Origin of the sequence: Brevibacillus borstelensis (assembly GCF_003710865.1) — a bacterium.
In the GTDB taxonomy this organism is placed as follows: domain Bacteria; phylum Bacillota; class Bacilli; order Brevibacillales; family Brevibacillaceae; genus Brevibacillus; species Brevibacillus borstelensis.
This window is the reverse complement of record NZ_RHHO01000017.1, coordinates 230,687-346,029: the sequence shown is the minus strand read 5'-3', so window position 1 is coordinate 346,029 and position 115,343 is coordinate 230,687. Positions and strand designations below refer to the sequence as shown.

108 protein-coding genes, 1 other RNA gene, 1 pseudogene and 3 other annotated features (2 of these 113 running past the window's edge) are annotated in these 115,343 nt (G+C 52.9%); of the genes and pseudogenes, 17 read left to right on the top strand and 93 right to left on the bottom strand.

Annotated features, from left to right (window positions below; genetic code table 11):
- Positions 1 to 752 carry the beginning of an SF1B family DNA helicase RecD2 gene (recD2, locus tag EDM54_RS10555; RefSeq protein ID WP_003387547.1) on the bottom strand. 1,507 nt of this gene lie to the left of the window's left edge, so only the first 752 of its 2,259 coding nucleotides appear in the window; the start codon lies at positions 750 to 752; its stop codon lies off the left edge, out of view.
- Between the two features lie 431 nt (positions 753 to 1,183).
- Between recD2 and EDM54_RS26450 the strand changes: the two genes are divergently transcribed.
- The gene (locus EDM54_RS26450; RefSeq protein ID WP_155807972.1) at positions 1,184 to 1,354 is read left to right on the top strand and encodes a hypothetical protein; all 171 of its coding nucleotides are present in this window, start codon (positions 1,184 to 1,186) and stop codon (positions 1,352 to 1,354) included.
- 111 nt (positions 1,355 to 1,465) lie between these two features.
- On the opposite strand, the gene EDM54_RS10550 is transcribed toward EDM54_RS26450, so the two are convergent.
- Complete coding sequence (locus tag EDM54_RS10550) at positions 1,466 to 2,608, bottom strand: cysteine desulfurase family protein (RefSeq protein WP_024983958.1); 1,143 nt, start codon at positions 2,606 to 2,608, stop codon at positions 1,466 to 1,468.
- Positions 2,609 to 2,620: 12 nt separating this feature from the next.
- Complete coding sequence (gene cymR, locus EDM54_RS10545) at positions 2,621 to 3,040, bottom strand: cysteine metabolism transcriptional regulator CymR (RefSeq protein WP_003387550.1); 420 nt, start codon at positions 3,038 to 3,040, stop codon at positions 2,621 to 2,623.
- A gap of 107 nt (positions 3,041 to 3,147) precedes the next feature.
- On the opposite strand from cymR, the gene EDM54_RS26445 reads away from it, so the two are divergent.
- Positions 3,148 to 3,321, top strand: coding sequence for a hypothetical protein (locus EDM54_RS26445; RefSeq protein WP_170208318.1), 174 nt, complete (start codon positions 3,148 to 3,150; stop codon positions 3,319 to 3,321).
- A gap of 41 nt (positions 3,322 to 3,362) precedes the next feature.
- On the opposite strand, the gene EDM54_RS10540 is transcribed toward EDM54_RS26445, so the two are convergent.
- From EDM54_RS10540 to EDM54_RS26440, 7 genes are all read right to left on the bottom strand, one after another.
- Positions 3,363 to 4,700, bottom strand: a complete 1,338-nt coding sequence (locus EDM54_RS10540) for an AAA family ATPase (protein ID WP_024983959.1) — start codon at positions 4,698 to 4,700, stop codon at positions 3,363 to 3,365.
- 6 nt (positions 4,701 to 4,706) lie between these two features.
- Positions 4,707 to 5,462 (bottom strand): tRNA threonylcarbamoyladenosine dehydratase, encoded by a 756-nt coding sequence (locus tag EDM54_RS10535; RefSeq protein ID WP_003387554.1) that lies wholly within the window; start codon positions 5,460 to 5,462, stop codon positions 4,707 to 4,709.
- 119 nt (positions 5,463 to 5,581) lie between these two features.
- Positions 5,582 to 5,764, bottom strand: a non-coding RNA gene (gene ssrS, locus EDM54_RS10530) — 6S RNA.
- A gap of 50 nt (positions 5,765 to 5,814) precedes the next feature.
- Complete coding sequence (gene aspS / locus EDM54_RS10525) at positions 5,815 to 7,599, bottom strand: aspartate--tRNA ligase (protein WP_031932378.1); 1,785 nt, start codon at positions 7,597 to 7,599, stop codon at positions 5,815 to 5,817.
- Positions 7,600 to 7,641: 42 nt separating this feature from the next.
- Positions 7,642 to 8,913: a histidine--tRNA ligase gene (gene hisS, locus EDM54_RS10520; protein WP_122958166.1), complete on the bottom strand. Its 1,272-nt coding sequence runs from the start codon at positions 8,911 to 8,913 to the stop codon at positions 7,642 to 7,644.
- A gap of 92 nt (positions 8,914 to 9,005) precedes the next feature.
- Positions 9,006 to 9,261: a binding site (T-box leader), on the bottom strand.
- Positions 9,262 to 9,372: 111 nt separating this feature from the next.
- Positions 9,373 to 10,908, bottom strand: a complete 1,536-nt coding sequence (locus tag EDM54_RS10515; RefSeq protein WP_024983960.1) for a coproporphyrinogen III oxidase — start codon at positions 10,906 to 10,908, stop codon at positions 9,373 to 9,375.
- A gap of 85 nt (positions 10,909 to 10,993) precedes the next feature.
- Positions 10,994 to 11,167 carry a hypothetical protein gene (locus tag EDM54_RS26440; protein WP_003387560.1) on the bottom strand — a complete coding sequence of 58 codons (174 nt, stop codon included), beginning with the start codon at positions 11,165 to 11,167 and terminating at the stop codon, positions 10,994 to 10,996.
- Between the two features lie 279 nt (positions 11,168 to 11,446).
- Here EDM54_RS26440 and EDM54_RS10505 point away from each other — a divergent pair, with 279 nt between their 5' ends.
- From EDM54_RS10505 to EDM54_RS10495, 3 genes are all read left to right on the top strand, one after another.
- Positions 11,447 to 13,342 carry an N-acetylmuramoyl-L-alanine amidase family protein gene (locus tag EDM54_RS10505; RefSeq protein ID WP_122958165.1) on the top strand — a complete coding sequence of 632 codons (1,896 nt, stop codon included), beginning with the start codon at positions 11,447 to 11,449 and terminating at the stop codon, positions 13,340 to 13,342.
- 142 nt (positions 13,343 to 13,484) lie between these two features.
- Complete coding sequence (locus EDM54_RS10500; protein WP_122958164.1) at positions 13,485 to 14,276, top strand: TetR/AcrR family transcriptional regulator; 792 nt, start codon at positions 13,485 to 13,487, stop codon at positions 14,274 to 14,276.
- Between the two features lie 111 nt (positions 14,277 to 14,387).
- Entirely contained in the window at positions 14,388 to 15,374 is a 987-nt protein-coding gene (locus EDM54_RS10495) for an alpha/beta fold hydrolase (protein WP_003387565.1), read from the top strand.
- Between the two features lie 128 nt (positions 15,375 to 15,502).
- Here the strand turns inward: EDM54_RS10495 and dtd are convergent, their stop codons facing one another.
- The 8 genes from dtd to EDM54_RS10455 form a co-directional block, all read right to left on the bottom strand.
- Positions 15,503 to 15,940 carry a D-aminoacyl-tRNA deacylase gene (dtd, locus tag EDM54_RS10490; RefSeq protein WP_003387566.1) on the bottom strand — a complete coding sequence of 146 codons (438 nt, stop codon included), beginning with the start codon at positions 15,938 to 15,940 and terminating at the stop codon, positions 15,503 to 15,505.
- A gap of 144 nt (positions 15,941 to 16,084) precedes the next feature.
- Positions 16,085 to 18,256 carry a RelA/SpoT family protein gene (locus EDM54_RS10485; protein ID WP_003387567.1) on the bottom strand — a complete coding sequence of 724 codons (2,172 nt, stop codon included), beginning with the start codon at positions 18,254 to 18,256 and terminating at the stop codon, positions 16,085 to 16,087.
- Positions 18,257 to 18,633: 377 nt separating this feature from the next.
- Entirely contained in the window at positions 18,634 to 19,146 is a 513-nt protein-coding gene (locus EDM54_RS10480) for an adenine phosphoribosyltransferase (protein WP_024983962.1), read from the bottom strand.
- Positions 19,147 to 19,159: 13 nt separating this feature from the next.
- Positions 19,160 to 21,517: a single-stranded-DNA-specific exonuclease RecJ gene (recJ, locus tag EDM54_RS10475; protein ID WP_122958163.1), complete on the bottom strand. Its 2,358-nt coding sequence runs from the start codon at positions 21,515 to 21,517 to the stop codon at positions 19,160 to 19,162.
- Positions 21,518 to 21,584: 67 nt separating this feature from the next.
- Positions 21,585 to 22,505 carry a cation diffusion facilitator family transporter gene (locus EDM54_RS10470; protein WP_122958162.1) on the bottom strand — a complete coding sequence of 307 codons (921 nt, stop codon included), beginning with the start codon at positions 22,503 to 22,505 and terminating at the stop codon, positions 21,585 to 21,587.
- Between the two features lie 76 nt (positions 22,506 to 22,581).
- Complete coding sequence (secF, locus tag EDM54_RS10465; protein ID WP_003387571.1) at positions 22,582 to 23,523, bottom strand: protein translocase subunit SecF; 942 nt, start codon at positions 23,521 to 23,523, stop codon at positions 22,582 to 22,584.
- Complete coding sequence (gene secD, locus EDM54_RS10460; protein ID WP_122958161.1) at positions 23,513 to 24,751, bottom strand: protein translocase subunit SecD; 1,239 nt, start codon at positions 24,749 to 24,751, stop codon at positions 23,513 to 23,515. The genes secF and secD overlap by 11 nt, the downstream gene beginning before the upstream one ends.
- A gap of 247 nt (positions 24,752 to 24,998) precedes the next feature.
- Positions 24,999 to 25,226 carry a post-transcriptional regulator gene (locus tag EDM54_RS10455; RefSeq protein ID WP_003387574.1) on the bottom strand — a complete coding sequence of 76 codons (228 nt, stop codon included), beginning with the start codon at positions 25,224 to 25,226 and terminating at the stop codon, positions 24,999 to 25,001.
- A gap of 97 nt (positions 25,227 to 25,323) precedes the next feature.
- Here EDM54_RS10455 and spoVB point away from each other — a divergent pair, with 97 nt between their 5' ends.
- Complete coding sequence (spoVB, locus tag EDM54_RS10450; RefSeq protein ID WP_031932373.1) at positions 25,324 to 26,910, top strand: stage V sporulation protein B; 1,587 nt, start codon at positions 25,324 to 25,326, stop codon at positions 26,908 to 26,910.
- Positions 26,911 to 26,925: 15 nt separating this feature from the next.
- On the opposite strand, the gene EDM54_RS10445 is transcribed toward spoVB, so the two are convergent.
- Entirely contained in the window at positions 26,926 to 27,642 is a 717-nt protein-coding gene (locus EDM54_RS10445; RefSeq protein ID WP_003387577.1) for a DUF421 domain-containing protein, read from the bottom strand.
- Between the two features lie 84 nt (positions 27,643 to 27,726).
- On the bottom strand, positions 27,727 to 28,704 hold the full coding sequence (corA, locus tag EDM54_RS10440; RefSeq protein WP_003387578.1) for a magnesium/cobalt transporter CorA: 978 nt from the start codon (positions 28,702 to 28,704) through the stop codon (positions 27,727 to 27,729).
- Between the two features lie 130 nt (positions 28,705 to 28,834).
- On the opposite strand from corA, the gene EDM54_RS10435 reads away from it, so the two are divergent.
- A complete protein-coding gene (locus EDM54_RS10435; RefSeq protein WP_003387579.1) occupies positions 28,835 to 29,206 on the top strand; it encodes a TIGR04086 family membrane protein in 372 nt (123 codons plus the stop codon).
- A gap of 87 nt (positions 29,207 to 29,293) precedes the next feature.
- Here the strand turns inward: EDM54_RS10435 and yajC are convergent, their stop codons facing one another.
- From yajC to EDM54_RS10390, 9 genes are all read right to left on the bottom strand, one after another.
- Positions 29,294 to 29,605: a preprotein translocase subunit YajC gene (gene yajC / locus EDM54_RS10430; protein ID WP_003387580.1), complete on the bottom strand. Its 312-nt coding sequence runs from the start codon at positions 29,603 to 29,605 to the stop codon at positions 29,294 to 29,296.
- A gap of 11 nt (positions 29,606 to 29,616) precedes the next feature.
- Positions 29,617 to 30,747: a tRNA guanosine(34) transglycosylase Tgt gene (tgt, locus tag EDM54_RS10425; RefSeq protein ID WP_003387581.1), complete on the bottom strand. Its 1,131-nt coding sequence runs from the start codon at positions 30,745 to 30,747 to the stop codon at positions 29,617 to 29,619.
- Positions 30,748 to 30,834: 87 nt separating this feature from the next.
- Entirely contained in the window at positions 30,835 to 31,863 is a 1,029-nt protein-coding gene (queA, locus tag EDM54_RS10420) for a tRNA preQ1(34) S-adenosylmethionine ribosyltransferase-isomerase QueA (RefSeq protein ID WP_003387582.1), read from the bottom strand.
- Positions 31,864 to 31,901: 38 nt separating this feature from the next.
- Entirely contained in the window at positions 31,902 to 33,983 is a 2,082-nt protein-coding gene (locus tag EDM54_RS10415; protein ID WP_031932371.1) for a SpoIID/LytB domain-containing protein, read from the bottom strand.
- 193 nt (positions 33,984 to 34,176) lie between these two features.
- A complete protein-coding gene (locus EDM54_RS10410; protein ID WP_003387584.1) occupies positions 34,177 to 34,395 on the bottom strand; it encodes a DUF2905 domain-containing protein in 219 nt (72 codons plus the stop codon).
- Positions 34,392 to 35,393, bottom strand: coding sequence for a Holliday junction branch migration DNA helicase RuvB (ruvB, locus tag EDM54_RS10405; RefSeq protein WP_003387585.1), 1,002 nt, complete (start codon positions 35,391 to 35,393; stop codon positions 34,392 to 34,394). Before ruvB ends, EDM54_RS10410 begins: the two co-directional genes overlap by 4 nt.
- A gap of 4 nt (positions 35,394 to 35,397) precedes the next feature.
- Positions 35,398 to 36,015: a Holliday junction branch migration protein RuvA gene (gene ruvA, locus EDM54_RS10400; protein ID WP_003387586.1), complete on the bottom strand. Its 618-nt coding sequence runs from the start codon at positions 36,013 to 36,015 to the stop codon at positions 35,398 to 35,400.
- Positions 36,012 to 36,512: a crossover junction endodeoxyribonuclease RuvC gene (ruvC, locus tag EDM54_RS10395; RefSeq protein ID WP_003387588.1), complete on the bottom strand. Its 501-nt coding sequence runs from the start codon at positions 36,510 to 36,512 to the stop codon at positions 36,012 to 36,014. The genes ruvA and ruvC overlap by 4 nt, the downstream gene beginning before the upstream one ends.
- A gap of 142 nt (positions 36,513 to 36,654) precedes the next feature.
- Positions 36,655 to 36,846 carry a hypothetical protein gene (locus EDM54_RS10390; RefSeq protein ID WP_003387589.1) on the bottom strand — a complete coding sequence of 64 codons (192 nt, stop codon included), beginning with the start codon at positions 36,844 to 36,846 and terminating at the stop codon, positions 36,655 to 36,657.
- A 60-nt stretch (positions 36,847 to 36,906) separates the two neighbouring features.
- Between EDM54_RS10390 and EDM54_RS10385 the strand changes: the two genes are divergently transcribed.
- Positions 36,907 to 38,097 (top strand): hypothetical protein, encoded by a 1,191-nt coding sequence (locus tag EDM54_RS10385; RefSeq protein ID WP_141334119.1) that lies wholly within the window; start codon positions 36,907 to 36,909, stop codon positions 38,095 to 38,097.
- A gap of 60 nt (positions 38,098 to 38,157) precedes the next feature.
- On the opposite strand, the gene EDM54_RS10380 is transcribed toward EDM54_RS10385, so the two are convergent.
- Positions 38,158 to 38,727: a BofC C-terminal domain-containing protein gene (locus tag EDM54_RS10380; RefSeq protein ID WP_003387591.1), complete on the bottom strand. Its 570-nt coding sequence runs from the start codon at positions 38,725 to 38,727 to the stop codon at positions 38,158 to 38,160.
- A gap of 191 nt (positions 38,728 to 38,918) precedes the next feature.
- On the opposite strand from EDM54_RS10380, the gene EDM54_RS10375 reads away from it, so the two are divergent.
- Positions 38,919 to 40,907, top strand: coding sequence for a bifunctional 2',3'-cyclic-nucleotide 2'-phosphodiesterase/3'-nucleotidase (locus EDM54_RS10375; RefSeq protein WP_122958160.1), 1,989 nt, complete (start codon positions 38,919 to 38,921; stop codon positions 40,905 to 40,907).
- A gap of 70 nt (positions 40,908 to 40,977) precedes the next feature.
- Here the strand turns inward: EDM54_RS10375 and EDM54_RS10370 are convergent, their stop codons facing one another.
- Positions 40,978 to 42,036, bottom strand: a complete 1,059-nt coding sequence (locus tag EDM54_RS10370) for a YutH/CotS family kinase-like spore coat protein (protein ID WP_003387593.1) — start codon at positions 42,034 to 42,036, stop codon at positions 40,978 to 40,980.
- On the bottom strand, positions 42,017 to 43,249 hold the full coding sequence (locus EDM54_RS10365; protein WP_238986204.1) for a hypothetical protein: 1,233 nt from the start codon (positions 43,247 to 43,249) through the stop codon (positions 42,017 to 42,019). The genes EDM54_RS10370 and EDM54_RS10365 overlap by 20 nt, the downstream gene beginning before the upstream one ends.
- A gap of 32 nt (positions 43,250 to 43,281) precedes the next feature.
- Between EDM54_RS10365 and EDM54_RS26975 the strand changes: the two genes are divergently transcribed.
- Positions 43,282 to 43,605 carry a hypothetical protein gene (locus tag EDM54_RS26975; protein WP_255320235.1) on the top strand — a complete coding sequence of 108 codons (324 nt, stop codon included), beginning with the start codon at positions 43,282 to 43,284 and terminating at the stop codon, positions 43,603 to 43,605.
- 46 nt (positions 43,606 to 43,651) lie between these two features.
- Here the strand turns inward: EDM54_RS26975 and EDM54_RS27360 are convergent.
- The 6 genes and pseudogenes from EDM54_RS27360 to thrR form a co-directional block, all read right to left on the bottom strand.
- Positions 43,652 to 43,705, bottom strand: a pseudogene (locus tag EDM54_RS27360) (hypothetical protein); the annotation flags it as partial.
- A 160-nt stretch (positions 43,706 to 43,865) separates the two neighbouring features.
- The gene (gene pheA / locus EDM54_RS10360) at positions 43,866 to 44,726 is read right to left on the bottom strand and encodes a prephenate dehydratase (protein ID WP_003387595.1); all 861 of its coding nucleotides are present in this window, start codon (positions 44,724 to 44,726) and stop codon (positions 43,866 to 43,868) included.
- A 20-nt stretch (positions 44,727 to 44,746) separates the two neighbouring features.
- Positions 44,747 to 45,682: a homoserine kinase gene (gene thrB / locus EDM54_RS10355; RefSeq protein ID WP_003387596.1), complete on the bottom strand. Its 936-nt coding sequence runs from the start codon at positions 45,680 to 45,682 to the stop codon at positions 44,747 to 44,749.
- Positions 45,679 to 46,776: a threonine synthase gene (thrC, locus tag EDM54_RS10350; protein ID WP_172920373.1), complete on the bottom strand. Its 1,098-nt coding sequence runs from the start codon at positions 46,774 to 46,776 to the stop codon at positions 45,679 to 45,681. Before thrC ends, thrB begins: the two co-directional genes overlap by 4 nt.
- Before the next feature lie 2 nt (positions 46,777 to 46,778).
- A complete protein-coding gene (locus tag EDM54_RS10345; RefSeq protein WP_003387598.1) occupies positions 46,779 to 48,077 on the bottom strand; it encodes a homoserine dehydrogenase in 1,299 nt (432 codons plus the stop codon).
- Positions 48,078 to 48,102: 25 nt separating this feature from the next.
- Positions 48,103 to 48,546 (bottom strand): transcriptional regulator ThrR, encoded by a 444-nt coding sequence (thrR, locus tag EDM54_RS10340; RefSeq protein WP_003387599.1) that lies wholly within the window; start codon positions 48,544 to 48,546, stop codon positions 48,103 to 48,105.
- Positions 48,547 to 48,731: 185 nt separating this feature from the next.
- On the opposite strand from thrR, the gene EDM54_RS26435 reads away from it, so the two are divergent.
- Positions 48,732 to 48,884, top strand: a complete 153-nt coding sequence (locus EDM54_RS26435) for a hypothetical protein (protein WP_170208321.1) — start codon at positions 48,732 to 48,734, stop codon at positions 48,882 to 48,884.
- Between the two features lie 167 nt (positions 48,885 to 49,051).
- On the opposite strand, the gene EDM54_RS10335 is transcribed toward EDM54_RS26435, so the two are convergent.
- The 7 genes from EDM54_RS10335 to EDM54_RS10305 form a co-directional block, all read right to left on the bottom strand.
- Entirely contained in the window at positions 49,052 to 49,711 is a 660-nt protein-coding gene (locus EDM54_RS10335) for a PilZ domain-containing protein (protein ID WP_003387600.1), read from the bottom strand.
- Between the two features lie 8 nt (positions 49,712 to 49,719).
- The gene (obgE, locus tag EDM54_RS10330; protein WP_024983973.1) at positions 49,720 to 50,997 is read right to left on the bottom strand and encodes a GTPase ObgE; all 1,278 of its coding nucleotides are present in this window, start codon (positions 50,995 to 50,997) and stop codon (positions 49,720 to 49,722) included.
- 10 nt (positions 50,998 to 51,007) lie between these two features.
- On the bottom strand, positions 51,008 to 51,595 hold the full coding sequence (locus EDM54_RS10325; RefSeq protein ID WP_003387602.1) for a Spo0B domain-containing protein: 588 nt from the start codon (positions 51,593 to 51,595) through the stop codon (positions 51,008 to 51,010).
- 108 nt (positions 51,596 to 51,703) lie between these two features.
- The gene (gene rpmA, locus EDM54_RS10320) at positions 51,704 to 51,997 is read right to left on the bottom strand and encodes a 50S ribosomal protein L27 (RefSeq protein ID WP_003387603.1); all 294 of its coding nucleotides are present in this window, start codon (positions 51,995 to 51,997) and stop codon (positions 51,704 to 51,706) included.
- A 2-nt stretch (positions 51,998 to 51,999) separates the two neighbouring features.
- A complete protein-coding gene (locus EDM54_RS10315; RefSeq protein ID WP_003387604.1) occupies positions 52,000 to 52,356 on the bottom strand; it encodes a ribosomal-processing cysteine protease Prp in 357 nt (118 codons plus the stop codon).
- A 10-nt stretch (positions 52,357 to 52,366) separates the two neighbouring features.
- The gene (gene rplU, locus EDM54_RS10310) at positions 52,367 to 52,678 is read right to left on the bottom strand and encodes a 50S ribosomal protein L21 (RefSeq protein ID WP_003387606.1); all 312 of its coding nucleotides are present in this window, start codon (positions 52,676 to 52,678) and stop codon (positions 52,367 to 52,369) included.
- A 10-nt stretch (positions 52,679 to 52,688) separates the two neighbouring features.
- Positions 52,689 to 52,766 (bottom strand) — a sequence feature (ribosomal protein L21 leader region).
- Between the two features lie 51 nt (positions 52,767 to 52,817).
- Positions 52,818 to 54,320 carry an Rne/Rng family ribonuclease gene (locus EDM54_RS10305; RefSeq protein ID WP_122958158.1) on the bottom strand — a complete coding sequence of 501 codons (1,503 nt, stop codon included), beginning with the start codon at positions 54,318 to 54,320 and terminating at the stop codon, positions 52,818 to 52,820.
- 227 nt (positions 54,321 to 54,547) lie between these two features.
- Between EDM54_RS10305 and EDM54_RS10300 the strand changes: the two genes are divergently transcribed.
- Positions 54,548 to 55,090 carry a GNAT family N-acetyltransferase gene (locus EDM54_RS10300; RefSeq protein WP_371862571.1) on the top strand — a complete coding sequence of 181 codons (543 nt, stop codon included), beginning with the start codon at positions 54,548 to 54,550 and terminating at the stop codon, positions 55,088 to 55,090.
- Between the two features lie 25 nt (positions 55,091 to 55,115).
- On the opposite strand, the gene EDM54_RS10295 is transcribed toward EDM54_RS10300, so the two are convergent.
- The 21 genes from EDM54_RS10295 to EDM54_RS26970 form a co-directional block, all read right to left on the bottom strand.
- Positions 55,116 to 55,952 carry a M50 family metallopeptidase gene (locus EDM54_RS10295; protein WP_024983976.1) on the bottom strand — a complete coding sequence of 279 codons (837 nt, stop codon included), beginning with the start codon at positions 55,950 to 55,952 and terminating at the stop codon, positions 55,116 to 55,118.
- Positions 55,945 to 56,724, bottom strand: a complete 780-nt coding sequence (locus tag EDM54_RS10290; RefSeq protein WP_031932365.1) for a M23 family metallopeptidase — start codon at positions 56,722 to 56,724, stop codon at positions 55,945 to 55,947. The genes EDM54_RS10295 and EDM54_RS10290 overlap by 8 nt, the downstream gene beginning before the upstream one ends.
- Before the next feature lie 137 nt (positions 56,725 to 56,861).
- Positions 56,862 to 57,062, bottom strand: a complete 201-nt coding sequence (locus EDM54_RS10285; protein ID WP_003387612.1) for a cold-shock protein — start codon at positions 57,060 to 57,062, stop codon at positions 56,862 to 56,864.
- A gap of 261 nt (positions 57,063 to 57,323) precedes the next feature.
- A complete protein-coding gene (gene rodA, locus EDM54_RS10280) occupies positions 57,324 to 58,454 on the bottom strand; it encodes a rod shape-determining protein RodA (RefSeq protein ID WP_003387613.1) in 1,131 nt (376 codons plus the stop codon).
- Between the two features lie 124 nt (positions 58,455 to 58,578).
- Positions 58,579 to 59,373 (bottom strand): septum site-determining protein MinD, encoded by a 795-nt coding sequence (gene minD, locus EDM54_RS10275; protein ID WP_003387614.1) that lies wholly within the window; start codon positions 59,371 to 59,373, stop codon positions 58,579 to 58,581.
- 78 nt (positions 59,374 to 59,451) lie between these two features.
- Complete coding sequence (gene minC, locus EDM54_RS10270) at positions 59,452 to 60,123, bottom strand: septum site-determining protein MinC (protein ID WP_024983978.1); 672 nt, start codon at positions 60,121 to 60,123, stop codon at positions 59,452 to 59,454.
- Positions 60,124 to 60,220: 97 nt separating this feature from the next.
- Positions 60,221 to 62,749 (bottom strand): peptidoglycan D,D-transpeptidase FtsI family protein, encoded by a 2,529-nt coding sequence (locus EDM54_RS10265; RefSeq protein ID WP_264484501.1) that lies wholly within the window; start codon positions 62,747 to 62,749, stop codon positions 60,221 to 60,223.
- Between the two features lie 9 nt (positions 62,750 to 62,758).
- Positions 62,759 to 63,283, bottom strand: a complete 525-nt coding sequence (mreD, locus tag EDM54_RS10260; RefSeq protein ID WP_003387617.1) for a rod shape-determining protein MreD — start codon at positions 63,281 to 63,283, stop codon at positions 62,759 to 62,761.
- Positions 63,283 to 64,227 (bottom strand): rod shape-determining protein MreC, encoded by a 945-nt coding sequence (mreC, locus tag EDM54_RS10255; RefSeq protein ID WP_003387619.1) that lies wholly within the window; start codon positions 64,225 to 64,227, stop codon positions 63,283 to 63,285. The genes mreD and mreC overlap by 1 nt, the downstream gene beginning before the upstream one ends.
- A gap of 14 nt (positions 64,228 to 64,241) precedes the next feature.
- Entirely contained in the window at positions 64,242 to 65,285 is a 1,044-nt protein-coding gene (locus EDM54_RS10250; RefSeq protein WP_003387620.1) for a rod shape-determining protein, read from the bottom strand.
- 67 nt (positions 65,286 to 65,352) lie between these two features.
- Complete coding sequence (gene radC / locus EDM54_RS10245; protein ID WP_003387621.1) at positions 65,353 to 66,051, bottom strand: RadC family protein; 699 nt, start codon at positions 66,049 to 66,051, stop codon at positions 65,353 to 65,355.
- 98 nt (positions 66,052 to 66,149) lie between these two features.
- Complete coding sequence (locus EDM54_RS10240; protein ID WP_003387622.1) at positions 66,150 to 66,734, bottom strand: Maf family protein; 585 nt, start codon at positions 66,732 to 66,734, stop codon at positions 66,150 to 66,152.
- 11 nt (positions 66,735 to 66,745) lie between these two features.
- Entirely contained in the window at positions 66,746 to 66,988 is a 243-nt protein-coding gene (locus EDM54_RS10235) for a DUF4321 domain-containing protein (RefSeq protein WP_003387623.1), read from the bottom strand.
- 248 nt (positions 66,989 to 67,236) lie between these two features.
- A complete protein-coding gene (locus tag EDM54_RS10230) occupies positions 67,237 to 68,451 on the bottom strand; it encodes a hypothetical protein (protein ID WP_122958157.1) in 1,215 nt (404 codons plus the stop codon).
- A gap of 82 nt (positions 68,452 to 68,533) precedes the next feature.
- Positions 68,534 to 69,526, bottom strand: a complete 993-nt coding sequence (locus EDM54_RS10225) for a ketoacyl-ACP synthase III (RefSeq protein WP_031932363.1) — start codon at positions 69,524 to 69,526, stop codon at positions 68,534 to 68,536.
- Positions 69,527 to 69,663: 137 nt separating this feature from the next.
- On the bottom strand, positions 69,664 to 71,046 hold the full coding sequence (gene murC / locus EDM54_RS10220; protein ID WP_003387626.1) for a UDP-N-acetylmuramate--L-alanine ligase: 1,383 nt from the start codon (positions 71,044 to 71,046) through the stop codon (positions 69,664 to 69,666).
- Between the two features lies 1 nt (position 71,047).
- Complete coding sequence (locus EDM54_RS10215) at positions 71,048 to 72,418, bottom strand: bifunctional folylpolyglutamate synthase/dihydrofolate synthase (protein ID WP_003387628.1); 1,371 nt, start codon at positions 72,416 to 72,418, stop codon at positions 71,048 to 71,050.
- Positions 72,419 to 72,461: 43 nt separating this feature from the next.
- Positions 72,462 to 75,137, bottom strand: coding sequence for a valine--tRNA ligase (locus EDM54_RS10210; RefSeq protein WP_122958156.1), 2,676 nt, complete (start codon positions 75,135 to 75,137; stop codon positions 72,462 to 72,464).
- A 38-nt stretch (positions 75,138 to 75,175) separates the two neighbouring features.
- Positions 75,176 to 75,429 (bottom strand) — a binding site (T-box leader).
- Positions 75,430 to 75,499: 70 nt separating this feature from the next.
- Positions 75,500 to 75,805 carry an STAS domain-containing protein gene (locus tag EDM54_RS10205; protein ID WP_003387630.1) on the bottom strand — a complete coding sequence of 102 codons (306 nt, stop codon included), beginning with the start codon at positions 75,803 to 75,805 and terminating at the stop codon, positions 75,500 to 75,502.
- A 95-nt stretch (positions 75,806 to 75,900) separates the two neighbouring features.
- Positions 75,901 to 77,130, bottom strand: coding sequence for an ATP-binding protein (locus EDM54_RS10200; RefSeq protein ID WP_024983982.1), 1,230 nt, complete (start codon positions 77,128 to 77,130; stop codon positions 75,901 to 75,903).
- Positions 77,127 to 79,232 carry a PP2C family protein-serine/threonine phosphatase gene (locus EDM54_RS26970; RefSeq protein ID WP_003387632.1) on the bottom strand — a complete coding sequence of 702 codons (2,106 nt, stop codon included), beginning with the start codon at positions 79,230 to 79,232 and terminating at the stop codon, positions 77,127 to 77,129. The genes EDM54_RS10200 and EDM54_RS26970 overlap by 4 nt, the downstream gene beginning before the upstream one ends.
- 186 nt (positions 79,233 to 79,418) lie before the next feature.
- On the opposite strand from EDM54_RS26970, the gene EDM54_RS10190 reads away from it, so the two are divergent.
- Positions 79,419 to 79,598, top strand: coding sequence for a YszA family small membrane protein (locus EDM54_RS10190; protein WP_003387633.1), 180 nt, complete (start codon positions 79,419 to 79,421; stop codon positions 79,596 to 79,598).
- Positions 79,599 to 79,652: 54 nt separating this feature from the next.
- Here EDM54_RS10190 and EDM54_RS10185 read toward each other — a convergent pair whose 3' ends face one another.
- From EDM54_RS10185 to EDM54_RS10135, 11 genes are all read right to left on the bottom strand, one after another.
- On the bottom strand, positions 79,653 to 80,648 hold the full coding sequence (locus EDM54_RS10185) for a YutH/CotS family kinase-like spore coat protein (protein ID WP_003387634.1): 996 nt from the start codon (positions 80,646 to 80,648) through the stop codon (positions 79,653 to 79,655).
- Positions 80,645 to 81,634 (bottom strand): YutH/CotS family kinase-like spore coat protein, encoded by a 990-nt coding sequence (locus EDM54_RS10180; protein ID WP_003387636.1) that lies wholly within the window; start codon positions 81,632 to 81,634, stop codon positions 80,645 to 80,647. The genes EDM54_RS10185 and EDM54_RS10180 overlap by 4 nt, the downstream gene beginning before the upstream one ends.
- 13 nt (positions 81,635 to 81,647) lie before the next feature.
- Positions 81,648 to 83,498 (bottom strand): LysM peptidoglycan-binding domain-containing protein, encoded by a 1,851-nt coding sequence (locus EDM54_RS10175; RefSeq protein ID WP_024983984.1) that lies wholly within the window; start codon positions 83,496 to 83,498, stop codon positions 81,648 to 81,650.
- Positions 83,499 to 84,297: 799 nt separating this feature from the next.
- A complete protein-coding gene (hemY, locus tag EDM54_RS10170; RefSeq protein ID WP_122958155.1) occupies positions 84,298 to 85,722 on the bottom strand; it encodes a protoporphyrinogen oxidase in 1,425 nt (474 codons plus the stop codon).
- Between the two features lie 3 nt (positions 85,723 to 85,725).
- Positions 85,726 to 86,667, bottom strand: a complete 942-nt coding sequence (hemH, locus tag EDM54_RS10165) for a ferrochelatase (protein WP_003387639.1) — start codon at positions 86,665 to 86,667, stop codon at positions 85,726 to 85,728.
- Positions 86,668 to 86,683: 16 nt separating this feature from the next.
- The gene (gene hemE, locus EDM54_RS10160) at positions 86,684 to 87,721 is read right to left on the bottom strand and encodes a uroporphyrinogen decarboxylase (RefSeq protein WP_024983986.1); all 1,038 of its coding nucleotides are present in this window, start codon (positions 87,719 to 87,721) and stop codon (positions 86,684 to 86,686) included.
- Between the two features lie 136 nt (positions 87,722 to 87,857).
- Positions 87,858 to 88,715 carry a DUF4097 family beta strand repeat-containing protein gene (locus EDM54_RS10155; protein ID WP_031932359.1) on the bottom strand — a complete coding sequence of 286 codons (858 nt, stop codon included), beginning with the start codon at positions 88,713 to 88,715 and terminating at the stop codon, positions 87,858 to 87,860.
- A 1-nt stretch (position 88,716) separates the two neighbouring features.
- Positions 88,717 to 89,268: an HAAS signaling domain-containing protein gene (locus EDM54_RS10150; RefSeq protein WP_122958154.1), complete on the bottom strand. Its 552-nt coding sequence runs from the start codon at positions 89,266 to 89,268 to the stop codon at positions 88,717 to 88,719.
- Positions 89,265 to 89,585 carry a PadR family transcriptional regulator gene (locus tag EDM54_RS10145; protein ID WP_003387643.1) on the bottom strand — a complete coding sequence of 107 codons (321 nt, stop codon included), beginning with the start codon at positions 89,583 to 89,585 and terminating at the stop codon, positions 89,265 to 89,267. The genes EDM54_RS10150 and EDM54_RS10145 overlap by 4 nt, the downstream gene beginning before the upstream one ends.
- Positions 89,586 to 89,758: 173 nt before the next feature.
- Positions 89,759 to 91,633 (bottom strand): bifunctional metallophosphatase/5'-nucleotidase, encoded by a 1,875-nt coding sequence (locus tag EDM54_RS10140; protein WP_003387645.1) that lies wholly within the window; start codon positions 91,631 to 91,633, stop codon positions 89,759 to 89,761.
- Between the two features lie 88 nt (positions 91,634 to 91,721).
- Positions 91,722 to 92,510: an alpha/beta fold hydrolase gene (locus EDM54_RS10135; RefSeq protein ID WP_031932357.1), complete on the bottom strand. Its 789-nt coding sequence runs from the start codon at positions 92,508 to 92,510 to the stop codon at positions 91,722 to 91,724.
- A gap of 114 nt (positions 92,511 to 92,624) precedes the next feature.
- Here EDM54_RS10135 and EDM54_RS10130 point away from each other — a divergent pair, with 114 nt between their 5' ends.
- On the top strand, positions 92,625 to 93,056 hold the full coding sequence (locus tag EDM54_RS10130) for an alpha/beta fold hydrolase (protein WP_122958153.1): 432 nt from the start codon (positions 92,625 to 92,627) through the stop codon (positions 93,054 to 93,056).
- A 124-nt stretch (positions 93,057 to 93,180) separates the two neighbouring features.
- Here the strand turns inward: EDM54_RS10130 and EDM54_RS10125 are convergent, their stop codons facing one another.
- Complete coding sequence (locus tag EDM54_RS10125; RefSeq protein ID WP_255320238.1) at positions 93,181 to 93,609, bottom strand: GyrI-like domain-containing protein; 429 nt, start codon at positions 93,607 to 93,609, stop codon at positions 93,181 to 93,183.
- A gap of 231 nt (positions 93,610 to 93,840) precedes the next feature.
- On the opposite strand from EDM54_RS10125, the gene EDM54_RS10120 reads away from it, so the two are divergent.
- Entirely contained in the window at positions 93,841 to 94,722 is an 882-nt protein-coding gene (locus EDM54_RS10120) for a hypothetical protein (RefSeq protein WP_003387650.1), read from the top strand.
- 90 nt (positions 94,723 to 94,812) lie between these two features.
- Here EDM54_RS10120 and EDM54_RS10115 read toward each other — a convergent pair whose 3' ends face one another.
- On the bottom strand, positions 94,813 to 96,243 hold the full coding sequence (locus tag EDM54_RS10115) for an aminotransferase-like domain-containing protein (protein ID WP_122958152.1): 1,431 nt from the start codon (positions 96,241 to 96,243) through the stop codon (positions 94,813 to 94,815).
- 117 nt (positions 96,244 to 96,360) lie between these two features.
- Here EDM54_RS10115 and EDM54_RS10110 point away from each other — a divergent pair, with 117 nt between their 5' ends.
- Complete coding sequence (locus EDM54_RS10110; protein ID WP_122958151.1) at positions 96,361 to 97,299, top strand: DMT family transporter; 939 nt, start codon at positions 96,361 to 96,363, stop codon at positions 97,297 to 97,299.
- 36 nt (positions 97,300 to 97,335) lie between these two features.
- Here the strand turns inward: EDM54_RS10110 and hemL are convergent, their stop codons facing one another.
- Genes hemL through hemA form a run of 6 tightly spaced genes read right to left on the bottom strand, consistent with a single transcriptional unit; the run spans position 97,336 to position 103,580 of the window.
- Positions 97,336 to 98,619, bottom strand: coding sequence for a glutamate-1-semialdehyde 2,1-aminomutase (gene hemL / locus EDM54_RS10105; RefSeq protein ID WP_122958150.1), 1,284 nt, complete (start codon positions 98,617 to 98,619; stop codon positions 97,336 to 97,338).
- Positions 98,620 to 98,622: 3 nt separating this feature from the next.
- A complete protein-coding gene (gene hemB, locus EDM54_RS10100) occupies positions 98,623 to 99,600 on the bottom strand; it encodes a porphobilinogen synthase (RefSeq protein ID WP_003387655.1) in 978 nt (325 codons plus the stop codon).
- Positions 99,584 to 100,405, bottom strand: a complete 822-nt coding sequence (locus tag EDM54_RS10095; protein ID WP_122958149.1) for a uroporphyrinogen-III synthase — start codon at positions 100,403 to 100,405, stop codon at positions 99,584 to 99,586. Before EDM54_RS10095 ends, hemB begins: the two co-directional genes overlap by 17 nt.
- Positions 100,402 to 101,343 (bottom strand): hydroxymethylbilane synthase, encoded by a 942-nt coding sequence (gene hemC / locus EDM54_RS10090; RefSeq protein ID WP_039069883.1) that lies wholly within the window; start codon positions 101,341 to 101,343, stop codon positions 100,402 to 100,404. The genes EDM54_RS10095 and hemC overlap by 4 nt, the downstream gene beginning before the upstream one ends.
- Positions 101,344 to 101,369: 26 nt before the next feature.
- Complete coding sequence (locus EDM54_RS10085) at positions 101,370 to 102,188, bottom strand: cytochrome C assembly family protein (RefSeq protein WP_003387660.1); 819 nt, start codon at positions 102,186 to 102,188, stop codon at positions 101,370 to 101,372.
- A gap of 30 nt (positions 102,189 to 102,218) precedes the next feature.
- Positions 102,219 to 103,580 (bottom strand): glutamyl-tRNA reductase, encoded by a 1,362-nt coding sequence (hemA, locus tag EDM54_RS10080; protein WP_003387661.1) that lies wholly within the window; start codon positions 103,578 to 103,580, stop codon positions 102,219 to 102,221.
- Between the two features lie 405 nt (positions 103,581 to 103,985).
- On the opposite strand from hemA, the gene EDM54_RS10075 reads away from it, so the two are divergent.
- Positions 103,986 to 104,927, top strand: coding sequence for a DMT family transporter (locus EDM54_RS10075; RefSeq protein WP_024984474.1), 942 nt, complete (start codon positions 103,986 to 103,988; stop codon positions 104,925 to 104,927).
- A 120-nt stretch (positions 104,928 to 105,047) separates the two neighbouring features.
- Here EDM54_RS10075 and EDM54_RS10070 read toward each other — a convergent pair whose 3' ends face one another.
- The 8 genes from EDM54_RS10070 to EDM54_RS10035 form a co-directional block, all read right to left on the bottom strand.
- Entirely contained in the window at positions 105,048 to 106,400 is a 1,353-nt protein-coding gene (locus tag EDM54_RS10070; RefSeq protein ID WP_003387663.1) for a protein O-GlcNAcase, read from the bottom strand.
- 38 nt (positions 106,401 to 106,438) lie between these two features.
- Positions 106,439 to 107,104 (bottom strand): ribosome biogenesis GTP-binding protein YihA/YsxC, encoded by a 666-nt coding sequence (yihA, locus tag EDM54_RS10065; RefSeq protein WP_024984473.1) that lies wholly within the window; start codon positions 107,102 to 107,104, stop codon positions 106,439 to 106,441.
- Entirely contained in the window at positions 107,101 to 109,440 is a 2,340-nt protein-coding gene (gene lon, locus EDM54_RS10060; protein ID WP_003387665.1) for an endopeptidase La, read from the bottom strand. Before lon ends, yihA begins: the two co-directional genes overlap by 4 nt.
- A 249-nt stretch (positions 109,441 to 109,689) precedes the next feature.
- Complete coding sequence (gene lonB / locus EDM54_RS10055) at positions 109,690 to 111,387, bottom strand: ATP-dependent protease LonB (protein WP_003387666.1); 1,698 nt, start codon at positions 111,385 to 111,387, stop codon at positions 109,690 to 109,692.
- Between the two features lie 284 nt (positions 111,388 to 111,671).
- Positions 111,672 to 112,937 carry an ATP-dependent protease ATP-binding subunit ClpX gene (gene clpX, locus EDM54_RS10050; RefSeq protein ID WP_003387667.1) on the bottom strand — a complete coding sequence of 422 codons (1,266 nt, stop codon included), beginning with the start codon at positions 112,935 to 112,937 and terminating at the stop codon, positions 111,672 to 111,674.
- 22 nt (positions 112,938 to 112,959) lie between these two features.
- Positions 112,960 to 113,541: an ATP-dependent Clp endopeptidase proteolytic subunit ClpP gene (gene clpP / locus EDM54_RS10045; protein ID WP_003387668.1), complete on the bottom strand. Its 582-nt coding sequence runs from the start codon at positions 113,539 to 113,541 to the stop codon at positions 112,960 to 112,962.
- Between the two features lie 220 nt (positions 113,542 to 113,761).
- Positions 113,762 to 115,054 (bottom strand): trigger factor, encoded by a 1,293-nt coding sequence (tig, locus tag EDM54_RS10040; RefSeq protein WP_122958148.1) that lies wholly within the window; start codon positions 115,052 to 115,054, stop codon positions 113,762 to 113,764.
- Positions 115,055 to 115,188: 134 nt separating this feature from the next.
- A protein-coding gene (locus tag EDM54_RS10035; RefSeq protein WP_003387671.1) for a metallophosphoesterase family protein crosses the window boundary here: on the bottom strand, positions 115,189 to 115,343 show its end. 370 nt of this gene lie beyond the right edge of the window; 155 of the gene's 525 nt are visible here — the last part of the coding sequence; its start codon lies beyond the right edge, outside the window — the gene reads right to left on this strand; it ends in the stop codon at positions 115,189 to 115,191.

Sequence of the window (115,343 nt, the reverse complement as noted above, 5' to 3'; positions counted from 1 at the left end):
TCTTCGATCGGGAGAAAAACGTGGCCTTCGGCATAAGAAGCTTCCTGCAGCGTAAAAATAGCTGCTGCCTGGACCCGCTCCTCCGAGGACGCCGCGATCCCGGTTGAACGAGCGATCTCGTCCGCACGTTTGAAACCGATCCCCTGCACATCCTCGATCAGCCGGTACGGCTCCTCCGAAAGCACCTTCAAGGTCTCCAGCTTGTATGTCTGGTAGATGCGCAATGCGAGCTGCACTCCGATCCCGAACTCGTACAAAAACACCATAGCCTGTTCCAAAGAACGATGTTCCATCACCGATTCATAAATCTGCTTGGCACGTGCTTCCGATATCCCAGGCACCTCCGCCAACGACTCGGGACGGTCAGCGATAATCGACAACGCGTCGACTCCCAGATGCTCTACGATTCGTTTGGCCATCTTTTTGCCAATTCCCTGGAACAGGCCACTGGCCAGATACTTTTCTACGCCAGCCACCGTTTTCGGCGTTTCGCGCTCATAACGGGAAGCCGCGAATTGCTGCCCAAACCGGGGGTGTGTTTTCCATTCTCCGTAAAATGTGTACAGCTCTTCCGGATGAGGACGGGGGAAGTTTCCCACGACAACGACGTCATTCTCCTTGATCGCTTCCGAGGTCTCCTCTACTTTAAGACGAATAACTCCATACCACGTTTCTTCATTGTAAAAAATTTCTTGTTCCACATAGCCGCGAACGAATGGTTCAGCAAACAAAGGGAGTGTTTCCTGCGACATCATAGCGCCCCCTCGAAAGACATACTGGTTTTACACCTGCTGATACAGAAAAGAAACCCACCCGCAGCAGGAGCATCGCGGGCGGGGTCTACGCAATTCAGGAACCGTTCGTCAACGGGTCGACAAAACGGTCTGCCGATACTGATGTTTAGATTGTAAAACGATTTACTTGTTCTGACAACCGCTCCGCCATTTGAGCCAATTTCTCCGCAGCTGCTTTCATTTCCTCTGTCGTGGCCGTCTGCTGCTCGGAAGCGGCGGCAACCTCTTGGGTGTCAGGCGGAAACATGGCATGAAAAGCAGTTCTAGTGCCCTATTCTACATGTTTGTCCGCTGCCAATCCATCCACAATTTGGTGAAGAAGAGAAACAATGAAATCATTTGCCGGATATTGACAATGCAAATGGCTGATCGGCCTTGGGCTGTTTTCCGTGATGGTCAGCAGCATTCCGACTCTTTTTGTCTATCTCCTGGGTTGGCTTCTCAGTTTTCTGGGAGAAGCTACGCTGCTTCTCCTCCTGCGGCGGCAGCATGGAAAGCTGCGGGAAGCGCTGATGTACACTGCCGGCATCGGTCTTGTTGTTCTTTGGTCTGTCCTGTAAATGAAAAGAAACTCAAGAGAGCATGCAAAAAACCAACGGATACACGCACCGTTGGTTTTTATCGTCTGTTCAACTCTTCGTTTCAGTTGAGCCACACTCGTTCGTAAACGGTTACCGTTTCAGCCGATGTACGATCTGGGCCACCTTCCGGGCAGCCCGCTCTGCTTCCTCAACCGTATTGGTGATTCCGAAGCTGAACCGAATCGCCGATTGGGCTACAGGGTCATCCAGGCACATCGCTTCGAGCACATGCGACAGCTCCAGCGAGCCGGACGTACAGGCGGAGCCGCTCGCGGCTGCCACTCCCTCCAGATCGAGGTTCATCAGCATCGTTTCGGTATGGACACCGGGAAAGCTTACGTTCAGAATATGCGGGAGGTGTTTTTCCGGATGCCCGTTTACCTCAAAAGAGATGCCTTCCTGCTGCCAGCACTGGAGCATTGTGGTGCGCATCTGCCGGTACTTGGCTACGCGCTCCTCCATTTCCTCCTGCGCGATCCTGGCCGCTTCGGCAAATCCGATGATACTCGCCAGATTTTCCGTACCCGCCCTGCGTTTGCGCTCCTGCGAGCCGCCGTGCAGGTAAGGGGTAAACGGCACCTTGCGTCCCAAGAACAGCGCCCCGACTCCTTTGGGGCCATTGATTTTATGGGCGGAAACAGACAGCATGTCGACAGGCAGCTTGCTGACGCTGATCGGCAAAACGCCCACGGCCTGCACGGCATCCGTGTGAAAAACGATTTCGCGCTCGCGTAGATAGCTTCCCATTTCTTCGATCGGCTGAATCGTTCCGACCTCATTGTTGCCGTACATGATCGATACGAGGATTGTATCCGGCCGTACTGCTTTTTTCAGCTCGTCTGTGCTGATCAAGCCCGTTTTGTCCGCAGGGAGATACGTTACTTCAAAGCCGAGCTGTTCCAGATGCTCGCAAGCATGCAGAACGGCATGGTGTTCGATGCTGGACGTGATCACGTGGCGGCCACGCTCGCGCTGGGCCATCGCTCCGCCAATGATCGCCATATTGTCCGCTTCCGTGCCGCCGCTCGTAAAGACCAGGGTCTGCGGATCGGCATCGAGGAAGCGTGCGATCGTATCGCGGGCTCCTTCCAGAGCTTGTCTCGCTTCACGTCCAAAGCCGTGGACACTCGAGGGATTTCCGTACACTTCTGTCAAAAATGGATGCATCGCTTCCACCACACGGGGATGTACCGGTGTCGTGGCAGCGTGGTCCAGATAGATTCGCTCTCGCACTAATGTCACCTTCTATATATAGAACATGTAGCCGTCAGAATGGCCTTCATCCTTATAACTGATCAAATCCTGCAAGGATGTGGAATCGAGTACTGCGGAAATGCTGTCGCGGATACGCAGCCAGAGGTAGCGCTTGGCCGGGTCTTCCTCCTCGGCAAACTCGACCGGGCTGATCGGTCCCTCCAAAACGCGGATGATGTCTCCCGCAGAGATTTCCTCGGGCTGTTTCGCCAAGACGTAGCCGCCGTACGCTCCGCGAATGCTTTTTACCAATCCTGCGTTGCGCAGCGGCGCGACGAGCTGCTCCAGATAATGCTCAGACAAATCGTGGCGCTGGGCGATACTTCTCAGCGAAACCGGCCCCTCTCCAAAGCGGTTGGCCAGCTCCATCATGATCGTGAGGCCGTAACGTCCTTTCGTAGATATTTTCACAGTAACAACTCTCCTCTATCTGCAGTATTCCCCGCAAACCAGTTTCCCCGTCTCTTACATTTCTCGGCTCGTCGGGGACACACTAGCTTCCAGGGGGTGAATGCACGATGGCAACGAACAAACGCTCGGAGAGAGGGCGCAACCATCCCTCCGATACGCTTTACGACCAGCCGGCCGGTACCATTGCCCACAAAGCTCGTTTTGGCGCCAGCGAACAGAGCAAGCAGCCAAATGAAAACGGCGATCTGCCCAACAAACCGGGCGGAAATGTGCGAACCTAAGCGATGCTCCCCCGTACCTTGGGGGAGTTTTTTATACGATATCAGCTTTGCGAATCGTCTGTTACCTTGTTTCGCTCATTTTGCAGGCGGCCGATTTCCTGTTCGTAGCCGATCGGCTTCGGCCGGTAAAATGCATAGTCCACCCCGTCCGGCAAATATTGCTGCTCAACATAGCCGCCAGGGTAGTTGTGCGGATACAAATATCCTTTTCCATGCCCGAGGCGGGAAGCCCCTTTGTATGCGGAGTCGCGCAGATGGATCGGAACCGGCTTGTGGCCGTCTGTCCGAATCGTCTCTAGCGCCTGATTAATCCCGTTGTACGCCGCATTGCTCTTTGGAGCTGTCGCCAGATAGGTCGTCGCTTGGGCCAAAGGAATCCGTCCCTCCGGCATGCCGACCAGCTCCAGCGCCTGGAAACAGGATACGGCCACGGTAATTGCTTGCGGATCGGCATTTCCGATGTCTTCGGAAGCCGATATAATCAGGCGGCGGGCGATAAACCGCGGGTCTTCCCCAGCGTCGATCATCCGGGCAAGCCAATACAGGGCCGCGTCCGGATCAGAGCCGCGGATGGATTTGATGAAAGCAGAAGCCGTGTCGTAATGGTTGTCACCGCTTTTGTCGTAACGAACAGCACGCCGCTGGATCGACTCCACGGCCACATCGAGCGTGATGACGATGCGTCCGTCCGGTCCGGGAGGCGTTGTCGTTGCAGCCAGCTCCAGCGCGTTGAGCAGTCTGCGCGCATCGCCCTCGGCGTATTGGATCAAGTGATCCCTCGCCTCCGGCTCAACCTCCACATACAGCTCCGCCAAGCCGTTCTCTTCATCTGTCAAAGCCCGCTGTATCACCTGTTCAAGGTGTTCATGCGTCAATGGCTGGAGTTGGAAAATTTGCGACCGCGAAAGCAGTGCCGGATTTACCTCGAAAAACGGATTCTCCGTCGTCGCTCCAATTAGCGTAATGGTGCCCTCCTCCACATACGGAAGCAAGGCATCCTGCTGCGATTTATTGAAGCGATGGATCTCATCCACGAACAGCGTTGTCCGCTGGCCGCCCATAACCAGCCGTTCCTTCGCCTCGTCGACGACTTTGCGAATGTCAGCCACCCCTGCCGTTACGGCATTCAGCTCGGCAAAATGCGTCCGTGTCGTGCGGGCAATCACCTTGGCCAAGGTCGTTTTGCCTGTTCCCGGCGGCCCGTAAAAAATCAGCGAAGAAACCTGGTCAGCCTCAATCGCCCGGCGCAACAGCTTCCCTTCTCCAAGAATATGTTCCTGGCCGATCACATCGCGGATCGTCTGCGGTCGCATCCGGGCAGCAAGCGGCTTGCTTTGTCCCTTGTCGTTTGCTTCATGGGCAAATGAAAACAGATCCATGTCGCTCTACCCTTTTGCCGGCTGCCAGTCCAACAGATCGCGGACGACAACACTCGCTAGAATAAGTCCTGCTACGGAAGGGACAAATGCATTGCTGGCCGGGGGCTGACGCACTTTGCTGATCGGCGAATTCGGATCGGTTACGATCTGTTCGCGGACATCGGTGCGTATGGTCACCGGGATCTCCTTGGAGTACACCACTTTTACACCCTTGTAAATGCCGCTTTTTCTCAGTTCGCGGCGGATTACCTTGGCAATCGGATCGTAGCTGGTCTGGGAAATATCGGCCACTTCAAACTTTGTCGGGTCCATTTTGTTGGCCGCTCCCATGCTGGAGATGATCGGAATGTTGCGTCGTTTCGCTTCCAGTATCAGGTGCAGCTTGGCCGACATCGTATCCATCGCATCGACGATGTAATCAAGCTCATGGGCAAACAGCTGATCGGCCGTTTCCGCATTGTAAAACATGTTCAGCGTGACAACCTCGCAAGCCGGGTTGATGGCGGCAATCCGCTCTTTCATCAGTTCGGCTTTCTTTTGACCGATCGTATTGAGCGTAGCATGAATTTGGCGATTGATATTGGTAATGTCGACGACGTCCTTGTCCACCAGTACCAGCTTGCCTACGCCGGTGCGGGCCAAAGCTTCGACCGTGAAGGAACCGACACCCCCTACACCGAGTACCGCTACTGTGCTGTTTTTCATTTTTTCCAAACCTTCGGGACCGAAGGCCAATTCGCAACGAGAAAATTGATGAAGCATCCACCGTCAACCTTTCTGATCAAAGCATGACAATTCTTGAGGAACAAATCCAATCCGTTTATCGACTGGAAGGAGCATAAACGATATGCAATCGGAAAAGTAGGAATGTCAGACAAAAAAGGAGCCCCAAAATGCCGTGCTGCTCCTACAGTTTTGAACCTGCTCATCGCAGGTGGGTGTCTTGCCCAACCGTCCCGGACGTCCACTCGATGGAGGCATGTCCTCGCGATTGCGGACGAAAAACTCCCTAAAAAGACTTTGTGGCTCAAAACTATCGGAAGTCACGTACATCGCAGGGCTATTTATCAGTATTACCAATGTATCAAACGCTCATGCGACTGTGCAAGCCCGCTTATTCGGCTTCTTCGTCTTTTACCGTCGTCATGATGTTCAGCTCAGCCAGCTGCTTGTCGTCCACCGGACCTGGCGCATCTACCATCAGATCGCTTGCGCTCGCTGTTTTCGGGAACGCGATCACTTCACGCAGGTTGCTGCGGCCGGCCAGCAGCATGATCAAGCGGTCCAGACCGAGTGCGATCCCGCCGTGAGGAGGCGTACCGAAGTCGAATGCGTCAAGCAGGAAGCCGAACTTTTGTTTTGCTTCTTCTTCGGTCAGGCCGAGTGTACGGAACATTTTTTCCTGTACGTCGCGCTTGTAAATCCGCATCGAACCGCCGCCCAGCTCGTAGCCGTTGAGCACCATGTCGTAGGCCTGCGCCCGGACTTGGCCAGGATCGCTTTCCAACAGGTGCAAATCTTCGTCTTTTGGACGGGTGAACGGATGGTGCAGAGCCAGATAGCGCTGCGATTCCTCATCCCACTCGACCAGCGGGAAGTCGACGACCCAGAGGAAGGCGAACTGGCTGTGGTCGATCAGGCCAAGCTCGGCACCCAGCTTGGAGCGAAGCGCGCCCAAGGCATCGGCCACGACTTTCGGCTTGTCGGCCACAAACAGGAGCAGGTCTCCCTCTTCTACGGCCAGTCGTTCTTTCAGGCTGTTGATTTCTGCTTCGCCAAAGAACTTGGCGATCGGCCCTTTGACTTCGCCGTCCTTGAAGCCCATCCACGCCAGGCCTTTTGCACCGTAGCGGGACGCGAACTTGCCGAGATCATCCGCTTCTTTGCGGGAGTAATGTCCGCAGCCTTTCGCGTTGATCGCCTTTACCTGGCCACCGCCAGAGACGACGCTGGCAAACACTTTGAAATCGCTGGTTGCGACGAGGTCGGACACATCGGTCAGCTCCATGCCGAAGCGTACGTCCGGTTTGTCGGAACCGTAACGGGCCATCGCCTCCGCATACGTCAGACGCGGGAATGGTCTCGGCACGTCTACGCCGATCGTCGTTTTGAATACATGGGCAATCATTTCTTCCATCATCGGCAGCAGCTCTTCCATAGACAGGAACGAGGTCTCGATGTCCACCTGGGTGAATTCAGGCTGGCGGTCCGCACGCAAGTCTTCGTCACGGAAGCAGCGGGCGATCTGGTAGTAGCGCTCCATGCCGGATACCATCAGCAATTGCTTGAACAACTGCGGAGATTGCGGAAGCACGAAGAATTCGCCTGGATGCACGCGGGACGGCACCAGATACTCACGCGCTCCTTCCGGCGTGCTCTTGGTCAGCATCGGTGTTTCTACTTCGACAAAGCCCTTCTCGTCGAGGAAATCGCGGAATGCTTTGGCTGCCTTGCTGCGGAGAATCAGGGAGCGCTGCATTTCCGGTCGGCGAAGGTCCAGGTAACGGTATTTCAGGCGGACCTGCTCATCTACGTCGATGTCATCCTCGATTTGGAATGGAGGCGTTTTGGCGTCGTTCAGGATGATGATTTCGCTCACGATCACTTCGACTTCGCCCGTTTTCAGCTTCGGATTGACAGCCTCCGGTGCGCGCTTGACGACGGTCCCCTTTACAGCCAGCACGTACTCGCTGCGTACTTTGTCTGCCACTTCCCATGCGTTCTTGTTGTGCTCCGGATTAAAAACGATCTGGAGGATACCTGTTCTGTCGCGGAAGTCGATAAAGATAACGCCGCCGAGGTCGCGACGCTTTTGCACCCATCCGTTCAGGATGACTTCCTGTCCTACCTGTTCAAGTCCAACCTCTCCACATTGCACGGTACGATATTGCCAACTCATTTTTGATTTCCTCCACTCATTTTTCTGATGTCGATCTTGTATTTATCCCAAGCGGCTTGCGATGACAGCCGGCAGCTCAGCCAGCTTGATCTCCTGCTGCTCCCCAGTGGCCATTTCTTTCAGAACCGCTGTTCCGCTGGCCAGCTCGGACTCGCCAATAATGACGGTAAATCTCGCAGCCAGCCGGTCCGCTTGTTTCAACTGCGCTTTCATCTTGCGGTCGAGATAGTCCAGCTCAGCCGCCACACCTGCGCTGCGCAGACGGTCGACGAGGCGGAAGGCTGCCGACTTCGCATCCGGCGTCTGAATCGCCACGAAGCAGTCGATGCCGACGGACACCGGCAGTTGGACCCCCTGCTTCTCGAGAGCGAGCAGAAGCCGCTCGATACTGAGGGCAAAGCCGATTCCCGGCATGTCGTCGCCGCCGAGCTCTGCCACCAGCCCGTTGTAGCGTCCGCCGCCGCAGAGCGTTTCTACGGCACCGATTTCTGCCATTTTGATCTCGAAGGCAGTCTGGGTGTAGTAGTCGAGACCGCGAACCATGCGCGGGTTTACCGTGTAGGCGATTCCCAGCTCGGTCAGGTACGCTTTGACCGCTTCAAAATGCGCGGCAGACTCATCGCTCAAATACTCCAAAATAGAAGGAGCATCTTTTGTCAGCGTTTTGCAGGTTTCGTTTTTGCAGTCGAGCACACGCAGCGGATTGCGGTCAATCCGGGATTGACAGTCTGGGCAAAGCTGATCGCGCACGCCGTTCAGATGTTCGAGCAGGTGCTTGCGGTGGTTCGCCCGGTCCTCCAGCGTGCCCACGCTGTTGAGCTCGACACTCAGTCCTGTCAGCCCAAGCTCTTGATAGAGCCGCATCGCCAAAGCGATCACTTCCGCGTCAATCGCCGGATCGCTGGAGCCGATCGCTTCCGCTCCGAACTGGACGAACTGCCGGTAGCGTCCAGCTTGCGGGCGCTCGTGGCGGAACATCGGCCCGAGGTAGTACATCTTGACCGGCTGATTGGGCGAGCCGTACAGCTTGTTCTCCACGTAGGAGCGGACTACGCCAGCCGTTCCCTCCGGGCGAAGCGTCAAGGCGTCCTCGCTGCGCGGATTGGAGACGTTGTACATTTCCTTCTCGACGATGTCCGTCGTTTCTCCGACACCGCGCTGGAACAGCTCTGTGCTTTCAAACAGCGGTGTGCGGATCTCGTGATAGTTGAACCGTCTGCACAAGTCGCGCGCTTTGGCCTCGATGTAATGCCACAGTTCAACCGTACCTGGCATAATATCCTGCGTGCCGCGAGGAATTTGAATCTTTGCCATCTGTTAACCCTCCATCTTTGCTTCCTGCCGGAAACTAGTTCAAACCAAAACAAAAAATCTCCCGCCTCTGACATGCCGCTTGATGCAAACATGTCAGGGACGAGAGATCGGTTTTGCTCCCGTGGTGCCACCCTGCTTGGACTCCATTTCTCATACCGGAGCCCCACTTTTCCAGTCGTTAACGCCGACTTACGCCTGCCAGTTACTAAAAAGGGCAAAAAGCCGCTTCGTTCACTGCGGTCTTCGGGGATGTCATTCACCAAGTCGTCATAGGGAAATGCTCTCAGCCGCGGCAATTCCTCTCTGGCTATCCGTTTCCTGGGTACTTGTTCCCGTCATTAGATCGTTGTAAAAAAGGTCCTTTGAAAATCTTAATGCAAATCATAGCAAACGGCGAATCAGGCGTCAACAGGCACCGGATAAAACTTTTTTGACTGCGCCAAATTGACCAGCCGCACCTTACTTGCCTGCTCCGGCCTTTTCCACTGATGCTTGCGTGGACATTCCCCCGTACACCTGGTCGAGATCGCGGAGCTTCTCTTCGGTCAAAGTCCGGTACGTCTCGTTATACGTCTTCGGGTCCTTTGGATTCGGCCACCTGACAAGCTTGCCGCTGCCGGGGGCCATCAGCTTGGAGACGGCTCCGCAGCCGAGTCCGAGGATGGTCTGCGCCTCTTCCATGATCATGATGTTGTAGATGCTCTCCTGTCCCTCAAGGGCGTAGCCGACATTTTCCAGATTGCCCAGGATGTTTTTCTGGCGGTAAAGGTAGTAGGGATGATAGCCTTTTTCCCTCGTCCAACGGGAAGCAAGCTCCATCATCCGGCTCACTTCCTCCCGGCTGGCCACCTGGTAGCGCTCCTTGTTCTGCGTCATTTCGGAGGCCCGCTTGAATGAGAGGGTGTGAACCGTCAAGGAAGTAGGCATCAGCTTTTCTACTTCCCGCAGGCTGTGCTCCCATTCCTTCAGCCCTTCACCCGGCAAACCGATGATCAAATCCATATTGATGTTGGTCAAACCCATTTCCATCGCCAAATGGTATTTCTCAATCGTTTCCTCCACCGTATGATGACGTCCGATCGCCCGCAGCGTTTCCTGGGTGAACGATTGCGGATTGATGCTGATGCGGTCAACCTCCCACCGCTTCATCACGTCCAGCTTTTCACGGGTAATCGTGTCGGGCCTGCCTGCCTCCACTGTCAGCTCGCGTACGCCATCCATATGCGGAAAGGTCCGATGCATCGTCTGAAACAACTGATCCATGTCATCTGCCGTAATGCTCGTCGGCGTCCCTCCGCCAAAATAAATCGAGGTGATCCGCATATCCCGTTCCGTGAGCCATTGGCCCATTCGTTCGATCTCGTAGTGCAGCCCTTCCAGAAAAGGATTCACTGACGCTGTATGGCTGCGGATGGCGTATGCCGGAAAGGTGCAGTACGCACACTTGGTCGGGCAAAACGGAATCCCGATGTATACAGAAAGCTCCCGGTCGATCTGGTAAAAATCAGGAACGACTTTCAACTGCCTGTCGACGATCTCCTGAAGCAAGGAAAGCTTGTGGGGCCGAACCATGTAGTCCTTTTGCAAGCGGCGGTGAACGGCTTCCCGCTCCGCTCCTGACGAAAGCAGGCTATGCATCAGCTTGGTAGGCCGGATGCCGGTGAGCACGCCCCAGCCTTGCTCGATGCCCGTCAGTTCTTCCAGAAGTTGGAGCAAAACATAGCTGACAGCACGCTTGGCGATTTTCCGCTGTTCCTTTTCCTCCAGGACCGTGTACGGACGCTCCACCATCCGCTTTTCATGCCGGTCTCCTGCATGCAATTCTCCTGTGGCACAGACGCCATCTCCACGCTCCTCCAGGGAAAGCCGGATGCGAAGGCTGTCTGAGCCTTTCCATTCCGATACATATACAATTTCCGGGTCTTCATAAAACAAGGCGAGAATCAAACCGATTTCCCGCTCGAATTGATGTCCTTCACACTTCACCTGAATCATGGGTTCACCTGCTTTTCAGTCTGCCCCTTCATCTTATCCGACAAAAAAAGCGTGGTCAACCTGGCGAAAGCACCCGGAATTTCGTTCACCGGCGCAGCTTTCTTCTGAGCTCCTGCACATCTCTGATGCTGATGTGAAACTCCCTGGACATCTCCACGTCGTTCAATGTCGATTCCTTTTCCAGAAAGTCGTGAAAATCGACGGAGAACAACCGTCTGTTTGCCTCTTGCGCAAATGCTTCCTTGTTGGACTGCCTCATCTGCGTGCCTCCTTCTCTCATCCGTGCTGGTTGTATCCTAGTATGGCCCGCAGTGCAAAAAAGCATAAGGGACGCCCGGTCATCACGGAAATGGCCATCGCTGACGATGCTGTTTCCGGTTATGAAGAAAGCAATTTCAACCATAAAAATTTGGTATTTTATAAAGAAGTTTGTCGGAAAAAGCAGGAAAAGAAGAATGAGAGGACGAAAGAGTACTTTTGGTAAATTCCACTAAAATCGGTACTTCACATCTATAAAACTGGAAAGGGTGTCAAATTCGTGCGTTTTCGTCAACATCTCCTGCGGACACTCCTTGCTGTCGCCTGTGCCGTTACCTTGCCTGTCACTGCCGCCTTTGCAGCTGGAACCATCCAGGTTACGGTCGATAATCTCAACGTTCGTTCCGGTCCCAGCACACAGGATCAGGTAGTCACTACCCTGCCGATCAAAACGGTACTGCCTGTCATCTCTGAAAAGGGCGATTGGATCCATGTGCGTCTGCCAAACGGGAAAACCGGTTGGGTGGCCAATTGGCTGGTCACAAAGTCGGGCACAAGCACAAAACCGGCCCCACAGAGTGGCGCTCAATCAACCGCACCGGTAGAGAGCACTACCGACAATGTAAACGTTCGCTCGGGTCCGGGACAAAACTATTCTGTCGTCCAAAAGATTAATCCCGGCAAAAAATACACGGTTACGCAGCGCAGCGGCGAATGGGTCCAAATTCAGCTGTCTGCAAGCGCCAAGGGCTGGGTCGCAGGTTGGCTCGTTACTGAGCACAATGCCGGAAAGCCAGCCGGTCAGCCGAGCACAACTCCTGACGGAGGAAATCCGCCTGCGGCGCCAGCCCATTCTGGCGGCTCTGCCGGGGCTGGACAAGCAGGATCACAGGGCAATTCTTTGACGCTTGAATACAATCCGTACATTTACCCGTCACCGGATTTTTCATTGCCCGCCATCGGACAGCTTCATTCCGGGTACACCATTACCGTCACGAAAAAGCAGAATGGCTGGATCCAGTTTCCATACGATGGCATACAGGCGTGGATTCCCGAGGAAGGAACCACCCAGCCTGGCACCGGACAGGCTAACGCAGGCAGCGGAGCAGCCAACCAGAACCAGCAGCCACCTGATGTACAGCCTCCGGCAAACAACGGAAGCACGAATACACAGCAGCCTGCCAAGCAGACAGCAACCGTACAGACCGACGGGTTAAATCTCCGGGCCGAGTCGAGCACAGCCAGCGCTGTCCTCGGTACGCTGAAGGCGGGCAGTACCCTGACGGTGCTGGAGAAAAAAGAAGACTGGTACCGGGTGCAAACGCCGGACGGCAAAATTGGCTGGGTCGCAGGCTGGCTCGTAACTGTCCAACAGCCTGTCATGCCCGCTCCCCCGGGACCGCATGTCACTGTCCTCAACCCGGACACGAATGTCCGTTCTGGCCCTGGAACGAATCACCCCATCCTCAAGCAGATACAGCCGGGTGAAAAATACTCGATCATCAAGCGCGAGGGCGACTGGTTCGAGCTCAAATTCACGGATGGTTCCACAGGCTTTGTAGCCGGCTGGCTGGTATCCGCGACAGGAACGCCGGCAGTTGTAAAAACAAACGCGCTGGTCGGCAAGGTGATCGTTGTCGACCCGGGACATGGCGGCAATGACAACGGCGCTACCGGCTCCAGCTTCTCCACTTTGGAAAAAACCGTGAACCTTCAGGTCGCCCTGCTATTGCGGAATAAATTGGAGGCTGCCGGGGCCAAAGTGATCATGACCCGCAGCGACGACCGGAAGCTGACGCTCCAGCAGCGTGTTGATGTGGCGATTCAGAACAACGCGGACATATTTGTCAGCATCCATCACAACACGCATCCGAATTCAACGACGAACGGAACGATCATTTTCCATTACAACAAAGGGAATTCAAGCAAGCTGGCCTCCCTTGTGCAAGCAGAAGTCGTGAAAGCGACGTCCTACAAAGACTTGCAGTCCCGCTTCGGCAACTACTACGTTCTGAGAGAAAATCCTGTAACCTCGATTTTGGCGGAGATCGGTTTCCTCTCCAACTACAATGAAGAGCTCCGGCTTCGCTCTGAGAAACAGCAGGATTTAGCTGCAGAAGGCCTCTTTAACGGGATTTTGCAGTACTTCTCATCGCAGAGCGTACAAGAAGGATAACCGTCAAACCCTTGTCTTCCAATGTGAAGACAAGGGTTCGTTTATTTTATAGGCTTGACGTTGCATTTTTGGAATCATATACTATTCGCATACTATTTGGTATGTAATCCGCATTATATTTCGTTATACTGAGGTGCAAGCAATGAAATCGAGTCAGCAAATACGGGCAGCGGCTTTACATCTGAGTGAGAAACGTCCTTTCGACAAGATCAGCTTTGCCGATGTGGCGAAAGCTGCAGGCGTACATTGGACGGCAGTACGACGCCATTTCGGCTCCAAGCAGGAAATGAGGAAGTGGCTGGAGGCGCAGCAAGCTGCCAGCGGATCTTCACTTGCGGATACGCGGACGAAAATTTTGGATGCCGCAGCCCGCGTATTCTCCAAGCACGGGTTTTCCGGGACGTCTCTGGACCTGGTAGCAGCAGACGCTGGCATGACCAAGGGCGCTGTATACTGGCACTTCTCAAGTAAAAGCGACTTGTTTGCGGCTCTTTGCGAACACCAGTTAAGCCAACAGTTGAAAGTCCTGCCGCAAACAGGTCGGATGGCGTTTGGCAACGGAAACAGCATAGCCGCAGTGAAGGGTCTGGCAGCTATGTTAGCAGCCCAATTCGAATGCTTCGAGCCGGATTCCCACGCACCCATGCTCTTTTTTGATTTCGTCACTGCTTCCCGTGATCCACTCGTGGCCGATGCGCTTCGTTCCGCCTACGGCCAGATTATTGAGGGGACTGCCGCGATGATAATAGAGTGGCAGAAGGAACAACTGCTTGCTGATGACGTTGACCCGCAAGCAATCGCCATTCTGTTTCAATCATTGATCAACGGTCTGCTTCTCGGGTTGCTTATCGATCCAAAGCGTGTCCAATTGCCTTCGATCACATCACAGCTTGCTCAACTTCTCTGGCAAGGGATTCAGCATAAAGGCAAATAGAAGAAAAACCCGTCCTTGCAAAAAGACGGGATCATTAATGCCATCAACATACCAATCAGTACGTGATTAACACACCAGATAGAATTCATATAAGGAGGTTGGTTTTCATCTATGAGCTTCCATATGAACCTGATGTTTATTCTGACCGCTTTTACTTTTGTTTTACTCTTGCTCCTCTGTTTGTATGTGCACAACCGAAGACTCGACCGCACCACAAGGAAAGCTTTCCCGCCGGCCGGAGAATACGTAGAGGCAGAACATATCCGGCTCCATTTCACCTCAAAAGGAACCGGTCGCCCGATCGTTTTTCTCCATGGAGGCATCTTGTCTTCCCGCGATTTTTCTAACGTTGTCAGCGAAGCGGCTTCCCGCGGGTTCCGGGCGATTGCCTTTGATCGTCCAGGATACGGGTACAGCGAACGGCCAAAGACCGAATGGGCGACCCCCCGCGTACAGGCGCGACTGCTCAAGGAAGCCTTGCGCAAACTGGACGCAAAACAGCCTATTTTGGTCGGGCATTCCTGGAGCGCCTCGCTCGTTCTCGCCTACATGCTGGACTACCCCGGCGAGCTTGCTGGAGCGGTTCTGGTCGCTCCCGGCGCATATGGTGGAAAAGCATATCCCGCTGGAGCGATAGACCTGTTCCTCGGCCGACTGCTGCGCGTACCCTTTTTGGGCAGCCTGGCCGCTCATACAGTACTGCCTCCCCTGGCGAGAAAGCTGACCTCAACCATGCTGCAATCTACGTTCTCGCCGGACAAAGTTCCAGACGGCTATCAGAAAATAGCGAATGCTCTATGGTCTCGTCCAAGTCAATTGCGTGCCAATCGCGAGGATATTCTCGCATTTGCGCAAACTATTCCCGCCATGGAACAGCATTATTCCCGGATACAGACCCCGACAGTCATTGTTTGCGGCGAAAAGGATCCATTTAGGCCCGACCTGCATGCGTACCGGCTCCATCGCGAGATTAGCCATTCGCGCTTGATCGTTTTGCCGGATACCGGACATATGATCCCGGCCTTGAGGCCAGCAGCAGTTGTCGACGCTGTTGAGCTTCTGATCCGCGAAATGGAGGATTCACTCCATGTAAAATAAAAACGGTGTCCGCCATGGTTCCTTTCTGCTACTAGAGGCGGCTAATAAAATACGAAAAGGAGCCGAGATGTCTCGACTCCTTTTTCTCTGTCAAGTGGATAGGGCCATCCACGAAAGCGACCTGATGTTTATGTTTCCACGATCAGCGTAACGGGACCGTCGTTGACGAGACGCACGTCCATCATCGCTCCGAATCGGCCTGTTTCTACTATCAAGCCTTTTTCCCGCAGCTTGGCATTGAGCAGATCGTACAGCGGCTCGGCCTTTTCGGGACGGGCGGCAGCCATGAAATTGGGGCGCCTGCCTTTGCGGCAATCGCCATACAGGGTGAACTGGGAGACGGACAGGATTTGACCGCCTGTATCCAGCACCGAATGGTTCATTTTTTCTTCGCTGTCTTCAAAAATGCGCAGGTTGGCAATCTTGTCGGCAATGAACTCTACGTCTTTCTCTGTATCCTCATGCGTAATCCCGACCAAAAGCACAAGGCCGTGGTCAATACGGCCGACCACTTCGCCTGCCACGGTGACACTTGCTTCGCGGGAACGTTGGACTACTACTCGCACAGCAGCAAAAACTCCTTCCAGATCATTCATCTTGCAGTACCAAAGGCTTGTCTCGATGGTATCTTTCTAAATTGCTCGCCCGTAGCGCTGGGTACTGTCCTTTGCTTACACCAGAACGAAACAAGAACACCCGATCTTGTGGGATCAGGTGCTGAGAATCCGTCGGACGGAATAAATGTCCTTGATGCGCTTGATGCGCTCGACCACTTTGTGCAGGTGATCGATATTGCTGATAGAAATCGTCATGTGAATGGTGGCTACCCGATTTTTGTCTGCTTTGCCGCTGACCGCAGAGATATTCGTTTTCGTCTCTGCCACGACCTGCAAAACATCGTTCAGCAGGCCGCTTCGATCCTGACCGGTAATCTCGATATCCACATGGTAGTTATGCTTGAAGTCGGTATCCCACTCCACATCGATCAACCGTTCCATGCACTCTTCCGTCAGGACGTTGGGACAGTCCTTGCGGTGAACGGAAACGCCTCTGCCCCTGGTGATAAACCCGATGATCTGATCCCCAGGGACCGGCGTACAGCAGCGGGAAATCCGCACCAGCAGATTGTCGACGCCCTTTACCTTGACGCCCGACTCGCTGCGGCCTGTTGACTGCGCAGGAGCTGGCTTGTATTCCGGCACAGGCGGATTTTGTTCCTCCCGCTCTTTGCGCAGCTTGTCGATCAGCCTGGTGACGATCTGGGAGGCTGTGATTCCGCCATAGCCCACAGCGGCGAACATGTCCTCATGGCCCTGAAAGTTGAAGCGGGTTGCAGCTTCCTTCAAATTCGCATCGGTCATCGCATCCTTGAGATCGTAGCCTCTGGCCTTGATTTCGGCCTCGACCATCTGCTGTCCTTTGGCTACATTCTCTTCCCGCTTTTCCTTTTTAAACCACTGCTTGATTTTGTTTCGGGCGTGAGCCGATTTGGCGATCTTCAGCCAGTCCTGGCTCGGGCCGTACGAGTGCTTGGACGTCAAAATTTCCACGATGTCGCCCGTCTTCAGCGAATAGTCGAGCGGCACAATTTTGCCGTTTACCTTCGCCCCGATCGTCCGGTTGCCGACGGCGGAGTGGATGCGGTAAGCGAAATCGAGCGGCACAGAGCCTTTCGGAAGCTCGACCACGTCCCCTTTTGGAGTAAAGACAAACACCGTGTCGGAGAAGAGATCCTGTTTCAAGGACTCCATAAACTCCTGGGCGTTTGGAGCCTCCTCGGAGCCCCCTTCAATAATCTCCCGCAGGTTCCCGAGCTTCTCGGCAAAGGAGCCCTGGACGACACTTCTGCCTTCCTTGTAGGCCCAGTGCGCTGCGATCCCGATCTCCGCCGTCTGGTGCATATCCCATGTGCGAATCTGCACTTCCAGCGGCTCGCCTTTCGGACCGATGACAGTCGTGTGCAGCGACTGGTACATGTTTGCTTTCGGCATTGCGATATAATCCTTGAAACGGCCGGGCATCGGCTTCCAGAGCGTGTGGACGATCCCCAGAACCGCGTAGCAGTCGCGAATGTCATTGACGATGATGCGAAGCGCGAGAAGATCGTAAATCTCGTTGAACTGCTTGTTTTGCTTCGTCATCTTCTTGTAGATGCTGTAAATGTGCTTGGGACGGCCGGATATTTCGGCTTCGATGTTCAGTTCCTTCAGCTTATCCTTGATTGTGTCTGCAGCTTCGTTGATGTAGGCTTCCCGTTCGGTCCGCTTTTTCTGCATCAAATTGACAATGCGGTAGTATTGCTGTGGATTGAGATAGCGGAGCGATGTGTCTTCCAATTCCCATTTCACGGAAGCGATCCCCAGGCGGTGAGCCAGTGGAGCAAAAATCTCCAGTGTTTCATCTGAAATTTCCCGCTGCTTCTCCTCTGACATATGGCGGAGGGTCCGCATGTTGTGGAGGCGGTCAGCCAGCTTGATCATGATCACACGGATGTCCTGGGCCATCGCGACCAGCATCTTGCGGTGATTCTCGGCCAGCTGCTCCTCCTTTGACTTGTATTTGATTTTATCGAGCTTGGTCACGCCGTCAACCAACAAAGCTACTTCTTGGCCAAATTCGCCCTGAAGATGTTCGAGCGAAACCTCGGTGTCTTCCACTACATCATGCAAAAAGCCGGCAGCAATCGTTACCGCATCCATGTGCAGCTCTGCCAAAATGCCAGCAACCGCAATGGGATGCATGATGTAAGGAACGCCCGATTTGCGCACCTGGCCTTCATGGGCTTTCTCTGCCAGCTGGTACGCGCGCGTAATCAGATCCAGGTCCGCTTTGGACAAGTAACTGCCTGCTTTTGTGAGTACTTCATTAATGCCGGTGCTCATAGTTCCTTCCCTTATCCTCTCATTAGAAAACCTGGCTGAGCCAAGCTTTTTTTGCGAAGCCTTAGCCTGCGAAGTACGGGACGTGCGGGTGTACGGCATAGGGCAGGAGTGCGCTCTTTTTCGCTGCTCATGCCGATAACCGGTAACAATCTTGATACGTCCGATCGTATAAAAAAAGCTTCATCGGAAGCTCACGGAGAAGCTGACGTTATTTCGTGCCGCTTGTGCTCCCCTCACTGTTGCACAGAGGGGAAAAGATGAAAACTGTCTATTTATCCTATTATCTTGTATGTCCATTGTAATGTAAAGGTGATTCTCAAGGGAAAGTTTGCAGGATGGCCAAAAAACAAAAAAACGGGCATTGCGCCCGTCTTTGCTTAATACTGTACAAGGGTTTTGACTGGAATGTCACCCAGTCTTTGGCGGCCATCCAGATAGGAAAGCTCGATGAAGAAGGCTGCACCTACCACGATTCCTCCCAGCTGCTCAATCAGTTGAATCGTCGAGGTGATCGTTCCTCCTGTCGCCAGCAAATCGTCGGCAATCAGCACGCGCTGCCCGGGCTGGATCGCATCCACGTGAACGGCGAGCGCATCCTTTCCATACTCCAGGTTATACTCTGCCTTGATCGATTCGTACGGCAATTTGCCCGATTTGCGGACCGGCACAAAGCCGACACCAAGCGCATACGACAGCGGAGCACCGACGACAAAACCACGTGCTTCCGGACCCGCGATCACTTCGGCATTCACTTCCTTGGCAAAAGTGGTCAATTCCTCAATCGCCGCTTTATAGGCTGGGCCGTCCTTTAACAACGTAGTGATATCCTTGAAGCGAATACCCGGTTGTGGATAATCAGGAATCACGCGAATGTACGATTTAAAATCCATGAAAAAATTCCTCCTACGCGGTGGTCGCTGCCACCTGCTGTTGAAAATGAGTTACCAGTGAATCGTACGAAGAGAGCAGCAGTTCCGTTACCAATTCGCTTTCTTCTTTCCACTCCATATACAGGCGGGAGCTGTCGAGCGGACGCTTCGCTGCTTGGGCGTTGAGCCTGATGGCCCCTTCCTCCATTGTAATGAAGTCCAGCTCTGCGAATACGGCGAGCATCCCTTCCAGTACATCCCGCTTCAGCTTCAACCTGCGTGCCATCGCATCCAGATGAATTCGCTGCACCAGGGGAACCTGCATGAAAAATTGATAGACGAGTTTAAATTGTTCGCGGCCCGGACAGGAGATCCGCTCAAGTCCGAGGTCAGGGTCCCCGAACAAACAGTAAATCCGCTCCGCCCGCTCCAGATACGCCACCGCACCAGCGAGATCGCTGCGGGTCTTGGGCAGATCGTAGAGAATCACATTCGATCTGGCGGCGGGATTGGCAGCGTGGTTCGGCGAGAGGTACAACAAGCTGTCTGTGCTGCCTCCGAGCGCAGCGACGGGGAACAGCTCCTCGTAGCTTTCCTGCCGAAACATGATCGTCAATGTCTCGCTGCTCTCCTGCAGCTTCCGCCACTTGTCGAGCTTATCTCTGCAGCCGCGCCAATCAAAAATTTGACGGTGAGGCACAGCGATATCCCGGATGGTGATTTGCGGCTTCCGGTTTCCGTTCCATTCATTTACCGACATCTCGCCTAGCACCTGGTAACGTGCTTTCGGCGTCACCTGAGAAACAATATGGGCCCAGTTGAAGCCGATCGCATCGATCTGGCAGGCATCCTTCACCAGCGAGCACTTCAAGTGGGTATCGTCCCGCCCGATCGTGCGCATGCCCGAGGCCTCCACATCGTTTACCAGCACCAGCGGCGTCGGATTGCCCATCCCGAACGGGGCCAGCAGCTCCAATTGTTCGGCAGTCTCCAGTGTGATTTCCGGCATTTCCAGGGCGACATCCACTTTCGTCAACGGAATCAAATCTTCGTCCGTCAGCCATTCGAATGCCAGTTTATTTAGCTGTTTGCGAAAAGCCTCCAGGTTATCCACAGGCAGTGTCATCCCTGCTGCCATGGTGTGCCCGCCGTAATGGGGAAGCCACTCTTTGCAGGCTGTCAAAGCCTCATACATGTCAAAGCCGGCAATGCTTCTCGCCGAGCCCTTTGCCGTCCCTTTTTCCGGATCGATCCCGAGGACGATTGTCGGTCGGTAAAATTTTTCTACCAGTCGTGAAGCCACAATCCCGACTACCCCTACATTCCAGCCTTCCTTGGCGACGACCAGCACCCTGTTTTCATCCAAAGGGTACTTTTCCAAGACCATACTGATGGCTTCATCGGTCATTTTCTGGACAAGCTCCTGCCGCTCCCGGTTCAACTCATCCAGCTGCTGGGCTGCCTCTTCCGCTTCCTGACCATCCTCTGTAGTCAAGAGCTTCACGGCCGCTTCTGCCGTCTCCAGACGTCCTCCCGCATTCAGTCTCGGTCCCAAGGCAAAGCCGACATGGCCGGCTGTGAGCTTTTCGGCATCCGCCAAGCCGCTTACTTTAATCAATGCCTGCAAACCCGGATTGCGGGTATGATTCAAGCGCTGCAGACCGAGTCTTGCCAAAATCCGGTTCTCATCCACCAGCGGCACCAGGTCGGCAATCGTCCCGAGCGCAGCCAGATCAACCAGATCGAGCGGCGGCTCCTCCAGCAATGCATGGGCCAGCTTGAAAGCGACGCCCACGCCTGCGAGCATGTCAAACGGATAAGTGCATGCAGGCTGCTTCGGATTGATCACGGCAAATGCCTCCGGGATAACCTCCGGAGGTTCATGGTGGTCCGTCACAATGACGTCCAGACCGAGTTGTTTGGCAAAGTCGACTTGCTCCACGGCACTAATACCGGTATCGACGGTAATGATCAGCTTGAAGCCCCTCTCGTGAATCTGAGACATGGCCTCCTTATGTAAGCCGTATCCTTCCGTGAAGCGGTTGGGAATATAGTAATCAAACACGGCGCCCATCCGTCTCATCAAATGAACCATGAGCGATGTCGAGCTGACCCCGTCTGCATCGTAATCTCCGTAAATACAGATCGGTTCCTTGCGCTCGATGGCCTGACGGATTCGATACACGCTGCTCTCCATCCCGTACAGGGCAAACGGATCGTGGAAGAGCTCGGGGCCCGCTTGCAGAAATTCTTTCGCACGCTGGGGAGAATCGATTCCACGAATCGCGAGAAGCTTGGCTACCAGCGGAGCCAAACCACACTCACGGGCGATCAACTCTGCCAGCTCATTATCGTACGCAGCCAGTTGCCAGCGTGTTTTCGCTCTCAGCATAGGCCTTCCTCCAATCCTCATTCATTATAGAGGAAAGTGTGGGAGGCTGACAACAACAGAAAGCGCTTTATTCTCTCATGCCTACCGTACGGTCTGCGGGCTCGGGATCGTATGGATTTACATGAATGAATACATCACGGACATCGGGAAAGCGGGAGAGCAGTGATTGCTTCACTTCTTTCCCAATCCTGTGTCCTTCTTCCACCGTGATGTGAGGGTCGACACCGATCTTTACATCGACAATCTGATAATGGCCGTGCTCTCTGGCGCGGAGCGAGTCAATCCGCATCACTCCCTCGACCGCTTCGATGGCGTGGCGCAGCTCGACGGTCTGGTCTTCGTGGAGAACGTGATCCAGCGCGTTGTGAATAGACTCGCGCATGATCTCGTAGGCCATTTTCAAAACGAGGATGGAAACAAAAATACCGGCAATCGGATCGAGATACAGCAGCCAGGGAAGATCGAAGCGTCCACCCAGTATCGCTCCTCCGATGCCGACCAATGCAGCAAAAGATGAAAACACATCGGATCGGTGCTCAAAGGCATTGGCAATCAAGGAGGGGCTGTTCAATTCTTTTCCCAGCTTGTATTTGTAGCGGAACATCCATTCCTTAACCAGCATAGAGCCTGCCGCCGCCCAGACTGCGATGAAGCCAGGGGGCTCCAATGGCGAAAAAAGCGACTTGACCGATGCAGACCCGATTTCAAAGCCGACCACTCCAAGCAGCACCGAAACGATAATCGCGGCGATCGATTCCGCCTTTCCGTGTCCGTACGGGTGATCCTCGTCAGGCGGGCGTTCTGCCGCCTTCAGGCCGATCAGAACAGCCACCGAACCGACGACGTCAGATGCAGAGTGTACAGCGTCAGCGACGAGAGCTTGCGACTTGGCAGCCATGCCGATGAGCAGTTTGGCAGCAGCTAATGCAATGTTGCCGATGATTCCGACCCACGCGCCAAACTGGGCTTTCGCCAAACGATTGTCCATTCCCTACTGCCTCCCGTTATGGGGATTTGTCTTGAGAGTAAAAAACCGCGGGGGGATTCCCCGCGGTATCATTCAATCAGCTCTCTGTTGGAGCCGGAGAAAGACGTTTTTTTGCCAATTCCCGTTTTTTCAAGGTAACCCATACTTGTGCAGCCACGAAGATGGAGGAGTACGTACCGCTCACCAGACCGAAGATCAAGGCCAGGGAGAAGTTGCGAATGCTCTCGCTACCCAATACGGCAATGGCGACTGCAGTCAAGAAAACTGTCCCTACCGTAAAGACGGAGCGGCGCATCGTCTGCCACAGGGAGACGTTGACCAGATGCTCCAGATCCTCAACCGTTTTGGACTTCATTGTTCTTAGGTTTTCCCGAATCCGGTCAAAAATTACGATCGTATCGTTAATCGAGTAACCGACGATCGTCAAAATCGCCGCGATAAACGTCAAGTCCACTTCCAGACGGAATACCGAAAACAGCGCGATCGGGATGAAAACGTCGTGGATCAGACCGATGATGCAGGCGATCCCAAAGAGAAACTGGAACCGGATCGCGATGTAAATGATAATGCCGATCCCGGCGACGGCGACGGCAATCGCCGCTTTTTGCACCAGCTCTCTGGCGATGCTCGGGTCAACGGTAGCCTCTTGCTTGGATACCTGGTCGCCGTATTTCGCTTTCAATGCGCTCTCCAGCTTCTGCAATTGATCGGCCGGAATCGTGTGGTCAAAACGCGTTTGCGCCTGATCCTGCTTGTCTCCGTATTTGGTTACTGGAGTAAATACGGTGTTGGGCACGTTTTCTTTAATAAGCGTTTCGATGTCGGCAGTCTGGAATTCCTTGCCAACGTAAATATCCAGACGTGTACCGGATTTGAAGTCTACGCCGAGGTTCAATCCCATAACCAGCATGCAAATCAAACCGACGATCAAAATCGTTGCGGAAAGCATGTAAAATTTGCGTCTATTCTTTACGATGTCAAACTTGATGACATCCTCGTGTTGTCGTTTAGAGCTCACCGATTTCACTCTCCTTTACACCGAACCAAACAGGCTTTTTAGTCAAGTTGGCTCGGACGAGCAGCCCCAGAAGCAAACGGGAGCCAAATACGTTGGTCAGCAGGCTGACGATAATCGTCATCGCAAGCACGACCGCGAAGCCTTGGATGGAGCTTGTACCAAAGTAGAAAAGAACACCGGTAGCGATCAGCGTCGTAACGTGTCCATCGAGAATGGTAATCAATGAACGGCGTTCACCCGCACGGAATGCAGACAAAATCGTCTTGCCAGTGCGAATCTCCTCTTGAATACGCTCGTAGGTAATGATGTTGGCGTCGACCGCCATCCCTACGGACAAAATAAAGCCGGCAATACCAGGCAAGGTGAGCGTGGCATCCATCCAGTCGAGCACGACGATACTCAAATAGGTAAACGTCGCCAGCATGATATTGGCAACCAAGCCAGGAAGGCGATACACCACAAGCATAAAGACAAAGATCAAAGCCGCGCCTACATAGCCGGCGTTAATTGTTTTTTGCAAAGCGAGCTTACCGAGAGACGCACCTACAGAAGTAACCTGCTTTTCAACCAGTTTCGCAGGCATTGCGCCGGAGTTCAGCAAATCTGCCATTTCCTGTGCCGATTCCACTGTGTAGTCGCCGGAGATTTGTGCACTGCCGCCTGTAATGACGGTTTGAATAACCGGATTGGTCATCATCGTCTCATCCAGGTAAATCGCCATATGTTTATGCAGATTTTCCCGTGAGATTTGTTCCAGCTTTTTCGGATCGGAGATCTTCAGGGTGACGACTGGACGTTTCAGTTCATCATAGCCAACCCCTGCACCGCCGGGAGCCAGGTCGCTACCCTTCAAAATAATCTTGCCCTGCTCATCGCGGAACGTCAGTACTGCCGGTTTTCCGATCAATTCACGAAGCTTGTCCTGATCGGCAGCCTGTGACGCGATCTTTACGCGAAGGCGGTTGGGAAGCTCGGTTTCAATGACGGGTTCCGCCACTCCCCCGATGTTGATCCGCTTCTCGACCATACGCGCGGTCGCTTTCAACAGCTCGATATCCACCTTTTGGTTAGCCTCCATCGGCTCTACCACGTAGAGGATCTCAAAGCCGCCCTGCAAGTCCAAACCAAGTGTGATCTTGCCTGCCACCTGTGTAGTTGTCGTGGTCATCAATGTTGCCAATACCCCCACGATAACCAGGAACAGGAGGAATCTTCCCCATTTAATCATGTAGTAATACCCCTCTTTCCTTCCAGGGTTCCGTCGGTTGACGCGAAACCAATATGCCCATTATAGCGAAGTAAGAAAAAACGTGTCAATTTTTGTAGGAAAGCGGAACCATGGTAACCAACCCCTCGTTTAGCAAATAGGTTCCTATTTGCACATCCGCAATGAAGGGTTCGCCGAACGGACTGCCGTGTCAGGACCTCTTACACATTGCTTTCTCCCTCTACGAATAGACAGCAAAAAAGTTTCATTAGGAATTTTTGTACATCTGCACCATCAGGTAATTCATGTATTTATTCGGCTTTAAAGACAAAATGTCATTTACCAGCTGATGCAGCGGCGGCTCCTGCTTGTACGTGCTGACTACACACTCCCAGATGTCCTTTGGCCCTACATTTTCATACCCCAGAAGTCCGAATTCCTCTGCCTTGCTCTCGCATAGGCTGGCTACCTGCGCATACCAGTGATGCATCTCCATCTGCAATCCCCCTTTAAAGTAGTCATGCCGCTGGCGGCACGTCCATATTCTTATAGTGCACACTGTTCTTGAAATTTCGGCGGTAAAGGAGCCTGCCATGAGACAGTCTTTCTTATACGGAACCATTATCCTGATCATTGCCGGCGGCGTCACCAAATTGCTCGGTTTCGCCAACAGAATCGTGCTCTCCCGCATAATCGGGGCGGAAGGGATGGGGCTGTACCAGATGGTCGTCCCGCTGCTCTACTTCTTGATCACCTTGACGACCTTCGGCATGCCGGTTGCTATCGCAAAGCATGTGGCCGAGACGGAGGCGGCGAGCGACTCCCGCCAATCCAGGCGCTTTCTCATGCTTGCACTCGGTGTAACCGGAGCGATCAGCCTGGTGTTGTGCATCATTCTGTTCGCCTTTTCCGGCCCGATCGCCCGCCTCTTTTTTACGGATCCGCGAGCACATGTAGTCTTGCTGGCTGCCATACCGGTCATTCCCATCTCAAGCATCTCCATGGTGTTGCGCGGCTATTTTCAAGGGAAGCACAACATGACGCCTACAGCTGTCTCCCAATTGGTCGAACAAATTTGCCGCATGGCGCTGGTCGTCGTCATGACCATCTCTTTTATGCCGCTGGGGATTCAGTATGCTGCCGCTGGCGCGGTAGGAAGCATCGTCTTTGGCGAGGCAGCAGGCTTTTTGTACATCCTCTGGCAGTATCGGCGGGCTACACAGAAAACGGCCGCACAGGTATGGGAACGCCCTCTCCTGGCAGCCATGGTTAACAGCCGAAACAGTTTGCGCCAACTGTTGCACGTTTCGTTTCCTGTTACGATGAGCAAGCTGATCGGCTCGATCGCCTATGTGATGGAGCCGATGATCGTCCCGTTTGCCCTCGTCTTGGCCGGGCTCTCTACCTCAGCCGCCACCGGCTTGTACGGACAGTTTGCAGGAATGGCTGTGCCGCTGCTGCTGTTTCCCACTTTTCTTACCTATTCCTTGTCCGTGTCGCTCGTTCCTGCTGTCGCAGAGGCCGCCTATCAAAAAAATGCTCCGCTCGTGCATCGCCGCATCTACCAAGCGATGCGGATTTCACTGGTGATCGGAGCACCTTGTACTGTCTTGCTGTTTATTTTTGCCGAACCTCTTTCCGGACTGCTCTACGGTGAACATCAATCGGAGGTTGGCATCTTGCTGAAGGAATTGGCCCCGTTTTCCGTGTTTCTCTTCTTTCAGGCGCCTCTGGCCGCCGCCCTGCAAGGACTTGATTTTGCCCACGTCGTGTTTCGCAATACACTGATCGGAGCTGTCGTCAAGACCGTGGCGATGTTTGTCTTTACAGCCAGACCCGAGTTTGGAATTCACGGCGCTGTCATTGCGACTAATATCGGCATTACACTGGTGACATTTCTGCACATTGCCAGCCTGGTAAAGAAAATCGGGTTTACGGTAGACATTGTAGAGATGGGCAAAATCGTCACGGCTATGTTTGCGATGGGCTACGCCGGCTCCTACATGGCTTCGCACTGGTTTGCCGACGTTTCCGTTGGCCGCCTGCTGTTGATCTGTTCAGTGGCCAGTATGCTTTTATACCTTTTGCTGCTTGTCGCTTTCCGGATTTTGGGGAAGCAGGACGTACGCCGCATTCCGTGGATCGGGGAACAACTGGCCGTCTTTTTTCCACGCCGCTGACACACGCGTTGGCGGCTACTGTTTTTTCTGCTTGTCTTTTTTATCCAGGTACATGATGCCCCGCTCGTCGATACTGCAAAATGAGACATCCCGGATATCCTTGATCCCGTATTTGCGAATCTCCCGCTTCAGCCAGAGCTCGTTTTGTCCGATTTTACGCAGAGCTTCCACACGTACTTTGCCGTCCAAAATAAGCGGTATCGGCAGTCCGGTGAAGGTTACGGGGCCTTTTGGCAGCGGATCGGGCAAGTTCAGGTCCTCGCGGGTCAACGGGTGCTTGGACTGCTTGGGAAAAACGCTCATTTGGCCGGTCGGCTCCATCACAGCAAACTCGACATCCGCCAGATTCTTGATATTTTTTTGCCGCAGATGCACCATCAGATCGTCAAAGTTGAGTCGATTTCTCCTCATGGCATCCTCGCGAATTTCTCCGTTCTCGATAATCAGATCGGCAGAGCCGTCTATGACATCCCGGACTTTTTTGCTCTTCAGTGAAAGCCAGGAGATTACGATCTCCAGCAAGCAAATCAACAGCATCGGTATATAGAACAAACTGGCCTGTTTGTCAATCTGTTCAATAGACAAGACAGCCATCTCCGCCAGCATGATGGAGATGACCACATCGAATACGGAGAGCTTCCCCAGTTCCCGTTTTCCCATCAGGCGAAGCAGAACCAAAATGAAAAAATACGAGAACATGGTGCGCATGAGCGCCGTTGGCAATTCTTCCATGGAAGTCGACCCCCTCACGCAGAGATTTGTCTATAGTCTCCGCGGGAGGTTCATCAACTATAAGCTCCAAATTTGGCTAATGCCCTACAGCCACTTTCGCTTGCGGAAAATGTGCAGCATGACAAAGGTCATCGCAATCATGACAGTCAAAGCTACAATCAGCATGTACGGCTCGGCCGCTTCACCAAGCCAACTGAACGTATTCATTCCGAAAAGGCCGGTAATAAAGGTCAGCGGCAGGATGATGGTCGAGATAATGGTCAAAACCCGCATCGTCTCGGTTGTTTTTGCGCTAATGATGGTGTAATAGGTATCGAGTGCACCATTTACCAAATCGCGAAATGTCTCGGTAGAGTCTGCGATCCGCTCCAGGTGGTCAGTCAGGTCAGTGTAGAACGGAACGTTTTCCTCGGAGATGTCAAACGAATAGCGCCCATTGACATTGGCAAAAATTCGTTTCTGCGGCAGAATCACACGGCGGATCAAAATAATCGTCCGCTTCAGCGCCAGAAACTCCTCCGTGATCTCCTCCATCTGGTGGTCAAAAATTTCGTCTTCCAACTCGTCAATACGCACGCTGATACGATCCATAATCGGGAAATATTCATCGGTAATCCCGTCGACAATGGCATACAGCAAATAATCCGGACCGCGATTCAAATAGGAAATATTGCGGTGACAGATCGAAGCGATCCTTCCAATCGTATTCATCGGCGACTTGTGGATCGTGACGATATAGTTGGGCCCGAGAAACACGTTCAGTTCTACCGTTGTAATTTCGTCGTCGCTTTCTTCATTGTATCGCAGAGCGTGAAACACGAAGAAGTAATAATCATCGTATTTATCCACCTTTGCACGTGGGCTTACGTGCAGGCAATCCTCAATAGCCAGCGGGTGAAACTCAAAAATTTTGGCGATATACTGCAGCTCGTTGTTTCCCACATCGTACAGATCGATCCAGAGCAGATCCTCCGGCGATTTCAGGAATTGGTCTTTCTGGCTGAGGTCCACATCATGAAACATCTTCTGTTCCGAGTGGTTGTAGAAATAAGTTTTGATCATGTTTTCTCACCCCCGTCTGGTTCCTCATCCATTCTACGAAAATTCTTCATGATGTTCAACGCGAAGATGAATACCCGGGTCAAGCCTTTCATATAGATGGTACAAACGTGACGAGTAAGGAGGGTTATCCTTGCGGAGTGCTTCCACTTCAGTCTTTGCTGGTCTTTTGTACACGCTTGGTCTGGTCTTGCTGGGCGCCTTGATGGCTGCCTTACTTCTCTCTTTCACATCCATACGCGAAAGCTCCCTGCCCTATTTCACTTATGTGATCAATGCGATCGGGCTTTTGGTCGGCGGATACGTCACCGGACGCCGTTGCGGCGGCAAAGGCTGGTATTATGGCGGTCTGACAGGACTCTTTTATTTCCTGCTGGTGATCCTGATCGGATTTCTCGGTTTTGATGCCCCGATGCAATGGGGGACCTTTTTCTACCTGATTGGCGCTTTTCTGCTGGCATCCTTTGGCGGGATCATGGGGGTCAACTCCACCTCGAAGCGGTAAAATGGCTTGCATGCAAACGAAGGCGCAAAAAAGAGGGCAGCTCCACGTCTTGTACGGACTTGGAGTACCCTCTTTTTCCTTTGCCATCTATGCTTTCGACTCTTCCTTCGCTTCCTTGGACTCGGAAGCCGGCTCATTGCTGCTGGATACCACGTTGTTTACGGCGCCGCGGTCAAAAGTGACATGTACGTTGTGCGCGATACGCAGTGTAACGGTGTCGTCAGAGATATCCTGAATCGTTCCGTGCACACCGCCGATTGTCACAACCTTGTCCCCTTTTTTGATGGAAGCAAGCATCGCATTACGCTGTTTTTGCCGCTTCTGCTGCGGACGAATCAGCAGGAAATAAAAAATCACAAACATGATGATAAGGGGTAAAAATTGTTGTAAACCTTCCATGGGAGTCCTCCTTAAAAAGATCTATCTTCACTCAATCCATATTGAGCGAAAAACTGGTCTCGAAAATCGCCGAGGCGGTCTTCGGCAATCGCCTGGCGAACCTCTTTCATCAGGTTCACCAAGAAGTGCAGATTGTGATACGTAGTCAGCCTGATGCCAAACGTCTCTTCTGCCTTCACCAAATGACGGATATAGGCGCGGGTGTAGTTCTTGCAGGTGTAGCAGCTGCAATTCGGATCGAGTGGCCCGAAGTCCCGGGCATACTTGGCATTGCGGATCACAAGCCGTCCCTGGCTCGTCATGCATGTCCCATTTCGCGCAATACGCGTAGGCAGAACGCAGTCGAACATGTCAATGCCTCGCATCGCTCCCTCGATCAGGGCATCAGGTGAGCCTACCCCCATCAGATAGCGAGCCTTGCCAGTCGGCAGCAGCGGAACCGTATGCTCGAGAATCTCATACATCAACGGGAACGGCTCACCGACACTCAGTCCCCCGATCGCGTACCCGGGAAAGTCCATCGATACGAGATCGCGAGCGCTTATCTCCCTCAGATCCTTGAACATGCCGCCTTGCACAATCCCGAACAGGGCTTGCTCATTTGGGCGGGTATGCGCTTTCAGACAACGCTCAGCCCAGCGGCTCGTTCGTTCCATTGATTTTTTCACGTAATCGTACTCGGCCGGATACGGGGCACATTCGTCAAATGCCATGAAGATGTCGGCACCCAGGGCATTTTGAATCTGCGTGGCCTCCTCCGGACCGATAAACAGCTTTTCTCCGTTCAGATGGGAACGGAAGGAGACGCCTTCCTCCGTAATCTTGCGCAAATTGCTCAGACTAAAGACCTGAAAACCGCCCGAATCGGTCAATATGGCGCGATCCCAGTTCATAAAGCCGTGCAATCCTCCTGCTTCCCTGACAATTTCATGTCCGGGACGCAAGAAAAGATGGTATGTATTGCTGAGAATAATACCGGCCCCGAGCTCTTTCAGTTCCTCGGGACTCATGGTTTTTACGGTCGCTTGTGTACCCACCGGCATAAATACAGGAGTGTCGATGGTCCCATGCGGCGTATGCAGCTTCCCGAGGCGGGCCCCCGTTTGCTTGCAGGTTTTGATTAGTTCGTAGCGGACAGCCAAATTATGTACACTCCTCAAGAATGTAATTCCTTCCTATTATATAGAAACTGGCTCCTGAGCACAAGAAAAACCGGGCTTTCCCCGGTTTTAAATCAGCAGCATGGCATCGCCGAAGCTGAAGAAGCGATACTCCTCTTTGACAGCGGCCCGGTAGGCGTTCATGATATGATCCCGTCCTGCCAAAGCGCTGACCAGCATGACAAGGCTTGATTTGGGCAAATGGAAGTTGGTCAAAAGACCGTCGATGATTCGGAAGCGGTAGCCCGGGTAAATAAAAATGTCCGTCCATCCCGATTCGGCAGCAAGCTTGCCGTCATGAGCCTGTCCGACCGTCTCGAGCGTCCGGCAGGATGTCGTTCCGACCGCGATCACCCGCCTTCCTTCCGCCTTGGCGGCATTGACGATTTCAGCAGTTTTTTGCGGAATCTCGTAGTACTCGCTATGCATGACGTGTTCTTCCACGAGATCGGCTGTCACCGGACGAAAAGTGCCTAAACCGACATGAAGCGTAATGTATGCGATTTGCACTCCCTTTTCTTCCAGCCGTTTTAGATACGCTTCCGTAAAATGCAGCCCTGCTGTCGGAGCCGCTGCCGAGCCCCGCTCCTTGGCATAGACTGTCTGGTACCGCTCCTGGTCGTCCAGTTGGGCGTGGATGTATGGCGGGAGCGGCATCGAACCGAGCTGATCCAGGATCTCGTAAAAGATTCCCTCGTAATGAAACCGGACGATTCTGCCTCCCGTCTCTGTCACGTCCTCGCACACACAGCGCAATTGCCCGTTGCCGAACACAACCTCCGTGCCCGGTTTCACCCGCTTGCCCGGCTTGACCAGCGTTTCCCAGCGGTCTTCTCCAAGCGATTTGAGCAGCAGGACCTCTATTTTTGCACCTGTGTCAGCCTTCTCCCCGATCAGGCGCGCAGGGAGGACACGACTGTCGTTCAAAACGAGCACGTCTCCCGGATTCAGGTAGTCGATCAATTGGGTGAATTGACGGTGAGCCAGCTCTCCTGTTCGCTTGTTCATGACGAGCAGGCGCGAAGCAGTTCGATCCTCCAGCGGATGCTGGGCAATTAATCGTTCAGGCAACTCAAAGTCAAATTGTTGTACGTCCACAAGCTCTTACTCCTCGTTTGTCAGTTGTCGTATCTATTCTAGTACTGTTCAATCGAAATGTCTTGGTAGTAGTGTTGCAAGATTTGCCGATAGTCATACCCGCTCTCGGCCATCGCTTTGGCACCGTATTGGGACACGCCCAGACCGTGTCCATAACCGGTCCCGCGGAACAGGAACATCTGCTGCTTTGTCGCGACCCGCCACTCATTTGAACCGTTTAAAATGAGGAACTGGTCATTGTATCCATTGGCAGACGAAGCGTAGCCATCGGCTCCAATCGCCATGACGCTCCCGTATTTGGGATAGGCAGTAGTTTTGCCGCCAGCGCCCAACACTGTAAATGTCCCCGTCTCTTCCACGTCGAACTTTGTGCTTCTCAATGCCGCTCCGCCTTGCTGGAAAATGGAACGGTGGGCATCCGGGGAAGAGACCTTCAGCGGGCGGCCGTTGGCTTCCATTTCCAGCACCCTGCCGGATGGTCCGCGCTCTGTAACACGCAAGGTCTGTACGACACCGCTTATGCGCGGCCCTTTGTTTTTGTCCTGGCTGGCATTGATCATTGCGGTCACCTCTTCAGCCGTGTAAGGCCCCCGTGTCCAGCTGTAGGCATTTTCCTCCGGTTCTTCTGTTACGATTGTAACGCTTGTCCCTGCGGACAGGGAGGTCAACACCCGGTGATAAGCGGTACTCGGGCCGGAGCGCAGGTTGATGCCGTCACCAGTCACGACAGCCTCTTTCAGCCCCAGTGCGTTGGTTAAGCCGGTTTCCCGGACGAGATCGCTGCGGATAAACCCGAAGGTCCCGTCACCGAGCGAAACCTGGTACCATAATGCCGCCTTTTCCAACGGTTCCGTATCATCGCTCATGACCGAACGAATGTAAGGAACCTCATTTCCCCATACTTCCGTGCCGTCAGCGGTCAAACCTCCGGCATTGGAATAAAAGAGCGATTCGGCCACCTTGCCTTTATAGGTAATGACCTCTCCTTCGGTTTCGTCCACAGCTTTGCGGATGTCTTTGGACTCTTTGTCAAATCCGTAATACGCCTGCTCAAAGACTGTATCAGAAAGGTTCGCAATTCCGTACTTGTTCCCCTGGCCGACCGCTCTCGTCCGAGCCAGGACGGCCTGTGTTTTCAAAGCCTCCAACGGCCAGCCCGGCGCCATCTCCGAGCCAACTACGCCGTATAGATATTGCTCCAGCGGCAGTTCGTTGACAACCGCCATATTGCCTTTGTATTCCGAGAGTTCAATTTTCCCGCGATACTTTCGGCCATCCCGCTCCTCCACCTCGATTAGCGATTGGGAGCCCCCTTTCTCCGGCTTTACAGTCAGTGACGCCTGCGGAGAAAAAGCGTATTTCCAGACTGCTTCCGAGCCAAGCATGTCTTTTTTCAGAACGACATAGGACTTGCTGGCCGCCTCTTGATAGGAAAACCCGGGAAATGCGGATGCGGCTTTATTCGCCAGCTTTTGCACCGCATCTTTGCTTACCTCGTCCCCCAACCAAACGGCGTAGGACAGCTTGCCGCCATCGAGCAAAATGACCGGATAGGCGGATATCCCGGTAGAGGACAGGGCGGTTTGCCAGTCCTGCGCTTCTTTCAAACTGCCGAATCTCCCTGCTTCCACTCGCATCGGCCCTTTTACCACCGGCTGCTGACCCGTAGCTTGCGCGATTGACTTGGCTTGCGCCGAGGCCGCTTGCAAGGTGTCGTAGGTGCCGCTGACTACTTGGTACATCCGTTTGCCGCCTTGCTCGCTTTGCTGGATGGCGGCGTCTATCTTTCGCTGACTCAGTTGCTGAGCAACCTGCTGAGCCCGGTTGAGATCGCTTGTTTCGATTGCCTGCACATGATATTCATCTACCCGTACCCTGGCTGTATCTCCTGTCAAGGCCGGCAGTTTTGCAGCCCCGTCTTTTGTTCTCATGGATACTTCCAACCCGCCAGCCGCTGTCAATGTCACCGAAGGAACCACTCCCCGGTATCCCTGTCCATTATCAATAAACAGCGCAACCCGTATCGTATCCCCGGCTGCATCGGCCGGTATCTGCACCGCCAGTAGCGAAACCGATAACAGGCCCGCTGAAAGGACTTTTCCAATCTTCCGCTTCCACATGACGTCTTGTCCTTCCTCTCACCTGAATTGTTGAAAAGTCGAATTTTGGCATGAACTCCCATGTTTTTCGACAAAAACAGGCCATTTCCTGCCCAGACTGTACAATTTAGGTCCTCGGATGCAAGTCATGCGTGCATCTGCACATAGCAATGAACCCGCGTCAACGAGAACGCGGGCTTTTCGCATCTATTCCTCATTTAAACAAGCGAAACAAATAGGAAGCCAATGTTAGCACGATACTGATCACAATGCAGGTGACGACCGGAAAGTAGAACTTGAAATTCTCTTTTTCGACCACGATGTCTCCAGGCAGACGGCCCAAAGGCAAAAATCGTCCCCCGATTTGCCACAAAAGGCCAACAACAATCAGTACAGCCCCTCCGATGATGAGCAGTTTGGCTACCGGATTCATGTTTTTTTCATCTCCCGACCGAAATGTTCATAGGCGGCTGGTGTGGCGACGCGCCCTCTCGGCGTTCGCTGCATGAAGCCGATCTGGAGCAGGTAGGGCTCGCAGACGTCTTCAATCGTTTGGCTTTCTTCCCCGATCGTAGCGGCGATCGTGTCAAGGCCGACCGGTCCTCCATCAAATCTGTCGATGATGGCGAGCAGCAGCTTGTGATCGATATGATCCAGCCCGCAGGCGTCCACCTGCAGCCGCTCCAGCGCTTCCCTGGCGATCTGGGCCGTCACGACGCCGTCGCCTTGTACTTGTGCAAAGTCCCGGACACGTTTTAACAGGCGATTGGCCACACGCGGGGTTCCACGTGAGCGCTTGGCAATCTCGGCGGCCCCCTCCTCGCGAATCCCGATCTGCAGGATATCGGCGGCCCGGCTGACGATAAACGTCAATTCCGGCACTGTGTAAAATTCCAGGCGGTTTACCACCCCGAAACGGTCGCGCAGCGGTGAGGAAAGCATCCCGGCACGTGTGGTCGCACCCACGAGCGTAAACGGAGGCAGATCCAGGCGGACACTGCGGGCACTCGGCCCCTTCCCGATAATAATATCGAGCGCAAAGTCCTCCATCGCCGGGTACAATACCTCCTCCACGCTTCTGTTGAGGCGGTGGATCTCATCGATAAACAGCACGTCGCCTTCCTGAAGATTGGTCAGGATTGCCGCCAAGTCTCCCGGCCGTTCAATCGCCGGTCCTGACGTTGTCCGGATGCTGACACCCAGCTCGTTGGCGATAATCTGTGACAACGTCGTTTTCCCCAAGCCCGGCGGCCCGTAGAGCAATACGTGGTCAAGCGCTTCTTTGCGCATCTTGGCCGCTTCGATAAACACCTTCAGATTATCTTTCGCTTGTTGTTGACCAATATATTCATGCAAATAACGAGGGCGAAGACTGAGCTCTGCCGCATCCTCCTCCCAGTTCATTTGTGTCGTAATGATGCGCTGGTCCACTTCGCTACCCCCTCATAAACAAGGCAAGCCCCTGTTTGATTAATTGCTCGACCCCTGCGCCATTTTTGGCCGCTTCCGATAGCGTTCCGCGCACTTTTTGGATTTCCAGGTCTGAATAGCCCAACGCCTCAAGCGCATCCACTGCCTCCTGCAGAGCAGAAGCGGCTGTTTCCCCGGCCTTGAGCTCTGTCGCAGCTACTGTCTGGAAGGCGGAAGGTGTAAAGGCGGTGAGCTTATCCTTCAGATCGAGGATGAGCCGCTGGGCGGTTTTCTTCCCAATCCCCGGGAATTTCGTCAAATAAGCGACATTTTCCTGTTGGACTGCCATGACGATTTGTTCAGGAGTCGCTGCGGCCAGAATCGCAAGGCCGCCCTTGGGACCGATCCCGGAGACATCCAGCAGCTTGCGGAACAGGTCCCGTTCCTCCCTCGTAGGAAAGCCGTACAGCAGGATGGCATCCTCACGAACATGATGATGGGTGTAAAGCTTGGTCCTCGCCCCCTCGAACCGAACAAAATGATAGGGGTTTGGACAAAACAGGCGGTAACCGATCCCCCCCGCTTCCACCACGACAAAGTCAGTATCCAGATAGGCAAGCGTGCCCTCCACAAAATCAATCATTTCCGTACTCCTTCCGCAAGGGAAATAAATGTTCGAAATTGCGCATGGGTAATGGCAATTCCCAAAGCATCGGCCACGTCGTCCGGTTTTGGCGTTTCCTTCAATCGAAGCAGCATTTTGGTCATCTCCTGTATCTGCTTCTTCTCTGCTCCTCCGTATCCGGTAACAGCCTGCTTTACCTGCATCGGCGTATATTCGTATACCGGGATACCCGCCAACTCGGCCGCAAGCAGGATGACTCCCCGCGCCTGGCCTACTGTAAAGGCTGTCGTGACATTTTTGTTGAAGAACAGTTTTTCTACTGCCATCTCATCCGGTTTGTATGTATCGAGCAAGGTTTGCATGGCCTCAAAGATTTGCCTGAGTCTGAGCGGAACCGACAAGCCCGCCTCTGTCTGGATGCTGCCGTATTGAACAGGCTTCAACTGATTGCCTTGTTTATCTATCACCCCAAAGCCGACAATCGCAATTCCGGGGTCAATCCCGATGATGTGCATGGCTCACAACTCCATGTAGTTTTGATTTCTGTCTTTTACTGTACCATAAAGGACGGAAAAAGCGAACGTGCATTTCCATCTTGGTCTGCATTCGTCACACGAAAAAATCCGCCCCGGTCTGGGGCGGACTTTGCGGCGGCAGCTAGTGTTTGTTCATTCCAAGCGCATCAGCCTCGTCATGCTGCATGTGTGCATATTCATCCACATCATTTCGCATCTGTTCCTGGATCTGGTTGATCTGACGATAGTTCAGCTTGTTGTGCCCCTGGTTTAATTGAACGTACAAACGCTGATGGAACTGGTCTTTGTAGCTTCCTCTCGGCATCGAAGACATGCTGAAAGACTCCTCCTTGACCGCCGCTTGACATCAGTATGGGGAAAGATGCCTCTTGTTATGATGGCAAAAATTTGTCCCTGCCTCGCTTGCAATGGATGCACACTCTTATCCTCTCTGGCGCAAACTAAGACAAGAAAAGGAAAAGCTTCTCGCCTGGAGGTGGCCAACCTGCTTCGTTCTCTGCTGTTTTTGCTTTTATCCCTAGCTTTATCCTTTACTCAGCCTGCCGCAGCTGCTGCCAAAAAACGCAACGAAATGACCATCAGCGTCAGCGTCTCGCCAAACGCCGCTTTTGTTTCCCGGCTCGCCGTTGAACAGAAGAGCGGGTTGGCTCGGGCAATCACGCATAGTCCGACAGGCAATCCTGCCCAGGAGCCTTATCCTGTACGGGCTACTGTGCAAATTGGCGCGGATTCGTACCTGCTTGGCTTCGACGGCCTGTTCTACGATCGGAAGCGAAAAAGGGCTGTGCGTCTCTCCCCGAAAACGTTCGGGCAACTCGATTCATATGTATCCCTGCTGGAAGCCAGGCACTATGGAAGACCGACGCCCTGGAGCGAGGCTCGCCAAGAATTCAAGCGCATGAGCTATGCGACTGTGATTGATCTGGAGACCGGCAAGAGCTTTCGCGTACAGCGGCGGGCAGGAAGCAGGCATGCCGATGTGCAGCCCCTTACCCGTGAAGACACACTGATCATGAAACAGATTTATCAAGGGAAGTGGAGCTGGAAGAGACGGGCCATTCTGGTCCGGGTCAACGGAAAGCACTACGCGGCTTCCATGCACGGCATGCCTCACGGAGCAGGAGGGATCCCGGGAAACCAGTTTCCTGGCCATTTCTGCATCCATTTTCAAGGAAGCTCCACCCATCGAAAAACCGAACCGGATCCGGGTCACAGCTTGATGATACTGAAAGCGTCCGGAAAGCTGTACGAAGCCATTCAAACAGCCGACCCGCGGCAATTGGTCGATTATTTTCTGACCTCCTTGCACGAGCACGACTTCTTTTCCCTCAAAGTAGCGGCTGGTCCATACCCGCTGCCTCCTTTTTTGGAGAACATCGACTCCATCAAGCGGCAAAATGAACTTGATCAGTGGCATGACGATGCCTCGCTTACTGCCGAAATCCCTGTTCGCGTCTCCTTTTTTTACCGGCAAGGACCTGAACAAAAAGAACTGTGGACCTTTTCGCTGGTCCGCTTGTCTCCGCTTGACCCGTGGCGAATCTGCAGCATAACAGCAGAATAAGCTTCCCGCATTTCCTCCCAGAAGAAAAAGAAGGCTCCCCTTGTTGCAAGGGAAAGCCTTCTACTCATTTCCTGCACCGATCTGGAACTCGCCAAAAGTGGACAGGACGCTGTTGTACTCAGCCAGGTCGCGGACGCGGATGCCTTTTTTGAGTGAAGCCACCTGTTCTTTCGACAGCCTTGCCTCCATTTTTTCCGTATTAATCCGGTAAAACGTCTGGACGACTTCCGCCTCCTCTGGCAAGCCGTTGAACAGCGTTAGCATCCCGTCCTTGGATATTCCGAAGTGGCCGTTCTCCTTGCACTCGGGCGCAATATCGTTCTCGCGCTTGTACAAAATCAGCTTGTCCGCCTCGGCCGCCACGATCTCCGAGCCATTGTGCGCAGCCAAGGTTTGAGCCAGCTCGTTTCGCGGAATCTGGGAGACTTCTTCTTTTTTGACACCGCACAGATACGTTTTCGCCAGAACGACCTGATAGCTGTTGCTCATCGCCCCTACGCTTTCGGACGATTTGAGAAAAAGCAGTCCGTCCTGCTGTTTTCCAAACATATTGTCAAGCAAAACGCCTCCTGCCAAACCAGCTGCCAGAGCAGCAGCCCACGACGTGTAGATCATCCACTGCCGTCTCATTTTTCCATAGAACCCCTTCTGCCTCGTTTTCCTACCATTTTGGCCGAAATGGAAGAAAAGCATACCCTCATTCCCCAACATTCCCATCTTTACGACAAATTCACAAAGGAATTTCTACCATTTCCTTTCATTCGATGATAAACTGGCTGTGATTGTCATATTTTTCTTTATTAATGGAGGAATGCTAATTTATGAAAAAGGTGAGCACAGGCAAGCTTGTCGGTTGTTTACTGACTGCATCTCTAGCTGTCGGCGTACTGTCCTTCCCGTACAATACGGTAAGCGCAAATGCGGAAGCTACGCTTAAACTGCGTCTCCTGGAAACGACTGACCTTCATACCAACATCGTCAACTACGACTACTACCAGGACAAGCTGACGGATGAATTCGGACTGGCAAAAACCGCAACACTGATCAAAGCAGCTCGTGACGAAGCAAAGAACTCCATGCTTTTCGACAACGGCGACCTGATCCAGGGCAATCCTCTTGGTGATTATGTAGCCAAGATTGAGCCGCTGAAAGATGGACAAACCCACCCTGTATACAAAGCCATGAATCTGTTGAACTACGATGCGGGGAATATCGGAAACCATGAGTTCAACTTCGGGCTTGAACACCTCCAGCGCAGCCTGAAGGGCTCCAAATTCCCGTATGTAAATGCAAACGTTTACGTAGATGACAAGGACAAAAATCCTGACAACGACAAAAACTACTTTACGCCTTACCTGATCCTGGACCGCACCTTCAAGGATGAGGCCGGCAAAGACGTGAAGCTCAAGGTCGGCGTGATCGGTTTCGTGCCTCCGCAAATCATGAACTGGGATAAAGAGAACCTGCAAGGCAAAGTGATTGCCAAGGACATCGTGGAAACTGCGAAAAAATTTGTTCCGGAAATGAAGAAAAAGGGTGCCGATCTGATCGTCGCGATCCCTCACTCGGGCATCGGACCGGTAGAAGCGGGCCCTGACCTGGAGAACGCCAGCTACCAATTGACCAAAGTAGACGGCATTGACGCCGTTCTGTTCGGCCACTCCCACTCTGTATTCCCGGGAGCCGGCTTTGAAAACATCCCTGGCGTAGACAACGAAAAAGGGCTGATCAACGGAAAACCGGCAGTCATGCCCGGATTCTGGGGCAGCCATCTCGGTGTGATCGATCTCACGTTGAAAAAGGAAAATGGCAAATGGACTGTAGCTGAAGCTACTACCAAAGCGGTGCCTATCTATGACAAAACAGAGAAAAAATCGCTTGCTGATGCAGACCAGAAGATCGTCGAAGCGGTGAAGGAAGATCACGATCACACGGTCGCATGGGTGCGCTCTTCGGTAGGTACCACAACCTCCCCCATCTTCAGCTATTTCGCTTTGGTACAGGATGATCCGTCCATCCAGATCGTGACCAATGCACAGAAATGGTTCGTAGAGAAAAATATCAAAGGAACGGAATACGAAAACATCCCTGTCCTGTCTGCGGGTGCACCGTTTAAAGCAGGCGGCCGCAACGGAGCCGCTTACTACACGAACATCCCTGTTGGTACGATCGCGATCAAAAACGTGTCCGACCTGTACATTTATCCGAACACGCTGAAAGGCGTACTGGTCAACGGTGCCCAATTGAAGGATTGGCTGGAGCGCTCCGCCGGTCAGTTCAACCAGATTGACGTGAAGAAAACAGAAGAGCAACCGCTCATCAATGAAGCATTCCCGACTTACAACTTTGATGTGATCGACGGCGTAACCTATCAAATCGATGTAACCCAGCCGTCCAAGTTCGACCTTGAAGGAAAAGTGGTCAATCCGAATGCAAACCGCATTAAAAACCTGCAATACGAAGGAAAGCCAGTCAAACCGGAGGATAAATTCATCATCGTCACCAACAACTACCGCGCGAATAACGGCGGGAAATTCCCGGGCGCTGATGGTACCACCATTGTCATCGACTCTCCTGACGAAAATCGTCAAATCGTGATCGACTATATCCTTAGCCAAAAAGAAATCAACCCGGCTGCGGACAACAACTGGTCCTTCGCTCCGGTGAAAGAAAAGGTAAACGTAACCTTTACCACCTCTCCGGATGCAAAACCATTTGCGGAAAAAATGCCTCATCTGAAATACCTGAACACCTTGGAAAGCGGATTTGCGAAGTTCAGCATCGATCTTTCCAAAGCAGGCTCCAAATAAGCAGGAGCGGCTTTTATACGGCACCTTCGACATGAAAAAAGCTGATGGCATAGACCATCAGCTTTTTTCTTTACCCGACAAAATGATACTCCCCCCATGGAGAATGACGGAAGAGATGTTCCCCCGATTGCAGGAAGCTTTGACGCGCCTCGCGGAGTCTGGCTTCCATCTGTACCAACTGCAGTACTCCTCGTACATGATAACCTGGGCGATTGCCGTAAACACCCGTTACTTCACGCAGCAAGTTGTCCGGGTAACCGAGCAGCTGGTGGATCATCCAGATTTGCGTGTCGCTCAAATACTGAATGCGGCAGTAGGCCTCAATCGCTTCAATAAAGGAAGACATTCGGTATTCTTGAAGAAGCAGCATTCTCCCCATGAATTGGACGAGGTCAACAAGCTGCATATCCTGCCCGACTGTATCGAGGTCGATTAAGTAGCAGCTGCCGCGGGGAGTCAGCAAAAAATTGTGGCTGGCCACATCCCGGTGTGCTAGCGTGCCTTGTTCCATAGACGCGTAGAGCTCCGCTGTCAGCGGCAATTTGTAAGCAGCCTGGAGAGTGCCTCGCCCTTCGCGAATTGCATCTTCCGCCATTTCTGAAATCAGCTGTTCGAGCCGATTTTGCGGTTCTTTCTGCTCGATATGCCAGGTGATCTTTTCGAAATGCTCCAGTCTGCTTTCCCATTTATCGATCAGCGCTGGCTTTCCATCAAACGGAAATGGCTCCGCCAGCGGAAAATCACGAGCGGCCTGGTGAAATCTGGCGAGGGTCATCGCCGCTCTCTTGACATCGGAAAGAGAAGCGTTATCCGATTCACGTCCATCGATCATATTCATAATCGTATAGTACTTCCCCTGAAAGGGAAAAATCTTTTCTCCCTCATAGTCAGACACGTACTTGACGGTATGGGTAAATCCTTTATCCCGGAGTATCTCTGAAAGCTTTGTCACCCACTCTGCTTTCTCTCGCTGTTTATACCCTTTCAAAATCCAATGGCCCCGATCCGTTTTCAGGTAATTCACGTTCCGACGAGGTTTTACCCCGTAAATACGGCAGCGGAATGCTTTTTCAAGAGACGGAACAATGGATTTGTTCATGTCCGGGGAATCAGGAAGAAGATTCGTCATATCCCGTTTCCCAATCAGGCCACACTTCCGGTGCTGGGAGAGCCGGCTTCTCTTTGGAATCTGGATATGACTCTTGGTAAGCTATATGCTGGTATCCGCGGCCGCAATCATCGGAATCGGGCGTTATGTGATGACTCTCCCCCCTGCGTCTTCTGTGACCAGATGAGCTGGAAGAGGATTCAACATACGTTCTTCTTCTTCTCTGTTTACGAGAACGGGGATAACTTCCATACGGTTCCTCTGGCGAGTGATAATAAGGGTAAGCAGGCGGCATCATGTTCGGCAAGTGGTCCGGCATAAAGTCCGGCATTGCGTGTGGCATCATATTCGGCATGAAGTCCGGCATCGTATGTGGCATCATATTCGGCATAAAGTCTGGCATCGCATTTGGCATCATATTCGGCATAAAGTCTGGCATCGCATCTGGCATCATATTCGGCATAAAGTCTGGCATTACATGCGGGATCATTGGCGGCATCATATTCGGATACGGCATGGGTGGACAAAACGGCATCATTTCCGGGAGTACCTCTGCCTGCACTTGCGGCATTGGGATAATCGGTGGCTGGCCGCACGGCGGGCATGGTCTCACAAAATCATGGTAAGGCTGCGGCGGCTGATATGGGTAGTAAGGCTGCTGCGGTATCGCTGGGCTCACCTGGGTTGGCGGTTGCATTGGTCTTCTTGGAGTGGGACGGAACGGCTGCTGTTGGCCTTTTAGTGTCGGCGGCACGGTCGGCTGCAGCGGGCTGACTTGTGTCCTCGGCATTGGCGGCTGCACTGGTCTTACCTGTGTCTTCGGCAGCGGCGGCTGCAATGGACTTGCTTGTGTCCTCGGCAGCGGCGGTTGCAGCGGACTCACTTGTGTCTTCGGCTCCGGCTGCTGCAGCGGACTCACTTGTGTCTTCGGCTCGGGCTGCTGCAGCGGGCTTACCTGCGTCTTCGGCCTAGGTGTTGGCAGTGGACTGGTCTTTTTCGGCGTAGGCGGCATGATCGGACGTGGAAGGACAGGAGCTTCGGCCAATGGTGAGACTCGCTGCGGCGGACGAGGCTGTGCAGGCGGCAGTGGCGGGAGGGCAGGTGGCATATTATTATCTGGGATAAAGGGGAGTGCCTGAGGTGTTTCGATCTCGGATTCGATCTCCATGCTTTCTTCCCTGTCAAAGTCTTCTTCCGATTCAATATCAATGTCCTCAGGTATATCCTCTTCCATCTCCGGCTCTTCCTCCGAGGGCTCCATCGGGCGTGTCTCAATCCGCTCCGGCACTTCCGGCACCGGCTGCGGTGCTGGTTGCGGCGCTGGTTGCGGCGCTGGCTGCGGTGCTGGCTGCGGTGCTGGCTGCGGTGCTGGCTGTGGTTCCGGCTGCGGCAGCGGAGCCTCCTTTTGCTCTTGGATTGGCCGTTCCTTTACCAGGGGAGATTCGGCTGGCTGCTGGATCGGGCGCTCTTTTACCCGGGGAGATTCCGTTTCCCCAAAGATTTGACTTTCACTTGCCTGAGGAGATTCACTTGATGAAAATGGTCTGCTTTGCTGCGGACGGACTGGAATCCCCATTGACGGGATTTTAACCCTCAAGCCGGGGTAGATGAGATCGGGATTTTTAATTTGACTGTTCAGGCGAAGCAGTTCTTTAAAGTCCACTCCATATTTTTTTGCGATTTTCCACATGGTATCGCCTTTTTGAACTACATGGATTCTCACTGTTTCTCCTCCCTCTCGGAAACTCCCTACCATGGTATGCACCCATGGGCGTTTTGCTCACCCGGTTAAAAAAGGGTTGACGCCCATCTTTGTCACCCGGTTTTTGGACAATAAAAAAGCCACCTGCTCAGGTGGCTTTGTACATGTAAAACGGATACGTGCCAAGCTGTCTGACTTGACAGCCCAGCGCCTCAATTTCTGCAAAGGCTCCAGGCAGCAGCACATCATCCATTTTTTGTTCGATATCGATTACAAAATAGTAGCTGCCCAACCCTTTTTTCGTCGGACGCGATTCAATCTTTGACAAGTTGATCTTGCGCCACGCAAAGGCAGCCAAAACCTGATAAAGCGCTCCGGGAAAATCCTCTGGCAGTGTCACCAGGATGGTAGTCTTCTCTTTGGAGGAGGAGGGCAGATCCAACGGCTCTTTGCCGATGAGCAGGAATCGGGTATAGTTGTTGGAATAGTCTTGAATCTCCTGCCACGCGAAAGAAAGTGGGTAAATTTCCGGATTTAAACGGGTTCCAATCGCAGCCCATGGCTCTTCCGGATGCTCACTGACAGTCTGCGCAGCTTTTGCCGTGCTGTTCGTATACTCGATCACAGCCTGGGGCAGATGCTCCCGAATAAAATTATGGCATTGGGCGATCGCATGCGGGTGTGACAATATTCGTTCAATTGCGGACAATTCCAGCTGCTCTTCCCGCTTGGCTACCAATAGATGCTGGGAAATAGGCAGCGCCAGCTCCCCCATGATCGGCAGGTCCACTTCGTGAATCAACCAGTCCAATGCTGTATTCACGGTGCCCTCAATCGTGTTTTCAATCGGAACGACACCGTAGTCGACTTCGCCTTTGTCAACAGCGACGATCACGTCAATAATGCTTGGATACGGCAGACGTTGAATCTGCAGCCCGGCGGTCAATGCCAACGCGGCTTCCTCGCTGAAGGTTCCGTGCGGCCCAAGAAAAGCAAGTTTCTTCTCCATGGCAGTACTCCTATCCGTATTTATCTCTCTTCGAATACCACCTGTGCGCCATGCTTATCCGGTTTCAGCTGCATCGCTCGATAAGAAACGCCATGTTTGCTCATGACAGATTCTATAAATCCGCTGAGGTTGTGCAAATCCTCCTCTGTTTGATAAAAGCAGAGGATAGTGGGGCCGGCACCGCTAAGAGTAGCACCCAGAGCACCGCTTTCAGCCGCTCCTTCCAGTATTTCAGACAAGCCGGGTACCAGTTCGGCGCGATACGGCTGATGCATCCGATCCTTCATCGCCTGGCTCAACAGGTCAAGTCTGCCTTGCGCCAATGCGGCCACAAGCAAACTGCTATGACCAACATTATATATGACATCCTGCTTGCTGTACATCTGGGGTAGGACATTTCGCGCTTTTTCCGTGGAGAGCGGAAAATCCGGGATGATCGCCAACGTTTTGAGCTCGTCGGGCGGATCGAGCCGAACATACGGAATGGCTTGATGCTTCTCTTCAGGCATGGTAGCAACTACCACTCCGCCAAACAAAGACGCCCCTATATTGTCCGGGTGTCCCTCCAGCAAAGTCCCCATCCGGAACAGCTCGTCACGCGTATACGGCTCGCCTAAAAGGTGGTTGGCAGCCACCAGTGCACCAGCGATGGCTGCCGCACTGCTCCCTAAGCCCCTGGTCAACGGAGCATCGCTCGCGGCCCGGATATACAGCTCCGGGGCGGACTGTCCTGCTTCGCGAAACAGCCCGGCAGCTACTTCATACAGCAGATTGCTCTTGTCGGCAGGCAGCCCTTGCATTTCAGGTCCGATCAGTTCGATTGCGGTCGTCTCAGCTACCGCTATTTCCACCGAGGAGTACAATTGAAAGGCCATGCCGATCGTATCAAAGCCTGGGCCCATATTGGCCGTACTCGCGGGTACATTCACCCGAACTTGCGAACGACTTTCCATCATGCCATCCCTGCTTTCTCGGCAATGAACGACATCACCGCTTCACGGGTGGCCGGGATCGACCGCGGCTCTTCGCCGACCAGCTTCAAAGCAATGTTGGGATCCTTCAAACCGTTTCCGGTCAAGACACAGGCAATCTGTGCGCCATCCGACAGCTTCCCTTGCCTGCGCAGCTTGATGATACCCGCGAGCGACGCAGCCGAAGCCGGTTCGCAAAAGATGCCTTCATGCTTGGCCAGCATTTGGTACGCTTCCAGAATCTCGTCGTCCGTCACGCTGTCCACCAGACCGTTTGACTCGGAAACGGCCTGCAGCGCTCCTTCCTTGCTCGCCGGGTTGCCGATACGGATGGCCGTAGCGATGGTTTCCGGATTGGATACGGTTTCCCCCAGTACGAGCGGAGCCGCTCCGGCCGCTTGAAAACCGTACATGTTTGGCAGGCTGTCGATCAAGCCGAAATCACGATATTCTTTGAAGCCTTTCCAGTAGGCGGTTATATTTCCTGCATTCCCGACAGGGATAGCGAGAATGTCCGGCGCTTTTCCCAACGCGTCGCATATTTCAAACGCCGCGGTTTTTTGTCCTTCGATCCGGTACGGATTGACGGAGTTCACCAGCGTAATCGGCTCTGACGCGGTAATTTCGCGGACGATTTGCAGAGCTTCGTCAAAGTTGCCGTCGATCGCGATAACCTCCGCCCCATACGCGATGGCCTGAGCCAGCTTTCCGAGGGCGATATTGCCATTTGGTATCAATACGATGCAGCGAAGTCCAGCGCGGGCTGCATAAGCAGCGGCAGCGGCAGACGTATTTCCCGTGGAAGCACACATGATGGTGCGGCTGCCTTCTTCTACAGCCTTGGCTACTGCCATGACCATGCCCCGATCCTTGAATGAGCCTGTAGGATTGAGACCTTCATACTTAAAGTGAAGCTCAACGGCCAGTCTCTCGCTCAGGTTCGGTGCATGAATGAGCGGCGTGCTTCCCTCGTGAAGACTGATCAGCGGGGTGTTTTCCGTCACTGGCAAAAAGCTGCGGTACCTCTCCAGGATGCCGGTGTGCCGTTTGATCATGTTCGGTGATGGTGCCTGGTCCATGTTTATTCTCCTCCCTCTACCCGGTAGCAGCTTTTGATTTCATGAACGATGTCCATTTCTTCCATGTAGGTGAGTACCGCGTCCATGTCGCCTTTGGCCGCCGAGTGAGTCACCAGGATGATTTCAGCCTGCTGACCGTTGTTGTACGGCTGCTGAACGACTTGCTCGAGAGATATATTTTTCTCCGCTAAAAGCTGTGTGATCTGAGCAAGTACACCCCGCTTGTCTGCCACTACCATGCGGAGGAAGTACTTGGACAGCTTTTGACTGTCTTCCTTCAGGATTTTCTCCTTGTATGGAGCTACCATGCCGCGGCCGTTTACGCCGAGCTTCATGTTCTTCACCACTGTCACGAGGTCGGAAACTACCGCTGTTGCCGTCGGCAGCTCGCCTGCACCCGGTCCGTAAAACATCGTCTCGCCTACCGCTTCCCCGTGCACGTAAACCGCGTTGAACACACCGTTTACCGATGCCAGCGGATGACTTTTGGCCACCATGGTAGGCTGTACGCTTACTTCGATGGCTTCTCCGTCGCGACGGGCCAAACCGAGCAATTTCACCTCGTAGCCGAGTTTTTTTCCGTAGGCGATGTCCTCTTTGGATACGCGGCTGATCCCTTTTACATCTACGTCTTCGAGCTTCATCGGAACGCGGAAGCCGAGCGTTGCCAAAATCGCCATTTTACGGGCGGCGTCAAAGCCTTCCACATCGGAGGTGGGGTCTGCTTCCGCATAGCCCAAAGCTTGGGCCTCCTTGAGCACTTCCGCGTAATCGGCCCCTTCCTGGCTCATTTTGCTCAGGATGTAATTCGTCGTTCCATTTACAATTCCCATCATTTTGGTAATTCGGTCGGATGAGAAGCCTTCCACCAATGCGCGCAAGATTGGAATGCCGCCCGCGACGCTTGCTTCGTAAAAGACATCACAGCCTTTTTCCTCAGCCTTTTGCAGGATTTCCCCTCCGTGCAGCGCCATCAAATCCTTATTGGCCGTGACCACGTGCTTGCCACGATCCAATGCAGCCAATATGTAATCTTTAGCCTGCGAGATGCCGCCAATGACTTCCACCACGACATCAATGCCTTCGTCATCCAATATATCGTGAACATCGGTGGTAACGATTTTTTCCATCGAAGGGATGCTGCGGGATTTTTCCGCATTCTGCACGAGAATTTTGCTGATTTCAATGCCAAGCCCAGTCTGCTTTTGCAGATCCTCCTGGTGGGCTTGAATAATCCGGACTACCCCTGTTCCAACCGTTCCAAACCCCATCAATCCTACGCGTACCGTTTGCTTCTCCATGTGAACTCCTCCCAAATTCGGCGACTTATCCGCGACCTACAATCATCGCTCTTCGCACGCCGTTTATCTCTTGCAACCCTTCCAGAAACTCTGTGCTCGGCACCTTCAGGTTCGCCATATCGACGGACAAGGTGATATTGGCAATTCCCTGCAGCGGAATCGTTTGGTTAATCGTCAGTACATTGCCGCCCAAGTCTGCGACGAATTGCAGGACTTTTGACAATAAGCCGGATCGGTGCTCCAACGCGAAGGTGATCGTCATAATTTTTTCACTCATCATCGCGTTGAACGGAAAAATACTGTCCTTGTACTTGTAAAAGGCGCTCCGGCTCAGTCCGACCCGTTCTACTGCCTCATTGACCGTATCGACTTCGCCAGAATCCAGCAATTTTTTCGCTTCAATCGTCTTGGCGATTGACTCGGGCAGGATGTCCGACCGTATCAGATAGAACTTTTCTTCCCGCTTCACTTGCTATGTCCTCCTGAGAAAAACAGTTGTTTTTACATAGAGGACATTATAGCCCATATCTTTTGATCTGACAATCCTTATCCGACATTTTTCTCATTCCAGCGGTTCTCGGGTTCACAGGTACATGCAGACTAGCCCCTTGGCGCAGACTAAAACGGATCACGTACGAAGCGAGGTGAAGCAGGATGGCAGGACGAGGCAAAACGGACAAGTCGGAACGTCGCAATAACCACCCCGCTGGCAAGCCAAGCTCCTTGGATCAATTCGGGGATAACCTCCGTGGGAAAAAGATGGCGCAATCGCCGCATATTACAGAAGATCCGAGCGGCAATGGATAGTACAGACAGCGCTTGAGCGAAATCATCTAAACGCAAAAAAAGTATGCCCTTGTCCCGGGCATACTTTTCTCTTCACTATGACGGTTTGCAAGACTCTGCGGCTAAATGTACAAAGGACCGCTATACGCGTAATTCCCTTTGGTTTCGGCTCAAAAAAATACCGCTCCTCAGGAGGAAGCGGTTTGTGCCAGTTGGTGATAGTAATCGCGAATGACCTTGTGGTATTTTTCATCGATATCGGTAAAGATCAGCTTCACGACGGCTTTTCCATCTTGAAACGTTTTTTCCACGACTTTGGCCATCGCCACCAGCTCCTGCTTGACCGAGGGGATCTCAAAGGAGAGGTGCAGAAACTCCCCGACCGCGACATATCCTTCCGTACTCATGACGAGCCTGGTAGGTGAGAAGTATAGCAGAACCCCTTCTGCCTTCTCTTCGATAGGGCGGGCCCCCATTACTTTATACGGAATCTTTACCGTAACGTTGGGCTGGAGTAATTTCAATTCACCTTTTGTGGAAATTTCAATCCCGACCGGAAGCAGTCGAGCCATTTTCACCGGCCAGATTGTCTCTTCCTGAATGACTTCCAGATCCAGCGAAGTAACGGTCGCATCTGTTTCCCAGCGCAGTCGAACCCGGGAGCCGACAAGCGGCGGGCGCTGCTCTTTTTCCTGCGAATAAGACACAATAAGGTATCCTGCTTGAACGTGCTCGACCATCACTGTCAGAGACCCTTGCGGCTGCTTGGCAAGGATCATCTGCAGGACGGCACCGCGATGCAATCGATTGTCAGCGAGAAAAGACGCCAGGGAAACTACGTCAGCCATACCATTCATCACTCCACGAATTCAAACTCAAAATCTCCGATCCGAACGGTATCTTTATCCCGCGCCCCATGCTTGCGCAAAGCGTCATCAACACCCATATTCCGCATCATGCGGGCAAAACGCTGTACCGAATCATAGCTGTTCAGGTTCGTCATGCGCACCAGCTTTTCGATTTTCTCTCCACTGACCACAAATACGTCTTCTTCCTTGGTAATGAAGAATGGATCAGGTTCTTTCTCGGCACGAAATACGACGCGCTCCTCGACCTCTGCCACCTCTTCGACTGTCAGCTTGTCCGGCAGCGTATCCAGCAAGTCCGCCACGGCGTACATCAATTCCCGAACGCCTTGACGAGTGGCTGCCGAGATTTCGAAAACTGTCACATCAGGAAGTTTTTCCTTGAAGCGCTTCAGGTTTTCCTTTGCCTCTGGCAAATCCATCTTGTTCGCTGCGACGATCTGATGACGCTCTTCCAGCCGCAGGTTGTACAGCTTTAATTCCTTGTTGATCTGAATGTAATCCTCATAAGGGTCCCTGCCGTCCACTCCGGCCATGTCAATGACATGAACGATCAATCGGGTACGCTCGACATGCCGCAGGAATTGATGGCCTAGTCCCACACCCTGGTGGGCTCCTTCAATCAGACCGGGCAAATCGGCCATGACAAAGCTGCGTTCACCCAAGTCCACGACACCCAAATTGGGCGTAATGGTCGTGAAGTGATATTCGGCAATTTTCGGTTTCGCTGCCGTCACAGAAGAAAGCAGGGTGGATTTCCCTACAGAAGGGTACCCAACCAGCCCGACATCGGCCATTACCTTTAGTTCCAGCGTAATGTAGCGTTCCTGTCCCGGTTCGCCGTTTTCGGAGATATGCGGTGCCGGATTGGCTGGCGTAGAAAAACGCATGTTTCCGCGGCCTCCACGTCCTCCTTTGGCGATTACAGCCCTTTGGCCGTGCTCCACCAGATCCGCAATGACCTCTCCCGTATCATCGTCCACCACCGTTGTTCCCGGGGGTACACGGACGATCAAATCCTCGGCACCAGCTCCATGCTGCGCCTTGTTGCGGCCATGCTCGCCGCGCGGCGCCTTGAAATGCCGCTGGTATTTGAAATCGACCAGTGTACGCAGTCCTTCGTCAACGACAAAGACGACGTCACCGCCACGCCCTCCATCACCGCCAGCCGGTCCGCCGAGCGGCACGTATTTTTCCCGGCGGAAAGAGACGGCTCCGTTTCCACCGTCCCCCCCTTTTACAAACACTTTCGCTTGATCGACAAACATGATGTCACCTCTATCCTTCCGCAACCGGAACTACCAGCTCCAGTATCCAATCCTCATCTGTATGTATCCATTCGGTGACGATCACCGGGCCCTGCATTCCTTCACGTACCAGTTTTTCCAGTTCGACCATTCCGGATGCACGAATTTTCCCTGCCAGATCGAACCGGAAGTGAATCCCCCGCTCGCCTTTAAACAAGGATATTTGCATGCTGGCTGGTTCGAACATATTTTTTTCCAAATGCTTATTCACTGTACATACAATACCTGACACCGTGTCAAACAAAGCCTTTTCATCCAGGACCGTCAACGCCAAATCTACATGGCTGCACACGTCCACTTCCATGAGCATGTCTTTGTTCAGCGCGTTAAAGGTCAAGAAGAAGACGGACAACATCGAGCTGTTTAGCCGGGCCAGCATACTTTCCTGCATCGCGAGTTCAGAGACGCGCTTCAGGTATGCTTCCCCTTCCTCAGGGCGGCCCAAACGCAGATAGCCAAGCAGTACCTGAACATGATTCAGCCAGTCATGACGCTGCCGATTTAATACGGTCAGCAGTTCGTCTGTTTGCTCTGTAAACAGCTTCCGCTCGTCTATCATTTTTCCCACCCAAACCGATAAGAATTTCTTTCTTGTACCTATTGTAACACATGAAAACGTAGACATAAAGAAAACCCAGCAACAAGGCTGGGTTTTTCGTTTCCGTATTTACGCTTGGGAAGCGACCGGCTCGATCACCACTTGTTTGCGATCGCGGCCCAGACGCTTGAAGCGAACAACACCGTCTGCTGTTGCAAACAGAGTATCGTCGCCGCCTTTCATCACGTTTTCACCTGGGTAAATTTTCGTACCACGTTGGCGAACGAGGATGTTACCGGCTTTTACGAATTGACCATCGCCGCGTTTCACGCCAAGGCGCTTGGAGATGGAATCGCGACCGTTCTTGGTAGAACCTACCCCTTTTTTGGAGGCGAAGAACTGAAGGTCTACAGTAAACAGCATTTTCATTGTGAGGCACCTCCTTGCCATTTGTCATCTTGTACCGAAACGTATGATCCGTACTGCTCCGCAACCGCCAGCAAGGATATGACCATGCTCTCCGCCAGTAGCTGCTGTTTCTCGTGGAGCTCTGCATCCTCCAAGGATGAAATGCTCCAGCGGAGAAACCCGCCGTCTTTTGGAGCCTGCGAAACTTGAGGAACGATGCCGAGCAGAGGGTGAATTGCATTCAAAATGCCAAAACTGATCGCTGATACAGCAGAACATACAATGTCCGAGCCATAGGCAGCCGCATTGGCATGTCCGGAAATGCACACCTCTTTAATCCCGTACGGCGCTCGATTCACGATCACTTCAATCATGGCCGATCACTTACGCGTTGATCTTTTCGATCACAACTTTGGTGAACGGTTGACGGTGACCTTGCTTGCGACGGTAGTTTTTCTTGGATTTGTATTTGTACACGATAATTTTTTGGCCTTTACCGTGTTTTTCTACTTTACCAGTTACCGTTGCGCCAGCTACAGTAGGAGCTCCTGCTGTAACCTTGCCGTCTTTGCTTACAAACAGTACTTTGTCGAAAGTAACTACGTCACCTTCAGTAGCAGCCAGTTTCTCGATGAAGAGAACTGCTCCTTCTTCTACTTTGTACTGTTTTCCACCGGTTTCGATAATAGCGTACATTGTGTGCACCTCCTATACTCAGACTCGCCTGTGCAGGTGCGCCGCGAAGGGCGACTTGAGAACCTGATCCGAGCGGTTACAGTATGCCGAGGCATAACTGTATAACAACCACTAGGATACCATACGGTGATTCGCCCAGTCAAGAATTTTTCGCATGAGAAAGCCAGAGCCGCTCCGCTTCTTGCCGACTTCCGGCATATAAAATCCGATAGCGCCCGCCCGACAGCTCTTCTGCCTTGCGGACGTACAGAGTGACCGGCCATGCCGATCCGTCTGCCTGTCCATTCTGCCAGTATTCAAACAGCCGATCGGACAGCTCCACGAGAGCAGCCTCCGCATCCTGGACTTTGGCCAGAGCTTCAAGATCTTCCCTGAGGTATCGGAAGCACTCCTCTATTTTCAGCATGCGTCCGCCGCCTTCACAGCACGGACACGGCTCTGTCAAACGTTCAGCCAGACTTGCTCTCGTCCGCTTTCTCGTCATCTCCACCAGACCGAGGGACGTCATGCCCAGCACGGACACCGGTACCGGATCGGCTTTTAGTGCACTCTCCAAAGCCTTGAAAACGCGCTCCCGGTTTTTTTCCTCGCGCATGTTGATAAAATCAACGATGATCATTCCTCCGATGTCCCGCAAGCGAAGCTGGCGGGCAATCTCATCGGCCGCTTCCAGATTCGCCGCGGTGACTGCCTGTTCGCGCTGCTGTCCGCCTCTGCCCGAAAAAGCTCCGGTATTGACATCAATCACGGTCAGCGCTTCGGTCCGGTCGATCACGATATTGCCGCCGCCTGCGAGAGGCACTTGCCTTTGAAGCGCTAGAGCGAGCTGCTCTCTGACACCCCACTGCGCAAACAGCGGCTCCTTTTGCCGATGCCAGCGAAGCTTTGGCAGCTCTTCAGGGAACATGGCTTCCATCAGCTTGCCAACCTCGCGAAAAAGAGCCGCGTCCTCAACAATCACTTCCTCTGCGCCATCGGCCAAAAAGTCCCGCAGCGCCGCTTCGATGAGACTGTCGTCCAGCAATAAACGGCACGGGGCCTTCTTGCCTTGCACCGCTTGCCAAGCGTCCCGCCAACGGCCGCGCAAATACGCCCATTCCCGCCTGAGCTGCTCTTCATCCGCTTCGGCCGCTTCGGTACGGACAATCACGCCCTCCCCCTTTTCCAAAAGCGAGGACATGAGCGTGGTCAACCGCTCCCGTGCGCATTCGTTCCTGATTTTGCGGGAAACGGACACCGGCTCCTCACCCGCGCCCAGTCCTTCCGCCGGCAAATAGACGAGCAGCCGCCCCTGCAGGCTGACCCGCGCTGTCACTCGGGGAGCTTTCGTTTCCGTCCCTTCCTTGATCACCTGAACGAGCAGAGACTCGCCTTCACGCACATAGGCACTAATGGAACGCCCTGCTTTTTTGCCAGAGATCGGAGCTGCTTCGTCCACATACAAAAACGCTTGTTGATCATACCCGATATCGATAAATGCCGATTGAATGCCCGGCACTACCTTGGCCACTTTTCCGTAATAAATATCCCCTGACAGCGCCTCGCTCGCTTCCGCCTGGGTTCGCCATTCCACCAGCTTGCCCTTGTTCATGAGCGCTATGCGCAGCTGTCCACCAGCATTACTGATCCCCGCGCTTTTCAACAGACTGCCTCCTTGCCGATGCCCTTGATTATTCCCCCGTCCGGCCTGCTCATTTTGAGCAAAACACTTTCCGGCTTGCCGGCAGGATAATCATGCAGCGATCGAGTAATCTTTCATGATCCGTCCAAGACAGCTCCTTCAGAAGTAATCTAGCATAGCTGCGCGGGAATGAAAAGGGAAGGAGGATCGGCCAGGATGGTATCACATTCAGCAAAATAGGAGGGCCCCTGATGAGAGAAGAGAGGCAGCTGGGCATTCGCAAGCTTGCCCCGGAAGATGCCGTTCACTTGCGCGTGTGGCTGAATGACGAGCGTGTGCTGACTTATTATGAAGGGCGGGATCGGCCACATGACGACGCGATGATCCGTGCGAATTTTTTTCCGGAAGACGATGAAGGTGTCAGCCGTTTTCTTGTACTTTTCGGAGAGGAGCCAATCGGCTACGTACAATACTACCCCGTCGATAGCCAGGACAAGCTGGCATACGGGTACTCCCCCGATGAAGCCATCTACGGCATGGACCAGTTTATTGGCGAGCCGGTGTATTGGAACAAGGGACTTGGAAGCCGTCTCGTCTCAAGCGTAGTGCAAGCGCTCAGCACGGAAAAGCATGCTACCCGGGTGATCATGGACCCGCAAGCATGGAACAGGCGAGCCATCCGCTGCTACGAGAAGTGCGGATTTCGCAAGGTGAAGCTGCTTCCCCGGCATGAATGGCACGAGGGGAAAAAACGCAATTGCTGGCTGATGGAATGGCGTGCAGAAGACTGATCAGACGGCAGAAACGCCCGCTTGCTCAAAGCAGCTTGCCAACAGCTGTGTCGTGCTTCTTTTCAAACAGCATCGCATGCAGTAGCTGCTGCTCCGGCAACAGCCCCGTCCCTTTGACGTAGACCAGATGGGTATAGCCGCGGCATAACAAGTAGGATACCTCGATTACCGTCGCGGTCGGGGGTACTGTCAAAGCACGCACAGCCTGCTCTTCTGCAGAGCGGACGTATTTTTCCATCAAGAAACGGATGAACTGATAGGGGAAGCGCAAAAATGTCTGAATGTTGATGGCCAGAAGATAGACCGCGACAATGGCAACATTCAGTTGCAGCGAGAGGCTGGCCATTCCCAGCATGAAGGCAGCAAGCAATGTGCTTGCCGCTATTGAGGAAACTGCCGCTTTCCGGTACGGAAGATACCAGCATAGCAATGCCTGGAGTATCCGTCCTCCGTCCAAAGGCCAGATCGGCAAGAGGTTAAAGCCGGCGATGATCAGATTGCTCGTCAGAAAAAAGCGGGCCCACTCCTCTGTCCATAGGCCCAGTGTCCAACAGCCCCAAGAAAACGCCATCATAACGACATTGAGAAAAGGGCCGGCAAGAGCCACAACGATTTCATCCAAGGGATCGGTCGCATACGCCTCTTCCATCGTTGCCACGCCGCCAAACGGCAGCAACTGCACCTCCGTAACCCTCCATCCCAGCTCTCTGGCAACAGCCACATGTCCCATCTCATGAATGCAGACAATGATAAATAAAGAGAGTACTTCTGTGAACAAGCCCATGACCACTGAAAGGCCGATCACGAACCAAAAGAGCAGATGGATGCGAATACGGATGCCAAAGAGGCGCCAATCATTCAAAGGTGATCACTTCCAGCGGGTTGCTCGGTTGCTCCTGCACCTGCAGTCCTACGTACAGATGCCGTACTGTTTCATTGACCGCTCTCGGGACACCCACCACCTGCCCTGCCCCGAGAAAATCGTCGACCGCTACCTGGACCGTCTCCATATTGCCAAACCAAAGCTCCCTCCCCTTCGCCAACCGAACAACCACTGTCTTTCCGTACCCAGGCTTGTCGCCGATGAAAGTCACCCAGCCTGTCTCTCCCATCACAACATTCCCGTCCCCTTCGGTGCTCAGGATGACCTTTGTGCTTTTCGGGTCGAAGGGCTTAGCCACTCTCCAGTCCGCTGACCATTTCCAGACGTTCAAGGTCTGCGGCGTGCTTGCGGGAACGGCTTTTGTACCGGATAACGACGGCAAAAGGGTCGGCAGGGAGCCAAACCGGGCCTCGTACCAACCCGCCACACCGGAAAAATTAAAATCGCGCGTCATGACTTCGCGCGCTTGGTTTTTCCAGGAAGATGGCAGCAGCGATGATTGAAACAAAACATAGGCCAGACCAATCAACAGCAGGGACGCAACAATCTGCATGCTCCATTTTTCTTGTGGCGGCAGCGAGGGAAAGCTTCCTTTTTCTCCGCGGGATGACGTCGGAAACAAATCGGAATCCGTCTCGATCGGGTCCTTCCAGTCATCCACAAACGGGGCGAAGCTGTCTCTTGATTGGGTGCGAATCCGTTCTACCCGCTCTCGTCTTCTCTCTTTCACACCATCTACTTTATCGAACATGTACATCCCTCCGAAGGCCAAGCTTTGGTACATCTTATGACTTGTCTCCTGGCAATATTCGCAGGCTTCAGAGGGTCCATATACATGCAAAAAAGCAGTCCCTCAAACGAGAGACTGCTTTTCGTATCTGCCAATATTTACAGTTTTGCAACGTTGGCAGCTTGAGGACCACGGCTACCTTGAACGATTTCGAATTCTACTTTTTGGCCTTCTTCCAGGGTTTTGAAGCCTTCTGTCTGGATTGCGCTGTAGTGTACGAATACGTCATCTCCGCCTTCTACTTGGATGAAGCCGTATCCTTTCTCCGCGTTGAACCATTTTACGATACCTTGTTGCATGAAACAAACCTCCCTAAACATTGCGCCCATGAGGCGAGAAAGTGTACCGTTAACCTGTTTTTACAGAGAAGTTTTCTTCAGTATGGAAAAAAGTCATACCCTGGCGAGATTTGACCACATGGTGGTGTCTTCTCTTCGAAGGTACGACCCACAACCAATCCATCAAATCACTACAGCTAGTAAAAATGGTTAACTTAGGTTGAGTGTATCACATTCGGATGAAATTGTCACGCATTTTGAAATGTGTGTGAACAACTCTTTTTAATCAAATCTGAGCTTGTCTTTGCGCATCCCGATATTGAGCACGACTCCCATAATCAGAAAATTCGTGAGCAGTGAGCTCCCTCCGTAGCTGATAAATGGCAACGGAAGACCGGTAATCGGCATAAGCTGAATCGTCATTCCGATGTTTTCAAAGACCTGAAAGGTAAGCATGCCTACAACGCCCGCGACGACGTACGAACCAAACGGATCTTTGGCCTCCATGGCGATCCGGATCATCCGGTAAATCAGGAAAAAGAACAGGATCATCAGCAGACCCGCTCCGACAAAGCCCAGCTTCTCGGCGATGACGGTGAAAATAAAGTCGCTTTCCCCTACTGGCACCCAGCCGAAGCTTGCCTGCGTCGGCGTGTTTACTCCCTTGCCCAGCAATTGACCGGAACCGATGGCAATCAATGACTGTTTCAGTTGAAAGCCTTTTCCCATCGCTTCCAGATCGGGATCCAGCCAAAAGACGATCCTATCCCACTGGTATGGCTTGATGATCTTGAAGAAAAGCGGCTGCTTGTACATATAAATAAGCGCCATCGCTCCGAAAAAGCTGACGACCAGCGTACCCAAGTACAGGACGTGCTTGAGCCGGATTCCGCCTACGATCAGCATGGTGACCAGAATTCCGCAGTAGACAAGCGCACTTCCGAGGTCAGGCTGCACGAGAATGAGCAGCAAAGGTACGGCCACGATCAAGCCTACGGGAATGAGCTGATAAAAGTAATAGAACCGATTGTTGTCTTCCGCATGTTTGGCCAAAAGCCTGGCCACCGCGAGAATCGTAAATAATTTCATCGGTTCGGAAGGCTGAAATAGGATGACCCCCAAATTGTACCAGCTGGTCGCATTGTTGATCGGCTTCGTCTCAAAGACACCAATCAGCAGAATAATTCCGATCGCATAAAAAACGTATGCCAAAGAATGATACAGTCGATAATCGAACAGCAGTGTAACGGCGAGGACAACAAAGCCGATCGAGTACCAAAGCACTTGTTTCATGGCAGCATCCACGCCCTTGGCGGACCCGCTGATCCCGATGTAGCTGAATGCGCACAAGCCAAGCAAAATGACGAGAATAGCCCAGTCTATCTGTTTTAAATGTCGTTTTTCCAGGTCCATGGTTATCCTCCTAGAAAACCTTTCTCCCCTGTCAACAGACGGGGCTTTTGCCTCTGTTCATGATGTGTAGACGAAAGGAAAGAACAGGAGTGCTCCTGTTCTTTATCTATGTGCCATCATCGGTTTATTTAAAACCAAAGAATTTCCGGACTTTTTGAAACACCCCTGCTTTTTGTTCCAAAGGCTGCAATGGAACCGCTTCACCCAGCAGGCGGCGAGCAATGTTGCGGTAGGCAATGGCAGCACGCGACTCATGATTCATAACCGCCGGCTCACCTTGGTTGGCAGATTTGATGACATGATCATCATCTGGCACAACGCCCACCAAGTCAATGGCTAGCAAATCCAGAATATCTTCCACATCCAGCATATCGCCATTTTTCACCAAATGAGGGCGCACGCGATTGATGACCAGCTTGGGCATCCCCATTTTTTCCCGCTCCAAAAGCCCAATAATACGGTCCGCATCGCGTACAGCGGCTTTTTCCGGAGTGGTAACCACAATCGCCTGGTCAGCCCCGGCGACCGCATTGCGGAAGCCCTGTTCAATGCCTGCCGGACAATCAATGACCACATAATCGAATTCACGCTTCAGCTGGGTTACAATTTCTTCCATCTGCTCGGGGGAAACTGCCGATTTGTCTTTTGTCTGTGCAGCCGGCAGCAAGGACAGATTTTCGAACCGTTTGTCTTTGATCAAGGCTTGCTGCAAACGGCAGGACCCTTCCGCGACATCAACCAAGTCGTAAATGATCCGGTTCTCCAGACCCATCACCACATCCAGGTTGCGCAGCCCGATATCGGTATCCACCATGCATACCTTTTGGCCCAAAAGTGCAAGAGCCGTTCCCAGATTGGCGGAGGTGGTCGTCTTTCCCACGCCGCCTTTTCCTGATGTTACGACAATTCCAATACCCACATCCGTTCCTCCTTCAACTACGTCGAGTACCACATTTCACATCTGTATCCCGAATCGGCAAATTCTCTCCTAGTCGTCTCAATGTTTCCGTTCTCCCAGCTCTGGACGAATGCGGGGCAAATAGTTCATCTTGGCTACTAGCATCGTCCCATCTTCCAGGTACGCGAACTCGGTGCCGCCCGAACTACTGGCCCACTCTTCTCCCGGCTTGCTGATGACATCCGCAATCCTCAGTTGGGTAGGAGCCATGACCGCAGCGGCGATGATGGCCTGTGTATCTCCTTTGAATCCCGCGTGTACATAGCCGCGAAGATTGCCCAGAATGTAAATGTTACCGGTAGCACGAACAGTACCACCGGGATTGACATCACCCAACAGCAGCAGGTCTCCTTCAAACTCCAGCACCTGTCCGGAGCGAACCGTATGCACCTGAATGGAGAACGTTGATTTGAGGCGCTCGGCAAACGCTTCTTCTTTGCTAATGACATCCGCATCGATCGTATGGATGACAAGGTTCCCTTTTTGCCGAATGATATCCGTCAACTGCTCCTGCTGTTCAGGAGAGCAGTACCGCTTCCCCAGCTTGAGAGAAACGCGAATAAGCGGGCCTGACAGGATTTGTTGATGGCTGTGCTCTATTTTTTCACGCAAGTCGGTCAGCAGTTCTTCAAAGGAACAGGTATCGTCCATGAAAAAAACGAGTCCCTCTTTTGTCCCCTTGATCGTGACCTTGCTTTTTGCAGTCGTCACCTGTTTCACCTCGACCGATACCATTCGCCATGATGACAAAAGATTCCTGCTCTGCGTGAAAAAAATGCCGAATCGGGTCGGCAGCCCGGCAGCCCGTCTACCTGGTGGTAGACTGTTGGGATCCAGTAGCTGCCGTTGCCGTTGTTTGTGAACGCTCGGTTGTAGTAGTCGCAGTTCCAGATGGTGGTGCCGGAGTCAAAACTCCTGGATTCAACTCGTTATAGGCTTCAAGCAAACGACGGGCAACAGGTCCGGTAGCATCGGAACTCGAAGTCCCGTCACGCAAGCTGTTTGGCGCAACGACGACAAATACGACTTGGGGATTTTCATAAGGTGCATAGCCGACGAGAACGGCGTTTTCTGCTCTTTGGCCTGTTTGTGCGGTACCGGTCTTGGCCGCGACCGTAAACGGCAGGCCTGCAAACGTGCGATAAGCCGTACCTCCCGGCTGGGTTACCATTCGCATCCCTTCTTGCGCCACTTTAATGTACTTGGGATCGATTTCCACCCGGTTCAGAACCTGTGGCTCAATTACAGTCAGCGTTTGGCCGGGTTGTTTCGGATCAGTCGTACCGCTGCGGATTTCTTTTACCAGATGAGGACGCATCCGATAGCCGCCGTTGGCAATAGTTGAGACGTATTGTCCGATTTGCATCGGCGTGAACAGGTCGTACTGGCCGATCATGGCGTCTGCAAGGTTTCCGTAGAACAAGTTGGAGTTTTCCACTCCCTTTCGCTCTCCCGGCAGATCGATTCCTGTTTTCACGCCCAAGCCAAATTGGGCATTGTAGTAATCGAGAATGGAGAATTGCTCGGACCAGTGTGTCTTCGCCCGATTGGCCAAACGAATGGCCATTTCGTACATGTACGTGTTATTTGATACTTGCAGGGCACGCCGGGCGTTGACAATCCCATGGCCTCCCGGCTTCCAGTTCCGCTTGTACGACGTTCCGACCTTTAATCCGCCTCGGTCGTTAATCGATTCAGTTGGCGTGGTCAGCCCTTCCTGCAGCGCAATCATCACCGACAGCGGCTTATACGTAGAAGCCGGGGGATAAGCTGCATAAATGAAGCGATTTGATTCATTCGGGAGAATTTCTGTCGCGTATCTCTTGTTGAACTCTTTCCGGTCATAGTAAAGGTTCAAATCGTAATCAGGATAGCTGGCCATCGCCAGCACTTCGCCTGTATTCGGATTCATCACCAGCACATGGGCATCCTTGAATTCCTTCGGCGTGCTCGGTTTTTTCTTGAATGCCTCTACTTCTTCCTTCAAAATCGCCTCTACCTTGCTTTGGAAACGCCAGTCCAGCGACAGAACGAGATCGTCACCGGGCTCTGCGGGACGCCGGGGATTTCTCTCCACGGTTTCCGAATTTTTATTGACGTGCACCTCTTCAACGCCGTCTTTTCCCCGCAAGTAGCGTTCGTAGTAGCTCTCCAGACCCGTCACGCCTACTCGGTCGAATGGATTGTAGCCCTGTGCCTGGTATTCCTTTAGCTGTTCCGGCTTGATCGCGTTGGTGTAGCCGAGAATATGCGTAGCAAAGCCAGTACCGTCGGGATCCCGGAAAATTTCCCGGACCGGCTCGAGAACGACGGAGATTCCCGGCAGTTCAGACAGCCTTTCTTCAATCTTGAACCGCTCGTTGTCCGTGATATTTACCTTTACACGGCGGGGAATGTAGCTTGGCAGGTGGGACGAGCGCATCTCTTTCAACAGAGACAGCTTGTGCCATTGAAACTGGCGTTGCTGGTCATTCAGCTTCAAATTGATTTCCAGGCCAAACAGCGAAGCATACCGCAGTAAATCCATGTCGGATTTCGTGCCCAGCTCTGCCGGAGACGGCAGCTTCTCCAGCTGGTATTTTGTCTCTTTGACCAGATCGCTGCGGTCGTCCTTGTCCAGCGTCAGCTTCAACGGTACATTGGCAGCAATGGCGCTCTTCAATAGCTCCGTATCCGACATCCCGTCAAACGCGGACGACTGTCCTGGAGCACTCATCTTTGCTTTCAGCGCGTTCTGAACCGTCTTCCGCTCCTGATCGGTGAACGGAGATCGTACGCGCAAGCCCACGTAAAGCGCTGTTTTTACCAGATCCACATCGGACATTCCTTCCACTTCGCTTACCTTTGGCAGCTTTTGAAGCTTGGGAATGAGCTTGTTGATCAGCTCTTCCGTTTCTTTCGGCCCGAAGGCAACCGGCAATGTGGAATTCAGCTCGATCGTTTTTTTCAGCAATTCCTCATCCGTGCCCATCTTTTCCGCGTCTACAGTCAGGATTCGGGCCAAACGGTCGGCTACCTGTTCCTCATCAATGTCCTTTCCTTCCTCTTCCACATACGTAACGGTGTATACCGGTTTATTGGAAACGAGCACGGCTCCGTTCGTATCCAGAATTCGACCGCGGGGCGCAGGAATAGGCAGCTCTCGAATGCTGAACTTCTCCAATTCGTGCCGGTACTGTTCCCCTTCAACCAGCTGAACGTAGGCCAGTCGGAGGATGACAGCTGCAAAGAGCAGAAACACGATGATAAACAAGATGTTTAGCCGTACCGGAATATGCGATTTCTGTTCCTGGGTTTCACCCACGATCCTTCTCCTCCTCTCAGGGTGAATCGTCATACCAATGATTTATTCCAGCGGCACTTCCCGTTTGGAGATGACAGCCTTGCAGATGGTCTTCATCGGGAGATAAATCAATAGTCCAAACAGGATATTGAGAACCGTTGTCGGTATGATTTGCCAATTTAACATCCAGCGAACATCCAGCGGTGCAGTCGCAAATAACCGATGAGTGCTGTACAAAAGCCATTCGTGGCCAAACAGGATCAGGCTGCATGTGATGAAGACCATCGCAAAGCCGCGCTGAAACAAGACGACGATCAGCCCTGCGAAATAGCTGGCTACCATCATCGTCATCATGTACAGTCCTACAACCTGTCCATAAAGAACATCGTGGAGCAATCCGATGGCCAGGCCGTAGTACAATCCCTCACGCCTTCCCAGAAACATGGACACGAGCAAGGTACCTACAAGCGCAAATCGGGGTACTGTCATCCAGGACAGACCCCATGCGGAAGGCGACACAAACTGTATAACCGTTCCCTCAAGAACAAACAACAGCAGCAGCGTCAACGTCAGCAATAACCGAGACATTATTGTCCACCCCCGGCAGCCGGCGGAGCGGGTGGTGTCTGTGTCTGCTGGTTGGGAACCAATTCGCCTGTAGGCGTGAAGGTAAAGCTCCGTTCTACCACCATCACTTCATTTAATTGGGAGAAGTCTGCGCTGGGCTGGATGTAGGCCGTCTGCGTCAAACCGTAATCATCCGGCTCTACCCGGACAATATACCCGATCGGCAGATTTCGCGGTATCACCCCGCCCAGGCCGGAAGACACCACCTGCTGTTTTGCTTCAATTTTCTGTCCCCAAGGAATTTTTCGCATGATCAACAGACGCTCCTGAGGATCGTATTCTTCAATGACGCCGCTTACGGTTTGATAGGACGTCGTGCCGTTGGCCGCCTGCAGCTTCACCTGGATATAGGCAGATATGTGGTTTCGCCGCTCGTAGCTGGTCAACAGCTCGACTGTCGAAGAGAAATTGGCTACGCTCTGTACTCGTCCGATCAAGCCTTTGGCTGTCATCACTGCCATATCTTTTTTGATTCCGTGCTTTAATCCTTTGTCAATCGTAATCGTATTGTTCCAAGTGTCTGGATTTCGCGCCACTACCTCTGCGAAGCGGAGATCGTATGATTTTACCAGATTATCCTTCGCCTGCAGGGCGGACCGCAAACGTTCATTTTCCGCTTGCAGGTCGTGCAATTCGGCTGTCATTCTCGCGTATTGGTCCATACCAGCTTTCAGTGCACGATTCTCCTCGTAAACATCATACGCATCGCCAATTCCCTGAAAAAAGCCGGAAACAGCCTGGGCAGGGCGATAAAAAAAGCCCTGCACCACGCTGAATGTATCCTTCAAAAACATTTCCGGCCAGCTGAGTTTAGACCGTTCCCGGGAAGTGAAACCCACGATCGTAATGAGCAAAACCAGGCCCACAAGGACAATGATCAGTCGCTTATTCCCGAAAAACGACATGCCGCAACCTCCGTTTATCTACCGCGTTTTTGTCGGGAAGAGGTTATACCGTGCTTTGACTTGAACAAGTGCAGGTTCTCCAACGCACGGCCGGTTCCGATCGCTACACAATCCAGTGCGTTTTCCGCAACGTGAACCGGCATGCCGGTTTCTTTGCTCAGAAGACGATCCAAATTGCGGAGCAAGGCCCCGCCACCGGTCAGTACAATCCCTCTGTCCATAATGTCCGCAGCAAGCTCCGGCGGACTTTTTTCCAACGTAACTTTTACAGCTTCCACAATCGCCGCTACCGTCTCGGCCAGGGCTTCGGCGATCTCCGTACTGCTGACGCTCAGCGTCTTCGGCAATCCCGTTACGAGGTCGCGTCCGCGGATTTCTACCGACTCTACTACTTCCGGCGGAATGGCAGAACCGATCTCCAGCTTCAGTGTCTCCGAGCTGCGCTCCCCAATCATCAGATTGTACTTCCGTTTGATGTATTGAACGATCGCCTCGTCCATCTCGTCCCCTGCTACACGAATCGAGCGGGCAGTGACAATTCCGCCTAGCGAAATGATGGCAACCTCAGTCGTACCGCCGCCGATGTCCACAACCATGCTGCCAGTCGGCTCCCATACAGGCAGATCAGCCCCGATGGCAGCGGCAAAAGGTTCTTCGATCGTGAATGCTGCTTTTGCACCTGCTTGGGTAGTCGCATCTTCCACAGCGCGCTTTTCAACCGCTGTGATCCCGGATGGAACACACACCATTACATTTGGACGGCGGCTGAACAGCCCTTTGTTCTTTTGCGCCTGATTAATAAAGTATCGCATCATAGTGGCGGTTGTTTCAAAATCGGCGATGACACCGTCCTTCATCGGACGAACGGCGACGATATTGCCCGGTGTACGGCCGATCATGTTTTTCGCCGCGTTACCGACGGCCTCAATGGTATTCGTATCGGTACGGATCGCCACGACAGACGGCTCACGAACGACGATTCCTTTCCCTTTTGCATAAACGAGTGTATTGGCAGTGCCAAGGTCAATCCCCATGTCACGAGAAAATCCACCAAACATAGAAAAACTCCTTCCGCTAAGTTCCAAATGCTAGTAAGTATTGTAAGTCATTAGCGAAACAGGGGGATTACAAATATCCCTGCTCCTTTAGGCTGACAAAGCTGCCGTCACCGATGATGATATGATCGAGCAATGAAATGCCGATCAGTTCACCGGCCTCCTGCAGTGTCCGCGTAACGGCAATATCCTCCCTGCTGGGTGTAGGATCGCCGCTCGGATGATTATGCAAGCAGATGACCGAAGCACTGCTGCGCCTGATCGCTTCTTTGAAGACTTCTCTGGGGTGCACGATCGAAGCGTCGAGACTCCCGACAAAAATAGTCTGTTTTCCGATCACGTGATTTTTTGTGTTTAGAAACAAGCAAACAAAATGCTCTTGGGTCAAGTGCCTCATTTCCGGAAGCATCAGCTTGGCGACGTCACGCGGCAAGCGAATCGTTGTGCGCTTTTCGGGGGAAGAAAGGGCAACCCTTCTGCCCAGCTCGAACGCAGCCTGCAATTCCACCGCCTTGACGGTGCCTACTCCCTTGATCCTTGTCAGCTCAGCATGAGAGGCTTGGGCCAATTCGCCGATGTCGCCGAAGGTGGCCAACAAGCGCTGCGCCAGTTGAAAAACCGTCTCTTGTTCTCTTCCCGTACGGAGCATAATGGCAATCAGCTCGGTGTCCGAAAGGTAAGCCGCTCCCTCCCGAAGCAGTCTTTCCCTTGGACGGTCATAGTAAGGGACGTTTTTCATGTGCATTTTGTTACACTCTTTTTGCGCCAATTTTTACCGCCTCCAGCTTCCATAGGAAGGTTGTGCGAGTAACGGCTGGCGATGAAGGCGTTTCAAGTGCTGTGTGGCCGTTGCCGCGTTTTCTTACGTTACAACAAGGAAATCCCGAAACGGGAAAGCATGTTGGCCGTCAGACAAAGAGGCAGGCCAACTACAGTAAAATAGTCGCCTGTAATGCTTTCTACCATGGTTGCACCTATACCTTGAATGGCGTAGGAACCAGCCTTGTCCATCGGTTCTTTGGTACGAATGTATGCGTGAATCTCGCGATCGGTCAGCGCTCGAAACCGCACTTGTGTCTTGCTGTGCTTTACTTCGGAGCGACCGGTTTCGGCATCGATCAGAGCAACCCCGCTGTATACGACGTGCTCCCGTCCTTGAAGAGAAGAAAGCATCTGAAACGCCTCCTCTTCGTCAGCAGGCTTGCCCAAAATGATGTCATCCAAAACCACAACCGTATCGGAGCCCAAGACAATACCCTTCTCTACTCTGTCTGCCACAGCCCTGGCTTTTCGGTATGCCAATTGTTCGACTACTTCGTGGGGGAGCAGCCCCTCCTGCGTGGATTCATCTACGTCACTGGTCATGACCGTGAAGTCGAAGCCCACTGTCTTCAAGAGTTCGCGACGGCGAGGAGATGAGGATGCCAAAATGAGAGATGTACTGGTTTTCATGTCGTCTCTACCTACTTCATTCTTCGATATATCCAGAACGCGAGGGCAAGCCCTCCAATACTAGCCAGATTTAGTTTTACCTGAAGGTTCAAGTCGTACTTCAAAATTTCTAAATCGGCTGCTGGTGACCATGTTATCTCTTTGCTCTTCGTCAGAAAAGGGACCCATGGCCCCAAAACTTCTCCCAGGATGCTTCCACATAACAACCCGGAAATTAAAAGAAAAACAAGTGTAAGCGTTTCTTTCCCCTTCATCAATTCTCCACTCCCTTTTTAGCAAGGGAATCTATTTTTGCCAACCATAAGTGTAGCAAATGGGACCACTCGAAACAATCCCTGATTGCTCCTGGTACTTACTGTATAAAAAGAAAAGACTTCCAGCAAGAATATATGCCGCAAGTCCCGTGTCCATTTGTCTATCTTTTGATGTTTTATGTCGGAGCAATAATCTGCCGCAAAGGGAGCGTCATGAGGCGTATGAGCGATAAGCAGGCTTCGTTAGGCTAGCTGTTTTTTTGAAGCTGGGCTACCCAGTCGGAATAGGATTCCCAGAAGGAGAGCACGCCAGTCTGTACTTGCCAGGCATATGATTCTGCGCTGGCCTGTTTCTTTGCCGCCGCTGCTTCTGCCATTTTCCCCTGTGCGGTCATCGCCTGATTAATCCCGTTCACCATGCCGTTGATCATGGGCTGCCATTGCTCAGAGGTCTGCAGCAATCGACTCTCCTCCAAAAACTGACGGTGCTGCTCTTTTAGCTGAGCCTCCTCTTCCTTTGACAAAGGCGGCTGGGCCGTGCTGACAACCGCACCGGATTGAAGAGACAGGGTCTTGGCTATTTTCCATCCGTTCTGCAAAAACCCGTTTACATCCGGCAGCTTCTCGCCAGTTGTCGCCGCTTGCAGGGAGACTGCCTTGTCAATTCCCGGGAAGGTCATTTCCTTTACATACACATCGATGCCCTTTTGCTTCAATATGCTGGCAAAGCCCAGTACAGCATCCCTGTTGGGAGAACCTGCTGCAAACAAGTACTGCTTATCGCTCCCTTTGTACAGAAGATGCGGAAGTCCCGCATCCTTGAGCGGCATGACTACGTCCTCTCTTGGCACGTCAGGCTGAAATGCACCGGCCTGAGCGACAAACAGCTTTTCATCGGGCAGCTTCAATTTTACCTCTTGTCCCGGGGCCTGTGTCTGGGATGAGACGGGCTTCGTCAAAGCTGCTCCCGGGTCTGTCGCTGATTTCGGCTCCGGCTCCTGTGCAGTCAATGTATGAACGGTATCGCTCAAAACGGCTTGGTACGATTGCGTTACCTGCTCCTGGTTGAATACAGTCAAAACCAGCAAGCCAAACAGCAAGCCGATGGCTACTGCTCCTCCTGTGCTCAGCAAGGTTTTCGCCCACCCTTGATCACGCACCCAATCTGGCACAATGATGGGCCTTCTGCCACCTGGAGTGTGGTGCTCATTTCCACCTTCATCCACTGGCAGAATCACGTCTTGTCGCGGCTCTTTCGGCTCCGTCTGCGACGTGGCGCGAAGCTGGGCCAGCCGTGACCAAGCATCCTCGTTTCGGACCGGCTTTGCCACAGGCGCCTGGCTTTGAACCGAATTCCAACGCATCGGCTGCTCTGCTTTTTTCTCCTTTTCCGCTCTCTTTCCGTTCCACCGCTCCCCGTTCAGCCTCACCGTAACCTTGCTCTTGTCTCTTTCCCCGTTCACGATAAACGCCTCCTCCACCCAGGCTACTTTGTATCAGCATACGTCTGGGAGGGACAGGTTATGACTCTCGGGGCGGACGTGTTTACGGGTTCCAGGAAAGCAGCAGCCCGGCGTGCACCAGCCCTCCGCCGAAGCCGTACAGCAAAAGCGTATCTCCCGGTTTCACCCGCCCGTCCCGGATGCCCAGATGCAAGGCTAGCGGGATCGTCGCTGCAGAAGTATTGCCATAATATTTCAGGCTGTAGAGCGTCTTTTCCATCGGAAACCCGCTCTTCTCACAAATCGACTCGATCATCCGCAAATTGGCACTGTGCGGGATAAACCAATCCACATCATCCAGGCTTTTGCCTGCCTTCTCCACGACAGCCTGCATTCCTTTGGGAACGGTGGTTACGGCCCATTTGTACACCTCTCTGCCGTTTTGCACGATCAAGCCGTTCCCGGCAAGCTCGTGGTCACCCATCCGGCTAGACAGCCCTGATCGATAGACGTGAATGCCCCCTTCTCCTTTTGCCCCCACGTTTGCGGAGAGGAACGAACCGTGGCCCGGGGCCGCTTCCACCAGCATAGCGCCCGCACCATCCCCAAACAGAATGCAGGTGGTGCGATCCGTGTAGTCTGTAACTTTCGACATCGTTTCTGCTGCCACGACAAGGATGCGGCGGTGCAAACCCGCGCTGATCATGCCATCAGCCAGATGCAGGGCATAAGTAAACCCGGCACATGTCGCATTCAGGTCGAGCGCTCCCGCATGAGTCATCCCGAAATGAGCCTGCAGTTTGCTCGCTACACTGGGAAACGGATAATCCGGCGTCGTCGTCGACACCAGGACCAGATCGACATCGGAGACGTCCTTGCCCCAGGTCTGCATCAGGTTTTCTACCGCAGCAATCGCCAAATCGCTCGTGTATTGATCTTCCGCTGCAATTCTTCGCTCATGGATTCCTGTGCGCTGCACAATCCATTCATTGGATGTATCCACCATTTCCTCCAGATCGGAATTGGTCATAATCCGCTGAGGCACATACGTCCCGATTGCCGTTATTCTCGCTGAGGATTTTCTTTCCAAAGACATATTGCAGCCACCCCTTTATCACTTAGTATTAGTACCTGGTACTAATTATATGGATTTTTGCTCCTTTTGACAAGAAAAAAAGCCCGGACTGTCGTCCAGGCTCCCATACATATCTGTCTTGCTTTCATTTGCACGCGTTATTTCACCAGTTTTTCCGCCAGCCAGTGCGCCGACTTCCAGATGTCCCCGGCACCCATTGTCAGCACGAGGTCGCCCGGTTTGAGCGATCGCGCGAGATGATCCTGCACGAGCTCCTTGGTCGGAATGTACTGGGCGCGCGGATGGCTGTTGGTGCGGATTTTTTCAACCAGCACCTCTGCCGTGACGCCTTCGATCCGCGCTTCTCCCGCAGGTGAATAGATGTCTGTAATAATGACTTCATCTGCTTCCCCGAAGGCTTTGCTAAACTCATCCATCAAAAAGTACGTTCGGGTATAGCGCTGCGGCTGAAACACCGCAATTACGCGACGGCCCGATGCCCGCGCGCCATTCAAGGTCGCCATAATCTCTGTCGGATGATGGGCGTAGTCATCTACCACCAAAATGTCCTGTGCATCCCCGATGATCTGGAAACGCCTTTTGGCTCCGCTGAATGAGGTAAAGGCGGCTGCGATCTGTTCAAACGCAAGACCAGCCTCGAGGCATACGACAACTGCCGCCAATGCGTTGGCGATGTTGTGTTTACCCGGCACAAACAGCACGAGCTCTCCCAGCAAGACATCCTTGCGGTAAATTTTGCAGTTGGTCCGCCTGTCTCCGCAAACGATCTCCCTGGCACTGAAATCTGCCTGATCCACATATGCAGGCTGAATGGAGTACGTGATTGCCTCTCCCGTCATGTCTGCCATCAGTTCCCGGATATGCGGGTCATCCAAACAGAGGACAGCCTTTCCTCCCGGCTTCAAGTGGCTCAGGAATTTGGCGTAGGCACGCTTCAGGTTGGCAAAATCGCCGTCAAAATGCTCCAGATGATCCGGTTCGATATTGGTTACAACTTCATAAACCGGCCGGTATTCCAGAAATGAGCCATCGCTTTCATCGGCTTCGGCAATGACGAGGTCGCTTTTGCCTGCTTTCGCGTTGGTTCCTGCGCTCATCAGCTCGCCGCCAATGATGAACGTCGGATCAACACCGCATTCCTCGAGCACATGGGCAATCATCGAGGTCGTCGTCGTTTTACCGTGTGCGCCAGCTACAGCCACACCCGTACGCTCATTCAAAATACTGGCCAGCATTTGGGAACGGTGCAAAACCGGAATCCCTCTTTCCGCCGCCGCAACCACCTCCGGATTGTCCGGGGAGATGCTGGTGGAATATACAACCTTATCGCATCCTGCAACGTGACTGGCGTCGTGTCCAATATGCACGACAGCCCCACGCTGTACTAGTTTTTTGGCCAAGTCGTTCATTGCGACATCGGAGCCGGTTACCTTGTAGCCAAGGTCGATCAAGACGCGGGCGATGGCGCTCATGCCATATCCGCCTATGCCCACAAAGTGGACGTGTTGGGCCTGATCCACCCTATTCACCTGCCTCTTCTACAGTAGTGGGAAAGAATGTGCGCACTTGGGCGATGAAATAGAGCGAACCGCAGACAACCAACCAGTCGTCGCCGTTTGCTGCTCGGTTGTCCTTCACCCAAGAAGCGAGAAACTGGCGCCAATCGGAGACAATATCCAAGCGTGCAGCTTCCCAGCCTCCCGCAAGAAATGCCTCTTGCAATTGACCAGTCTCCGCGGCGCGGGGGAAGTCAAACTTCGTCAGTCGAACGGTTTCTACGTTTGTCTGCAATCCTCTCAGCGCTTCGGCCATCCTTTTCAGCGGCTTATCCGCCAACCCGGAGAACAGCAAATGCAGCCGGGTATTTGGCGTCGTCAACCGGTTCAAGCTGGCAACCAGCGCCTCGATTCCTTCCTGATTGTGAGCCCCATCCAACATGACCATTGGTCTTGGCGAGACTACCTCTAGACGCCCAGGCCAGCGAGTTTGTTGCAGTCCGCGCACAATTTCTTCTTCCTCCAGGAGATAAGACAGGTAATTGCGCAGAACGTCGATGGTCATCAGCGATACCGCGGCGTTTTCTGCCTGATGGGGGCCATTCATTGCCAGCCGGTATTCTGACTCGGCCCGCCGGAAAATGCTCCGGTAGCGGATCTGTTGTTCACCGATCCGCTCCTGCAGCTGCTCTGCATCAAAATGGGAACCGATGCGATACAGCGTACTTCGCGACCTGTCTGCGGCCTCCTGCAGGACCGCGAGCACTTCTGCCCGCCTTTCACCAGTGATGACGGGTACCCCCGGCTTGATGATCCCCGCCTTTTCCCGGGCAATCTCGGGAAGGCTGTTTCCGAGTACGTCCATGTGATCCATGCCTATGTTCGTAATGACGGTTGCGATCGGGAAAACGACATTGGTCGAGTCCAGTCGTCCGCCCAAGCCCGTTTCCCAGACCACGACTGCCGGTCTTGTCACGTTGGCAAAATAGAGGATGGCAATGAGTGTAATCACTTCAAATTCGGTAGGAGAGCCAAATCCTGATTCTGCTTCGCAGCGCTCCACAAGAACCCTTGCCTGTTCCACCAATTCGACCAAATCGGCTTGCGGAATCATCGCCCCGTTGTATCGAATCCTTTCCCGGAAATCGATCAGGTACGGGGAAGTGAACATCCCTACACTGTATCCGGCCTCCATCAGCATATGGCTCAGATAAGAGCAGGTAGAGCCTTTCCCGTTCGTACCGGCGACGTGAATAAAAGCAAGCCGTCTCTCGGGATTCCCCAATTGCCCCAGCATCCACTGCATTCTTTCCAGTCCCGGCTTTTGGCCAAACCGAAGCAGTCCGTGCAGCCAGTCTAGCGCTTTTGTGTATCCTTCCAATCCTTCAGCATTCATGCCGCATTGCTCCATTCTCAAAAATATGCGAAGGTACGGCGGTTCATTCGCCTTTTAGCTCAGATAGGCGGGCCATTACTTTCTCGCGTTTTTCCATGTAACCGGCCATCTTCGCCCGTTCCTCTTCGACTACTTTTTCCGGAGCCTTAGCCATGAAGCCCGGATTGTTCAGCTTTTTCTCGATTCGCTCGACTTCTCCGTGCAGCGTCGCCAGTTCTTTTTCCAGACGCTTCACTTCTTGGTCCAGATCAATCAATCCCGCCAGCGGCAAGAAAAGCTCCGCGCCTGACACGACTGCGGACATCGCTTTGTCCGGTGTCTTTAGCTGCTCGCTGATCTCCAGGCGCTCCGGATTGCAGAAACGGACCAGGTACTCTTCACCGCGTTGGAGACGTTCCAGCGTGAGAGAATCGCCCGGCTTGATCAAGAGCTCGATTTTCTTGGACATCGGCACATTCACTTCGGCCCGGATGTTGCGGACACTGCGAATGACTTCCACGAGCAGATTCATTTCTGCCTCTGCGTCCGGGAAAATCAATTGCTCATTTACTGTCGGCCAGGCTGCAACCGTGATGCTTTCTCCCTGATGCGGCAGTGCTTGCCAAATTTCCTCGGTCATGTAAGGCATGAACGGATGCAAGAGACGCAAGGTCTGATCGAGTACAGTGACCAGGACGGATTGGGTCGTCTTTTTCGCTGCCTCGTCATTGCCGTACAGCGGCAGCTTCGCCATTTCGATGTACCAGTCGCAAAGGTCATCCCAGATGAAGTTGTACAGGACGCGGCCAGCTTCGCCGAATTCAAACGCATCCATGAGACGGGTAACGTCTTTGATCGTCGCCTGCAGGCGGGACAGAACCCATTTGTCCGGTGTGGACAGGTTTCCACTAAGATCGATGTCCTCGTAGCCAAACCCTGTCAGATTCATCAAAGCAAAGCGGGACGCATTCCAAATTTTGTTGGCGAAGTTGCGGTTCGCCTCTACTTTTTCCCAGTAGAAACGCTGGTCGTTACCCGGCGAATTTCCCGTTGCGAGCGTAAAGCGCAGGGCGTCCGCTCCGTACTTCTCGATTACTTCCATCGGGTCAACCCCGTTGCCCAGCGACTTGGACATTTTCCGTCCTTCGGAGTCCCGAATAATGCCGTGAATCAAAACGGTGTCAAACGGATTTTTACCGGTAAATTCGAGTCCGCTGAAAATCATCCGCGCTACCCAGAAGAAGATGATATCGTAGCCGGTAACCAGTACATTGGTCGGATAGAAGTACTTCATATCCTCTGTCTCTTCCGGCCAGCCCAGCGTCGAGAATGGCCAGAGGGCCGAGGAGAACCAGGTGTCGAGAACGTCCTGATCCTGCACTAGCTGATGGCTGTGGCAGTGCGGGCACTCACCTGCATCTTCGCGGGAAACGATGGTCTCGCTGCAATCCTGGCAGTACCAGGCCGGAATCCGGTGGCCCCACCAGAGCTGGCGGGAGATGCACCAATCGCGGATATTCTCGATCCAGCGCAGGTAGTTTGTCTTGAAGCGCTCCGGCACGAATTTGACACTGTCCTCGCTGTACGCGTTGGCAATCGCCGCATCTGCCAGAGGCTGCATTTTGACAAACCACTGGGTGGACAGATACGGTTCAACGACGGCATCGCTGCGTTCACTGTGTCCAACCTGATGGATGTGCTCCTCGATCTTGAACATGACGCCTTGTTCGGTCAAGTCCTTGATGATTTGCTTGCGGCACTCAAAACGGTCCAGCCCTTTATAGCCAGCCGCATTTTCGTTCATCGTCCCTGATTCGTCCATGACGACGATTTGCGGAAGCTGATGTCTTTGACCGAGCTCAAAGTCGTTCGGGTCATGGGCCGGTGTAATTTTTACGGCACCGGAACCAAACTCAGGGTCTACATAGTCATCTGCCACGATCGGAATTTCCCGGCCAACGATCGGCAGAATGACGGTTTTGCCGATCAGATGCTTGTAACGCTCGTCTTCGGGATGAACGGCTACTGCCGTATCACCAAGCATGGTTTCCGGACGCGTCGTCGCCACTTCGATGTAGCCGCTTCCGTCTGCCAATGGGTAGCGCATGTGATGCAGGGCGCCCTTTACTTCTTTATAGATGACCTCGATATCGGACAGGGCCGTGCGGGCAGCAGGGTCCCAGTTGATAATCCGATTGCCGCGGTAAATGAGTCCTTTTTCATACAGACGTACAAATACCTCGCGAACGGCACGGGAAAGTCCTTCGTCCATCGTAAAGCGCTCGCGCGAGTAATCAAGGGCAAGACCGAGCTTTTCCCACTGCTCGCGAATATGCTCGGCGTAGATGTGCTTCCATTCCCACACCTTCTCGAGGAATTTTTCACGTCCCAGATCGTGACGGGAGATGCCTTCCTCGCGCAGCGTCGCTTCTACACGAGCTTGCGTCGCGATACCGGCGTGGTCCATTCCCGGCAAAAACAGCGCACTGTATCCCTGCATGCGCTTGGTTCGGGTGATGATGTCCTGCAGTGTCGTGTCCAGGGCATGGCCCAGGTGCAGCTTTCCCGTTACGTTTGGCGGCGGGATAACGATTGTAAACGGACGTTTCTGGGGGTCTCTCTCTGCTTTGAAAAAGCCTTTTTCGATCCAGTACGGATACCATTTGGATTCGGCTGCCTTTGGATCGTAGTTTTTCGGCAGCAGCTGATCAATGTCATTGGTCGCTTGTTGATTCGACATGGCAATGCCTCCTTAAGAAAATAAAAAAACCTTCCATCCCAAAGGACGAAAGGATTGTTTCGCGGTACCACCTTTGTTAATGCAAGCCTTCGCATCCATTGCCGAAGTGCCGCATTCACTCTGACAAGATAACGGTTGTTAGCCGGTCGCGGCTACAGCACAAAATATGTGCATTCACCGAAACAACTCCCGGGCGACCTTCGACCAATCCCTTCCTTAGAGAATCTCGCAGCTACTGATTCTCCTCTCTGCCAAGGCGTCCTGGTCTACTCTTCCCGTTCACAGCAATCACTTTGTTTCATTTCATGTCAATCGTATTATATACAATCCAGGTGCAGCCCGTCAAACCCGGTTTCACCTGGCTAATTCACGGTGATTCCGAGCGCTTCCGCAAATCCAAGGACGTGCAGGATGTCCATTATTTCTTCGCGTACATTGATGATCTCTACCCGCTTTCCCAAAGCGAGCAAATCTTTCGTCGTAAAAAACAGATTGCCGATGCCGGAAGAATCGACGAACGTCACATCCCGAAAATCAACCGTAACCGAGCCGTTTCTTTCTCCGTATTCGCGCAATAGATTGCCGACCTTGTCACCTACAGCCATGTCCAATTCACCGGCAAAGTAAAGGGTAGCCTGTCCGTTCGTTTCTGTTGCCTGGAAGTCCATGCACACATACTCCTCTCACGCTTTCATTCTTTATTTATGTAACGAATTACCCCGTTATCAAGTTACCCAAGTTTTTCTATTTCCAAACATCGGAATTAACCGATCATACACTCTAAAATCAACCTCGTACCAGATGGAGAGGTGCCCAGACATACCCGGTCGCAAAACTGGAGCATGGCGTGAAAGCCAACCCCCAGCGAATGCTTGCTCGAGTAGCCTTGTCGCAGTGTCGCTCTCGGCAGCTCCTCCAGGAGAATTCCGTTCCCGTGATCATGTACAATGACACGTACTGTATTTTCCGCAGATGCGAGGTGGATGGTCACGGTCCCGCCGGTGCCATGCTTCAACGTATTCGTCGCCGCTTCATTGACAGCCACGACATACTGGAACTTCCGCTTTTCCTCTACCTGGAGCGCATCCATGATCCGCCTGCACTCCGTTCTGAGGAATGCCAGGTCTTCCGCCGACTGGATCAACACCGTTGCCAGCTTCAGTCCGTCTTCGGCCAGTACCGTCAACTCCGCATCTGTCAATAAAACAAGCTTGTCCTGGGTGACTGCCCCCAAGACCTGCTTGTACATGTCCCATTCTTTTTGCTGGCGCCGACGCTCTTCGGCAATGGCCTCTGTCACATCGATCAACGCCAGTCCACAGGTCTGATCCGGCAGAGGGGAGGCATACATTTCGTACATCTTGCTGCCATCGGACGAGACCAGCTGCTCCCTTACAGAAGTGCCGCTCTTTATGGCCTCTAGAGCTACTCGCCTCATGTCCCCTTCCATCAATTCTTCTGTCCGCTGGGCTCCAATCGGTCTTATGTCTCCATTCTCCATTACGTACAAGTAAATGCTCTGCACCTGACGCAAGATAGAGAGCTTTTGCAGCTCTTCCTTGATGAGGCGGTGCCGTTCATCCTCTGGCTCTTTCAACTCGGCCAGCATGTCTGTCGGTTGCTTTTCCGCACTATGATGCCATTGCAGGAATTCCTCCATGAGCAATCGCCCCAAAACCTCTTCCCGGCGAAGCACTTTTTCGATATCCAGCACATAGTAGGGAACATCGTGAATTCCTTGGAAAGCGTTCCCAATAATCCGGAAGTCGGACGCCAATTCTACTTCGACCCGATCTGACAGCTTTTGTTCATGACAGAACAGACCGATTGCGGTCCGGCAGATAGCGCGGAGTTCAGCCGATGCGACTTCGCCGGAATCCAGCTTCACCCTGACTGTGCGGGCAGGTATCACTTTTTGTCCTGCTCCTGCCCGCAATGCAGCTAGACAGTTCTGACACGCAGGATTCTGCGGGCACTCCTCACACAACATCATCGTTTCCTTTCCTCCTGTTCCGTACCTGATTGAAACCGCAGGATTAACAGGGATATATCATCGGACTGCAGACCCTCTTTCGTCCTCGCCCAGACATAGTTCTCCACCAACGCAATACTGTCGGTTTCACCCGACCGCTTTTCCTCGCTTAGCAAGCTCGAAAATCCTTTCAACCACGTTTGCAAGCATTGCTGGGAGTCTTTTCTGCTCATCTCCAGCAAACCGTCTGTATAGGCTAGCAGCATGCCGTCTTGGTCCAGGGGTACTTCGTCTGAAACGTAGACGCTATTCGGGAGCAACCCCAGACCCAGGCCGCCGCTGCATGGAAGGAGCCTTGCCCCGGAGCCGTCCAATATGAACGGCTGCGGGTGCCCGGCACGACTGATCGATAATGTGTGGTCTACCGAATCGTAGACTGCGATCAGCATCGTAATAAACGAGCGTGTTTTGCTCAAATCTTCGTAGAGCAATTTGTTCAGTTGATGCAAAATCAGTTCAGGTTTCCAATAGGTTTGCGTCACGGCCCGGACAGCGCTGCGGATTCCTGTCGTCATCAGGCTGGCTGGCAGGCCGTGGCCCGAAACGTCGGCCACCACAAAGCAAGTAAAGCGCTCATCGAGCATCAGGTAGTCCACATAATCTCCGCCCACATAGGTATAAGGGAGGAACACAGCCTTGGCTTGAAGACCGGGCAGGACAAGCCGTTCTCGGGGAATCAGCAAAAACTGGATTTTTTGCGCCAGTTCCATCTCCTGCTCCATCAAGCGCAGCTCCAGCAGCTGATTTTCCTGCAAGCATCTGAGGATCAGTCCGCGCACGTTTACGACCAGCAATTGAAAAAAGGATTGCTCCAGTTCAAGTTCTTCCACGCTCTCTGTAGTGCTTTTCGCCAGCATGACTACATACCTGGGTGCCAGCGGCGTATCCCTCTGTTCATCTACCACAATTTGTTCCGATATGTCTCTCTGGATATAGGGATGGTTGGGATCTCCCCTGACCACTTCATAATAAACTACACCTTCCTGCGATTCCAGAGAAATGCGCAAGTAAACGAGGTTGTCCATTTTGGAAAACCAGGCATCCACCAGCTCTTCGATCACCTGCTGCAGATTTTCATAGCTGACCTCGCGCAAGCTTTGTTCATTGCTAGCCAGCAAAATTTTTTCATAGGTTTGCTTGATGGCAAGGATTTGCGAGAGTTGATCATTCTTTCGTTGAATCTGATCCATATGTTCGGTAAATTTTTTCTCCAGACTGCTTGCTGTGTCCATCATCTGACGGACCAAGGATTGATTCCAACCTTTTGTCAGGAATAATCTGAAAACAGTGATAAGGGCACCAATTCCAATCCCGATTATATGGATGCGGGAATCGGGCCAGGTAAACATCGCGACTACCTCTACAAACAGCAATACCTGCATGGAATTCGAGTCAAGAAAGCTGAACCTCAACTGTTCATGCAAATAGCCATATTCGTTCATCAGTCGCCCTTTTGAAGGGTTGCGTGGAAAACGAATGTGAGCCCACAGCAAGATGCCAAGCGACAGTGAACCCATGATCATAAAAAGCGCCGTGGGCATGATCGGTTGAAACATGACAGCCACCGTAAACAGCAAAGTCGCAACCAACAATTTCGATTCTTTTTCTTGTTTACCGTGTACCAGCCCGTTTGCCAGAAAAACGGTTGTCCACGGAGCCAGCAGCAGAATGCCGCTCAGGATGTGCAGCAGGACAATCATCATACCCGCATCCTCTTGGTACAGCCATGAGCAAAGGGCCATCGCGCCGTAAACCGCTACAAATGCCATTGCATCCAGAATACTCTTCCACCGGTCATAGTAGATATGCGGCGCCAATGGGTACGCATGTATAGACATGAGAAAAAACAGGTAATACAGCATATCAAAGGGGAGGCTTAGTTGCTGGATGAGAATGTCGGGATGGTTTACCATCAGATGTGACAATCCCCAGGCGATCAAGCCGGCACCTTGTAAAAACGAAAGGTCGTACCAACGCTTTATCGATACCAATTGACGGGAGAGAAGCATGATGTATACGCCTGCCCCTATGCCGCTCGCGTAAAGCAACGCTTTCCATACCATTACGGATCACCTTTTTGCATTTGCATGTCTCTGCTACCCCTCTGCATTCTGTTCCCCGGTAAGGGCAGGTCCAAACGTCGGTTTTTTCATTATACAGCATCCGGCTCCGTTTCGAGCAGGGGGTTTCGAGAAAGGAGACACTGGCCTTTCGTCTTGTGCATATACTGGAGCTGAGAGGTGATCGCGATGTCTCGCTGGAAATACCACCCCACTTACTTGCGGATCAAATTCGGCTGCAGGCAAATTCTCCTTCCGTTGATTGTGTTTCAATTTATTCGCACGATATTCGTTCCTACATCCTTTGATGTCATCCTGCTGGGACTGCTGGCTATCCTGTACGTCGCCATTCTTCTTGAATGGCTCTGATAGCTGGTGCATGTACGCAAAAAAACGCCCCACCTGGTGAGACGTCTTTTGTGTCTAAAAAGCTTGCTGCACCCAGCGTTGCAGGCGTATCAAACGGTCCATATCCTTCTCCAGTCGTTTGACCGCGTACAATTCGCTCCACTCATTTTTCTCGCTGTAATAGGTACTGATATCTCGCATGATTCTTTCCGGATAAGTCAGAAAAGCGGCAAGCAAATTCGTTTCTTCCGGCCGCAGCGGAAAGATCTCTGAATAGTGCCGGTAAAGCTGACTGGCACCCGCCTCATCTCCGGCCAGGTAAAAATACGTCCGGTAGAACATGGCCAAGTCTCGGGTCGGGGTATCGAACACAGCCCGGTCAAAGTTCAGCATCCGTACTTTTCCGTTACGATCAGGCAAAAAGTGGGCTGGCTGTGGCGAACCGTGGATGAACGACAAGCGAAAATGAGCATGAGTCCGATGCCTTTCACGCCAGTCCCGCAGCAAGCCGATCGCACTTTGAGCCATCTCCTTGACGTAAGCGTGGTTGGCCAAAAAAACGACATCGAACGGGGAAGGATAGAGACGATGTCCTGCCGCCTCAGCCGCTCTTTCCGTCATATGCAGCATCGAGTCCCACCTGCGGAGCAAGGAATCGATCAATGGCTCCACTTGTCTCGGATCATCGAAACGAAAGTTCTGGGTCAGGTGATGAAGCTCTGCCAGGCGCTCTACAGCTGGCTTCGCCCAGGCTAACGGCTCTTCCTCCCACTTCTCTGCCCCCGGTTGCCAGGCGGTTAGATAATACGTATCTTCACCATGCAGAACATACGGTTCGTCGTATTTTGTATGAAAAAATGGGACAGCCCCATCCCACCCCTTTTGCTCCAGGTGACGGAGAACTCCGCTGACCAAATGCAAGCGCTGGGGAGCGGCTTGTGTCCTTTTGCAAATAAACGATCCATACGGAGTGATCGCTTTGTACACATTCGGGGCCTTCACCACGTCAACGGTCTGTGCGAACATGTCATATTCCTGAAACAGCGGAAAGATATCGTCAAAGCGACTCATGCTTTTGACTCACTCCTCGTTTCCTCGGCCCGTTCGGCTATATATTTCAAGAGCTGATCAACCATCTGCTGGCGGTTGACAGCCTGCTCGATTCGCGCCAAACGCGCCTCTCCCGGCTCGCGATACACCTCAATGCTAGACTGCACCATATGCGATATTTCCTCTGGATAGGCCATGAAAGCCAACAGGAGCGTGTAGTCGGTTTGACCAAGCGGCCGAATTTCCTCGTAACCACTTAAAAACGCTTCGATCAGTGACAAATCCTCGTGGCGGACAAACAGATCTCTCAGGTACCCGGCTGTATCCCGCTGAGCGACCGATAAAACCGGCTGGAAAAAACCGCGCAAAAACAGCTTGTCGTTTACCAGCCCCCAATTGTCCGGGCGCAAAGTGCCGTGGGAGACAAAGAGCTCTTTCTGATCGATCCTGGTACTCAAAAGCATGTCGGTGCAGCGCTCCATTCTCTCCAAAAGGGGCGGAAATAGCCAGCTATAAAAACGATGATCCCTGCCTGATTGTCTGCCGCGATAACGGAGAGATTCCCAAAAATCTTTTACCCTTCTCGTTGTCGCAGCCATTCTCGCCTGTTCTCGTTCCCAAAAATCGGCGGGGTGAAAGATACTGCCGTCCCGCTGGGATTCATGCATCATCGCAACGATCTTGCCGCATTGACGCATGGTATCCGTTCCCAGTGGTATCGATTCGATGCGGCGAAGATGATCTGTGAGCGTAATTCCGCGTTGGCCTACCACCAAATACGGCTTTGAATCCTTCGTCCGAATAAATCTCTCCAAATCGCGGAAACCTTGGCGAACCATTCGTTCACGCCATGCAAACGACCAACGCATGATGTCTACCCGTGGCCATATGCGCAGCTCTTTCGGACCGCGGTTTGTCTCCAACAGATGGCAATCGTTCAGCGGGGTGATGTGGATTACCCTTGCCCGATACCGTTGACACACTTCGGACAGATTGATTTTCTCCACGGCCCCCCGCTCCTCACTGTGGAATATAGAGTATTTGCCCGGCCACGATCTGGTCTGAACGCAGGTTGTTTACCTCCAGAATCCGAGACTGAGGAATGGCATAACGCTGACAGATCGTTTCCAGCGTCTCGTCGCGTTGAATGATGCACAACTTTAGCCGGCTTTGCTTTTCCTCTTTGCTGCGGACAAAGGAAGTGAGATTGTGCATCGTCTCGATCGAAGCCGAATCTGCTTCAAAGGAACCTTTTCGCGACGCCTGTGAAGAAGACTCTTCTTCCATTTTGGCCTCTTGCTGCACCCGGGTCGCTTGCGAAAAGATCGACGTGAGATTTACCTTGCCGCCTTCTTCACGCGCCGGTTTGCCCGATATCGCTACACGCACTTCCTTCTCTTCCACTGCCTCCTGAGGCTGCTGGGCAATGACCTCTACCGCCTCCTCGTCTGCTGTCTCCTGTGCTGCTGCTTCTACAGCGGCTTCATCCGCATCCGCTGTGGCCGGCTCAGCTTGCGCTTCCTCCCTGCTTTCATCGGAGACTCCCGTCGCGACGGTTTCTTCTTGCACAGCCTCCGGTTGGGTGCGAGGAGTCTCGGTCGACTGTGAGTCTGCCACCTCCCGCAACTCCAAAGGCGGTGCGGGCAGCGTCTCTTCGGATTGCTTTTCCGGTCGGGAATGAACCGGTTCAGCCGCCTGTGACTCTGCCACTTTGCCCACTTCCAAGGACGGCTCGGGAGCTATATCCCCGAATTTTCTTTCCGGTTGGAAGCGAACCGGTTGGGCCGCCTGCGACTCTGCCACCTTCCGCAGCTCCAAGGACGGCTCGGAAGCCGTTTCCTCGGATTGCCTCTCGACATGCGATACGAACTTCTTCTCGGGGGCCATCCCTTCGTAGAGCGCCGGATTCGCTTCAGGCTCATTCCATGACACCTGTTCGATAGAGGGGCTGCTATCGCGATCGGAGCCTTTTCCTTGTTCTTTGACCGTGAGCGCCTCGGTTACATCCCCAAATCCTAGACTTTCATTTTCTGTCCGGTTTGAAGTCCCCTTGTGCTGAGAAGCTTCAAACATCGCTGCAAACCCGCTCGGGCTTTGCTGTGCGGCTGGGGTCTGTTGCATCGCGTGGGTCTGTTGCATCGCGTGGGTCTGTTGCACCCCGTGGGTCTGTTGCACTGCGTGGGTCTGTTGCACTGCGTGAGTCTGCTGTGCTTCCTCCAGCGGGATTTGCCGATGCAATTCACTTTCCAGCTCCGCCAGCTTCCGCTCGATGTCCTCTAGCGAGATAGGCTGTGCAAGTTCTTCTGACTGATCTTGCGAAGCATGGGCAAATTGCCACTCTCCGCTAGAGGGAACTTCTCCATAGGAGACTGGTTCAGGATTGCCCGCAGGTTGTCCTGTCTGATAATTGGTCTCGGCAAACTTGATGCCCGCGATTTTCAGATCAGCCTCTATCATCACCTGATGGGGAGAATCAAGCTGGTAATCAAAGCTGTCGACAACTGCGTAAATATCCTCTATTTCAGCGATTCGATTCAAAGGAATCGTGATGTTTAGCGGAATCCTGTGGTGCAGTTGTTCCTCCTGGCCGTACAGCTGCCCGTCTGACCCGCCCGGCCGAAAAGGTGAAAAGGTCACCGCCTCAACCAAGGATTCCGTACCGCCTCCAGCTGTCTCAGAGGTGTCCTTGATCGGCTTGTATTTCCCGAATAATTGCAGGCAACCGGTGATGGAGATCGCTGACTCTGTTTCCAGCACCTCGACATCAGGAAACAACTCCAATTCTCTCCACTCGTCTATTCCGGCTTTATCCGATGAGAGGAAAATGGTTTCCTTGATGGCAAACGAAAGCAGTCCATCCTGTAGCGCCATCCGTGCTCCTCCTTTCAAGTGCAGGACATTTCTTTACACTATATGGGGCAGACGAGCCTTTTAGCACCGGAAAATTGGGTTTGGAAGAAGTCGCCTTGATTTTCAACCGAGAGTAGTAGGCAGTTACGTTGGAATAACCCCCCGTTTAAAGCTGCTGTAGCGGAGAGAAGCCTGTTTCCATTCTCCGCTCCGGTCTACGCTCCGCATGGAAGCGAACACTGTCCGCTCCGCAATGCTCCCGAGGGAATCGCAAAACGGCGCGCAGCTTTGAAGTGTAGTCATAGGTTGCGATTCTGTTTCCTCGGGATCATTGCGGAGCTGGGTGGGACTTCGCTAGTCGCTCCGACTGGAAACAGGCTTCTCTGGCGATCTGATCTGCTTCTGCGAGCTTTACAAAGCATGTGGGAGGGTTCAGGTTGTCTGTAGTTTTTCGCAGCCTTTATCAGTAGCTGTAGAGATGAAAAAGGAGAAAACGGCGAAGGTCTTTGGGACACTACCCAGGCGGAATGGAAAAAGCAAAACACGTTTTCAGCGTCCAACTCTGAGACGCTGCCCTGAGCAGACTGCTTTTGGACGCGGTTTTGCTTTTGGAATGGAGCCGGACAGTACAGCCCCCAGCAGTGTCCCACCGAACCTGTAGCCGTTTTCTCCTTTTTCATCTCCTCCACCAAAGCCTGTCCAACCGCTAAAATAGAAAAGCTGCGGCGGAAGAAAATCTCGATTCTTCGTCATAAGGAGCAAGGGCAGCACTTATCAGAACCAATCCGAGGGAATCGTACAACGTAAAAAAACCAGGGTATCAGCTCCCTGGTTTTTGCGTCCAATATTCCAATAATTCCTGTACAGTCTGTTTTGCCTGGTCAATACAGTCCGGCACCCCGACACCTCCGTAGGAACCGCCGGTCAGCCATACACCGGGCAGATGCTCCTTCATCTTGGCGGTGGCCCCTTTGAGCCATTGCTTGTGACCAACCAAGTACGGCAAGCCCCTGTTCCAACGGGTAACCTTGTAAAATTCGGGATGGTCATCGATCTGCATGACTTTCTGGAGATCGCGGACGACCACGTCGACGATTTCTTCATCAGAACGGTCTACAATCTCTTCGGCGCCCGGCTTGCCCACGTAGCAGCGTACAAGCGCCTTGCCTTTCGGCGTCGTATGCGGCCACTTTCGCTGAGTCCACGTGCACGCCGTGATCGTAAACTTTTCCTTGCGAGGGACGACAAAGCCTGTCCCTTCTTTATCGATCCTTACGCCTTGCTCGGGATAGGCGAGAGCGACTGTCGCCATAATCGTAGGCTTGGCGCCGCTGATCGGCGGTATATCGACATGCTCCTTGACAACTTCCCTGGCCAAATGATGAGGGATCGCTAAAATAACAGCGTCGGTATCAAAAACCTCACCATGAGCCAGTTCGACGCTATATCCGTCCTGGCGCTTTTCCAAGCGCTTGACAGCCGTGCTTTTCCGGACCGAGTCAGCAGGCAGCAGTTCTTCCAGTCGATCAGCGAGTGATTGCAAGCCGCTGGTCAAGCTCACGAACATTCCCTTTGACTTTGGCTGTCCCTCGGACTGTTTGCTCTGCTTAGGGCGAGAATTCCTCATCGCCATAATGAGGCTGCGGTGCTTCTGTTCCATCTGGGCGTATTGCGGAAAGGTGGAGAGAAGACTCAATTTGTCGATATCGCCACCGTAAACGCCGGAGATCAAAGGCTCGATTACATTCTCGATGACTTCATCTCCAAGCCGGCGACGGAAAAAATTCCCAACGGACTCGTCTTCGCCAGTTTGCGCCCCCGGCAATATCAAATCTACCGCCGCTCTGAGCTTGCCCAACGGAGAGATAAGCGGTGTCATGGCAAAAGGCATCAGCTTGGTCGGTACACCCATCACGGCTCCCTCCGGAATCGTGTACAAACCGTTTTTATGCAGAATATACGCCTGACCCGCGTTGTTGTTTACCAGCCGATCACCCAGGCCGACATCTTTGATGAGCTCGGTTGCGCTCGTTTTTCGTTCCAAAAAGGAGTCTGCTCCCAGCTCAATGGTAAATCCCTCGTGCTTCCAGGTCTGAACCTTCCCGCCGGTCCTGTCGCTTGCTTCCAGCAATGTGAACCGGACTGGCAATCCTTGTTCCCGCGTCCATTTCTGCAGGTAGTAGGCAGCCGTAAGTCCAGTCATACCGCCGCCTACGATCGTGACATGCAGCTGTTTTTCGCTCATTTGCTATTTCCCCATTGCCGGCAGCTTTTTCCCGATTACATCAGCCAGACAGGAGATAAAAGCAGGTCTGGCATTCGGCATCGGGGGCCGGTAGTAATTGGCTCCGAGTTCATCGGTTACCGCTTTGCATTCGATGTCATTGTCGTAGAGCACTTCCAGATGCTCTGCGACGAAGCCGACCGGGCAGTACACGAAGGTTTGGTATCCATGAGCGTTGTGCAGGTCGCGGGTCAAATCCTGCACGTCCGGTCCGAGCCATGGCTCGGGTGTATTGCCTGCACTCTGCCAGCCGATAGCGTAGTGCGAAATGCCCGCTTCTTTTGCGATCAATGCAGCCGTTTCCTCCAGCTGATGGGGATACGGATCACCCGATTGGAGGATTTTTTCCGGGAGACTGTGGGCAGAGAAAATCACCACGGCTTTGTCTCGTTGCGCTTCCGGCATCGATCTGAACGTATCCTTGATCGCATCGCTCCAATAGGAAATAAACCCGGGCTCCGTATACCAGCTCTCCACTGAATGGATTTCAGGGCCGCCGATGCTCGCTGCGTGTTCCTTTGCCCTGCCATTGTATTCTTTTACACTGTAGCTGGAATAGTGGGGAGCCAGCACCAAGCTGATCGCCTTTTCGATGCCATCGCGATGCATTGCCTCGACTGCATCCTCCACGAAAGGAGCGATGTGCTTTAGACCAAGATAGCCGACAAATTCCTTATCCGGAAAACGGCGGTTCATCTCCTGTTCAAGCTGGCGTACCTGCTCGTCCGTAATTTCGGCAAAGCGATTGACGCCACCCACCGCTTCATAGCGGGCTGTCAGATCGTCCAGCAATTCCTGCGAAGGCTTGCGGCCCCGGCGAATATGCGTGTAATAGGGTTCAATCTCTTCCTTCTTGCGCGGTGTTCCGTACGCCATCAGGAGTAATCCGATCTTTTGCTTGGACATAAGTTGCACCTCCGTATTACGCGTTCCGGCGATAACTGTGAATGAAGCTGGTCAGCTTTTGCAAGGTTTCTACTTTGGCGTCTGGGAACACTCCATGACCCAGGTTAAAGATATAGCCGGGCTGCTGCGTGCCCTCGTCAAGTATTTCCTTTGCTTTCGCCTCCAATTTTTCCCAAGGAGCCAAAAGCAGTGTAGGATCCAGATTTCCTTGCAAGGTTTTGGTGACGCCCAGCTCACGCGCTTTTGTGATCGAAGTCCGCCAGTCGAGGCCGACCACATCGACCGGCAGCTTGTTCCACTCCTCAAGCAGGTGACCACAGCCTACGCCGAAATAGATTGTCGGCACGCCCGTCTCCCGCAGCGACAGCAAGATGCGGTTCATGACCGGAGCGATAAATGTCCGGTAGTCTTCATCGTTCAGGGCGCCTACCCAGGAGTCAAATACTTGGACAGCTTGCGCGCCTGCGGCAATTTGCGCTTTCAGATATGTAATGGTCAACGTGCCCAGCTTCTCCATCAGCTTTTCCCAAGCTGCCGGCTGCGTGTACATGAACGATTTGGTTTTGTGATAATGCTTGGAAGGACCTCCCTCGATCATGTAGCTGGCAAGGGTAAACGGAGCTCCTGCAAAACCGATCAGCGGTACAGAGAGCTGCTGGCGCAAAATTTTGATCGCTTCCATGATGTATGGCACGTGCGTATCCGGGTCGAGCTCGCCCAGGCGATGGACATCTTCGAGCGATCCAATCGGGTTGGCAATGACAGGTCCGATCCCCGATTCAATGTTTACATCGACCCCGATCGGCTTGAGTGGAGTCATAATGTCAGCAAAAAGAATCGCAGCATCCACCCCGAGCTGCTCAACCGGCAGACGGGTTACTTCCGCGCAAACTTCGGGTATATAGTTCATTTCAAAAAATGTGTGCTTGGCACGGATAGCCCGGTATTCGGGTTGATAACGCCCCGCCTGGCGCATGTACCATACCGGCACATGATCTGTCGGTTCCTGGCGACAAGCTTTTAAAAACGTATCGTTAAACGGTTTTGCAGTCATGAATAAACCTCGCTTTACACGGTAATATTCCTTATCCTTATGATACCACTCGGCAATCGACAAAAAATGCATTGATTGTGTCAAAATCGTTATCGTTTCAACCGCTGTTCTCCTGGTACCATTGTTTCCCAAAAGCTCAGTGACGAATACGAATATCCCCTGTTGAGCTGCTGACAGTCAGCGCCGGACCTTCCGTGCCTACCGATCCCGCTACTCTCTGCTCCCCTTTTTCCGAGTAAGACATTTCCGGCCAATCGGCTTTTATATCTCCCGTATCCGTAGCCAGTTCCATCTTTACTGCTTCGGGCAGTTTTAACAAGGATACCGTGATGTCTCCTGTATCCGTTCGGACATTTACGTCGTGCTTCATGTCTTTCAGTTGCAGCGAATCGATATCACCTGTACTGCTGAAGGCATCCACTTTTGCACTGACGGAGGATATGTCCATGTCGCCTGTATCTGTTCTCAGGGTGAGTGTTTCTCCTTCAAACCCCGCCAACTCGATATCGCCCGTGCTCGTTTTCAGCGTTCCTTCCTTTGCTTTGATCGCATTGATACGGAAGTCTCCCGTGCCGCTGTTCACGGCTATTTTTTCGTAGACCGCTTCCGGAATCATCACCTGGAGCTCCAGGTCTACCCGTTGATGAAAGAAAAAGCCGAACTGCATTTCAGTTGGTTCCTTTATCCTTACCTGCAGAATTCCGTCAGGGGTGACTTCCGTCGTAAACTTGATTTTGTCCAATCGCTTTCTATCAACCTCCCCGACCATTCTTGCAGTCGCACTGGACAAATTGCTCGTAGTCAACACGACGTCAGCGATGTCCGTTTCCACTTCGACACCCTTGATAGGCTGGTCGATTGTACGCAGTTCACTGACTGTCTCCGTGTCTCCCTTAAAGTCGGGGTTCAGTTTGAACTGCCAGACAAATCCGATCGCTCCAACGAGAAACAACAGACAGAAAAAGACGAACAAGACATTTATCATTCTTCTCATGCTATTTCCCCCTAATCATGCGGACATTAAAGTTCAGATAACGCAAAAATTGCCGATACAGCCATCGGCTCAAGCGGGCCAACCCGATCGCAAGCATTCCGCCCAAACCAAATGATGCCATCCCCGAGAAGAGAACCAGATATTGCTCATCTGCGTTTCCCGGAATTCCGTACTTCAAAAACAAGCCAATCGGTGTAAGCAGCAATGCCAGAGCGACGGCAAACAAACCGATAAGGACAGCAATCAGTCCGACAAATGGGCCCAATACGAAAACAAGGTTAAAAAAGCCCAAACTGACGGTCGCCAAAACAGCTCTCGTCATATTACTGATGGATGCGTTCGATTGTGCCTGATGAATGCGGTATCCGGCTAATATCTCGCGGGCAAGAACCCTTGGACTGCCCAGACTGTCGGCAATCTCCTGTTCGCTTTTCCCCCTGTCCACTCCGATCAAGAAATGTTCGGTATAGTCTGCCAATATGTCCAGGCGATCCTTGTCGGGCAATTCGCGGAGAAGCCTGTCAAGCTCATCCATAAATTCGCGTCTCGTCATAAACCGATTCCCTCCTCGATAATCTGGTTGACCCCGCGCGTAAATATTTTCCATTCCAGCACGAGGTCGTTCATATATCTGCGCCCTTTATCGGTGAGCTGATAGTACTTGCGCGGCGGGCCTTCCTGCGATTCGGCCAAGTAAGTAATAAAAAAGCCTTCCGTGGTCAACCTGCGAAGCAGGGGATAAACGGTTCCTTCTGCGATGTGAAATTTCTCTGAGATGCTGGCCACCAGTTCGTACCCATATCTGTCTTTTTGGGCAACAAGCACCAGTACGCAAAGTTCCAGTACGCCTTTTTTAAATTGAACGTTCACTTAGCATCACCATGTTAGATCTTACCAGAGCACTATTATACAATGCAAGGTACTTTATAAAAATAGATAAATGCACACGGGTAAAAATTGTGCAAAAAGGGCCCTCTTCCCTCAAAGGGAACAGGGCCCGAATGATCCGCTTTCCTTATATGCCGGAATGCAATGATCAAATCCTATTCGTTTACTTCGACGATGCGACCTTCTACTTTCGGATTAACCGTCTTGCGTTTGATCAGCTCTTCTTCCACAATGCTGTAGAAAGTCAGACCTGTATTGAACGCAGGTTTGTTAAAGCTCTCATATCCGTCTCCGCCTGTTGCCAGGAAGTCATTGGTTGCGACCTTGTACGTCTTCTTCAGGTCGAGCGGCTGACCGCCTACCTTTACCTCGACAACGCGCTGACCCGCAGGCTTGCTTGGATTGTAGGTAAAAGACATGCCGCTGATTTGCGGGAAGCGTCCCTCTCCCGTCTCCACCTTGCTTACACCGCTTTCCAGCGCTTGACGCAGCTCTTCGCCGGTCACCTCGATCACGACCAGGGTATTCGGGAATGGCAGCAGGGTGTACAGATTTTTCTTCGTGATGTCGCCCGCCTTTAGCTGTGTACGGATACCGCCTGCGTTGGTCAGCGCAACGTCTGCTTCATGCCCCGGGATGGATTTCGTGCGCTCCAGCATGATGTCGGCGATCAGGTTTCCTACGTTTGTCTCCTTTTTGCGAACCAGCGCTCTGTCGCCATCAAGGTCTACCTCAGACTTGGCGATGACCACGTCCATGACTTCGTCGATTTTCTTGACGATCTCTTGAACCATTTTCTCTACCTCAGGATCAGCTTGAACGGTTTCGTCATACGCTTTCAAACCGCCGCTGAACGCAACCAGCTCCTTGCCGAGGTAGTACAGGTCTGCGCGTCCGAGAGACTTGCCGTACTCCCAGTCCTGTACGATGTACGTGCCGTTCACCAGCTCCGGCTTTTCCAGCGGCGTATGGGAATGTCCGCCGACGATCAGATCGATGCCCGGTACGTTTTTCGCGATCTCACGGTCAACATCCACGCCGACGTGGGAAACGACGATTACATGGTCAACCTCTTTTTTCAGCTGTGGCACGACGGTCTTCGCCACTTCTACAGGGTTTTTGAAGGTAAGGCCTTTCACGTTGTTCGGGTGGGTGAGGATCGGTGTATCCTCCGCTACAAAACCGACGAAGGCAAACTTTTTGCCGCCGATTTCCGCCTTGAAGGTAGGTACGAGCAGTTCTTTTCCATCCGCTTTGAACACGTTTGCGGAAATAACCGGGTGCTTCAGCATGTCGCGCAGCTTCAGCAGCTGTTCATAGCCAAAATCAAACTCGTGGTTCCCTGCCGCCATTACGTTGTAGCCCAAGTAATTGAGGATCGGTACGACAGACTCCCCTTGGAATTGGTTGACGTAGACGGTGCCCTGGAAGGTATCACCCGCATCAAGCAGGAGGAAGTTGTCGTTCTCCTCACGCCAGTCCTTCAGCAGCGTGGCGATCTTGGCGTAACCGAATTCCTTCAAGTTTTTATCTTCTGTAATATGTCCGTGCGTATCATTGGTATGCGCGATCGTAATGTGTGTAGTAGCCGCATCCCCGAGCGCCTGGAAGAAATCGCCGCGGGTCACTTGCGCCTTGTTTTCCATTTCAATGGTGTAGCCCAGCTTTTTGGCGACCTCTGTCAATTTTGCCGAAGAAAGAACTTGTGTCGGGTTTTTGAAGTCATCCTGCATAATTGCTCCCTTGGTTTTTGCCCAAGCGAGGTAAGGCGCAGACCAATGCGCCCCTTTGTCAGGAGCAGAAATTTTGCTTCCGCCCAGTTTGGCAAAAACGACAACTGCTTCCGCCAAAGTCACGTTGCGCTCAAGGGCAAGATCACCGTTTGCTCCCGGAGATACGATGGATTTCTTTACCATCCAGTCTACGTGCTGAACCGGATGCAGCGGTGCTGCCAGGACCGATCCGGCCATCAGGGACGAACAGATGGCAGCTGCCAGAGCGGCCAGGGTAATGCGACGTGCTTTTTTCATTCGCGCTTCTCCTCCCGTTATGTAAAAAATAAAAAATAGGACATCTCTGATTATAGCAAATATTTCTGGATAGATGTTCAGCTTCCTGCTAGATATTGGACAGGAATTGCTTGATCGCATCAGCCATTTTCTCGGGGGTTTCCAGCATTCCCATGTGACCAGCCTCCGCAAGCAGTACCCGAGTGACATTCGCCCCATCTGCTGTAAAGGTTTTGTCTGCCGGAATGATCTGGTCTTGTTCCCCTGCGATAAGCAGGACGGGACAAGCAAGCTTTCTGAGGACATGCTGCCGGTCTGCTCTTTCCCGCATCGCTTCCAATGTCCGGATCGCGCCGTCTGGCGGTGTTTGCAGGCCGACCTGTTTGACCCGCTCCCATTCTTCCGGATAACGGGATAAAGCGCCAGGGGCGAACAGCTTGGGAACCAGCGCCTTGATAAAGGGCTCTATCCCGTTTTGACGGATGCTCTCCATTCCTTTGGTCCGGTTTTCCTTTGCCTGCTCATCATCGGGAAACGCGGTAGAATGGATCAGCCCCATCGCACTCAGCCTGTCGGGGTAGCGCTCGGCAAAAGCCAAGGCGACATAACCGCCCAAGGAATGTCCGAGGAGCGTCATCTTTTCAATCCCGGTCTCATCCATGAAAAAGGCAAGATCCTCTGCCATTCTCTCCACGGTGTACGTTTCATCCGGAACCGAACTGCCTCCGTGGCCGCGCAAGTCGGGAGCAAGCACCCTGCTTGATTGCTCCAGTCTCGGGATGAGCTTTTTCCAATATGCCGAGCTTCCGCAAAAGCCGTGCACGAGACAGACGGCGTCTCCCGTCCCCCTGTCTTCGTAAGCCAGTTCGACTCCATTTTGCAATACCGCTTTTTTCATCTACTTCTCCTCCTTTTTCTATAGTCTCGCCATTTTTTCCAACATTTTTTCCCAACCAGGTTTACAATACAGGTAGAATTCTGGAGCCTGCCTCCCCGCAAAAGAGGGACGTTGATGCTCCAGGACGTAGAGGCCGTCGTCCGGCATGTGCTGGCGGATCAGCCCCGCAAGGAAATTCTGTTTATCGGTAAATCGATCGGCACGCTCCCCATTGTCAGCGGATTTGGCGAGTCCATGCTTCCCTCCGAGGCCTCCGCTATCCTGCTCACGCCGCTATTGAATCAGGAAGGATTTGCAGAGAGCTTGCTGGCCTGCAAGCAGAACATGTATCTGGTGACCGGCACGGCGGACCATTATTACCACAGCGAGACGATCGAACAGATTCGCGACAAACACGCCAACATCGAGTTGGACATCGTGCCGAACGCCGATCATTCACTGGAGATTCCTTTTGATACGACAGTGTCTTTGGAGACACTGCAGCAAGTTTTCTCCGGCATCAGCCGTTTTACGTCGGACACGCTTCGCTCGGACAATTCCCGCTAAGCGAGCGGGATCAGGATGTCATAGGCGTTTTCTTCCCGCTCTGCAGCATGACGGGGCGGGAGATATCGCTCATCGTACCGCTCAAGGCGAAGCGCCTTTTCCTCTACCGCAAGCCCCTGGCGCTTTATCCAGTCAAAAGCGCGATGATACGTTGGTCCATGGGGCCCTGATGAGTGAACAGGGCGTAGCTTCTTGCCGGAATCGTAAATCCGACCATTCCTTCCGGGACGCGGTCAAATTTTGCTACTTCAACGGAAATGTACTCCGTGAACAATTGATAGGAACCGACTTTGCGTTCATCACTGACACCGTAAAAGCATAGCGGGTATTTCAGATTGCCAATTTCGTTCACCCTCTGCGAAAAAACGTCCCACAGCTTCGGCATTTCCACTCCCAAGCTTTGAAAGGGACCGGTAAAGCTTGCGCCTACCATCCACATTTCCGGCAATTGAACGATCGCTCCCTGCATCGCACACAGCTCCTTTTCTATCAATTTGGCTGGCATTTCCCTTTTTGCTATCTTAGCATGAAAGGCAGCTATTTTTATCTGCATGACATCCTCTTTTTGGAACAAACTATCATTAAACTTCTATCTCGATGCCTGCAGGGCGTCTCCCTTTCCTTTTACCCAGATCTGTCCCCCGCCCCATTCACGGTCCTGGTCAATTCGACCCCTTTTTGCCTGGAAACCTTCTTCGCTATTATCAACTCTTCCAGCCCTACCGATATGAGTAAGGTATATCGTTATTGAGGGCAGTGCTCAATGACATCAGGAGGATACACGATGAAGCAGTTTTCGCGTACGGCACTTTTCTTTCTCATGTTCCCCGCTTTATTTCTGACCGGCTTTTCGTCGGGAGAAAAACCGGTAAAAGCTACTTGGCTGTGGCAAACATACCAGACTGCGTCAGCCCCTGATCAGATCGTTGCGTTTGCAGCGGCAAAAGGGGTAAACCTGCTGTATCTGAAGATCGACACTTCGCTGAGACCTTCCTATTACCACACTTTTATCCAGAAAGCCCGCGCCAACGGAATGGAAGTACACGCACTTGGCGGCAAATCCGGCTGGGGACTGGAGCGAAACCGCCCGGAAATTTTGTCGCTCGTAGACTGGGTAGGCCGCTACAACCAGACGGTGGAGACGGATGCAGCCATAACCGGTATCCATCTCGATATCGAGCCGTATACACTCCCCGAGTGGAAAAGCGATCAAAATGAAGTGATCCGGCAGTGGATGGGCAATGTGAATGCTTACGTGACGAAGGCAAAAGAGCTGGACCCGTCCCTCCAGGTTGGCTGTGACATTCCTTTTTGGCTGGACAAGACGGCCTTGCCCGATCAGCCTGTTGTCTCGATTAGCGAGTGGCTCATCTCCAGGCACGATCATGTTACAGTCATGGCATACCGCGATCGGGCGGAAGGCCCAAACAGCATTTCGGCCCTCGTCACGCAAGAGCTGGAGATGGCGGACCGACTTGGTAAAAAAGTAATCGTCGCTGTAGAGACAAAGGAGAGCAATGAAGGCAATTTTGTCAGCTTTTATGAGGAGGGAACCGCTCGGATGGAAGACGAGCTAAGCAAGCTGAGTGAACTGTTGGCAAGCCATCCTTCTTTTGCTGGAGTCGCAATTCATTCCTATGAGTATTGGAGTGTATTAAAAGAGTAGTTCAAGAGAATAGTTTCAGAGAGCAGCGAAAACTCTTTTAGCCGCGGGCAGTAAAAACTCCGCCGTCGACTTGGCGGAGTTTTCGTGCTTTCATTCGACTGTTCCGGCGAGCTCGCTGGCCATGGAGATAAGCAGCTTCGTTCCCTCGCGAAGCTGCTTTTCACTGATATACGAGTAGCTAAGACGAAGCCACGACTTTGTCTCCTTTAATGGATCGCATATAGAGCCCGGTACAAACGAGATCGACTGCTCGATGCTTTTGGCAAGCAGCGCCTCCATGGAAAGGGATTCCGGCAGCTTGACCCAAAGGTTCAGACCGCCGGCAGGACTGTTCCATCTCCAGGCAGTAGCGGAGAGCTCCTCTTCCATAATTGTTTTTCGCACATTCAGGGCGGTTCGCAGCTTTTCAATATGCTGCTGCATGCGGCTGGAGGAAAAGTAATGGAGGAAGATTTTCTGATTGAGCAGCGGGCTCCCATTATCCGCCAGCGACTTGACCGTAAAGAAATGGCTCACCAGCGAAGGATGGAGGCAAACAGCGGCAATCCTCAATCCGGGCGCCACGTATTTGCTGAAGCTGCGGATATACACGACGTAGCCTTCCACGCTGTAAGAAAAGAGAGGCGGGGGCGGTTCGCTCTCAAAATACATGTCACGGAACGGGTCGTCTTCGATCACAAAACAGCGATACCGCTCGGCAAGCTCTACAAGCTGCTTTCTCTGCTCGGCCGGTACGGTGTAGCCCGTCGGGTTGTGATAGGTCGGGTTCAGGTAAAACAGACGCGGCTTGTACCGCTTCATATAAGCTTCAACCTGATCCAGGTCATAGCCGTTCGGATGAATCTCGACGGGGATAAGCTGGGCGCCAAGCTGCCTGAAAATATCAATAGCCGCACTGTATGTCGGACGCTCAATCAACACAGCGTCCCTCGGCTGGACAAGCATCCGCGCGAGCAAGTCTATGGCTTGCTGGGAGCCGGACGTAATCATGATGTCCTCTGGCGACAGGTGAAACCGGTGCTTGTGCATGAAGTATCGGCAAAGCGCCTCCCGCAGCTCCTCATCTCCTTGCACAGTGGAATAGGAGCTGAGCACCTTTGGATACAAGTCAAAAATCTCTTTTACGTATTCGGAAAAAAACCGGTTCGGCAACAGGTTGGGGTCGATCAGCGCATAGGAAAACTGATAAGTGACCGGCACTTTGTGAATTTCGGATAAATGGCTTTTTTTAACATAGGAGGAGACAATCGGCGAATCCAGATTGTCCAATGGCATCGCACCGCCGGGATACACATAGTAGCCCGACTTGTCTTTGACATAGACTTTCTTTTCTTCCTTGAGCAACTGATACGCCTTGAATACGGTCAGGCGGTGGACGTTCAGTTCGGCTGCCAGCAGGCGGACGGACGGGAGCTTTTCATGCTCCTTCCACTCCCCGCGCTGGATTCGCGTCCAGATGTATTCATACACTTGTGCAAACAGCGTTTGGGTACTTGCTCTTGAAGAAAAACGGACGTCCATGCTTGCCTGCCTCCTTTGCCCTTATGTTTATCTTATACAAGCATTTCAGAATCTGTTCTGTTGTTTGAAAACTGTTCTATTCACCTCTTTTTATGATGATACCAAGGAGGCGTTACTATGGTCATCATCAATTATGTCGTGATGTGCTTGGTGTTTGGAACAACGTTTTTGGCGATCAAAATCGGGATCGATGCGGGAGCACCTCCCTTTTTCTCGGCTGGCCTGCGTTTTTTGGCCGCAGGTCTCCTGCTTTTCATTTGGATGGTCTGGAAAAAGCAAGCCCGTTTTTCTTTGCTTTTGCACAAGGAAATGTGGATTACCGGCCTTTGTCTGACATTCGGAACGTTTTCCACGCTGTATTGGGCGGAGCAGCATGTCACGTCAGGAGCGGCAGCGATTCTTTCCGCGACCGGTCCGATCATGATATTGCTGCTTCAGGCGACTGTCCTGCGAGAGCGGGTAACGGGCAAAGCGCTGCTTGGCTGCCTGCTTGGCTTTGCCGGTGTCGTACTCCTCGTCTTCCCGCAGGTTTCGATCACGGTCAGTCTGTTCTGGCTGCTCGGGTGTGTCGCTATTTTGATCGGAGAGCTGTTTTATTCCAGTGGCGCCCTGTATTCGAAACGCGTCATCCAGCGTTTTGCAGACGCATCGCCGATCGCCCTGAATGCAGCCCAAATGATTTACGGCGGTACCGCTCTGCTTGTACTTTCGCTTTTTACGGAGAAGATTCACCCCGAGACAATGCTTGCCCCAAGCGCCATCGGTTCGCTCTTGTATTTGATCATGTTCGGCTCGATGGTCGGACATACGATTTTTTACTGGCTGGTCGCCAAAACCAATCCGGTGTTTCCCTCCACCTGGCTCTACATTTCACCGATCATCGCCATGGCCCTGGGGGCGATCCTGTACCGGGAAGCTGTATCCTGGCCGATGGCCGCAGGGGCCGCTACGACAATTTTGGGGATTGTTTTCATCAACGCTGATACGCTGCGGCAGATGATGAAAAGACCTGAAAAAGCCAAAGAGCTTGTTTGCCCCGTCCAATCCCGAACATAAACAAAAAAGTCCCCAACCGGGGACTTTCTTTGTTATTTACAGCCTTTTCATCGCTTTGTAGCTGGCGTCGATTGTCCGCTCGATATCCTCTTCCGTATGAGCAAGGGAAACGAACATTCCCTCGAATTGGGACGGCGGAATCATCACGCCTTCCTCCAGCAAATAGCGGAAGTAGGCAGAGAATTTGTCCAGATCGGCAGTCTTGGCCGTGTCGTAATTGACGACAGGCGTATCGGTAAAGAACAGGCAAACCATGGAGCCAACGCGGTTCAGCGTATGCGGAATACCGAGTTTGCGGGCATTTTCCGCAAGCCCCTCCGCCAGGCGGGCAGAGAGCGCCTCCAGTTTTTCATAGGCTCCCGGCTGTCCCAGCTCCTGCAGGGTGGTCAGTCCGGCCGCCATTGCCAGCGGGTTGCCCGAAAGCGTACCTGCCTGATAGATCGGTCCTGCCGGCGCGATTTGCTGCATGATCTCCCGTTTGCCGCCATAAGCGCCGACCGGAAGTCCGCCGCCAATTACCTTGCCCATGGTCGTCAGATCCGGAGTGATGCCGTACAGCTCCTGTGCCCCGCCACGGGATACACGGAAGCCGGTCATGACTTCATCAAAAATCAGCAGTGTGCCGTGTTGCTGCGTAATTTCACGCAGCGCCTCCAAAAAGCCCGGCTGCGGCGGCACAACACCCATGTTTCCGGCGATCGGTTCCACGATCACGGCAGCCAGGTCAGCGCCGAAGTTTTCAAATGCCAGCTTGACGCTTTCCAGATCGTTGTACGGGACCGTAATGGTGTTGACTGCTGTCGCTTCCGGCACACCTGGGCTGTCAGGCAAGCCGAGCGTAGCTACCCCGGAGCCGGCCTTGATGAGCAGGCTGTCGGCATGACCATGATAGCAGCCTTCAAACTTCATGATTTTATTGCGCTTCGTATAACCGCGGGCGAGTCGCAGAGCGCTCATCGTCGCTTCCGTTCCGGAGTTGACCATGCGAACAACCTCGACAGACGGTACGATTTCACAAACCAGCTTGGCCATTTCCGTTTCCCGTTCGGTTGGAGCGCCGAAGCTTGTTCCCAGCACAGCCGCTTCCTGAATGGCCGCCAGCACCTTTGGATGAGCGTGGCCCAAAATCAACGGACCCCAAGAGCCGATGAAATCGATGTAGCTGTTGCCGTCGACGTCTGTAATCCGCGAGCCTTCGCCTTTCGCGATGTAGACAGGGTTTCCGCCGACACTTTTAAAAGCGCGCACCGGGCTGTTTACGCCGCCCGGTATGTAACGCTGGGCTTCTTCAAACATGCGGGACGAATTGTCCATTTTCATTGTCTACTCACCTCGCAGCCATTTTGCCACGTCTTTGGCATGATAGGTAATGATCAGATCGGCCCCGGCGCGTTTGAAGCCGAGGAGCGTTTCCATCACGATCTGCTGTTCGTTGATCCAGCCGTTGGCAGAAGCTGCTTTGACCATGGAATACTCTGCGCTGACGTTGTACACCACGAGAGGCAAATCGAAGCTTTCCCGCAGTCTCAGCACCATGTCCATAAAAGCGAGGCCTGGCTTCACCATCAAAAAGTCTGCTCCTTCGGCTACGTCGGAAGCCGCTTCCCGCAGCCCCTCCCGCGCATTGGCCGGGTCCATCTGATAGGTTTTGCGATCACCCGATTTCGGCGTGGAGTGAGCTGCATCGCGGAATGGACCGTAAAAGCTGGAGGCGTATTTGACTGAGTAGGACATGATCGGAACATGAACGAAGCCAGCCTCGTCCAAACCTTCGCGAATCGCTGCGACAAACCCGTCCATCATGTTGGAAGGCGCGATTATATCGGCTCCCGCCTTCGCTTGAGACACAGCTGTGGCTACCAGAAGCTTCAGAGACTCGTCGTTGTCGATCTCTCCCTCGTGCAAAACGCCGCAATGCCCGTGATCGGTATACTGGCACAGGCACGTATCGGCGATCACGACCATATCCGGGTAGGCTTCCTTGATCTGGCGGATCGCCTGCTGTGTGATCGCGTTGTCATTGTAAGCCTCGGAACCACAGGCATCCTTGTGCTCGGGCACCCCGAACATCATCAGCGATTTGATCCCCAGCGAAGCGATTTCGTCCAGCTCTTCGCGCAGCCTGTCGAGAGAAAAGTGATACACGCCAGGCATGGACGGAATCTCTTCTTTTACATTCGTTCCTTCCACCACAAACAGCGGGTAAATCAAATCTTCCAGACGAACATGGTTTTCGCGAACAAGATCGCGCATACCCGCGCTTGTACGCAATCTGCGATGACGATCAAATGAAATGGCCATTTCCATTCCCTCCCCAATATGCTTTCAATGCTTCCAGCAAGCCTTCGACGGTGTACTCGCGGGCGACGACATCTGCCTGCAAGCCGTGCGCTCTTGCCGTATCGGCCGTGATCGGGCCGATGCAGGCAATGGTTACGCCCGCCAGCAGCTGCTTCCCCCCATAAGGGGTCATCGCTTCCATAAAATACGAAACGGTCGAAGAGCTCGTAAATGCGATAACGTCAATCAAGCCGTTCCGCAGGCGCTCCGCCGCTTCCGGAGCGTCCTTTGCATCGATCACGGTATGGTACACATCCACCTCCGTGACATCCAGGCCCATGCGGCGCAGCTCCTCCGGCAAGGTTTTGCGGGCAATGTCAGCCCGCGGCAGCAGCACGCGCTCGCCGGGCTGAAGCCGATCTTTCAGACTGGCGAGCATGCCCTCCGCCACATAATCGGAAGGTATCACCTCTGCTCTCAGCCCGTGCAAAGCGAGCTCTGCCGCTGTCTTGGGACCGACCGCAGCGAGGTGCCCCGTCAGCCTGTCGATCCCGATTCCGAGCTGCCGCATCCGATCAAGAAAAAAGCGAACCCCGTTTACGCTGGTAAACATGACCCAGTCAAAGCTGCCGATGCGGGATAAGGCTTCATCCAAACGGCTGCTGTCTTGCGGAGGCACCATTTTCAATAGCGGAAACGCATACGCTTCCCCGCCCAGAGCTTCCAACTGACTGATCAGCTCCCTCGCCTGCCCCCGCGATCTGGTCACCATCATGCGTATGCCGGCAAGCGGCCCCACATGCCCGCCTTCAACCGAGTGAATCATGCCTGGCTCTCCCTTTTCACCTGCTCCAGAACCTCTTGTGCCCCTTCTGCCGCCAGGACGTCAGCCACTTCGCGTCCGAGAGCAAGCGGGTCAACACCCGTAGCCGTCCGCTTGAACACACGCTTGCCATCCGGCGTAGCGACGAGACCGGTCAATGTAATGACAGGCTGCTTGCCACCCCCGTCGGAGACGGTCGCGTAGGCGCCGATCGGCACCTGGCAGCCGCCCTCCAGGCGATGCAAGAAGCTCCGCTCTGCCGTCACGGCAAGACGAGTTTCAGGATGATCAAACTTGCTCAGCAGCGCCAATGTCTCTTCGTCATCAGCTCGGCACTCGATCGCGAGCGCCCCTTGCCCGACGGCAGGAAGGCTGATCTCCACCGGCAAAAATTGGCTGATCGTACCATCCCAGTTCACCCGCTCCAATCCGGCTGCCGCGAGGACGATGGCATCGAAGTTTCCTTCGTTCAGCTTGCGGATGCGCGTATCGATATTGCCGCGCAAGGATTCGATCTGGATGTCGGGCCGGTACGCCAGCAGCTGAGCCGAACGGCGCAAGCTGCTCGTTCCTACCAAAGCCCCATGCGGAAGCTCGTCAAGCGTCTTTCCGTCTTTGGAAAGAAGCACGTCACGAGGATCGACACGTTTCGGAATCGCTCCGATGACCAGCCCCTCCGGCAGCTCGGCCGGCATATCCTTCAGGCTGTGGACGGCCAGATCCGTTTCTTTGTCCAGCAGAGACTGCTCGATCTCTTTTACGAACAGTCCCTTGCCCCCGACCTTGGATAAAGTGACGTCCAGGATGCGATCTCCTTTCGTCACGATTTCGTGAAGCTCAAATGACGCGCTTTGATCAAGCTGTTTCAATTGGTCGACGACCCAGTTCGTCTGCGTGAGCGCCAGCATGCTGCGGCGCGTTCCTACTTTCCATGTTCTCATGGTAGCCTCCTAACATAGCCACTCGATTATAGCCAGTTATGAAATTTCGAAAAATCGGTAGCCAGAAAATTGATCAACACCAGCCCGAAGCTCGCCAGATTAAACAGCGCCAGACTGCGCATTTGCCATGTGTCGCTGTACCGTTTGTAGAGCCCGAACGAGTACACGCCCAGGACGACGAGCGACCATACAACCTTGGCATCCAGCCAAAACTTTTCGGGCAGTACCAGTTTTCCCCAAATGATGCCGACCAAAATGGCCAGCAGCAGCATAGGGACGCCCAGCATGTTCATTCGGTACGCGTACCCCTCCAACACATCCAGACTTGGCAGCCGGCGAAGCATCGGCGTCCAGCGCTTCGCTTTCAGCATGTTGTGCTGCAGCAGATACATGGCCGAGAAAACCATGGAAAGCGAGAAAGCCCCATAGCTGAACATCGCCAGCGTGATGTGAACCAGAAGCAGCTCCGACGTCAATGGACCGGATACGGCGTTCAGCGGCGTCTCAGGCAAGAACATGGACAGAACCAGCACGACAAACCCGATCACATTGGTAAAAAACACCAGCAAATCTATGCGAAAAAAATAGTTGATCACAAGCGATAACGTAACCAGCACCCACGAATAAAAGAACAAAGTCTCAAATAAAGTAATGACGGGGAAGTATGCCTTTTCCGCCATTTGCGAGACAAAAAAAGCAGTTTGCAAGGCCCAAACGACAGCAAGCAACCCGAAAGCCAGTCGATTGACTTTCCGGTTGCTTTGCAAGAAGTCGTTGAAATAGAAGAGAACACTTGCAGCGTAGAGAAAGATCGTCAAATCATAGATCCATCTCGCATCGGCCATGTACTCTCTCCTCTCTTTCCGTATCGGTATCTACTCAGGGATCCGGGATGCGAGCACCTGTTCACGCGCGGAAGTCTGCTTTGCTTTTTCTTTTTCCCAGTTCGCTTCCCGCTCGGCCCGCTCCAGAATCTCTTCGAGTGCAAAAATCGTAGAGAACATGTCCAACACATCGGGGCCATCCTTCTTGGCTGCCAGCTCCTTTAGGCGAACGACCGGATCGTGCAATAACTGATTAATCATTCCTTTGGTCGTCTTGCGGATGATGTGCAGCTCTTTTTCTGTCAGGCCGCTTAGCTTGTTCTCCATCTTGCGCATGCCTTCGCTGTGAATATCAAACGCTTTTTCACGCAAGGCTGCAATCAGAGGAGAAACGCCCAATGTCTGGTACCAGGTCGTAAAGGCGACAATCTCCTCGGCAATCATGCCTTCCAGTCGTTCCGCTTCTCTGGAACGCTCTTCCAGGTTGCTGGCGACAATGCCTTCGAGATCGTCGATGTCGTACAGGTATACGTTGTCGAGATCGTGCAGGCTCGGGTCCAGATCCCGCGGTACCGCAATGTCGATCATAAACAGCGGGCGATGCCTGCGCTGCTTCATGATCGGCTGCAGCTGCTCCTTGGTGATGACGTATCCCGTCGCCCCCGTCGAGCTGATGACGATGTCTGCTGTGAGCAGTGCCGATGACAACTGCTCCATCGTACAGGCGTCCCCTTGGAATTTCTCGGCAAGCAGCTGTGCCCGCTCCAGTGTCCGGTTGGCTACACGAACATGTCCCGAACCATTGGCATGCAGATGTTTGGCAGTCAGCTCGCTCATTTTTCCCGCTCCGACGATCAGCACTTCTTTGCCGGAAAACGATCCGAAAATCTTTTTCCCCAGCTCGATCGCCGCGTAGCTGACAGACACAGCATTCTGTCCGATGGCCGTCTCTGTATGCGCCCTTTTCGCAAAGGTGATCGCCTGCTTAAACAGCATATTGAATACGGTTCCGGTCGTCTCCTGCTGCTGCGCTTGTGTAAAAGCATCGCGCACTTGACCGAGTATCTGCGTTTCTCCCACCACCATCGAATCCATGCCGCAGGAGACGCGGAACAGGTGCTCGATGGCTTGTTCGTTCCCTTTTATATAGAGATGTTCCTTAAAAGATTCCTTGCTCACACCAAACCATTCCGCCAAAAATCGAAGCGTGTAATCGCGACCGACGTTCAGCTGATCGCAAACCACGTAAATTTCCGTGCGGTTGCAAGTCCCGAGGATCACGCATTCCGCGATGCTCTTCGTCTGGGAGAGGAGATAAAGAGCCCGAGACGTGCCGTCGTCGCTGAAAGTAAACTTCTCGCGAATTTCGACAGGTGCCGTTTTGTAGTTAAGACCCAGCAAAAGAATATCCATAGCGTCCTCCCGGTCATACATGCCAGTCAATTCTCTAATAAATGCACTATCATTATATCATTATGTCCTGAACGGGTCAGTTGTAATTGTGAAAAGTTTATTAACGGCCGACACTTTGGCGACAGAGCGCGCGATATTCGTCGAAAGGCAGCCCCATACGAAACCGTTTTGCAATCCGCTTCAGGGTGTTCGGTAAGCTTCTGACGACAATGTCCCTTCTCTATCCCCATCCTCTAACCGGATAAGCCAAGTCCGGGTTTTCTTTATTTTCAGACACCTTGTCAAAAAGGCAAGGCACAGGCAAAGTTTTTCCCTTGCTTTCCCGCTTTCTATCCCTTATCATGCTTGCAAGATCATTTGAACGTTTTGAATCATCTGATGATGGTGGAAGGAGAGAAGATGCCTTTGAAAAAACCGTGGATGGCGGATGTGACCCTGTTTTTGATCGCATTTGTCTGGGGAGCGACGTTTCTCGTCGTCCAACAAGCGATCTCAGCGCTGCCGCCGAACGCTTTCAATGCCATTCGCTTTACGATCGCCGCCCTGTTCCTGCTCGTGATACAACTCCTGTTCTTTCGCAGCCAGTGGAGGGCATGGAGCGGCGCCTTGCTCAAAGCCGGCTGTATCATCGGGTTTTGGCTTTGCCTCGGGTATGGGCTGCAAACAGTAGGGCTGTTGTATACAACGCCGTCCAAAGCCGGATTTATCACCGGCCTGTCCGTTGTGCTGGTCCCTCTTTTCGCTTTTCTGATCCTGCGCAGCCGCATCAAACCCGCGGCAATCGTCGGCGTCTTGCTGGCCGCGATTGGTCTGTATTTATTGACCCTGAACCAGACGCTCAGCTTCAACATCGGGGACCTCCTTGTATTTGGATGCGCGATCTGCTTTGCGCTGCAAATCGTCGTCACCGGCAAGTACGCGCCGCAATTTTCGGCTTTGCCGCTCGCCATCGTGCAGCTGGCAACAGTAGCGGTTCTCAGTTGGGTCTATACCTTCTTGTTTGAAGACTGGAGCAGGGCATTTAATCTGGAGATTCTTTTGATTCCGGAAGTCGCACGAGGACTGCTCATCACCTCGATATTTGCGACTGCGCTTGCCTTTCTCGCACAGACGGCTCTGCAAAAGCAGACCAGTTCTACCCGTGTCGCACTCATTTTTGCTCTCGAACCCGTATTTGCCGCCCTTACCTCTTATCTGTGGATCAATGAGGTGCTTACCGGTCGTCAAATCCTGGGGGGCTTGCTCATTTTCTTCGGAATGATCCTGGCTGAGCTTCCGATTGGCCAATGGCTAAAACTATCGCGAAGCCGACGCGAGAGCGAGGAAGAAAACAGAAGTTCGGCTTGAGAAAGTTCGGAAAGCGTGAGATCGGCATTTGATGATTGGAACGAAGACTGAAACGAACTATCGAACAAAAAAAGGAGCGGGTCTGTCTCGTACGTACGAGAGCCCCGCTCCTTTTCATTTCTATGTCGCCTTTTTTACTTCCTGCAATAGCGCTTCGACAAAGATGGGCATCACCTGACCGCAAACCTTTTGCGGCAGTCTTTCGGTCCGCTTCAGCCATCTTTTCAGGCGGAGCAAATGATAGGCCGCTTGTGGCACCCTGCCACTGCTGCCAGCATCGATCAAGGCAATTGCCGTCTGTCCTACCTTGGCCCAGTGCCAATACTTTTCGACCCATGGGCGTATTTCTGCAGACAGCTTCTGATTCTGCATACCCGTCAGCAGATGATTGGCTGTTTCCTCCATCTCGGCGAACAATCGCCTGAGCTCCTCGGTACCCTGCCTTTTGTCTCCATACAGAAAATGGAAACGAAACTGCATAAATGTCTCCATCAGAGCTGGGGACTCTGTTTCGTTCAAAAATGAGCTTTGCACATTGTCGGCAAAACGGAGAAAAGCTTCCGCATCGTCGGCTCCAGCCACTTCCTCCACTGCCCGCCTCCACGACTGAACGGGATCGTAGCCCTCCGGGTCGTTCAAGTAATCCGCTACCGTGATCAGCGGTATCTTGGAGCTCTCCGCCCACTCCATCGCATTCGCCACATAGCCTGCGGAAAGCCGGCCCAAACCCGGATCTCTGTGCCGCAACGGACCGATATGGAGCTCGTTTGCCATTGCAAGGTCATTTACAGGGTAGTTGTCCCAGTACAACGGGCGATGTCCTGTGTATTCCCGGAAGCGGACAGCGTCCCCTTCTGTAAGAAAAGGGGAACAGACGAATCTTCCTGTCCAAAACAGATCGATCTCATCAGGCAAGAGCTGCCCCAGTGTCGTAATGTATGGTTCATTTCCCATGCCGGAATACTGCGTCGGACACAGCACCAATTTGACAGGCTCCGGCCAGCTTGCCATCTGCTTGTACAGCTGCAACGCCGTTTCCGCATGAGCCTCCGCCAATGTGCCAAACTTCCTCGTATCCACTTCATGCAAGAGAGCCAGCGGAATATCGTCAAACTGGAGAGCGAAGTGCCTGACTCCCCTCTTGTACATAAACCGGTATTTATCCAGCAGTTGATCGGCATGAGCGCGGTTCGCGTACTCCATGTTCAAGCCGGGACTCAAACAGTAATAGAATGACAGCTTCGCCTTATGTGCTGCAGCGATGAGTTGATCGATTTGCTCCCGTTCAACTGGAGGATGGTACTCCTGCCACCTCTCACGGAGAAACGGATCGTCCTTGGGAGCGTAAAAGTACGCATTAAACTGATGCTTGCCTAAAAAATCAATCATGTCCAAGCGCTCTTCATGGGTCCATGGCTTGCCATAGAACCCTTCGATGACACCCCGTATGGGAAAGCGTTCGTGACACGTCACAAAATGGCCTCCTCTCCCGTCCGGCGTATACCAGCTTGCTATTGCGCCTTGCCTTCTGCCTGTTCGGCAGAGGAGGGAACCTTCTCTTCTTTCGCCTGTTCTCGCTTGGCCTCTTCGTATTCATAGAGGCGCCGCTTGATCTCAGACCATAATTCGTCCCGTCCTTGTCCCGTCTCGGACGAGAAAATGAGGATCGTATCGTCTCCGCGCATATTCAGATGCTGGCGGATCACTTTTGTATGCTGCAGCCAGCGGCCACGGGCAATTTTATCTCCCTTGGTGGCGACGACAACGGTCGGAATGCCGATCTCCTTGCACCATTCATACATGGCGATATCGTCCTTGCTTGGCGCATGGCGAATATCGACCAGCTGGATGATGAACCGCAGCTCCTTCCGCTGCTTCAGATACGTCTCGATCATTTTTCCCCATTGGCCTTTGATCGATTTGGCTACTTTGGCATAGCCGTAGCCGGGAAAATCGACAAAGTAAAGCTGCTTGTTGACTTGAAAATAGTTAAGGGTTTGCGTTTTACCCGGTTTTTGACTGGTTCTGGCAAGCCCTTTGCGATTCATCATTTTGTTCAGCAGCGAGGATTTGCCGACATTGGATCGACCTACCAGAGCAATCTCCGGTAGGCCGTCAGTCGGATATTGATTGGGGCCGACAGCGCTGGTGATAAATTCGGCAGAGGTAATCTTCATTCGTGATCACCAACCGTCTTTTTAACGAGCGCGTGGCGAAGCACTTCATCCAGGTGCTCGACAGGGATAAACTTCAAATCCTTCCGTACGCTCTCTGGAATATCGTCAATGTCTTTTTCGTTTTCTTTTGGCAAAATGACAGTCGTCAAACCTGCGCGATGTGCAGAAAGCGACTTTTCCTTCAGCCCGCCGATGGGCAGGACGCGGCCACGCAGTGTGATCTCCCCGGTCATCCCTACCTCTTTCCGAACCGGAATCCCGGTCAGAGCCGATACAAGAGCAGTGGCCATCGTAATGCCTGCGGAAGGACCATCCTTTGGTATCGCACCCTCGGGAACGTGGATATGAATGTCGTTCTTTTCATGGAAATCGGGGTCGACGTTCCACTCGGCAGCCCGCGAGCGAATATAGCTGAATGCAGCCTGAGCGGACTCCTTCATGACATCCCCCAATTGGCCTGTCAAAGTAAGCTTCCCTTTTCCAGGCAAGACCGTTACTTCAACATTCAGCGTGTCGCCGCCCGCTTCGGTCCAAGCGAGACCCGTAACCGAGCCAACCTGATCCTCTTTTTCAGCAAGTCCATAGCGATAGCGCGGCTTGCCGAGAAGACTTTCCACTGTCTTCGCCGTTACGACCACACGCTTCTTGTCGCCGGCAACGATCAGTTTGGCTGCCTTTCGACACACATTGGCCGCCTCGCGATTCAGATTCCGCACACCGGCTTCACGGGTATACTGACGAATGATCTTTAGCATTGCTTCTTCCTGCACTTGCAATTTATCCTTGCCAAGACCGTGGTCCTGCATTTGTTTCGGCAACAGATAGCCGCGCATGATATTCAGCTTCTCCAGCTCGGTATAGCCGGAAATGGAGATGACCTCCATGCGGTCCAGGAGCGGTCGGGGAATTGTATGCAGGCTGTTGGCCGTTGTGATAAACATGACATTGGTCAAATCGTACGTCTCTTCGATGTAGTGGTCGCTAAACTTGTCGTTCTGATTCGGGTCCAGCACTTCCAGCAGAGCGGAAGCAGGATCGCCGCGGAAATCGGAAGCGAGCTTGTCGATCTCATCGAGAAGGAACACCGGATTGACTGTGCCAGCCTGTTTCATTCCCTGGATAATCCGGCCTGGCAGGGCACCTACATAGGTCCGGCGATGGCCGCGAATTTCCGCTTCGTCACGCACGCCGCCCAGGGAGATCCGCACGAATTCCCGCTCCAGCGCACGGGCGATGGAACGAGCCAATGAGGTTTTCCCTACCCCCGGAGGTCCGACCAGACACAGAATCGGGCCTCGCATGGAATTGACCAGCTTCTGAACGGCCAGATACTCCAGTACCCGTTCCTTTGGCTTTTCCAGACCGTAATGATCCTCGTTCAAAATGTCTTCCGCATGCTTGATGTCCAGATTGTCTACCGTTTTTCTCGTCCAAGGGAGCGCCAGCAGCGTATCGATGTACGTGCGAATGACGGACCCTTCTGCGGAGGTCGACGGCATTTTTTCCAGACGTTCCAGCTCTTTTTCGATTTTGTTCTTGATCCGTTCAGGAGCGTCCGATTTGTCCAACTGGGCACGCAGCTCGTCTACTTCGCCCTGCCGTCCGTCGCGGTCGCCGAGCTCCTTTTGGATCGCTTTCATTTGCTCGCGCAAGTAGTATTCCTTTTGCGTCCGCTCCATCTGTTTCTTGACGCGGCCGCTGATCTTGCGCTCCAGCTCCAAAACCTCTCGCTCGTTGTTTAAGATGTCGAGGAGAATGTTCAGGCGCTCCTTGATGTTGGTCGTCTCCAGAATTTCCTGCTTGTCGCGCATTTTCAGCGGCAGGTGGGAGGCGATGACATCCGCCAGACGACCTGGTTCTTCAATATCTGTAACCGAGCTGAGCGTCTCTGGAGATACCTTCTTGGAAAGCTTGATGAACTGCTCAAAGTGGTTGAGTACGGCGCGCATCAGCGCTTCCACTTCGTTTTCGTCTCCGCTTTCCTCCTCCAGATACGTAATGGTTACCTGAAAGAAATCTTCCTGGCGAACATACTCTTCAATTTTGGCCCGTTGCAATCCCTCGACCAACACCCGGATGGTCCCGTTTGGGAGCTTCAGCATCTGTTTGACGCGGGCTACGGTGCCGACATTGTAAATTTGTTCGGCCTCAGGTTCTTCTATATGGACTTCCTCCTGCGTTGCAAGCAAAATCTTGTTGTCATCCACCATGGCCTGCTCCAGTGCACGGACAGACTTTTCCCGTCCGACATCCAGATGCAGCACCATCGATGGATACACAAGCAGCCCACGCAGCGGGAGGAGCGGAATCTCTCGTTTACCGGAACGATCGCCCAATCTTATGCACCTCTCCTTGATCTGAACAGTCTCTTGCAGTTTTTGTGTGAAAAAGCGGGTTAACCATGCTTGCCCAAAATGAAAGACTTGGTCGGACCGCCTTTTTTATACAAGCAAAAACGGCTCCTGAACAGCCGTTTTTGGTCACCAAGACACGCTGCTTTCTCCCTTCTTTTGGAGAAAGTCGAAGCTTCTTACCATTGTAGCGCAAACACATTCCGATGTCTAATTTCAAGGTGCGATCCTTCTTTACAAGGAGAGTGGCGAGGACGCCAGGTCTTCTGCAGGCAGCTGCAGCGTAAATCCGGCACTTTCAACCTCCGGCTCGGCATGATCCTTAAAGGCCAGCTCCAAAACCTGCTGCACCGTTGAAACAGGAATGACTTCGATCCCCTTCATGTCGGAAAACAGGCTTTGCCAGTTCTCTTCCGGGATAAACACACGCGTCGCTCCTGCTGCGCGGGCAGCCTCCACCTTGGCTACCACTCCGCCGACAGGCTTTACCTTTCCGTGAATGCTGACTTCCCCTGTCATCGCCAGCAGATTATCTACCGGAATTTCCTTGATCGCAGAATAGATGGCTGTCGTAATCGCGATACCAGCAGATGGCCCATCTACAGGCACTCCGCCGGGGAAGTTGATGTGGAGATCGTAATTGTAAGGGTGGATGCCCAAGCGGTGCAGCACTGTCAGGACGTTGTCGATCGAACCCTTGGCCATGGACTTGCGCCTGATCGTTCTGCTTCTGCCGCCGATTTCCTCCTCTTCGGCGAGGCCGGTCGTCGTGATGCGTCCGTTTCCTGCGATCGCTGCACGTGTCGCAGTTACTTCCAGTTCCATTACGCTGCCCATATTCGGTCCGTAGACGGCCAGACCGTTGACCAAACCGACCTGCGGAGTGGAGTGTACCTGCTTTTCCTGTCTCGGCGACTTTTGACTGCTATGAACGACCCATTCGACATCGGAGGACTGTATAACTTTTCTCTCCTCCGTCAAGGCAATCCCTGCGGCGATCTGCACTGTATTGATCGCTTCCCGTCCATTGGTCGCGTACCGCTCAATCACATGTACAGCGGCATCCTCCATCGTCATGTCCATTTTCGAAACAGCCGTACGAACGATGCTGCCGATCTCGGCCGGTTTGAGCGGACGGAAAAAGATTTCCAGACAGCGGGAACGAAGAGCGGCAGGCAATTCCTCCGGCATCCTCGTCGTTGCTCCGACCAGGCGAAAATCAGCCGGGAGCCCGTACTTGAATACTTCGTGTATATGCGAAGGAATCTGCGTGTTTTCTTCGCTGTAGTAGGCACTCTCCAGCATGACTTTTCGGTCTTCCAATACTTTCAGCAGCTTATTCATCTGAACGGGGTGAAGCTCCCCGATCTCATCCAAAAACAGTATGCCTCCATGCGCTTTGGTCACGGCTCCGGGCTTTGGCTGCGGCACCCCGGCTTGGCCCAAGGCACCCGCCCCCTGGTAAATGGGATCGTGGACAGAGCCGATCAACGGGTCGGCGATGCCTCTCTCATCAAAACGGGCAATCGTGGCGTCTATTTCGACAAATTTGGCTTCCGAATTGAAAGGCGACATCTTGTTTTTCTTCGCTTCTTCCAATACTACCCGCGCAGCAGCCGTCTTCCCAACGCCCGGGGGTCCGTAAATGATCACATGCTGCGGATTGGGACCGCACAGAGCTGCGCGCAGCGCTCTCAGGCCGTCCTCCTGCCCGACAATTTCTTCCATAGCAGCAGGCCGTGTTTTTTCTGACAGCGGCTCGGTCAAGGCAATCATGCGCATCCGGCGCAACTGATCCAGATCTTTGCGCGATTCCTTTTCGGTTGAGGTCTTGTTGGCCCGCTGGGTTCGCAGCAAATTCCAAAAGTAGGTTCCTATGATAATCCCGACAATCACTTCAATGCAGGCAATGACTAGTGTCGTATAGTTCATCCGCAGTCCCTCCCATGCTCATGGCAACTATTTAGCAGGCTGTCCGTACTCATCGGCGTTACTATCCCAGAACGGCCTTTCGTTCGCGTCTCTTGAACTATAATGAGTAGTATTGCCTCGCAGTGCGGGACATAAACTCAAAAACGAGCAGGTCCCGTCTATTGCCGTGATGCAGAAAGCCGGATTGGAGATTAGATCTGGACTTGGCCGTGAAAAAGAAAAAAGTCCGTCCCCGACGAAAAAAACCACCTCGGGTTGAGGTGGTTTCTGCGCATTAGTATGAATCAGGCGCTCTCGTGCTTTCGCTCCTGGCCTTCCTTTGTCAAAAGCTGGGGCTTCACTTTATCGCGAACCGTTTCTTCCGTGATGACGCATTTGCTCACGTCTTCACGAGACGGCAGCTCGTACATCATATCCAGCATGATCTGCTCGATGATGGCACGAAGTCCGCGCGCACCCGTATTGCGCTTGATCGCTTCCTTGGCGATCTGGCTCAATGCCCCTGCATCGAACTCCAGCTCGACGTTATCAAGGCTCATCAGCTTCTGGAACTGTTTGACCAACGCATTTTTCGGCTCGGTGAGAATTTTCACCAGCGTCTCTTCATCCAGCGGTTCGAGCGTGGCAAGAACCGGCAGACGGCCGACGAATTCCGGGATCAAGCCAAACTTCAACAAATCCTCCGGCAAGACGTACTTCAGGTACTCGCCTTGCTTGAGGTCGCCTTTTACGCCTTCGTTCATATCTGTGCCAAAGCCGATTACTTTTTTGCCCAGACGGCGCTTGATAATCTGTTCAACACCGTCAAACGCACCGCCGCAGATGAACAGGATATTGGAGGTATCGATCTGGATGAACTCTTGATGCGGATGCTTGCGGCCGCCTTGTGGCGGAACACTTGCAACCGTTCCTTCCAGAATCTTCAGCAGGGCCTGCTGTACACCTTCACCGGATACGTCGCGGGTAATCGACGGATTTTCCGATTTGCGTGCGACTTTATCGATCTCATCAATGTAAATTATGCCTTTTTCGGCCTTTTCCACATCGTAATCTGCCGCCTGAATCAGTTTCAGAAGAATGTTTTCCACATCTTCGCCCACATAACCCGCTTCGGTCAGCGATGTCGCATCAGCGATGGCAAACGGAACATTTAAAATCCGCGCCAGTGTTTGGGCCAGCAGCGTTTTACCGCTGCCTGTCGGTCCGATCAGCAGGATGTTGGATTTTTGCAGCTCCACATCCTCGATCTTGGCACCGGAATTGATCCGTTTATAGTGGTTGTAAACCGCAACCGAGAGAGATTTTTTCGCCATGTCCTGCCCGATCACATAATCGTCGAGGATGTTGCGAATTTCCATCGGCTTCGGAATTTCTTTCATGTCGATTTCTTCTTCGGTACCCAGCTCTTCCTGAACGATTTCATTGCACAGCTCGATGCACTCATCACAAATGTAAACGCCAGGTCCAGCAACGAGCTTCCTTACCTGCTCCTGGGATTTTCCGCAGAACGAGCATTTCAGCTGTCCTTTATCATCATTAAACTTAAACATGCGCGTATCACCTCACACCGGGTCAGTTTTTCCGTTCAATAATGGCATCGATCAATCCGTAGGCTTTGGCTTCCTCTGCGCTCATAAAGTTGTCACGATCGCTATCTTTTTCCACGCGCTCATAAGGCTGACCGGACCGGTCCGCCAAAATCTGGGTCAGCTGCTTCTTTGTTTTCAAAATCCATTCGGTATGAATCCGAATGTCCTCTGCTTGACCGCGGACTCCGCCCAGTGGCTGGTGAATCATCACTTCACTGTTGGGCAGGGCGAAGCGTTTTCCCTTTGCGCCTGCTGTCAGAAGCACGGCTCCCATGCTTGCAGCCATACCGACGCAAATAGTGGAGACATCGGGCTTGATAAATTGCATCGTGTCGTAAATGGCAAGTCCCGCAGTCACGGAACCGCCTGGAGAGTTTATGTAGAGACTGATGTCTTTTTCCGGATCCTCTGCTTGCAAGAAAAGCAATTGAGCGACTACGACATTGGCCACTTCATCGTCAATTTCACTGCCGAGAAAAATAATCCGGTCCTTCAGGAGCCGCGAATAAATATCGTATGCGCGTTCTCCCCGATTGGTCTGTTCGATTACCATTGGAATTAACATATGTATTTCCTCCTCTGTCAGCAAAAGAGGTATTGCAGCTTACCCTGGCGGTTTTTTGGCCGCCGGCCGGCTGCAGATGAAGCATTTCCCGCTTGTACGGCGGGACGGATACAAAAAAGAAACGCGATGGTGAAAAACAAGGCACGAGGGTATCGTGCCTTGGTATCGAAGGTTCGGGAACGAAAATTCGCCCCCGAACGATCATGCGGTCTTCCTAAGATTATGCACTAACTTTGCTTTCTGCAACCAGGAAATCGACTGTTTTGCGAGTTTGCACATCACGGTACAGTGCAGCCAGTCCGTCTTGCGCAGTGAAAATTTTGCGAAGCTCGTCAGCTGGACGGCCGTAAACGCTAGACAGTTTTTCCAACTCAGCAGTTACATCCTCTTCACTGACTTCGATGTTTTCTGCTTTTCCGATTGCTTCCAGCACCAGAGAAGTGCGAACACGGGAAGTAGCGTCAGCGCGCAGTTGATCACGCAGTTGGCTTTCATCCATGCCGGAGAATTGGTAGTACAGATCCAGAGTCAGACCTTGGAATTGCAGGCGTTGTCCGAACTCATTGACCATTTGATCCAGTTCGTGTTCGATCATGACTTCTGGAATATCGATTTCAGCGTTTTCAGCCGCTTTCAGAACGAGCTGCTCGCGCACGTATTGTTCCTTGTCCTGTGCAGCTTTCTCTTCCAGCTTTTTCTTGGAGTCTGCTTTCAGTTCGTCCAATGTATCGAACTCGCTTACGTCCTTGGCAAACTCGTCGTCCAATGCCGGCAGGTTTTTGCGCTTCAGGCTGTTCAGCTTCACTTTGAAAACAGCTTCTTTGCCAGCCAGGTTCGGAGAGTGGTACTCTTCCGGGAATGTTACGGTGATCTCTTTTTCCTCGCCGATGTTCATGCCGACAACCTGCTCTTCAAAACCAGCGATGAACGTTCCGGAACCGAGCTCCAGAGAATAGTCTTCCGCTTTGCCGCCTTCAAATGCCACTCCATCCTGGAAGCCTTCGAAGTCGATCATTACGACATCGCCGTTTTGAGCTTGGCCTTCTTCTACAGCAACCAGCTCGGCGTGACGCTCTTGCATGCGCTTCAGTTCAGCGTCTACATCCTCGTCAGTTACCGCGAACTCTTTCGGCTCGATGGTCAGGTTTTTGTATTCGCCCAGTTTTACTTCCGGCTTAACAGTAACTGTCGCCTTGAAGATCAGGCTTTTGCCTTTTTCCATTTGTTCTACGTCTACTTCCGGACGGTCCACAGGCTCGATGCCCGTTTCGCGAACAGCTTGTCCGTAAGCGGTTGGAAGAATGATATCAAGCGCATCCTGATAGAGAGATTCCACGCCAAAACGCGCTTCGAACATTTTGCGCGGTACTTTTCCCTTGCGGAAGCCTGGTACATTAACCTTTTTTGAAACTTTTTTGAACGCCTGGTCAAGTGCTGCATCTACTTGCGTAGCGTCTACTTCTACCGTCAGGACTCCCTGGTTATTCTCTAACTTTTCCCATTTTGCTGCCACGTAAACTTCCCCTCCTAGATTGATTCAAGAGAAACACGCCTGTCGGGTCTGGCAAGGACCGTGATGACAGGGCGGTGCAATTCTAGCCATTATAACCATTCAAGTATAGCACATATTCTCCATTTTTCAAGAAGTCAGCTCCGCAGGGAAAAAGTTCCCCCCAGCTTCGGAGCTACCTTGCCCTTGTGGTCGTAGTAGGTTACCTGAACGACCACGGCCGACTCTTTTTGCTCGACTTTTTTCAAAATCGCATACGTCGGGACATCATACCCCCGCGGAAGCTGCAGGC

Coding starts and splice junctions, on each gene's coding strand:
- EDM54_RS26445 (WP_170208318.1), top strand. CDS start 3,148: ATGGCAACGAACAAACGCTCGGAGAGAGGGCGCAACCATCCCTCCGAT.
- EDM54_RS10540 (WP_024983959.1), bottom strand. CDS start 4,700: ATGGATCTGTTTTCATTTGCCCATGAAGCAAACGACAAGGGACAAAGC.
- EDM54_RS10535 (WP_003387554.1), bottom strand. CDS start 5,462: ATGCTTCATCAATTTTCTCGTTGCGAATTGGCCTTCGGTCCCGAAGGT.
- aspS (WP_031932378.1), bottom strand. CDS start 7,599: ATGAGTTGGCAATATCGTACCGTGCAATGTGGAGAGGTTGGACTTGAA.
- hisS (WP_122958166.1), bottom strand. CDS start 8,913: ATGGCAAAGATTCAAATTCCTCGCGGCACGCAGGATATTATGCCAGGT.
- EDM54_RS10515 (WP_024983960.1), bottom strand. CDS start 10,908: ATGATTCAGGTGAAGTGTGAAGGACATCAATTCGAGCGGGAAATCGGT.
- EDM54_RS26440 (WP_003387560.1), bottom strand. CDS start 11,167: ATGAGGCAGTCCAACAAGGAAGCATTTGCGCAAGAGGCAAACAGACGG.
- EDM54_RS10500 (WP_122958164.1), top strand. CDS start 13,485: ATGAAATCGAGTCAGCAAATACGGGCAGCGGCTTTACATCTGAGTGAG.
- EDM54_RS10495 (WP_003387565.1), top strand. CDS start 14,388: ATGAGCTTCCATATGAACCTGATGTTTATTCTGACCGCTTTTACTTTT.
- EDM54_RS10485 (WP_003387567.1), bottom strand. CDS start 18,256: ATGAGCACCGGCATTAATGAAGTACTCACAAAAGCAGGCAGTTACTTG.
- EDM54_RS10480 (WP_024983962.1), bottom strand. CDS start 19,146: ATGGATTTTAAATCGTACATTCGCGTGATTCCTGATTATCCACAACCG.
- recJ (WP_122958163.1), bottom strand. CDS start 21,517: ATGCTGAGAGCGAAAACACGCTGGCAACTGGCTGCGTACGATAATGAG.
- EDM54_RS10470 (WP_122958162.1), bottom strand. CDS start 22,505: ATGGACAATCGTTTGGCGAAAGCCCAGTTTGGCGCGTGGGTCGGAATC.
- secD (WP_122958161.1), bottom strand. CDS start 24,751: ATGATTAAATGGGGAAGATTCCTCCTGTTCCTGGTTATCGTGGGGGTA.
- EDM54_RS10455 (WP_003387574.1), bottom strand. CDS start 25,226: ATGGAGATGCATCACTGGTATGCGCAGGTAGCCAGCCTATGCGAGAGC.
- spoVB (WP_031932373.1), top strand. CDS start 25,324: ATGAGACAGTCTTTCTTATACGGAACCATTATCCTGATCATTGCCGGC.
- EDM54_RS10445 (WP_003387577.1), bottom strand. CDS start 27,642: ATGGAAGAATTGCCAACGGCGCTCATGCGCACCATGTTCTCGTATTTT.
- corA (WP_003387578.1), bottom strand. CDS start 28,704: ATGATCAAAACTTATTTCTACAACCACTCGGAACAGAAGATGTTTCAT.
- yajC (WP_003387580.1), bottom strand. CDS start 29,605: ATGGAAGGTTTACAACAATTTTTACCCCTTATCATCATGTTTGTGATT.
- EDM54_RS10415 (WP_031932371.1), bottom strand. CDS start 33,983: ATGTGGAAGCGGAAGATTGGAAAAGTCCTTTCAGCGGGCCTGTTATCG.
- EDM54_RS10410 (WP_003387584.1), bottom strand. CDS start 34,395: ATGAATCCGGTAGCCAAACTGCTCATCATCGGAGGGGCTGTACTGATT.
- ruvA (WP_003387586.1), bottom strand. CDS start 36,015: ATGATTGATTTTGTGGAGGGCACGCTTGCCTATCTGGATACTGACTTT.
- ruvC (WP_003387588.1), bottom strand. CDS start 36,512: ATGCACATCATCGGGATTGACCCCGGAATTGCGATTGTCGGCTTTGGG.
- EDM54_RS10390 (WP_003387589.1), bottom strand. CDS start 36,846: ATGTCTTCGATGCCGAGAGGAAGCTACAAAGACCAGTTCCATCAGCGT.
- EDM54_RS10385 (WP_141334119.1), top strand. CDS start 36,907: ATGATGGCAAAAATTTGTCCCTGCCTCGCTTGCAATGGATGCACACTC.
- EDM54_RS10380 (WP_003387591.1), bottom strand. CDS start 38,727: ATGAGACGGCAGTGGATGATCTACACGTCGTGGGCTGCTGCTCTGGCA.
- EDM54_RS10375 (WP_122958160.1), top strand. CDS start 38,919: ATGAAAAAGGTGAGCACAGGCAAGCTTGTCGGTTGTTTACTGACTGCA.
- EDM54_RS10370 (WP_003387593.1), bottom strand. CDS start 42,036: ATGACGAATCTTCTTCCTGATTCCCCGGACATGAACAAATCCATTGTT.
- EDM54_RS10365 (WP_238986204.1), bottom strand. CDS start 43,249: ATGGAAGAGGATATACCTGAGGACATTGATATTGAATCGGAAGAAGAC.
- pheA (WP_003387595.1), bottom strand. CDS start 44,726: ATGGAGAAGAAACTTGCTTTTCTTGGGCCGCACGGAACCTTCAGCGAG.
- thrB (WP_003387596.1), bottom strand. CDS start 45,682: ATGATGGAAAGTCGTTCGCAAGTTCGGGTGAATGTACCCGCGAGTACG.
- thrC (WP_172920373.1), bottom strand. CDS start 46,776: ATGGACCAGGCACCATCACCGAACATGATCAAACGGCACACCGGCATC.
- EDM54_RS10345 (WP_003387598.1), bottom strand. CDS start 48,077: ATGGAGAAGCAAACGGTACGCGTAGGATTGATGGGGTTTGGAACGGTT.
- EDM54_RS26435 (WP_170208321.1), top strand. CDS start 48,732: ATGGCAGGACGAGGCAAAACGGACAAGTCGGAACGTCGCAATAACCAC.
- EDM54_RS10335 (WP_003387600.1), bottom strand. CDS start 49,711: ATGGCTGACGTAGTTTCCCTGGCGTCTTTTCTCGCTGACAATCGATTG.
- obgE (WP_024983973.1), bottom strand. CDS start 50,997: ATGTTTGTCGATCAAGCGAAAGTGTTTGTAAAAGGGGGGGACGGTGGA.
- EDM54_RS10325 (WP_003387602.1), bottom strand. CDS start 51,595: ATGATAGACGAGCGGAAGCTGTTTACAGAGCAAACAGACGAACTGCTG.
- rpmA (WP_003387603.1), bottom strand. CDS start 51,997: ATGCTGTTTACTGTAGACCTTCAGTTCTTCGCCTCCAAAAAAGGGGTA.
- EDM54_RS10315 (WP_003387604.1), bottom strand. CDS start 52,356: ATGATTGAAGTGATCGTGAATCGAGCGCCGTACGGGATTAAAGAGGTG.
- rplU (WP_003387606.1), bottom strand. CDS start 52,678: ATGTACGCTATTATCGAAACCGGTGGAAAACAGTACAAAGTAGAAGAA.
- EDM54_RS10290 (WP_031932365.1), bottom strand. CDS start 56,724: ATGTTCGATAAAGTAGATGGTGTGAAAGAGAGAAGACGAGAGCGGGTA.
- EDM54_RS10285 (WP_003387612.1), bottom strand. CDS start 57,062: ATGCAACAAGGTATCGTAAAATGGTTCAACGCGGAGAAAGGATACGGC.
- rodA (WP_003387613.1), bottom strand. CDS start 58,454: ATGGACCTGGAAAAACGACATTTAAAACAGATAGACTGGGCTATTCTC.
- EDM54_RS10265 (WP_264484501.1), bottom strand. CDS start 62,749: ATGACGATTCACCCTGAGAGGAGGAGAAGGATCGTGGGTGAAACCCAG.
- mreD (WP_003387617.1), bottom strand. CDS start 63,283: ATGTCTCGGTTATTGCTGACGTTGACGCTGCTGCTGTTGTTTGTTCTT.
- mreC (WP_003387619.1), bottom strand. CDS start 64,227: ATGTCGTTTTTCGGGAATAAGCGACTGATCATTGTCCTTGTGGGCCTG.
- EDM54_RS10250 (WP_003387620.1), bottom strand. CDS start 65,285: ATGTTTGGTGGATTTTCTCGTGACATGGGGATTGACCTTGGCACTGCC.
- EDM54_RS10240 (WP_003387622.1), bottom strand. CDS start 66,734: ATGAAAACCAGTACATCTCTCATTTTGGCATCCTCATCTCCTCGCCGT.
- EDM54_RS10235 (WP_003387623.1), bottom strand. CDS start 66,988: ATGAAGGGGAAAGAAACGCTTACACTTGTTTTTCTTTTAATTTCCGGG.
- EDM54_RS10225 (WP_031932363.1), bottom strand. CDS start 69,526: ATGTCTTTGGAAAGAAAATCCTCAGCGAGAATAACGGCAATCGGGACG.
- EDM54_RS10215 (WP_003387628.1), bottom strand. CDS start 72,418: ATGAATGCTGAAGGATTGGAAGGATACACAAAAGCGCTAGACTGGCTG.
- EDM54_RS10210 (WP_122958156.1), bottom strand. CDS start 75,137: ATGTCGAATCAACAAGCGACCAATGACATTGATCAGCTGCTGCCGAAA.
- EDM54_RS10205 (WP_003387630.1), bottom strand. CDS start 75,805: ATGGACTTCCAGGCAACAGAAACGAACGGACAGGCTACCCTTTACTTT.
- EDM54_RS10200 (WP_024983982.1), bottom strand. CDS start 77,130: ATGATGTTGTGTGAGGAGTGCCCGCAGAATCCTGCGTGTCAGAACTGT.
- EDM54_RS26970 (WP_003387632.1), bottom strand. CDS start 79,232: ATGGTATGGAAAGCGTTGCTTTACGCGAGCGGCATAGGGGCAGGCGTA.
- EDM54_RS10190 (WP_003387633.1), top strand. CDS start 79,419: ATGTCTCGCTGGAAATACCACCCCACTTACTTGCGGATCAAATTCGGC.
- EDM54_RS10185 (WP_003387634.1), bottom strand. CDS start 80,648: ATGAGTCGCTTTGACGATATCTTTCCGCTGTTTCAGGAATATGACATG.
- EDM54_RS10175 (WP_024983984.1), bottom strand. CDS start 83,498: ATGGCGCTACAGGATGGACTGCTTTCGTTTGCCATCAAGGAAACCATT.
- hemY (WP_122958155.1), bottom strand. CDS start 85,722: ATGAGCGAAAAACAGCTGCATGTCACGATCGTAGGCGGCGGTATGACT.
- hemH (WP_003387639.1), bottom strand. CDS start 86,667: ATGTCCAAGCAAAAGATCGGATTACTCCTGATGGCGTACGGAACACCG.
- hemE (WP_024983986.1), bottom strand. CDS start 87,721: ATGACTGCAAAACCGTTTAACGATACGTTTTTAAAAGCTTGTCGCCAG.
- EDM54_RS10155 (WP_031932359.1), bottom strand. CDS start 88,715: ATGAGAAGAATGATAAATGTCTTGTTCGTCTTTTTCTGTCTGTTGTTT.
- EDM54_RS10150 (WP_122958154.1), bottom strand. CDS start 89,268: ATGACGAGACGCGAATTTATGGATGAGCTTGACAGGCTTCTCCGCGAA.
- EDM54_RS10140 (WP_003387645.1), bottom strand. CDS start 91,633: ATGAAAAAAGCACGTCGCATTACCCTGGCCGCTCTGGCAGCTGCCATC.
- EDM54_RS10135 (WP_031932357.1), bottom strand. CDS start 92,510: ATGAAAAAAGCGGTATTGCAAAATGGAGTCGAACTGGCTTACGAAGAC.
- EDM54_RS10130 (WP_122958153.1), top strand. CDS start 92,625: ATGCTCCAGGACGTAGAGGCCGTCGTCCGGCATGTGCTGGCGGATCAG.
- EDM54_RS10125 (WP_255320238.1), bottom strand. CDS start 93,609: ATGCAGATAAAAATAGCTGCCTTTCATGCTAAGATAGCAAAAAGGGAA.
- EDM54_RS10120 (WP_003387650.1), top strand. CDS start 93,841: ATGAAGCAGTTTTCGCGTACGGCACTTTTCTTTCTCATGTTCCCCGCT.
- EDM54_RS10115 (WP_122958152.1), bottom strand. CDS start 96,243: ATGGACGTCCGTTTTTCTTCAAGAGCAAGTACCCAAACGCTGTTTGCA.
- EDM54_RS10110 (WP_122958151.1), top strand. CDS start 96,361: ATGGTCATCATCAATTATGTCGTGATGTGCTTGGTGTTTGGAACAACG.
- hemL (WP_122958150.1), bottom strand. CDS start 98,619: ATGAAAATGGACAATTCGTCCCGCATGTTTGAAGAAGCCCAGCGTTAC.
- hemB (WP_003387655.1), bottom strand. CDS start 99,600: ATGGCCATTTCATTTGATCGTCATCGCAGATTGCGTACAAGCGCGGGT.
- EDM54_RS10095 (WP_122958149.1), bottom strand. CDS start 100,405: ATGATTCACTCGGTTGAAGGCGGGCATGTGGGGCCGCTTGCCGGCATA.
- hemC (WP_039069883.1), bottom strand. CDS start 101,343: ATGAGAACATGGAAAGTAGGAACGCGCCGCAGCATGCTGGCGCTCACG.
- EDM54_RS10085 (WP_003387660.1), bottom strand. CDS start 102,188: ATGGCCGATGCGAGATGGATCTATGATTTGACGATCTTTCTCTACGCT.
- hemA (WP_003387661.1), bottom strand. CDS start 103,580: ATGGATATTCTTTTGCTGGGTCTTAACTACAAAACGGCACCTGTCGAA.
- yihA (WP_024984473.1), bottom strand. CDS start 107,104: ATGAAGATTACCTCTGCCGAATTTATCACCAGCGCTGTCGGCCCCAAT.
- lonB (WP_003387666.1), bottom strand. CDS start 111,387: ATGAACTATACGACACTAGTCATTGCCTGCATTGAAGTGATTGTCGGG.
- clpX (WP_003387667.1), bottom strand. CDS start 112,937: ATGTTTAAGTTTAATGATGATAAAGGACAGCTGAAATGCTCGTTCTGC.
- clpP (WP_003387668.1), bottom strand. CDS start 113,541: ATGTTAATTCCAATGGTAATCGAACAGACCAATCGGGGAGAACGCGCA.